This window comes from Streptomyces sp. NPDC085524, assembly GCF_044541755.1.
Taxonomy (GTDB): Bacteria; Actinomycetota; Actinomycetes; order Streptomycetales; family Streptomycetaceae; genus Streptomyces.
Window position 1 is genome coordinate 112564 of the sequence record NZ_JBITTH010000003.1, and the last position, 111917, is coordinate 224480.

The 111917-nt window shown below is 71.8% G+C and carries 103 protein-coding genes and 1 pseudogene (2 of these 104 only partly in view); 43 read left to right on the forward strand and 61 right to left on the reverse strand.

Going from position 1 to position 111917, the window contains the following annotated elements; translation table 11 throughout:
* The 3 genes in view from ACIGFK_RS05400 to ACIGFK_RS05410 are tightly spaced (at most 19 nt apart) and all read left to right on the forward strand, a layout consistent with a single transcriptional unit that may run on beyond the window.
* Positions 1-898, forward strand: the 3' portion of a protein-coding gene (locus ACIGFK_RS05400) for a magnesium and cobalt transport protein CorA (protein ID WP_376661585.1). It extends 218 nt beyond the left edge of the window; the window shows 898 of its 1116 coding nt (coding positions 219-1116); its start codon lies off the left edge, out of view; its stop codon occupies positions 896-898.
* Positions 899-911: 13 nt separating this feature from the next.
* Positions 912-1430 (forward strand): hypothetical protein, encoded by a 519-nt coding sequence (locus ACIGFK_RS05405; protein ID WP_386470149.1) that lies wholly within the window; start codon positions 912-914, stop codon positions 1428-1430.
* Positions 1431-1449: 19 nt separating this feature from the next.
* Positions 1450-1959 carry a hypothetical protein gene (locus ACIGFK_RS05410; protein ID WP_376661583.1) on the forward strand — a complete coding sequence of 170 codons (510 nt, stop codon included), beginning with the start codon at positions 1450-1452 and terminating at the stop codon, positions 1957-1959.
* Between the two features lie 502 nt (positions 1960-2461).
* Here ACIGFK_RS05410 and ACIGFK_RS05415 read toward each other — a convergent pair.
* Complete coding sequence (locus tag ACIGFK_RS05415) at positions 2462-3256, reverse strand: hypothetical protein (protein ID WP_376662292.1); 795 nt, start codon at positions 3254-3256, stop codon at positions 2462-2464.
* Positions 3257-3497: 241 nt separating this feature from the next.
* Here ACIGFK_RS05415 and ACIGFK_RS05420 point away from each other — a divergent pair, with 241 nt between their 5' ends.
* The 3 genes from ACIGFK_RS05420 (at position 3498) to ACIGFK_RS05430 (ending at position 6675) form a co-directional block, all read left to right on the forward strand.
* Positions 3498-4769 carry a magnesium transporter MgtE N-terminal domain-containing protein gene (locus tag ACIGFK_RS05420; protein ID WP_376662291.1) on the forward strand — a complete coding sequence of 424 codons (1272 nt, stop codon included), beginning with the start codon at positions 3498-3500 and terminating at the stop codon, positions 4767-4769.
* Between the two features lie 154 nt (positions 4770-4923).
* Positions 4924-5463, forward strand: coding sequence for a DUF1003 domain-containing protein (locus tag ACIGFK_RS05425; RefSeq protein ID WP_376662293.1), 540 nt, complete (start codon positions 4924-4926; stop codon positions 5461-5463).
* A gap of 42 nt (positions 5464-5505) precedes the next feature.
* Positions 5506-6675: an Mrp/NBP35 family ATP-binding protein gene (locus ACIGFK_RS05430; RefSeq protein WP_376662290.1), complete on the forward strand. Its 1170-nt coding sequence runs from the start codon at positions 5506-5508 to the stop codon at positions 6673-6675.
* A gap of 127 nt (positions 6676-6802) precedes the next feature.
* Here the strand turns inward: ACIGFK_RS05430 and ACIGFK_RS05435 are convergent, their stop codons facing one another.
* The 5 genes from ACIGFK_RS05435 to sigE form a co-directional block, all read right to left on the reverse strand.
* A complete protein-coding gene (locus ACIGFK_RS05435) occupies positions 6803-7558 on the reverse strand; it encodes a hypothetical protein (protein ID WP_386468860.1) in 756 nt (251 codons plus the stop codon).
* 113 nt (positions 7559-7671) lie between these two features.
* Positions 7672-8118 (reverse strand): sec-independent translocase, encoded by a 447-nt coding sequence (locus ACIGFK_RS05440; protein WP_386468862.1) that lies wholly within the window; start codon positions 8116-8118, stop codon positions 7672-7674.
* Between the two features lie 118 nt (positions 8119-8236).
* Positions 8237-9601 carry a S1C family serine protease gene (locus ACIGFK_RS05445; RefSeq protein ID WP_376659724.1) on the reverse strand — a complete coding sequence of 455 codons (1365 nt, stop codon included), beginning with the start codon at positions 9599-9601 and terminating at the stop codon, positions 8237-8239.
* A 54-nt stretch (positions 9602-9655) separates the two neighbouring features.
* Positions 9656-10342, reverse strand: a complete 687-nt coding sequence (locus tag ACIGFK_RS05450) for a zf-HC2 domain-containing protein (protein ID WP_376659725.1) — start codon at positions 10340-10342, stop codon at positions 9656-9658.
* The gene (sigE, locus tag ACIGFK_RS05455) at positions 10339-11115 is read right to left on the reverse strand and encodes an RNA polymerase sigma factor SigE (protein WP_376659726.1); all 777 of its coding nucleotides are present in this window, start codon (positions 11113-11115) and stop codon (positions 10339-10341) included. The genes ACIGFK_RS05450 and sigE overlap by 4 nt, the downstream gene beginning before the upstream one ends.
* 178 nt (positions 11116-11293) lie before the next feature.
* On the opposite strand from sigE, the gene ACIGFK_RS05460 reads away from it, so the two are divergent.
* Complete coding sequence (locus ACIGFK_RS05460; RefSeq protein ID WP_360867549.1) at positions 11294-11956, forward strand: class I SAM-dependent methyltransferase; 663 nt, start codon at positions 11294-11296, stop codon at positions 11954-11956.
* A 28-nt stretch (positions 11957-11984) separates the two neighbouring features.
* Here ACIGFK_RS05460 and ACIGFK_RS05465 read toward each other — a convergent pair whose 3' ends face one another.
* Positions 11985-12602 (reverse strand): hypothetical protein, encoded by a 618-nt coding sequence (locus ACIGFK_RS05465; protein ID WP_376659727.1) that lies wholly within the window; start codon positions 12600-12602, stop codon positions 11985-11987.
* Between the two features lie 107 nt (positions 12603-12709).
* Entirely contained in the window at positions 12710-12877 is a 168-nt protein-coding gene (locus tag ACIGFK_RS05470; protein WP_003966491.1) for a DUF3117 domain-containing protein, read from the reverse strand.
* A gap of 322 nt (positions 12878-13199) precedes the next feature.
* On the opposite strand from ACIGFK_RS05470, the gene ACIGFK_RS05475 reads away from it, so the two are divergent.
* Positions 13200-14003 (forward strand): enoyl-CoA hydratase/isomerase family protein, encoded by an 804-nt coding sequence (locus tag ACIGFK_RS05475; RefSeq protein WP_400050649.1) that lies wholly within the window; start codon positions 13200-13202, stop codon positions 14001-14003.
* 19 nt (positions 14004-14022) lie between these two features.
* On the opposite strand, the gene ACIGFK_RS05480 is transcribed toward ACIGFK_RS05475, so the two are convergent.
* Positions 14023-14598 (reverse strand): DNA-3-methyladenine glycosylase I, encoded by a 576-nt coding sequence (locus ACIGFK_RS05480; RefSeq protein WP_376659729.1) that lies wholly within the window; start codon positions 14596-14598, stop codon positions 14023-14025.
* Positions 14598-14948 (reverse strand): DivIVA domain-containing protein, encoded by a 351-nt coding sequence (locus ACIGFK_RS05485; RefSeq protein ID WP_376659730.1) that lies wholly within the window; start codon positions 14946-14948, stop codon positions 14598-14600. Before ACIGFK_RS05485 ends, ACIGFK_RS05480 begins: the two co-directional genes overlap by 1 nt.
* A gap of 76 nt (positions 14949-15024) precedes the next feature.
* Between ACIGFK_RS05485 and folP the strand changes: the two genes are divergently transcribed.
* Positions 15025-15885 (forward strand): dihydropteroate synthase, encoded by an 861-nt coding sequence (gene folP / locus ACIGFK_RS05490; RefSeq protein ID WP_376659731.1) that lies wholly within the window; start codon positions 15025-15027, stop codon positions 15883-15885.
* Between the two features lie 351 nt (positions 15886-16236).
* Here folP and ACIGFK_RS05495 read toward each other — a convergent pair whose 3' ends face one another.
* Both ACIGFK_RS05495 and dapE read right to left on the reverse strand, forming a co-directional pair.
* Positions 16237-16995, reverse strand: a complete 759-nt coding sequence (locus tag ACIGFK_RS05495) for a TIGR00730 family Rossman fold protein (protein ID WP_376659732.1) — start codon at positions 16993-16995, stop codon at positions 16237-16239.
* A gap of 64 nt (positions 16996-17059) precedes the next feature.
* Positions 17060-18139 carry a succinyl-diaminopimelate desuccinylase gene (dapE, locus tag ACIGFK_RS05500; protein WP_376659733.1) on the reverse strand — a complete coding sequence of 360 codons (1080 nt, stop codon included), beginning with the start codon at positions 18137-18139 and terminating at the stop codon, positions 17060-17062.
* A gap of 77 nt (positions 18140-18216) precedes the next feature.
* Here dapE and ACIGFK_RS05505 point away from each other — a divergent pair, with 77 nt between their 5' ends.
* Together ACIGFK_RS05505 and ACIGFK_RS05510 are read left to right on the forward strand one after the other, a co-directional pair.
* On the forward strand, positions 18217-19188 hold the full coding sequence (locus tag ACIGFK_RS05505) for a hypothetical protein (RefSeq protein ID WP_376659734.1): 972 nt from the start codon (positions 18217-18219) through the stop codon (positions 19186-19188).
* Positions 19189-19492: 304 nt separating this feature from the next.
* The gene (locus ACIGFK_RS05510) at positions 19493-19837 is read left to right on the forward strand and encodes an ATP-binding protein (protein ID WP_376659735.1); all 345 of its coding nucleotides are present in this window, start codon (positions 19493-19495) and stop codon (positions 19835-19837) included.
* Between the two features lie 90 nt (positions 19838-19927).
* Here ACIGFK_RS05510 and dapC read toward each other — a convergent pair whose 3' ends face one another.
* Positions 19928-21025, reverse strand: a complete 1098-nt coding sequence (dapC, locus tag ACIGFK_RS05515) for a succinyldiaminopimelate transaminase (protein WP_376659736.1) — start codon at positions 21023-21025, stop codon at positions 19928-19930.
* Between the two features lie 108 nt (positions 21026-21133).
* The gene (gene fdxA, locus ACIGFK_RS05520; RefSeq protein ID WP_030713714.1) at positions 21134-21463 is read right to left on the reverse strand and encodes a ferredoxin; all 330 of its coding nucleotides are present in this window, start codon (positions 21461-21463) and stop codon (positions 21134-21136) included.
* 117 nt (positions 21464-21580) lie between these two features.
* Here fdxA and ACIGFK_RS05525 point away from each other — a divergent pair, with 117 nt between their 5' ends.
* Together ACIGFK_RS05525 and ACIGFK_RS05530 are read left to right on the forward strand one after the other, a co-directional pair.
* Positions 21581-22570 carry a GNAT family N-acetyltransferase gene (locus ACIGFK_RS05525; RefSeq protein WP_400050654.1) on the forward strand — a complete coding sequence of 330 codons (990 nt, stop codon included), beginning with the start codon at positions 21581-21583 and terminating at the stop codon, positions 22568-22570.
* On the forward strand, positions 22567-23358 hold the full coding sequence (locus tag ACIGFK_RS05530; RefSeq protein WP_376659738.1) for a tetratricopeptide repeat protein: 792 nt from the start codon (positions 22567-22569) through the stop codon (positions 23356-23358). Before ACIGFK_RS05525 ends, ACIGFK_RS05530 begins: the two co-directional genes overlap by 4 nt.
* Positions 23359-23431: 73 nt before the next feature.
* Here ACIGFK_RS05530 and ACIGFK_RS05535 read toward each other — a convergent pair whose 3' ends face one another.
* The 21 genes from ACIGFK_RS05535 to ACIGFK_RS05635 form a co-directional block, all read right to left on the reverse strand.
* On the reverse strand, positions 23432-24049 hold the full coding sequence (locus ACIGFK_RS05535; RefSeq protein ID WP_376659739.1) for a DNA-binding response regulator: 618 nt from the start codon (positions 24047-24049) through the stop codon (positions 23432-23434).
* Positions 24046-25224 carry a sensor histidine kinase gene (locus tag ACIGFK_RS05540; protein ID WP_376659740.1) on the reverse strand — a complete coding sequence of 393 codons (1179 nt, stop codon included), beginning with the start codon at positions 25222-25224 and terminating at the stop codon, positions 24046-24048. Before ACIGFK_RS05540 ends, ACIGFK_RS05535 begins: the two co-directional genes overlap by 4 nt.
* A gap of 4 nt (positions 25225-25228) precedes the next feature.
* Positions 25229-25969: an ABC transporter permease gene (locus tag ACIGFK_RS05545; protein WP_376659741.1), complete on the reverse strand. Its 741-nt coding sequence runs from the start codon at positions 25967-25969 to the stop codon at positions 25229-25231.
* The gene (locus ACIGFK_RS05550; protein WP_376659742.1) at positions 25966-26904 is read right to left on the reverse strand and encodes an ABC transporter ATP-binding protein; all 939 of its coding nucleotides are present in this window, start codon (positions 26902-26904) and stop codon (positions 25966-25968) included. The genes ACIGFK_RS05545 and ACIGFK_RS05550 overlap by 4 nt, the downstream gene beginning before the upstream one ends.
* 143 nt (positions 26905-27047) lie before the next feature.
* Positions 27048-28961, reverse strand: a complete 1914-nt coding sequence (locus ACIGFK_RS05555) for a peptidoglycan binding domain-containing protein (protein WP_400050656.1) — start codon at positions 28959-28961, stop codon at positions 27048-27050.
* Positions 28962-29277: 316 nt separating this feature from the next.
* The gene (locus ACIGFK_RS05560) at positions 29278-29661 is read right to left on the reverse strand and encodes a DUF6113 family protein (protein ID WP_386468888.1); all 384 of its coding nucleotides are present in this window, start codon (positions 29659-29661) and stop codon (positions 29278-29280) included.
* Complete coding sequence (gene mshB, locus ACIGFK_RS05565; RefSeq protein WP_376659838.1) at positions 29658-30554, reverse strand: N-acetyl-1-D-myo-inositol-2-amino-2-deoxy-alpha-D-glucopyranoside deacetylase; 897 nt, start codon at positions 30552-30554, stop codon at positions 29658-29660. Before mshB ends, ACIGFK_RS05560 begins: the two co-directional genes overlap by 4 nt.
* 116 nt (positions 30555-30670) lie before the next feature.
* On the reverse strand, positions 30671-30865 hold the full coding sequence (locus tag ACIGFK_RS05570; protein WP_053677094.1) for a hypothetical protein: 195 nt from the start codon (positions 30863-30865) through the stop codon (positions 30671-30673).
* A 436-nt stretch (positions 30866-31301) separates the two neighbouring features.
* Positions 31302-32372, reverse strand: a complete 1071-nt coding sequence (locus ACIGFK_RS05575) for an ABC transporter ATP-binding protein (RefSeq protein WP_400050658.1) — start codon at positions 32370-32372, stop codon at positions 31302-31304.
* Positions 32365-33348: an ABC transporter ATP-binding protein gene (locus ACIGFK_RS05580; RefSeq protein WP_400050660.1), complete on the reverse strand. Its 984-nt coding sequence runs from the start codon at positions 33346-33348 to the stop codon at positions 32365-32367. Before ACIGFK_RS05580 ends, ACIGFK_RS05575 begins: the two co-directional genes overlap by 8 nt.
* A gap of 12 nt (positions 33349-33360) precedes the next feature.
* On the reverse strand, positions 33361-34287 hold the full coding sequence (locus tag ACIGFK_RS05585; protein ID WP_376659834.1) for an ABC transporter permease: 927 nt from the start codon (positions 34285-34287) through the stop codon (positions 33361-33363).
* Between the two features lie 85 nt (positions 34288-34372).
* Positions 34373-35296 carry an ABC transporter permease gene (locus ACIGFK_RS05590; RefSeq protein WP_376659833.1) on the reverse strand — a complete coding sequence of 308 codons (924 nt, stop codon included), beginning with the start codon at positions 35294-35296 and terminating at the stop codon, positions 34373-34375.
* Between the two features lie 29 nt (positions 35297-35325).
* Entirely contained in the window at positions 35326-36954 is a 1629-nt protein-coding gene (locus ACIGFK_RS05595; RefSeq protein ID WP_376659832.1) for an ABC transporter substrate-binding protein, read from the reverse strand.
* Between the two features lie 105 nt (positions 36955-37059).
* A complete protein-coding gene (locus ACIGFK_RS05600) occupies positions 37060-38013 on the reverse strand; it encodes a GNAT family N-acetyltransferase (protein WP_376659831.1) in 954 nt (317 codons plus the stop codon).
* Positions 38014-38178: 165 nt separating this feature from the next.
* A complete protein-coding gene (locus ACIGFK_RS05605; RefSeq protein ID WP_376659830.1) occupies positions 38179-39231 on the reverse strand; it encodes an ABC transporter ATP-binding protein in 1053 nt (350 codons plus the stop codon).
* Positions 39224-40279 (reverse strand): ABC transporter ATP-binding protein, encoded by a 1056-nt coding sequence (locus ACIGFK_RS05610; RefSeq protein WP_400050663.1) that lies wholly within the window; start codon positions 40277-40279, stop codon positions 39224-39226. Before ACIGFK_RS05610 ends, ACIGFK_RS05605 begins: the two co-directional genes overlap by 8 nt.
* Positions 40280-40292: 13 nt before the next feature.
* Entirely contained in the window at positions 40293-41255 is a 963-nt protein-coding gene (locus ACIGFK_RS05615) for an ABC transporter permease (RefSeq protein ID WP_376659828.1), read from the reverse strand.
* Entirely contained in the window at positions 41248-42192 is a 945-nt protein-coding gene (locus ACIGFK_RS05620) for an ABC transporter permease (RefSeq protein WP_376659827.1), read from the reverse strand. The genes ACIGFK_RS05615 and ACIGFK_RS05620 overlap by 8 nt, the downstream gene beginning before the upstream one ends.
* 94 nt (positions 42193-42286) lie before the next feature.
* The gene (locus ACIGFK_RS05625) at positions 42287-43909 is read right to left on the reverse strand and encodes an ABC transporter substrate-binding protein (protein WP_376659826.1); all 1623 of its coding nucleotides are present in this window, start codon (positions 43907-43909) and stop codon (positions 42287-42289) included.
* A gap of 458 nt (positions 43910-44367) precedes the next feature.
* On the reverse strand, positions 44368-46272 hold the full coding sequence (gene typA, locus ACIGFK_RS05630) for a translational GTPase TypA (RefSeq protein WP_376659825.1): 1905 nt from the start codon (positions 46270-46272) through the stop codon (positions 44368-44370).
* Positions 46273-46647: 375 nt separating this feature from the next.
* Positions 46648-49143, reverse strand: coding sequence for an ABC transporter family substrate-binding protein (locus ACIGFK_RS05635; protein ID WP_376659824.1), 2496 nt, complete (start codon positions 49141-49143; stop codon positions 46648-46650).
* A 355-nt stretch (positions 49144-49498) separates the two neighbouring features.
* On the opposite strand from ACIGFK_RS05635, the gene ACIGFK_RS05640 reads away from it, so the two are divergent.
* The 7 genes from ACIGFK_RS05640 (at position 49499) to ACIGFK_RS05670 (ending at position 59605) form a co-directional block, all read left to right on the forward strand.
* On the forward strand, positions 49499-49729 hold the full coding sequence (locus tag ACIGFK_RS05640; protein WP_400050666.1) for a hypothetical protein: 231 nt from the start codon (positions 49499-49501) through the stop codon (positions 49727-49729).
* 110 nt (positions 49730-49839) lie between these two features.
* Positions 49840-50664, forward strand: coding sequence for a hypothetical protein (locus ACIGFK_RS05645; RefSeq protein WP_400050668.1), 825 nt, complete (start codon positions 49840-49842; stop codon positions 50662-50664).
* A gap of 1 nt (position 50665) precedes the next feature.
* Positions 50666-52585 carry a fumarate reductase/succinate dehydrogenase flavoprotein subunit gene (locus ACIGFK_RS05650; RefSeq protein ID WP_400050670.1) on the forward strand — a complete coding sequence of 640 codons (1920 nt, stop codon included), beginning with the start codon at positions 50666-50668 and terminating at the stop codon, positions 52583-52585.
* On the forward strand, positions 52582-53361 hold the full coding sequence (locus tag ACIGFK_RS05655; RefSeq protein WP_386468913.1) for a succinate dehydrogenase/fumarate reductase iron-sulfur subunit: 780 nt from the start codon (positions 52582-52584) through the stop codon (positions 53359-53361). The genes ACIGFK_RS05650 and ACIGFK_RS05655 overlap by 4 nt, the downstream gene beginning before the upstream one ends.
* A gap of 63 nt (positions 53362-53424) precedes the next feature.
* Positions 53425-56580, forward strand: coding sequence for a protein kinase (locus tag ACIGFK_RS05660; protein WP_400050671.1), 3156 nt, complete (start codon positions 53425-53427; stop codon positions 56578-56580).
* An 82-nt stretch (positions 56581-56662) separates the two neighbouring features.
* A complete protein-coding gene (locus tag ACIGFK_RS05665; protein ID WP_400050673.1) occupies positions 56663-58795 on the forward strand; it encodes a TPM domain-containing protein in 2133 nt (710 codons plus the stop codon).
* A 90-nt stretch (positions 58796-58885) separates the two neighbouring features.
* Positions 58886-59605 carry a PspA/IM30 family protein gene (locus ACIGFK_RS05670; protein ID WP_376662015.1) on the forward strand — a complete coding sequence of 240 codons (720 nt, stop codon included), beginning with the start codon at positions 58886-58888 and terminating at the stop codon, positions 59603-59605.
* 156 nt (positions 59606-59761) lie between these two features.
* On the opposite strand, the gene ACIGFK_RS05675 is transcribed toward ACIGFK_RS05670, so the two are convergent.
* The 8 genes from ACIGFK_RS05675 to ACIGFK_RS05710 form a co-directional block, all read right to left on the reverse strand.
* Positions 59762-62344 (reverse strand): SpoIIE family protein phosphatase, encoded by a 2583-nt coding sequence (locus ACIGFK_RS05675; protein ID WP_400050675.1) that lies wholly within the window; start codon positions 62342-62344, stop codon positions 59762-59764.
* Positions 62345-62517: 173 nt separating this feature from the next.
* Positions 62518-62946 (reverse strand): ATP-binding protein, encoded by a 429-nt coding sequence (locus ACIGFK_RS05680; RefSeq protein WP_376659338.1) that lies wholly within the window; start codon positions 62944-62946, stop codon positions 62518-62520.
* 240 nt (positions 62947-63186) lie between these two features.
* Positions 63187-63591 carry a (deoxy)nucleoside triphosphate pyrophosphohydrolase gene (locus ACIGFK_RS05685; protein ID WP_376659336.1) on the reverse strand — a complete coding sequence of 135 codons (405 nt, stop codon included), beginning with the start codon at positions 63589-63591 and terminating at the stop codon, positions 63187-63189.
* A 42-nt stretch (positions 63592-63633) separates the two neighbouring features.
* Positions 63634-63819, reverse strand: a complete 186-nt coding sequence (locus ACIGFK_RS05690; protein ID WP_376659335.1) for an SPOR domain-containing protein — start codon at positions 63817-63819, stop codon at positions 63634-63636.
* Positions 63820-63979: 160 nt separating this feature from the next.
* Positions 63980-65677 carry a purine-cytosine permease family protein gene (locus ACIGFK_RS05695; protein WP_400050678.1) on the reverse strand — a complete coding sequence of 566 codons (1698 nt, stop codon included), beginning with the start codon at positions 65675-65677 and terminating at the stop codon, positions 63980-63982.
* Positions 65678-66008: 331 nt separating this feature from the next.
* Positions 66009-66761 (reverse strand): GntR family transcriptional regulator, encoded by a 753-nt coding sequence (locus tag ACIGFK_RS05700; protein WP_376659333.1) that lies wholly within the window; start codon positions 66759-66761, stop codon positions 66009-66011.
* Positions 66762-66965: 204 nt separating this feature from the next.
* Entirely contained in the window at positions 66966-68126 is a 1161-nt protein-coding gene (locus ACIGFK_RS05705; protein WP_400050679.1) for a septum formation family protein, read from the reverse strand.
* A gap of 119 nt (positions 68127-68245) precedes the next feature.
* Complete coding sequence (locus ACIGFK_RS05710; RefSeq protein ID WP_386468931.1) at positions 68246-69823, reverse strand: S8 family peptidase; 1578 nt, start codon at positions 69821-69823, stop codon at positions 68246-68248.
* A gap of 263 nt (positions 69824-70086) precedes the next feature.
* On the opposite strand from ACIGFK_RS05710, the gene ACIGFK_RS05715 reads away from it, so the two are divergent.
* From ACIGFK_RS05715 to ACIGFK_RS05725, 3 genes are all read left to right on the forward strand, one after another.
* Complete coding sequence (locus ACIGFK_RS05715; RefSeq protein ID WP_376659330.1) at positions 70087-71199, forward strand: pyridoxal-phosphate dependent enzyme; 1113 nt, start codon at positions 70087-70089, stop codon at positions 71197-71199.
* 265 nt (positions 71200-71464) lie between these two features.
* Positions 71465-72283: an isocitrate lyase/phosphoenolpyruvate mutase family protein gene (locus tag ACIGFK_RS05720; protein WP_400050681.1), complete on the forward strand. Its 819-nt coding sequence runs from the start codon at positions 71465-71467 to the stop codon at positions 72281-72283.
* A 29-nt stretch (positions 72284-72312) separates the two neighbouring features.
* Complete coding sequence (locus ACIGFK_RS05725) at positions 72313-73245, forward strand: EamA family transporter (protein ID WP_376659328.1); 933 nt, start codon at positions 72313-72315, stop codon at positions 73243-73245.
* 110 nt (positions 73246-73355) lie between these two features.
* Here ACIGFK_RS05725 and ACIGFK_RS05730 read toward each other — a convergent pair whose 3' ends face one another.
* The 4 genes from ACIGFK_RS05730 to ACIGFK_RS05745 all read right to left on the reverse strand — a co-directional run bounded on the left by ACIGFK_RS05730 (position 73356) and on the right by ACIGFK_RS05745 (position 77125).
* On the reverse strand, positions 73356-74147 hold the full coding sequence (locus ACIGFK_RS05730) for a trypsin-like serine peptidase (protein ID WP_376659327.1): 792 nt from the start codon (positions 74145-74147) through the stop codon (positions 73356-73358).
* Positions 74144-75235, reverse strand: coding sequence for an alpha/beta hydrolase (locus tag ACIGFK_RS05735; RefSeq protein ID WP_376659326.1), 1092 nt, complete (start codon positions 75233-75235; stop codon positions 74144-74146). The genes ACIGFK_RS05730 and ACIGFK_RS05735 overlap by 4 nt, the downstream gene beginning before the upstream one ends.
* Positions 75236-75412: 177 nt before the next feature.
* A complete protein-coding gene (locus tag ACIGFK_RS05740) occupies positions 75413-76549 on the reverse strand; it encodes an alpha/beta hydrolase (protein WP_400050683.1) in 1137 nt (378 codons plus the stop codon).
* 138 nt (positions 76550-76687) lie between these two features.
* Positions 76688-77125, reverse strand: a complete 438-nt coding sequence (locus ACIGFK_RS05745; protein ID WP_386468943.1) for a MarR family winged helix-turn-helix transcriptional regulator — start codon at positions 77123-77125, stop codon at positions 76688-76690.
* A gap of 87 nt (positions 77126-77212) precedes the next feature.
* Between ACIGFK_RS05745 and ACIGFK_RS05750 the strand changes: the two genes are divergently transcribed.
* Positions 77213-78193: an SMP-30/gluconolactonase/LRE family protein gene (locus ACIGFK_RS05750; protein ID WP_400050685.1), complete on the forward strand. Its 981-nt coding sequence runs from the start codon at positions 77213-77215 to the stop codon at positions 78191-78193.
* A 269-nt stretch (positions 78194-78462) separates the two neighbouring features.
* On the opposite strand, the gene ACIGFK_RS05755 is transcribed toward ACIGFK_RS05750, so the two are convergent.
* Positions 78463-80616: a DEAD/DEAH box helicase gene (locus tag ACIGFK_RS05755; RefSeq protein ID WP_400050836.1), complete on the reverse strand. Its 2154-nt coding sequence runs from the start codon at positions 80614-80616 to the stop codon at positions 78463-78465.
* Between the two features lie 69 nt (positions 80617-80685).
* On the opposite strand from ACIGFK_RS05755, the pseudogene ACIGFK_RS05760 reads away from it, so the two are divergent.
* The 4 genes and pseudogenes from ACIGFK_RS05760 to ACIGFK_RS05775 all read left to right on the forward strand — a co-directional run.
* A pseudogene (locus ACIGFK_RS05760) lies at positions 80686-80907 on the forward strand (Uma2 family endonuclease); the annotation flags it as partial.
* 156 nt (positions 80908-81063) lie between these two features.
* On the forward strand, positions 81064-81678 hold the full coding sequence (locus ACIGFK_RS05765) for an antibiotic biosynthesis monooxygenase (protein ID WP_376659322.1): 615 nt from the start codon (positions 81064-81066) through the stop codon (positions 81676-81678).
* Between the two features lie 286 nt (positions 81679-81964).
* Entirely contained in the window at positions 81965-82234 is a 270-nt protein-coding gene (locus ACIGFK_RS05770; protein ID WP_386468950.1) for a type II toxin-antitoxin system Phd/YefM family antitoxin, read from the forward strand.
* A complete protein-coding gene (locus ACIGFK_RS05775) occupies positions 82227-82490 on the forward strand; it encodes a type II toxin-antitoxin system RelE/ParE family toxin (protein ID WP_030207783.1) in 264 nt (87 codons plus the stop codon). Before ACIGFK_RS05770 ends, ACIGFK_RS05775 begins: the two co-directional genes overlap by 8 nt.
* A gap of 229 nt (positions 82491-82719) precedes the next feature.
* Here the strand turns inward: ACIGFK_RS05775 and ACIGFK_RS05780 are convergent, their stop codons facing one another.
* The 3 genes from ACIGFK_RS05780 to ychF all read right to left on the reverse strand — a co-directional run bounded on the left by ACIGFK_RS05780 (position 82720) and on the right by ychF (position 85741).
* Entirely contained in the window at positions 82720-83193 is a 474-nt protein-coding gene (locus ACIGFK_RS05780) for a hypothetical protein (protein WP_400050687.1), read from the reverse strand.
* A complete protein-coding gene (locus ACIGFK_RS05785; RefSeq protein WP_400050689.1) occupies positions 83190-83750 on the reverse strand; it encodes a restriction endonuclease fold toxin-2 domain-containing protein in 561 nt (186 codons plus the stop codon). The genes ACIGFK_RS05780 and ACIGFK_RS05785 overlap by 4 nt, the downstream gene beginning before the upstream one ends.
* A gap of 902 nt (positions 83751-84652) precedes the next feature.
* Positions 84653-85741: a redox-regulated ATPase YchF gene (ychF, locus tag ACIGFK_RS05790; protein ID WP_376659321.1), complete on the reverse strand. Its 1089-nt coding sequence runs from the start codon at positions 85739-85741 to the stop codon at positions 84653-84655.
* A 207-nt stretch (positions 85742-85948) separates the two neighbouring features.
* Here ychF and ACIGFK_RS05795 point away from each other — a divergent pair, with 207 nt between their 5' ends.
* Entirely contained in the window at positions 85949-86398 is a 450-nt protein-coding gene (locus tag ACIGFK_RS05795) for a DUF6542 domain-containing protein (protein ID WP_376659320.1), read from the forward strand.
* Here the strand turns inward: ACIGFK_RS05795 and ppgK are convergent.
* Entirely contained in the window at positions 86395-87153 is a 759-nt protein-coding gene (ppgK, locus tag ACIGFK_RS05800; protein WP_386468955.1) for a polyphosphate--glucose phosphotransferase, read from the reverse strand. The two genes, ACIGFK_RS05795 and ppgK, sit on opposite strands and share 4 nt — an antisense overlap.
* 21 nt (positions 87154-87174) lie before the next feature.
* Positions 87175-88179, reverse strand: a complete 1005-nt coding sequence (locus ACIGFK_RS05805) for a 4-hydroxy-3-methylbut-2-enyl diphosphate reductase (RefSeq protein WP_376662417.1) — start codon at positions 88177-88179, stop codon at positions 87175-87177.
* A 95-nt stretch (positions 88180-88274) separates the two neighbouring features.
* On the opposite strand from ACIGFK_RS05805, the gene ACIGFK_RS05810 reads away from it, so the two are divergent.
* The 4 genes from ACIGFK_RS05810 to ACIGFK_RS05825 all read left to right on the forward strand — a co-directional run bounded on the left by ACIGFK_RS05810 (position 88275) and on the right by ACIGFK_RS05825 (position 92673).
* The gene (locus tag ACIGFK_RS05810; protein WP_376662418.1) at positions 88275-89657 is read left to right on the forward strand and encodes an APC family permease; all 1383 of its coding nucleotides are present in this window, start codon (positions 88275-88277) and stop codon (positions 89655-89657) included.
* Between the two features lie 774 nt (positions 89658-90431).
* Complete coding sequence (gene xseA, locus ACIGFK_RS05815) at positions 90432-91649, forward strand: exodeoxyribonuclease VII large subunit (RefSeq protein WP_376662438.1); 1218 nt, start codon at positions 90432-90434, stop codon at positions 91647-91649.
* 72 nt (positions 91650-91721) lie between these two features.
* Complete coding sequence (locus ACIGFK_RS05820) at positions 91722-91952, forward strand: exodeoxyribonuclease VII small subunit (RefSeq protein WP_376662439.1); 231 nt, start codon at positions 91722-91724, stop codon at positions 91950-91952.
* Positions 91953-92082: 130 nt separating this feature from the next.
* Positions 92083-92673: a malonic semialdehyde reductase gene (locus tag ACIGFK_RS05825; protein ID WP_376662440.1), complete on the forward strand. Its 591-nt coding sequence runs from the start codon at positions 92083-92085 to the stop codon at positions 92671-92673.
* A gap of 138 nt (positions 92674-92811) precedes the next feature.
* Here the strand turns inward: ACIGFK_RS05825 and ACIGFK_RS05830 are convergent, their stop codons facing one another.
* Positions 92812-93330 (reverse strand): DUF4245 domain-containing protein, encoded by a 519-nt coding sequence (locus ACIGFK_RS05830; RefSeq protein WP_400050838.1) that lies wholly within the window; start codon positions 93328-93330, stop codon positions 92812-92814.
* A gap of 205 nt (positions 93331-93535) precedes the next feature.
* Here ACIGFK_RS05830 and glpX point away from each other — a divergent pair, with 205 nt between their 5' ends.
* On the forward strand, positions 93536-94567 hold the full coding sequence (gene glpX, locus ACIGFK_RS05835; protein WP_376662492.1) for a class II fructose-bisphosphatase: 1032 nt from the start codon (positions 93536-93538) through the stop codon (positions 94565-94567).
* 153 nt (positions 94568-94720) lie between these two features.
* Here the strand turns inward: glpX and ACIGFK_RS05840 are convergent, their stop codons facing one another.
* From ACIGFK_RS05840 to ACIGFK_RS05850, 3 genes are all read right to left on the reverse strand, one after another.
* The gene (locus ACIGFK_RS05840; RefSeq protein ID WP_376661221.1) at positions 94721-95122 is read right to left on the reverse strand and encodes a WhiB family transcriptional regulator; all 402 of its coding nucleotides are present in this window, start codon (positions 95120-95122) and stop codon (positions 94721-94723) included.
* 143 nt (positions 95123-95265) lie between these two features.
* Complete coding sequence (locus tag ACIGFK_RS05845) at positions 95266-95865, reverse strand: TIGR03086 family metal-binding protein (protein ID WP_376661222.1); 600 nt, start codon at positions 95863-95865, stop codon at positions 95266-95268.
* 66 nt (positions 95866-95931) lie between these two features.
* Positions 95932-96597 carry a DUF1707 domain-containing protein gene (locus ACIGFK_RS05850; RefSeq protein WP_376661223.1) on the reverse strand — a complete coding sequence of 222 codons (666 nt, stop codon included), beginning with the start codon at positions 96595-96597 and terminating at the stop codon, positions 95932-95934.
* A 170-nt stretch (positions 96598-96767) separates the two neighbouring features.
* On the opposite strand from ACIGFK_RS05850, the gene ACIGFK_RS05855 reads away from it, so the two are divergent.
* Entirely contained in the window at positions 96768-98432 is a 1665-nt protein-coding gene (locus ACIGFK_RS05855; RefSeq protein WP_376661224.1) for a fumarate hydratase, read from the forward strand.
* Positions 98433-98576: 144 nt separating this feature from the next.
* Positions 98577-99188, forward strand: a complete 612-nt coding sequence (locus ACIGFK_RS05860) for a hypothetical protein (RefSeq protein WP_376661225.1) — start codon at positions 98577-98579, stop codon at positions 99186-99188.
* Positions 99189-99284: 96 nt separating this feature from the next.
* Here the strand turns inward: ACIGFK_RS05860 and ACIGFK_RS05865 are convergent, their stop codons facing one another.
* Positions 99285-99683: a hypothetical protein gene (locus ACIGFK_RS05865; protein WP_400050695.1), complete on the reverse strand. Its 399-nt coding sequence runs from the start codon at positions 99681-99683 to the stop codon at positions 99285-99287.
* A 52-nt stretch (positions 99684-99735) separates the two neighbouring features.
* On the opposite strand from ACIGFK_RS05865, the gene ACIGFK_RS05870 reads away from it, so the two are divergent.
* Positions 99736-100506, forward strand: coding sequence for a glycerophosphodiester phosphodiesterase (locus tag ACIGFK_RS05870; RefSeq protein ID WP_400050697.1), 771 nt, complete (start codon positions 99736-99738; stop codon positions 100504-100506).
* Here ACIGFK_RS05870 and ACIGFK_RS05875 read toward each other — a convergent pair.
* Together ACIGFK_RS05875 and ACIGFK_RS05880 are read right to left on the reverse strand one after the other, a co-directional pair.
* Positions 100460-100939 carry a hypothetical protein gene (locus ACIGFK_RS05875; RefSeq protein WP_400050699.1) on the reverse strand — a complete coding sequence of 160 codons (480 nt, stop codon included), beginning with the start codon at positions 100937-100939 and terminating at the stop codon, positions 100460-100462. The genes ACIGFK_RS05870 and ACIGFK_RS05875 overlap by 47 nt on opposite strands.
* Before the next feature lie 115 nt (positions 100940-101054).
* Positions 101055-102593, reverse strand: coding sequence for a ricin-type beta-trefoil lectin domain protein (locus ACIGFK_RS05880; RefSeq protein WP_400050701.1), 1539 nt, complete (start codon positions 102591-102593; stop codon positions 101055-101057).
* 108 nt (positions 102594-102701) lie between these two features.
* Here ACIGFK_RS05880 and ACIGFK_RS05885 point away from each other — a divergent pair, with 108 nt between their 5' ends.
* The 3 genes from ACIGFK_RS05885 to ACIGFK_RS05895 all read left to right on the forward strand — a co-directional run bounded on the left by ACIGFK_RS05885 (position 102702) and on the right by ACIGFK_RS05895 (position 107431).
* The gene (locus ACIGFK_RS05885) at positions 102702-104108 is read left to right on the forward strand and encodes a class II fumarate hydratase (RefSeq protein WP_376661230.1); all 1407 of its coding nucleotides are present in this window, start codon (positions 102702-102704) and stop codon (positions 104106-104108) included.
* A gap of 122 nt (positions 104109-104230) precedes the next feature.
* The gene (locus ACIGFK_RS05890) at positions 104231-104929 is read left to right on the forward strand and encodes a DUF402 domain-containing protein (RefSeq protein WP_376661231.1); all 699 of its coding nucleotides are present in this window, start codon (positions 104231-104233) and stop codon (positions 104927-104929) included.
* 255 nt (positions 104930-105184) lie between these two features.
* On the forward strand, positions 105185-107431 hold the full coding sequence (locus ACIGFK_RS05895) for a SpoIIE family protein phosphatase (RefSeq protein ID WP_386469420.1): 2247 nt from the start codon (positions 105185-105187) through the stop codon (positions 107429-107431).
* 68 nt (positions 107432-107499) lie between these two features.
* Here the strand turns inward: ACIGFK_RS05895 and ACIGFK_RS05900 are convergent, their stop codons facing one another.
* A complete protein-coding gene (locus ACIGFK_RS05900; RefSeq protein ID WP_400050704.1) occupies positions 107500-109776 on the reverse strand; it encodes a transglycosylase domain-containing protein in 2277 nt (758 codons plus the stop codon).
* A gap of 233 nt (positions 109777-110009) precedes the next feature.
* Here ACIGFK_RS05900 and ACIGFK_RS05905 point away from each other — a divergent pair, with 233 nt between their 5' ends.
* The 3 genes from ACIGFK_RS05905 to ACIGFK_RS05915 form a co-directional block, all read left to right on the forward strand.
* Positions 110010-110930, forward strand: coding sequence for an SPFH domain-containing protein (locus tag ACIGFK_RS05905; protein ID WP_376661651.1), 921 nt, complete (start codon positions 110010-110012; stop codon positions 110928-110930).
* Positions 110927-111226 (forward strand): hypothetical protein, encoded by a 300-nt coding sequence (locus ACIGFK_RS05910; RefSeq protein ID WP_376661650.1) that lies wholly within the window; start codon positions 110927-110929, stop codon positions 111224-111226. The genes ACIGFK_RS05905 and ACIGFK_RS05910 overlap by 4 nt, the downstream gene beginning before the upstream one ends.
* Before the next feature lie 104 nt (positions 111227-111330).
* Positions 111331-111917, forward strand: partial view of a peptidylprolyl isomerase gene (locus ACIGFK_RS05915; RefSeq protein WP_376661649.1) — the 5' portion only. It continues 124 nt past the right edge of the window; only the first 587 of its 711 coding nucleotides appear in the window; it begins with the start codon at positions 111331-111333; the stop codon falls past the right edge of the window.

Below are 111917 nucleotides of genomic sequence, written 5' to 3' on the forward strand. Positions count from 1 at the left end.
CGGCCTGCACGAGCCGACCGAGGCGGAGTTCGCGGGGATCGCCGCCACCTTCGGGCTGCACCCCCTCGCCGTGGAGGACGCGGTGCACGCGCACCAGCGGCCGAAGCTGGAGCGGTACGACGACACCCTCTTCACCGTCTTCAAGACGATCCACTACGTGGAGCACGCCGAACTGACCGCCACCAGCGAGGTGGTGGAGACCGGCGAGGTGATGTGCTTCACCGGCCCCGACTTCGTCATCACCGTCCGGCACGGCGGCCAGGGCTCCCTGAAGGGACTGCGCCACCGCCTCCAGGACGAGCCGGACCTGCTCGCCAAGGGCCCCTCCTCGGTCCTGCACTCCATCGCGGACCACGTGGTCGACGGGTACATCGCGGTCGCGGCGGCCGTCCAGGACGACATCGACGAGGTGGAGAGCGCCGTCTTCGCGGCCCCCACCAAGGGCGCCACCCGCGGCGGCGACGCGGGCCGCATCTACCAGCTCAAGCGCGAGGTGCTGGAGTTCAAGCGGGCGGTGTCCCCCCTGCTGCGGCCGATGGAGCTGCTCAGCGAGCGCCCGATGCGGCTGGTCGACCCGGACATCCAGAAGTACTTCCGCGACGTCGCCGACCACCTCGCCCGCGTGCACGAGCAGGTCGTCGGCTTCGACGAACTGCTGAACTCGATCCTCCAGGCCAACCTCGCGCAGGCGACCGTCGCCCAGAACGAGGACATGCGCAAGATCACCTCGTGGGCGGCGATCATCGCCGTACCCACCATGATCTGCGGGGTCTACGGCATGAACTTCGACCACATGCCCGAACTCCACTGGAAGTACGGCTACCCGATGGTGATGGCCGCCATCGTCGCCAGCTGCTTCACCATCCACCGGGCCCTGCACCGCCACGGGTGGCTGTGAAATTCTGACGATCATGAAAAAGAACCAGTTGGGGCAACTCATCGGTGGCCTCTTCGGCCTGGCCTTCATCCAGGCCAACGCGGGGGCACTGCCACAAGCACTGTCCGCCCCCATCCGAGTGGCCGCCGTCGCCGCCTTCCTCGGCCTCTTCCTGTCGATACGCCGCAGCAGCACCGGGACCGCTCCGAGGGCGGGCTTCGGCCGCACCTACTGGTACGTGGTGGCCGCCGAGGTGATCGCCGCCCTCGGCGGGGCGGCGGTCATCACCAACGTGCTGGACACGCCGCGGGCGACGGTGGGCTGGATCGCCCTCGTCGTCGGCGTGCACTTCTTCGGACTGGCCGCCGTCTGGCGCATGCCGGCGCTCCGGGTGCTCGCCGCGGCCATGTCCGTCTGCGGAGCCGCCGGAATGGCCCTGGCGTTCGGGGGCGCCTCGGCCGCCACGGTGGCGGCGGTCGCCGGGGTCGCCCCGGGCGCGCTGCTGCTCGCGGCCGCGTGGCGGGGCGACTCCCGCCCGGCCGCGGCCGTGTGACCTCCCCTACTCTGTGCGCATGACTCTCAGCACGCTCGACCTGGCCCTCGTCGAGGAGGCCACCAAGAAGTCCGGCCTGATCTGGGTCCGCGGCGCCGGAGCGGACCGCGCCCTGTGGCACGCTTGGGTGGACGGCGCCGCGCACGTGCTGGGCGACGGACCCGGCGAGCAGCCGTTCCCCGCGCTGGCGGACGGTGCGACGGCCGAGGTGACGGTGCGGAGCAAGGACAAGGGCGGGCGGCTGGTCGCCTGGACCGCGACCGTGCGGGAACTGCCGCCCCGCGGCGAGGAATGGGCCGCGGCGGTCGCCGAGCTCAAGGGCAAGCGGCTGAACGCGCCCGACTCGGAGGAGATGACGGAGCGGTGGGCGCGGGAGTGCCGGCTGCTGCGGCTGGAGCCGCAGGCCGTCGGCGCGCTCCCGGCCGGTTCGCTGGCCGCGGCTCCGCTGGCCTCCCCGGCCATCACCCGCCGCCCGATCCCGGCCCACCTCCCGAAGCTCCTCCTGAAGCGCAAGAAGCCCCGCCCGTAGGCCCCGCCGGGGCCGGGTGTGCGGCCGGGAGCCCCCGCAGGGCGTCGAACGCAACCACCCTCCCTCCTCCGGCCCCTGGAAACGCTCGACGGCCGAGGAGGTGCCCCGCCGCGCGCCCGGCCCCGGCGGCCGGCTGCGTGCGGGCTGCTGCGCGGGGCCGTTCCCCCACCCCGCCCCTTCCCGAAACCGGGCTCTGCCCGGACCCGCGCCTCAAACGCCGGCGGGGCTGAAAGACCCGGGGCTCCGCCCCGGACCCCGGTCCTCAAACGCCGGACGGGCTGCATGGTGCGGCCGGGCTGGAAGGTGCGGGCGGGCCGGGACCGTCCGGCCTCGCCGGCGTTCGAGGCGCGGGCGCGGAGCGCCGTAGGGGTGACGGGCGGAGCACGGACAGGCCGACGGGTGCGCAGCGCCGGGGGGACGGGCCCCCGGAGGGCGGCGGGGCTGGGCAGCGGCCCCGAAGGTTCGGGCCCGCCGGACGGGGTCTGCCCGCCGCCCCGTGGGGTTACGGCTTCGTGGGGTTCGACCCCTGCCCCGACCCCTTCGACGGCGCCGGGGCGGTGCCGTCGTTGCCCTGGTCCTTCGTCGTCGGGAGCTGCGTACCGTAGTCCACCGTCTGGTCCTGCGCCGGCGGGTCGAGGGGGAACGGCTTGCCCCACTCCGCGAGTTCCACCCGCCCGGCGCCGCCCGCCCGCTCCAGCATCAGCGGGTACGGGGTGCCTTCCAGGGAGACCGACAGCTTGCCGCCCTTGCCCTCGGCCGCCGAGACCTGCACGGCCCGGGTGTGTCCGACCTTCGTGTAGGAGCCCTTGGCGAGCTTGCCCTCCAGGCCGAGCAGCCCGTCCAGCAGGACGTGCATGTCGGTGAAGCCGCGGAACTGCTTGTACGTGGGGTCGCTCTCCGGCACCTTCACGTACTTGTCGCCGAGCTTGCCCGCCGAGTCGGACTGCCCCCAGAACGCCGCGCTCGCCTTCAGGTACAGCTGCTCCCCCACCCGCAGCAGCTGGAAGGTGTCGTCCTTGGACTTCACCTCGCCGGAGCCGCCGTCCGACTTCAGCCGCATGTCGAGGGTGAAGGACTTGCCGCCGCTCACGAGCGTGCCGGACAGGTGCACGGAGTCGGCGGCCGTGGCGGCCGCCTTCGCCTTCTCCTCGATCTTGTCCGCGGACAGCTTGCCGACCCCGTTCGTCCCCTCGTCCGGGTCCGAGCCGCAGCCCGTGCCGGTGACGGCGAGTCCCGCGCACAGCGCACCGATGAACGCGGCCCGGCGCAGGCGCGCGGCAGGGAAGTAGGCGGTCACGGGCAGGTGCCTCTCGTCGTGCGGGCGGTGCTGGGGTACGGCTGCGAGCCGCAGGCAGCGTACCTGCCGCCGCTCCGCCCGCCGTGACCGCGCCCCGGCTACCCGCCCGGTACCCGCACGCCGCACCCGCAGCACACCCGCACCGCACCCACGCGGACCGCCCCACCAGGACGCTTGCACCGGGCACGGGCTAGCCTGAGGAGCGGCAGGACTGTTGAGGGACGCTCTAGGAGGCGCTCGGATGGCTGGTGGCGCCCCGCGGATCTTCGTCTCGCATCTGTCGGGTGTGCCCGTCTTCGACCCCAACGGCGACCAGGTCGGGCGGGTCCGCGACCTCGTGGCGATGCTGCGCGTCGGCGGACGGCCGCCGCGCCTGCTGGGCCTGGTGGTCGAGGTGGTCAGCCGGCGCCGGATCTTCCTGCCGATGACCCGGGTCACGGGCGTGGAGTCCGGTCAGGTGATCACGACCGGTGTCGTCAACATGCGCCGCTTCGAGCAGCGCCCCACCGAGCGGCTGATCCTCGGCGAGCTGCTGGACCGCCGGGTGACGCTGACCGCGACGGGCGAGGAGGTCACGGTCCTGGACGTGGCCATCCAGCAGCTGCCGGCCCGCAGGGACTGGGAGATCGACAAGATCTTCGTACGCAAGGGCAAGGGCGGCGCCCTGCGCCGGCGCGGCGAGACCCTGACGGTGGAGTGGTCCGCGGTGACGGGCTTCTCCCTGGAGGAGCACGGGCAGGGCGCCGAGAACCTGGTCGCGACGTTCGAGCAGATGCGCCCCGCCGACGTGGCGAACGTCCTGCACCACCTGACGCCGAAGCGCCGCGCCGAGGTGGCCAACGCCCTCGACGACGACCGGCTCGCGGACGTCATGGAGGAGCTCCCCGAGGACGAGCAGGTGGAGATCCTCGGCAAGCTGAAGGAGGAGCGCGCCGCCGACGTCCTGGAGGCGATGGACCCGGACGACGCGGCCGACCTGCTCTCCGAGCTGCCGGAGGACGACAAGGAGCGGCTGCTGACGCTGATGCAGCCGGACGACGCGGCCGACGTGCGGCGCCTGCTGTCGTACGAGGAGAACACCGCCGGCGGTCTGATGACCACGGAGCCGATCGTGCTGCGGCCGGACGCGACGGTCGCGGACGCGCTGGCCCGCGTACGGCAGTCGGACCTTTCTCCGGCGCTGGCGGCGCAGGTGTACGTGTGCCGGCCGCCGGACGAGACCCCGACGGGCAAGTACCTGGGCACGGTGCACTTCCAGCGGCTGCTGCGGGACCCTCCGTTCACGCTGGTCAGCTCGATCGTGGACACGGACCTGCCGCCGCTGCGTCCGGACGCCTCGCTGCCGGTGGTGACCAGCTACCTGGCCGCCTACAACATGGTGGCGGTGCCGGTGGTCGACGAGAGCGGTTCGCTGCTGGGCGCGGTGACGGTGGACGACGTACTGGACCACCTGCTGCCGGACGACTGGCGCGAGAAGGACTTCCACTCCGAGGAGGCCGTGGGTGGCCACTGAACGGGGGCGCTCCGAGAAGGAGCAGGCGCGCGAGCGACGCCGGGAGCAGATCCGCGAGCGGCGCGAGCGGGCGCGCGCGCAGGCGCGCGAGCTCGGGCTGAACGTGGAGTCGGGCGAACGGGCGGAACGTTCCGCCTTCGAGCGGGGCGAACGGGTGAAGGCGGCCTCGGCGACCGGTTCGAGCGCGCTCACCCGGTCGCGGGTCCGCCTCGACGTGCCGCGGCCCTCAAGGCGCCGGCTGCTGCCGGAGTACGACCCGGAGGCCTTCGGGCGGCTGTCGGAGCGGGTGGCGCGGTTCCTCGGCACGGGCCGGTTCATCGTCTGGATGACGGTCGTCATCATCTGCTGGGTGCTGTGGAACATCTTCGCGCCGGAGCACCTGCGGTTCGACAAGTACCCCTTCATCTTCCTGACGCTGATGCTGTCCCTCCAGGCCTCGTACGCGGCTCCGCTGATCCTGCTCGCGCAGAACCGGCAGGACGACCGGGACCGGGTCAACCTCGAGCAGGACCGCAAGCAGAACGAGCGCTCCATCGCCGACACCGAGTACCTGACCCGGGAGATCGCGGCCCTGCGGATGGGTCTGGGCGAGGTCGCGACGCGTGACTGGATCCGGTCCGAGTTCCAGGACCTGATCAAGGAGATGGACGAGCGGCGGCTATTCCCGCAGGAACGTGACGAAGGCGACCGCTGACGGGCTTTCCTGAGCCCTGCTACCGAGCCGTACCATCGGGGCATGGCTACCGACACAAGCTCCGCCGCCGACGCCGCCGTGCCCGAGCAGGACGCGATCCTGGACGCGCTGGCGACGGTGAACGACCCCGAGATCCACCGGCCGATCACCGAGCTCGGCATGGTCAAATCGGTGGAGATCGGCGACGGCGGCGCGGTCGCCGTCACCGTCTACCTGACCGTGTCGGGCTGTCCCATGCGCGAGACCATCACCCAGCTGGTCACCGAGGCCGTCGGGAAGGTCGCGGGCGTGACCTCCGTCGCGGTCACCCTCGACGTGATGAGCGACGAGCAGCGCAAGGAGCTGGCGGCCACGCTGCGCGGCGGCACCGCCGAGCGCGAGGTGCCCTTCGCCAAGCCGGGCTCGCTGACCCGTGTGTACGCGGTCGCGTCCGGCAAGGGCGGCGTCGGCAAGTCCTCGGTCACCGTCAACCTGGCCGCGGCGATGGCGGCGGACGGTCTGAAGGTCGGCGTGGTCGACGCCGACATCTACGGCCACAGCGTGCCGCGCATGCTCGGCGTGGACGGCAAGCCCACCCAGGTCGAGAACATGATCATGCCGCCGTCCGCGAACGGCGTGAAGGTCATCTCCATCGGCATGTTCACCCCGGGCAACGCCCCGGTGGTGTGGCGCGGTCCGATGCTGCACCGGGCGCTCCAGCAGTTCCTGGCGGACGTGTTCTGGGGAGACCTGGACGTGCTGCTGCTGGACCTCCCGCCGGGCACGGGCGACATCGCCATCTCGGTGGCCCAGCTGGTCCCGAACGCCGAGATCCTCGTGGTCACCACCCCGCAGCAGGCCGCGGCCGAGGTCGCGGAGCGGGCCGGCTCGATCGCCGTGCAGACCCACCAGAAGATCGTCGGCGTCGTCGAGAACATGTCGGGCCTGCCGTGCCCGCACTGCGACGAGATGGTCGACGTGTTCGGCTCGGGCGGCGGCCAGAAGGTGGCCGACGGCCTGACGAAGACGGTCGGCGCGACCGTCCCGGTGCTCGGCTCCATCCCGATCGACGTGCGCCTGCGCGAGGGCGGCGACGAGGGCAAGCCGGTCGTCCTGGCCGACCCGGACTCCCCGGCCGGCGCGGCCCTGCGCGCGATCGCCGGCAAACTGGGCGGCCGAGCCCGAGGCCTCTCGGGCATGTCCCTGGGCATCACCCCGAAGAACAAGTTCTGACGGCGGCTCGTGGGCAGTCGTTCCGCCTGGGGCGGAACGGGTGGGCACGAGCCGACCACCGGCCCGCACGGGCCGCGCAGCGCGAAAAGGGCACCGCCGGCCGGCGGTGCCCTTCGGCTTGCGCCCCCTACTCGTACGCGCCGAGGTCCGGGATCACCGAGAACCCGAGCCCGTACGCGCTCATCCCCCGCCCGTACGCCCCCAGATGGACACCGCCCCGCGTGGAGCCGGCCAGCACCCACCCGAACTCCGACTCACGGTAGTGAAACGGCGTCGGCTCCCCGTCGACCGGCAGCGACAGCGTCGACCAGTCCTCGCCGTCCAGATCGTCGGCGAGCTCCCAGGCGGCCTCCGTCTGCTGGTCGAGCCAGTCGTTGCGCAGGGAGTGGTCCATCTGGCCCGGCCAGCTGTACGCCAGCAGCCCGGAGCCGGCCAGCCAGGCCGCCGAGGAGACCGAGGTGGCCTCCAGGACGCCGGTGCCGTCTCCGCTGCGGCGCAGCGGGTTGCTCGCGACGGTGACGACCACCGCGAAGCGCTCCTTCTCGCCGGTGGCGATCTCGCCCCGTGCGGAGGGCTCGTCGCCGTGGCCGGTGGAGCCGTGCTCCACGGTGCCGTCGGCGCCGGTGCCGACCTGCATGAGCCAGCGGGGGCCGGTGAAGGCCCCGTCCAGCCCGTACCAGGGGAAGTCTGCCCTCAGGTAGCCCTCGGCGGTCCGGCGGGCCGCCGGGACGGGCGCGGCGGCCTCCTGCGGCTGCGGCGGCGCCTGCTGCGGCTGTTGCGGGGCGTTCTGCGGATCCTGTGCGGGTTCGGCGGCGGGGGCGGGCGCGGGCGCGGCGGCCTCGGGGGCTTGCGCACCTACCCGGCTACTGCTCGTCGTCTCCATGGGGCGGCCTCTCGTTCCGTGGGGTCCGGAACGGCCCGCCCCCCTCGGGCGTCCTACATCCGGACAGATGGAGGATAGCCATCGGACCCCGGATCGGCGGGCAGGCGCAGCCCCTACGTGGCGTCGGCGTCGAAGCGGGCGCGCTGGTCCGCGGCCGGGGCGGCGGGCTTCTTCAGCAGGTCGGGGCCGGTGCCGGCGGGCGTGGCGGAGGCGCCCGCGGGGGCGGCGGCCGCGTCGGCCTCCTTGCTGTTGACGGCGTCGGTGACGTCGTTCAGCTCCTTGCGGAGGTCGAAGCTGCTGCGGATCTCCTTGAGGTCCTCGTTCTCGGTCAGCTGCTTGCGGATGAAGGTCTTCGGGTTCAGGTCCTCGAACTCGAAGTCCTTGAACTCCGGTCCGAGTTCGGAGCGGATGTCCTGCTTGGCGCTGTCGGAGAACGAGCGGATCTTGCGGATGATCCCGGAGACGTCCTGGATGACCTTGGGCAGCTTGTCCGGACCGAAGACGAGGATCGCGAGCACCACGATCGTGACGAGTTCGAGTGCGCCTATGTCGTTGAACACCCTGCCGCTCCTCGGTTCTCTCTCACTGCGGGCCCGCACACACGGTACCCGCCCTTGTCCACACGCCCATACCTGCGTGACGGCCGGGCACCGGTTTCATCCGGCCGTCACGCGGCGCTCACGAGCCGTTCGCCGACCCCAGGACGACCTCCAGCGTCTGCTCCCGGCCCCCGCGCTGCACGGTCAGGGTCAGCTTGTCGCCCGGACGGTGGGACCTGATCTTGATGATCAGCTCGTCGCCGCCGCGGACGCGCTGCCCGTCGACCTTGGTGATCACGTCGCCGGCCTTGATCCCGGCGTGGGCGCCGGGCCCGCCGGAGACCACGGAGGGCTTGCCGTCCTCGGCCTTGTCCCCGACCCGGGCTCCGTCGCCCGTGTACTCCATGTCGAGGGTGACCCCGATCACGGGGTGCGTGGCGTGGCCGGTGCGGATGAGTTCCTCGGCGACGCGCTTGCCCTGGTTGATGGGGATGGCGAAGCCGAGGCCGATGGATCCGCCCTGCCGGACCCCTTCGTCGCCGTCGCGGCCGCCGTCGGCGCCCCGGATCGCGCTGTTGATGCCGACCACGTGGGCCTTGGCGTCGAGGAGGGGGCCGCCGGAGTTCCCCGGGTTGATGGGGGCGTCGGTCTGGAGGGCGTCGACGTAGCTGATGTCGCTGCCGTCGCCCTTGTCGCCGCCCGCGGTGACGGGCCGCCCGGTGGCGCTGATGATGCCGGCGGTGACGGTGTTGGACAGGTCGAAGGGGGCACCGATGGCCACCACCGGGTCGCCGACCTTCACGTTCTCGGAGTTGCCGAGGCTCAGCGGCTGGAGCCCGCGCACCCCGGTGACCTTGACCACGGCCAGGTCGTATCCGGAGTCACGGCCGACCAGCTCGGCGGTGACGCTCTCGCCGGTGCTGAAGGTGACCGCTATCTCCTTGGCGTCGGCGACGACGTGGTTGTTGGTCAGGATGTGGCCCTGCTGGTCGAGGACGAAGCCGGTTCCCGTACCGCCGCCCTTCGCGCTCCGCACGTGCAGGGTCACCACTCCGGGCAGTGCGGTGGCCGCGATCCCGGCCACGCTGTCGGGTGCTCGGCCCTTGTCCGCGACCGCCGCCTGGGGCAGCTCCAGGCGGGTGCTGCTCTGCCGCTCGGCGAGGACGCCGAGGTAGCCGCCGATGCCGCCCGCGAGGAGGGCGGTGGCCACGCTGAGGGCGGCGACCTGCCAGAGCCCGAAACCGCGCCGCTCCCGGCCCCGGTCCACCACCTGGAGGGGCGCCTGGAGGGGCTGGGCGCCCCACGGGTCGTACCGGACCGGGCGGGCGGGGTCCGGCTCCCGGCCGGCCTCCGCCGCCCCGGCCCCGCACTCGGGGCCGTCGGGCCGGGCGTCGGACCCGCCCTCCGGCCTGGGGGCCGGGACCGAGTCGTGGCGGCCTTCGGCCGTGCCCTCGGGCCGGCTCCACCACGACGGAGCCGGTTCGGTCTGCTGCCTGTCGGCCATGGGCGCTCCCCGCGTACCTATGCGCATGTGCCGCAGATTCAACCAGGTCCCGGGTCAGCGCAGCAGGGAGACCGGACGCGGGGTGGCCGGCGGGCTGGGGTGCAGCGGCGGCAGCGGGGTCGCGAGGGTCGACAGGAGGGTCGGCCCGATGGGCGGCTGCGGCACCCGGTCGCGGACCGCGGCGTCGGCGACGGGGACCACGGGACCGGGCCGGGAGGCGGGGGCGGGCTGTTCCCCCCGTACGTTCGGCTCGGCGGTCTCCATCGGCAGCGTCCCGCCCAGGGCGAGCGCGGCCAGCGACACCGCTCCCGCCGCGACGTAGGCGAACCGGCGGCGCGGGCGGGCGACTTCGTGGATGCGGAAGCCCTGCGGCTGCGACGGCATGCCCGGCTGCGCCAGGGCGTACGGGAACGAGCCGAAGGGATCGGCCGGCTGATCACCCGGCGCTCCCGCCGAACCCGGCCCACCGGTCGGCCCCATGGGGCCCGGCGGGCCGTCGGGACCGCCGCCGGGCAGCCCCTGCAACCGCGCCAGCAGCCCCGCGGACAGCGGTGGCGGCGCACTCTCCACGAACATGCTCTTGAGCCGGCGCTGTGCGTCGGCCTCGGCCTTGCACCTGGGGCACGTGGCCAGATGGGCCAGCACGCGCTCGCGGGCGTCGTGCTTCAGCTCCCCGTCCACCAGGGCGGCGAGCCTGTCGCCCAGGTGGTGTTCGGCGGGGGACGGACCGACTCCGCTCACTCGGCTCCTCCCTCTCCCCCGGCACCCGGCGCACCCACCGCCGCCCCCGCCAGCGCGCGCTGCTGCGCGCGGGCCTCGGGAGACCGGTGCTTGAGCGCCTTGCGCAGGTGTGAACGGCCGCGGTGGATACGGCTGCGGACGGTGCCGAGCTTCACGCCGAGGGTCGCGGCGATCTCCTCGTACGACAGGCCCTCGATGTCGCACAGCACCACGGCCGCGCGGAACTCGGGCGCGAGGGTGTCCAGCGCCTGCTGGACGTCCGCGTCGAAGTGGGTGTCGTGCAGCACCTGCTGCGGGGAGGGCTCACGGCTCGGCAGCCGCTCGGCGGCGTCGTCGCCGAGCGCGTCGAAGCGGATCCGCTGCTTGCGGCGGACCATGTCCAGGAACAGGTTCGTGGTGATGCGGTGCAGCCAGCCCTCGAAGGTGCCCGGCGTGTACGTGGACAGCGAGCGGAAGACGCGGACGAAGACCTCCTGGGTCAGGTCCTCGGCGTCGTGCTGGTTGCCCGTCAGACGGTAGGCAAGGCGGTAGACCCGCGCGCTGTGCGTGCTGACGATCTCCTCCCATGAGGGAGGGGTCCACGCCTGCGAGCCCGCATCGGCGGCGAAGGTCGCGGTGGTTGCGGTGGCGGTGTGGAAGCTGTCAGCAATGTTGGTCACGGATTTCGGCTCACCGGCCGACCAGAAGAGGCGTCTGAACAAGCCCCCACGATCCACAGGCGCAGCCGCACCTCCCCTGTCGGCTCTGGTGGTGTCCAGCGGAGTCCCTACCATAGCCACCCCCTCTGTCAGCTCCGGATAAGCCTTTTTGCAGTATCTTTACGCGGGTCTTAGGTCACAGAGGTGCTCCGGCCGTCGATCTGCCCGGCCCCGTCCCTTCTGATCCCGTCTCCACCCTTCACAACGCCCGGTCCCATCTGCGGGTTCCCGACGTCAGCGGATACAGTCACCGTTGCGCCAACTATGGGGACAGGAGAGGGTCATTACCGGCAACCGGCAGACGAGCTGGGCTTTCGCCGACGCGTTTGTCGCCGAGGACGACGCTCTGCGGTGGGCCCGCGACCGGTCCAGGGAAGCGGGCCTGCGCTCCGTCTCCCCCGGCACCGGGGCCGCGCTGCGCCTGCTGGCCGCCACCGCGGATGCCAAGGCGGTCGCCGAGATCGGCACCGGCACCGGCGTCTCCGGCATCCACCTCCTCCACGGCATGCGCCCCGACGGGGTGCTGACCACGGTGGATCCGGAACCGGACCGGCAGGCCTTCGCCCGCCAGGCCTTCCGCGCCGCCGGCTTCGCGGGCAACCGCGCCCGCTTCATCCCGGGCCGCGCCCTCGACGTCCTGCCCCGCCTCGCGGACGGCGGCTACGACCTCGTCTTCTGCGACGGGGACCCGACCGAGTCCCTCGACTACCTCGCTGAATCGTTGCGCCTGCTGCGCCCCGGCGGACTGGTCTGCTTCGAGGGGGTCTTCTCCGACGGCCGTACGGTCGACTCCGCGGCCCAGCCGGTGGAGGTGCTCCGGGTCCGCGAGCTGCTGCGCAGCGTCCGGGAGAGCCCGGCGCTGGAGTCCGCGCTGCTCCCGGTGGGCGACGGGCTGCTGTGCGCCGTACGCCGCTGAACCCGTAGGCCCGCGGGCCCGCAGGCCGTCAGCGCAGCAGCGCGAAGGTGAGGGCCGCCGTGCCGCCCAGCGCCGAGCCGGCGACGAGCTGGGCCGGCGTGTGCGCCTTCAGCACCAGCCGCGACCAGCCGACGGCGGCGGCGAGCAGCGCCGCCGGGAGCACCGGCGCCCCGAAGACCAGCAGCAGGATCATCACCGTGCCGCCGGCCACCGACATGTGGATGGATATCTGCCAGCCGATCGTCACCAGCAGGGACGAGACCAGGCCGACGAGCATCGCGACGACGAGCGCGAAGACGTCCGCCGGGGCGCCGAGCACGTGCAGCAGGGTGATCCCGGCGACGACGGAGACCAGGCTCAGCGCCATCGGGACCGTCCGCTGGCGCCGCACCCGTATGTGCTGGTCGGTCAGGGCCCCGCGCTTCACCCCGAGCACGACGATCCCGATCGGGACCACCCCGCAGAACAGGGCGCCGAGCAGCCCCCAGCCGAGGCCGGACCAGGACCCGGTGCTGAACCAGCCGATCAGCAGGAGCAGGGCCACGACGAGGTTCCCCGGCGCCAGCACGTCGGTGAGGATCCGGGCCGCCTTCTGGCGGGGGGTGCAGTCCGCGAAGGCGGGCGGCGCCGGCGGGGAGAACGTCACGTCACATCTCCGACGATCAAGGTCACGGTCCTGGACACAACGCTGCCCCGACCGCTCAAGGCGATCGGGGCAGCGCAGAGAATGCAGATGGAAGTGCAGTCAGCGGGTTAGCCGACGACCTTCTTCAGGGCGTCACCCAGGGCGTCCGCCTCGTCGGGGGTCAGCTCGACGACAAGCCGACCGCCGCCCTCGAGCGGTACGCGCATGACGATGCCCCGCCCCTCCTTGGTGACCTCGAGCGGGCCGTCGCCCGTCCGCGGCTTCATGGCCGCCATGCTCGTTCCCCTTCCTGAAACCAGCTCATCGTCAGCCGACGGCCCCATTCAGGCGCCTGGAACCCGGCATCGAACACATTGCTTCCCGGCCATTATCCCGCATGTCAGGACCCGATGACCAACCTCAACGGTGAACGCTTCGGCAACGCGCTCGACCAAAACCACTCATTTCGGGGACCCGCCTGCGATACTTCGCCCTCGCGCGGTCCGCTTTCTTTGACGCACATCACATGTGCGCGCGCCGTCCGGTCCGCCATGCTGACCCTTGCACCGGCCGGTACCGGCCGGTAGTCAAGCCCGCGACGAAGGGGGACCCCCTGCCATGGCCGACAGCGTGCTCTACGAAGTGACCGACGGACTCGCCACCATCACGATCAACCGTCCGGACGCGATGAACGCGATGAACACCGAGGCCAAGGTCGCGCTGCGCGACGCGGTCCGGGCGGCGGCGGCCGACACCGCGGTGCGGGCCGTACTGCTCACCGCGGCCGGCGACCGGGCCTTCTGCGTGGGTCAGGACCTCAAGGAGCACATCGGGAACCTCGCCTCGGACCGCGAGACCGGGACCTCGCTGACCATGAACACGGTCGCGGAGCACTACAACCCGATCGTCCGTGCCCTGACGGAGATGCCCAAGCCCGTGGTGGCCGGGGTGAACGGCGTCGCGGCCGGTGCGGGCTTCGGCTTCGCGCTGGCGGCGGACTTCCGCGTCGTCGCCGACACGGCGTCCTTCAACACCTCGTTCGCCGGGGTCGCGCTGACCGCCGACTCCGGGGTCTCCTGGACCCTCCCCCGCCTGATCGGCGCCTCCCGCGCCTCGGACCTGCTGCTCTTCCCGCGCTCGGTCAAGGCCCAGGAGGCGTTCGACCTCGGCATCGCCAACCGCCTGGTGCCCGTGGAGTCCCTGCGCGCCGAGGCCGAGGCCGTGGCCCGCGCCCTGGCCTCCGGCCCGACCGTCGCCTACGCCGCCGTGAAGGAGTCCCTGGCCTACGGGGCCTCGCACTCCCTCGCGGAGGCGCTGGAGCACGAGGACGTCCTGCAGACCCGCGCGGGCGCCTCCGAGGACCACGCCATCGCCGTGCAGGCCTTCCTCGCGAAGCAGCCGCCGCAGTACCTGGGCCGCTGAGGTCCCCCTCCCGCGGAGCTCAGGCTTCGCGGGAGGCGCAGTCGGCCAGGTGGTCGTTGACCAGCCCGCAGGCCTGCATCAGGGCGTAGGCCGTCGTCGGCCCGACGAAGCGGATCCCGGCCTTCTTCAGCGCCTTGGCCAACGCGGTGGACTCGGGGGTGACCGCCGGGACGTCGGCGATGCTGCGGGGGGCCGGGCCGGGCTTCTCGGGGGCGTGGGACCAGATCAGCTCGTCCAGCTCGCCCGGCTCCCACCCGGCGAGCACCTTCGCGTTGGCCAGCGTCGCCTCGATCTTGGCCCGGTTGCGGATGATCCCCTCGTCGGCCAGCAGCCGCTCCGCGTCCGCCGGCCCGAACTCGGCGACCGCCGCGATCTCGAAGGAGGCGAAGGCCTTCCGGAAGCCCTCCCGCCGCCGGAGGATCGTGATCCACGACAGCCCCGACTGGAAGGCCTCCAGGCACAGCCGCTCGTACAGCGCGTCGTCGCCGTGGACCGGGCGGCCCCACTCGGTGTCGTGATAGGCGACGTAGTCCTCCGTGGACAGGGCCCAGGGGCAGCGAAGCGCCCCGTCCGGGCCCGCGATCGCGACGCCCATCACTCGCCGTGCTTCGTCAGGTCGACCTGCCCGGCCGGCACCGCGTCCTGCGGTTCGGCCGCGGCCTGCGCCGTCAGCTGGGCGATCCGCGCGTCGCGCTCCGCCAGCTCCGCCGCCAGCCGGTCCAGTACGTCGTCCACCTCGGCCATCCGGTACCCGCGCGGCGCGACGGGCAGCCGCAGCGCGTCGATGTCCGCCCGCACGACGGGCCGGGTCTCCGGCAGCGCGTCGGCCACCCGGTCCGGTTCCGCTTCCGGCAGGACGGCCTCCGAGCCCCCGCCGATCACCGCCAGGGTGACCGCTGCCACGACCACGACCAGCGCGATCATCAAGAAGAAGAACACGATCACTCCCCACGAGAGACTCCGACCACCAGGTTAAGGTCGCAGATGAGGCGGGGGGGCCGCCGAAGGAGGAAAGAGCAGGATGCTGCGACTGGGCAGGCGCGAGTTCGACACCCACGAGCCGGTGATCATGGCCATCGTGAACCGCACCCCGGACTCCTTCTACGACCAGGGCGCGACGTTCCGCGACGAACCGGCGCTGGACCGGGTCGAGCAGGCGGTCGCCGAGGGCGCAGCGATCATCGACATCGGCGGGGTCAAGGCGGGCCCGGGCGAGCACGTCGACGCGGCCGAGGAGGCCCGCCGCACCGTCGGCTTCGTCGCCGAGGTGCGCCGCCGCCACCCTGACGTGGTGATCAGCGTGGACACCTGGCGGCACGAGGTCGGCGAGGCGGTCTGCGAGGCCGGGGCGGACCTCCTGAACGACGCGTGGGGCGGGGTGGACCCCAAGCTGGCGGAGGTCGCGGCGCGTTACGGCGCCGGGCTGGTCTGCACCCACGCGGGCGGGGTGGAACCGCGGACCCGGCCGCACCGGACCGAGTACGCGGACGTCATGGCCGACATCCTGGAGGTCACGGTCGGCCTCGCCGAACGGGCCGTCGCGCTGGGCGTCCGCCGGGACGGGATCATGATCGACCCCGGCCACGACTTCGGGAAGAACACCCGCCACTCGCTGGAGGCCACGCGCCGGCTGGGCGAGATGGCGGCGACGGGGTGGCCGGTGCTGGTCTCCCTGTCCAACAAGGACTTCGTCGGCGAGACCCTGGACCGGCCGGTCAAGGAACGCCTGCTGGGCACCCTGGCCACGACGGCCGTCTCGGCGTGGCTCGGTGCGCAGGTGTACCGGGTGCACGAGGTCGCCGAGACCCGGCAGGTCCTCGACATGGTCGCGTCGATCCAGGGGCACCGCCCCCCGGCGGTGGCCCGCCGCGGCCTGGCCTGACCCCTCCACCGCGCCGCCGGGGCCGGCGCCGCCCCCGCCGGTCTCGCACGCCCATCGGGGGCCTGCAGCCCGTGCTGACCCCGCCGGGGTCGGGTGTGCGGCGGCGTGCCCCCGCAGGGCGTCGAACGCAACCACCCCGTACTCGGCCGGCCCCGTGGAAACGTTCGACGGCCGAGGAGGTGCCCCGCCGCGTGCCCCGCCCCGGCGGCCCGTCGCGTGCGGGCCGCCGGGGTTCCGCTGCGCGGAGCCGCTCCCCGCCCCGCCCTTCCACCGTTCCCCGGGGCTCCGCCCCGGACCCCCGGTCCTCAAACGCCGGACGGGCTGGATGGGGCGGCCGGGAGTCCGGTGGGGCTACTTGCCCACTTCCTTCGTCACCAGTGCGATCGCCTCGTCCACGTCGTCCGTGACGTGGAAGAGGTACAGGTCCTTCTCCGAGGCCTTGCCCTGGGCGATCACCGTGTTCCGCAGCCAGTCGACCAGACCGCTCCAGTACTCCGACCCGAACAGCACGATCGGGAAGCGGGTGATCTTCTGCGTCTGGACCAGGGTCAGCGCCTCGAACAGCTCGTCCAGCGTGCCGAGGCCGCCCGGCAGGACGACGAAGCCCTGGCTGTACTTCACGAACATCGTCTTGCGGACGAAGAAGTACCGGAAGTTCAGCCCCAGGTCGACGTGCTGGTTCAGACCCTGCTCGAAGGGCAGCTCGATGCCGAGGCCGACCGAGATGCCGCCCGCCTCGCGGGCGCCCTTGTTGGCCGCCTCCATCGCTCCCGGCCCGCCGCCGGTGATCACCGCGAAGCCGGCGTCGACCAGCGCGCTGCCGATCCGGACGCCCGCCTCGTACTCGGCCGTGCCCGCGGCGGTGCGGGCCGACCCGAACACGCTGATCGCGGGCGGCAGCTCGGCGAGCGTGCCGAAGCCCTCGATGAACTCCGACTGGATGCGCAGGACCCGCCAGGGATCGGTGTGCACCCACTCGGAGGGCCCGGCGGAGTCCAGCAGCCGCTGGTCCGTCGTGCTGCCCGCCTGCACCTGGCTCCGCCTCCTCAGCACCGGCCCGAGCTGCTGCTCCTCGGGCCGACGACGGGCGGAACTCTCGGGGTTGCCCATGATGTGCTCCCTCCTGCTGATCGTTGGATCAGGGTAGGCGCACGAAGGTGACGGGAAGCGGAATTCAGTCGGTCAGCCAGGCGCGGAGTCGTTCCTCGCAGTGCAGGATCGCCTTCGTCTCCACCCGCTCGTCGACCTTGTGGGCCAGCAGGGCGTCGCCCGGGCCGTAGTTGACGGCCGGAACGCCGAGCGCGCTGAAGCGGGAGACGTCGGTCCACCCGAACTTCGGCATGGCATGGCCCCCGACGGCTTCCATGAAAGCCGCGGCGGCCGGGTGGGAGAGGCCCGGGAGGGCGCCCGGGGACGAGTCGTCGATCACGAACTCGGCAATGTCGCAGTCCGCGAAGACCTCCCGGACGTGGGCGACGGCGTCGGCCTCGCTGCGGTCCGGGGCGTAGCGGAAGTTGACGGTGACCGTGCACGCGTCGGGGATGACGTTGTTGGCGACGCCGCCCTCGATCCGGACGGCGCTCAGGCCCTCGTGGTACTCGAGGCCGTCGATGACCGGCTTGCGGGGCTCGTACGCCGCCAGCCGGGCCAGGATCGGGCCGGCGGCGTGGATGGCGTTGGAGCCCATCCAGCTGCGGGCGGAGTGGGCGCGCTCGCCGGTCGTGCGGAGCAGCACGCGCAGGGTGCCCTGGCAGCCGCCCTCGACCTCGGCGTTGGAGGGCTCGAGGAGCACCGCGAAGTCGCCGGTCAGCCAGTCGGGGTGGGCTTCGGCGACCTTGCCGAGACCGTTGAGGTCGGCGGCGACCTCTTCCTGGTCGTAGAAGACGAAGGTGAGGTCGCGGTTCGGCTCGGGCACCGTGGCCGCGATGCGCAGCTGCACGGCGACGCCGGACTTCATGTCGGTGGTGCCGCAGCCCCACAGGACGTCGTTCTCGTCGAGTCGGGACGGGACGTTGTCGGCGATCGGCACGGTGTCGAGGTGGCCGGCGAGTACGACGCGCTCGGCGCGGCCGAGGTTCGTGCGGGCCACGACGTTGTTTCCGAAACGGTCCACGGTGAGGTGCGGCAGTGCGCGCAGCGCGTGTTCCACGAGGTCGGCGAGCACCTTCTCGTCGCCGCTCACGGAAGGAATGTCGACGAGCCGGGCGGTCAGCTCGGCGGCGTCCAGGGTGAGGTCCAGCTCGGATTCGGACATGCCTCTGACCCTAACCCCCCGGAGTGTGGCGAACCTTCCACGTCCGCCCGGTGGACGCGTCACGTGGCTCAAGTACGGTGGGCCGCGTGTCCCAGAGCGATCACTCCCGCCCCCGTCGCCGCCGCAGGCTGCTCCGGGCTGCCGCCGGCCTGCTCGTCCTGCTCGCGGTCATCGGCTACTTCGCCGTCCAGCAGGACTCCACGGGTGGCCTGGGTGCGCCGCACTGCGTCGTCCGGGCGGCGGACGGAGGGGAGGACGGGTCGTACTCGATGACTCCCGAGCAGGCGGGGAACGCGGCGACGATCGCCGTGGTGGGCACGGGCAAGCCGATGCCGGAGCGGGCGGTGACGATAGCGGTGGCCACCGCGATGCAGGAGTCGGCGCTGCGCAACCTCGACCACGGCGACCGGGACTCGCTGGGCCTGTTCCAGCAGCGGCCCTCGCAGGGCTGGGGCACGCCCGCGCAGATCCAGGACCCCGTGTACTCGGCCGGAATCTTCTACGACCGGCTCAAGGAGGTCAGGGGGTGGGCCCGGCTGCCCCTGACGGAGGCGGCGCAGCAGGTCCAGCTCAGCGGTTTCCCGCAGGCGTACGCGAAGCACGAGCCGGACGCGACGCTGCTCGCGGCGACGTTCACGGGCAGTGCGCCGGGGACGCTGACGTGCACCGGCCCCGTCCCGCGGCCCGGTTCGGGCGATCCGGAGAAGGTGAAGGCGGAGCTGACCCGGGTGTTCGGGCCCAAGGCAGCGCCGAAGCTCGGGCCGCCGGCGTCCTCGCTGGGCCGTTCGGGCCCGGCGGACCGGGCGGAGGTCGCCGTGCCGGTGACGGACAAGAAGGGGACGGTCGACCGGCAGCGCGGCTGGGAACTCGCGCACTGGGCGGTGGCGAACGCGGCGAAGCTGAACATCACGCGGGTCGGGTACGACGGCAAGGCGTGGATCGCGGGCGAGAACAAGGGCCGCTGGATCGACAAGGTGCCGGGCAAGGCGGGCTCCGGGGACCCGCAGAGCGCGGGGCCGGACGACGTCCGGATCTTCACCGCCCGCTGAACCGGCGGGCCGCCGGGCCGGTCCTCCGCGGCCCGGCCCCGCGCAGCGGCCGCCCGCCCGCAGGCGGCGGTTCGGATCCGGTCCGGTCAGGCGTGCGGTGGGTCACCCGCGCGGGGGTGAGGCGGTGGGCGGGCCGAGGGGGCCCGCTCGGGGAAGAATCCCTGGTCGGCGCGCATTCAATGGGCTTTTCCCGGAAGCCGATTAAACGATGCGTTACCGATCCTTTACCCGGCGGCTCCGCAACTCACCGCCCCCCACGAGCGGTTGTACACGGCGTACTCAGCCGCTACCGCTTAGGAGCATCATGTCCCTCCCCCTGACCCGTCGGATCGCCCGTGCCGCGCTGCTCGTCGCAGCCGGGGCAGCGCCCGTGGTCGGTGCGGCCGGCGCGGCCAGTGCCGCCGGCCTGGAGCCCGTGCAGCAGCTGGGCGCCCTGACCGCCCCGGACGCCGACGCCGCCTCGTCGGCCGCGGAGACCGCCTCCGCCGCCACGAGCACCGCGACCAAGGCCGTCCCGGCCGCGGACGTGGCCGGCCAGGCGGGCGGTCTGCTCGGCGGGCTGCCCGTCCCGGCCGCGCAGGAGCTGCCGCTGGGCTCGCTGCCGGGCGGCCTGCCCGGTGGTCTGCCCGGTGGTCTGCCGCTCGGCTGATCTCCGTACGACCGCAGGAGCGCCGAAGGGGCCGGGAGCACGAACTCCCGGCCCCTTCGGGCGTGTGCAGGGGCCGACGGCCCCCGGGGCTCAGCCCGCGAGGCGCTTGACCGCCGCCTCCACCCGCTCGTCGGTGGCGGTGAACGCGACGCGCACGAAGCGGGCGCCGGCCTCGCCGTAGAAGTCGCCCGGCGCGACCAGGATGCCGAGCCCCGCGAGGTGGGCGACCGTGTCCCAGCACGGCTCGTCCCGGGTCACCCACAGGTACAGGCTGGCCTCGCTGTGCTCGACCCGGAAGCCGTGGGCCTCCAGCGCCGCGCGCAGCGCCGCGCGGCGGGCGGCGTAGCGGACCCGCTGCTCCTCCACGTGCGCGTCGTCTCCGAGCGCGGCCACCGTGGCGGCCTGTACGGGGGCGGGGGTCATCATGCCGCCGTGCTTGCGGATCTCCAGCAGTTCGCCGAGGACCGCCGCGTCACCGGCGATGAAGGCCGCGCGGTAGCCGGCCAGGTTGGAGCGCTTGGAGAGGGAGTGGACGGAGACGATGCCCTCGTACGAGCCGCCGCAGACCTCGTCGTCGAGGACGGAGACGGGCTCGGCCTCCCAGCCCAGCTCCAGGTAGCACTCGTCGCTGAAGAGCAGGATGCCGTGCTCGCGCGCCCAGGCCACGATCCGGATGAGCTCCTCCTTGGAGAGGACCTTCCCGGTGGGGTTGGACGGGGAGTTGAGCCACAGGAGCTTCACGCCGGCCGGGTCGAGCTCGGTCGGGTCGTCGTAGACCACGGCCTCGGCGCCGCAGAGCCGCGCGCCGACCTCGTACGTGGGGTAGGCGAGCCGCGGGTAGGCCACCTTGTCGCCCGCGCCGAGGCCCAGCTGGGTCGGCAGCCAGGCCACGAGCTCCTTGGAGCCGACGACGGGCAGGACGTTGCGGTGCCCGGCGGCGCTCGCGCCGAGTCGGTCGCGCACCCAGCCCGTGATCGCGTCGCGCAGGGCGGGCGTGCCCCACACCGTCGGGTACCCCGGGGAGTCGGCGGCGCCGGCCAGGGCGCGCTGGATCAGCTCCGGGACCGGGTCCACGGGGGTGCCGACCGACAGGTCGACGATGCCGTCCGCGTGGGCCGCAGCCGTGGCCTTATAGGGCTCCAGCTTGTCCCACGGGAAGGCGGGAAGACGGTCGGATACTGCGGCCACGGTGGTCTCTGCTCTCTCTCGGTACTGGCTGGTAGCGGATCGGAAAACGCCTCGGTCCCGTGCGGCCGGCAGGCCGTACGGGACCGAGGGGCGCTTCTGACTGGAAGGTCAGTGCTCGCCGTTGATGCCGGCGGGCAGCGCAGCGATGAAGGGGTGATCGCGCTCGATCAGGCCCAGCTTGGAAGCGCCACCGGGCGAACCGAGCTCGTCGAAGAACTCGACGTTCGCCTTGTAGTAGTCCTTCCACTCCTCCGGGGTGTCGTCCTCGTAGAAGATGGCCTCGACCGGGCAGACCGGCTCACACGCACCACAGTCGACGCACTCGTCCGGGTGGATGTACAAGGACCGCTGGCCCTCGTAGATGCAGTCGACGGGGCACTCTTCGATGCATGCCTTGTCCTTGACGTCGACACAAGGCTCCGCGATGACGTAGGTCACGCTCTCGTTCCTCCTCGGTAGGGCTGTCCATATCGCGCGGGAGCGCGGCGTCGTCGATGCCCACACCTAGTATCTCCGTTCCCGGGCACGATCCGAACAGGAGGGGCGGACAGAGCTGTGGAATTCACTGCGGGCGGACTGCTGGAGGTCCGCATCACCCCGGCTGACGTGGGTAAACGAGTCTCCGTACGACGGGCGGAAGGCGAGCTGGGCGGATCACCCCAGTTCACGGACACGGTCGGAGTTCTCACATCCTGGGACCGGGGTGTGCTGCTGATCACACGAAAGAACGGCGAATCCGTCCGCATCGCGGAATCCGCGCTGGTCGCGGGCAAGGTCGTGCCCCCGGCGCCGGCCCGCAGGCGGGGTCCGGCGGCCTCCTTCGAGGAGCTGTCGCGGGTCGCGGCGCGGTCCTGGCAGCCGCTGGAGAGCGAGCCGCTCGGCGAGTGGACGCTGCGGGCGGCGGCCGGATTCACCCGGCGGGCCAACTCCGTGCTGCCGCTCGGCGACCCGGGCATACCGCTGGACGATGCACTCGCCCGGGTGACCTCCTGGTACGCGGAACGTGACCTTCCCGCCTATGTGCAGGCCGCGACGGGCGCCGCCGGGACGCAGGAGCTGCTGTGTGCGGAGCTGGAGCGCCGGGGCTGGGTGTCCGAGGTGTCGGCGGAGGTGCGGATCGGGGCGCTGGCGCCGGTGGCCGACGTCGAGGCGCCGGAAGCCGGGTCCGTACGTCTGACCCGTGTCCCGGACGCGGAGTGGCTCGGGCGCTACGGGAAGGTCTCCGACCCGGACGTGGCGCGCCGGATGCTGGTGGAGGGGCCGTCGGTGTGGTTCGCGGCGCTGCCCGGGGGCCGGGCGATCGGCCGGCTGGTGGTCGACGGACGCTGGGCCGGCTTCGCGGCGGTGACGGTCGATCCTGAGCACCGCCGGGAGGGCCTGGCGACGGCCGTGATGGCCGCGCTGGCCCGGCGGGCTCTGGAGGAGGGCGCGTCGGCGGCGTGGCTCCAGGTCGAGACGGACAACGCGGGGGCGCGGGCGCTGTACGACGGCCTCGGCTTCACGACGCACCACACGTACCACCACTACCGGGCGGCGGCGTCGTGACCTCGCAGTGGCGTGAGCGGTTCGCGGAGGAGGCCCGGGCGGAGCGGCCGGACCTGGCGGTGCTGTGCCTGCTGCTGGCGGCTGAGGCCGACCCGGACCTCGACGAACGCGTCATGGACTGGGCGCAGATCGAGCTGGACCGGCTGGCCGGGATGCTGCCGTTCGGGCTGCGGGGCGCGCGGGAGTGGGCCTCGGCGGTCACGGAACTGCTGGGCGGGCGGCTCGGGTTCCACGGCACCCCGGCGGACTACGACCGGCTGTCGTCCTCGCTGCTGCACGAGGTGCTGCGGCGCCGGCGGGGCCTGCCGATCCTGCTGTCCGTCGTCTGGCTGGAGGTCGCCCGGCGTGCGGGGGCGCCGGTGTACGGGCTGGGCCTGCCGGGGCACTTCGTGGTGGGCTTCGGGGACCCGGAGGAGGGCGTGGTCGTCGACCCGTTCGCGGGCGGCGCCTCGCTGGGCGCGGGCCCGGCGGAGCTGGCGTCCGGGCCGCGGACACCCGCGCGGACGCTGGACATCGTGCTGCGGATCCTGAACAACATCCGTGCGTGGGCGTCGGCCCGCCCGGAGCACTCGGGGGTCGCGCTGTGGGCGCTGGAGCTGTCGCTGCTGCTGCCGTCGCATCCGGCGTCGCTGCGGTACGACCGGGCGCGGCTGCTGGTGGAACGCGGTTCCTTCCGGGAGGGGGCGGCGGAGCTGGAGGCGTACGCGGAGGTGGTGTCCGTGATCGACGCCGATGCCGCCGCCAGGATCCGGTCCGAGGCCGCTGCTGCGCGGGCCCTGCTGAACTGACCCGGCCCGCCCGCCGGGGCGGGCCGCTACGGGGCCGCTGCGCGGAGCGGCCCCGCGCAGCGGTGGGAGGGCGCTACAGCCAGCCCTTTTCGCGGGCCACGCGCACGGCCTCCGCTCGGTTGCGGGCCGCGAGTTTCTGGATGGCCGTCGAGAGGTAGTTGCGGACCGTGCCCTGCGAGAGGTGCAGCCGCACGGCGAGCTCCGCGTTGGTCGCTCCGGACTCCGCCGCCCGCAGGACCTCCCGTTCCCGCTCCGTGAGCGGGTTCGCCCCCTCCGCGAGGGCCGCCGCCGCCAGGGTGGGGTCGATGACCCGCTCCCCTTCGAGGACCTTCCGCACGGCCGCCGCCAGCTGCGCGGCGGGGGCGTCCTTGACGAGGAACGCGGAGGCGCCCGCCTCCATCGCCCCGCGCAGGTATCCGGGGCGGCCGAAGGTGGTGAGGATGACGATCCGTATGTCCGGGAGGGCCGAGCGCAGGGCCGCGGCCGCCTCGATGCCCGTCATGCCCGGCATCTCGATGTCCAGCAGCGCGACGTTCACGTCGTGCGCGCGGGCCGCCTCCACCACCTCGTCGCCGCGGGCGACCTGCGCCAGTACCTCGATGTCCGGCTCCAGGCCGAGCAGCGCGGCGAGGGCCTCGCGGACCATCGACTGGTCCTCCGCCAGCAGGATGCGGATGGGGCGTGGGCTCATGACCGCGATCCTAGGGGGACCCGGGCCACGAGCCGGAAGCCGGACTTCCCGGCCGGCCCGGCCGACAGCGTGCCGCCGACCGCCTCCAGGCGTTCCGTCAGGCCGGTGAGGCCGTTGCCGGGGGTGGCCTGGCCGCCCGCGCCGTCGTCCCGGACCGTCAGCTCCACGACCGGCCCCTCCAGCGTCTGCGGCGTCTCCAGGCCGACCGCGCACCGCTTCGCGCCGCTGTGCCGGACCACGTTCGTGACCGCTTCGCGCAGCGCCCAGGCGAGGGCGGACTCCTGTTCCTCGGTCAGTTCCCCGGGCAGGCCGGAGCCCTCCCCGGTCGGGAGCTTCGCGACGACGCCGGCCGCGGCCAGTGCGGTCCGGGCTCCCGCGAGTTCGCCGGGCAGGGTGGGCCGCCGGTAGCCGCTCACGGCTTCGCGTACGTCGACCAGCGCCTGCCGGCTGACCCGCTCGATGTCCGCCACCTGCTGGGCCGCCGCGTCGGGCCGGTCCGGCAGCATCCGCCCGGCCAGCTCGCTCTTCAGCGTGATCAGGGACAGCGAGTGGCCCAGCAGGTCGTGCAGGTCGCGCGCCATCCGCAGGCGTTCCTCGTTGGCGGCGAGCTGCGCCACCGTGGCCCGCGCCTCGCGCAGTTCCATGGTGGTGCGGATCATCGCGCGGATGCCGACCATCGCGAAGCCGCCCATCAGCGCCGGGATCAGCAGGCCCGCGAGGTAGGCGTCACCGCCGGGTACCGCGTAGGCGGTGGCGGTCAGCAGCGCGGTCGCGGCGGGGACCGTCCAGCGGGAGACCTCGGCGGGCAGGGCGGCGCCGGAGGAGATGGACACGTAGACGAAGAGGACGAGCCATTCGCGGCCCAGCGTCAGCGACAGGACCGTGGCCTGTGCGGCGAGCACGGCCAGCGAGACCAGCACCCGCGGCACGGCCATCTGCCGGACGGTGCGGAAGACCAGCACCAGGTACCAGGCCACGAAGGCGGTGAGGCCCAGCGCTCCGAGGATCCGGGGCCCGGCGGAGTGCCCGCCGCGGATCAGGTCGGTGACGGGCGCGCTCAGGTAGAACAGCCAGATGCCGATCCACAGGGCCTTCACCAGCTGCTGGCGGAGGGTCAGCGGCTTTATTCCGATCCCGGTCCCCGGGACCGCTTCGGCTTCCGTCGTCAGCGCCACGGGTTCACGCCTTCAGTGAGTCCTTGCGGTACAGCCAGGCGGCCGCACCGGTGAACAGTACGAAGTACACCGCGAGGATCGCCACGTCCTTCGCGTGGGGTGCTCCGCCGAGTTCGATGGCCTGGCCGAGGCCCGCGTAGGCGTGGGTGGGGAGCCATTCGCAGATGTTCCGGAGCCACTGCGGGAAGTTCGCGGTGGGCATCCACAGGCCGCCGAGGATGGAGAGGCCGAAGTAGACCAGCATCGTGATGGGGCGGACGCTGTCCCCGCTGGCCAGGTAGCCGAGGGCGACGCCGAGCGCCGCGAAGACCAGGCTGCCGGCCCAGATGGAGCCGGTGAGGGCGAGCCACTGCCAGGCGTCGAACCGTACGTCCTTCACGGACGCGGCCACCGCGAAGACGACCAGGATGGCCGGGAGGGAGAGCACGCCGGCGCCGGCGGTCTTGGCGAGGACGTAGCCGCGGCCGGGGAGGGCGGTGAGCCGCAGCTGGCGGACCCAGCCCTTCTCGCGTTCCTTGGCGATGCGTTCGCTGTTGCCCATCAGGACGGCGGTCAGGGCGCCGAAGGAGGCCATGGCGACCATGTAGAAGGCGGGCATGGTCAGTTCGGTGCCCATGACCTTGGTGGTGCCGTCGAGGGTGCCGCCGAGCATCAGGAAGAGGGCGGCCGGGTAGAGGACCGTGAAGAAGAGGTACTTCTTGTTGCGCAGGGCGCGGACGATCTCGAGCTTGATGAGGGCGTTCACTTCGTGGCCTCCTCGGCCTCGGTGAGGGCGATGAAGGCCTGTTCCAGGCCGAGGCCGGCGACCTCCAGATTGCGGGGGTAGAGCCCCAGCCCGTACAGGGCGTGGACGGTCGCGTCGGCGTCGCGGGACTGGATCCGCACGGTGTCGCCGCGCTGCTCGAAGGACGTCACGAAGGGCAGCTCGCGCAGCCGGGCGCTGTCCGCCGGTTCCGTCAGGTCGAAGGTGATCTTCCGGGCTCCGGCCTTCGCCTTGATCTCGGCGGCGGTGCCGTCGGCGAGCACCCGGCCCTTGGCGAGGACGATGACGCGGTCGGCGATCGCGTCGGCCTCCTCCAGGTAGTGCGTGGCGAAGAGGACGGTGCGGCCCTGGTCGGCCTGTTCCCGCATGGTGGCCCAGAAGGACTGGCGGGAGGTGACGTCCATGCCGGTGGTCGGCTCGTCGAGCACGATGAGGTCGCTGTCGCCGACCGTGGCGAGCGCGAAGCGCACCCGCTGCTCCTGGCCGCCGGAGAGCTTGTCGACCTTGCGGTCGGCGATCTTGTCGATGCCGGCCCGCGAGAGGACCTGGTCGACGGGGTGCGGCCGGGGGTGCAGGGCGCAGCCGAGCGCCACGATCTCCCGTACGGTCACCTCCTCCATCAGGCCGCCGCTCTGGAGCATCGCGCCGACCCGGCCGGCGGCCACGGCTTCGCGCGGGGTGGTGCCGAAGAGCCGGACGGAGCCGGAGTCGGCCGGGCGCAGGCCGAGGAGGAGGTCGAGGGTGGTGGACTTGCCGGCGCCGTTGGGGCCGAGGAGTGCGACGGTCTCGCCCGGGTGGAGCGCGAGGGAGAGGCCGTCGACCGCCCGGACCGTGCCGTAGCTCTTGGTCACGTTCTCGAAGCTCACCACGGTGTCGGTGGCGGGCTGCGCGGTGCGTGTCGCGGTCGTGGTCGTCATGTGTCGAGCTTCGCCGGTGGGGGGTGCCGCGCGGCAGTGTCGCCCGTCGTGAGGGCCGCATGACGGATGTCATGCCGTGGACATGACGGGGCCCCCGCCCGGGGTTCGGGCGGGGGCACGGTCGTGAGCGGTACGCCTGCGGCCTAGCTCGGGTTGGTGTCGACGACCACGGTGCGCTCGGCCGTGGTCTTGCCGCGCAGGGCCTTGGTGAGGGCGCCGGCCACGTCCTGCGGGGTGACCGGGGTCTTCTCGCCGGTGCCCCGGGTGATCAGGACCCCGTCCCAGGTGTTCCCGTACGTGGCCTTGAGCGCGTCGAGGTCGTACTTCTCGACGAGGTGGCCGTCCACGGGCTGCATGCTGAGGATCTTGGGCAGGGACTTGGCGCCGAAGGCGATGGGCTTGTTGCCGATCTTGACGATGGCGTTTGCGGACATCGCGGGCTCGGCGAACTCCTTCATCGCCCGGTCGATCTCGGCCTGGTCGATGGTCGGCGCCTTGGTGGTGACGGGCAGTTCGGGCGCGGCCGACTTGCCGGTCTCGACCATGTCGCGGAAGGCCTTGGAGACGATGGGGACGGAGGCGTCGACGTCGAGGGTGCTGCCGGGCTGGCCGGGGACGGCGACGGCCTTGCCGGTGTCGAACTTGATGGTCGCCTCGGAAGCGGTGCCGGAGGTCCCGGCGAGCTCCTGGAGGGCCACCCGCAGCTTCTCCTCGTCGACCGGCATCACCGGGTCGGCGACGCGCTCGTTGCCGAGGAGCGAGCCGATGACGGTGACGGGGTTGTAGTCGCTGCCGGCCGCGTTGCGGACGGTGGTCTGGGCGTCGAGGCCCAGACCGGCCTTGTCGGGCTTCAGCTCGGCCTGCTTGCCGCCGACGCTGACCTGGAGCGGGGCGGCGGCGCGGGTGCCGAAGGCGGTCTGGAGCTTGGTCACGGCCTCGTCGCGGCTGCCGCTGATGTCGACGCCGAGGACGGTGGTGCCCTTGGGGACGTCGGAGTGGTTCAGGAGCAGGCCCGCGCCGTAGGCCACGCCGAACAGGACGATGACCGCGCCGCCGATCAGGACCACCTTGGAGCGGCCCTTCTTCTTGGCGGGGGCGGGCTTCGCCTGCGCGGGCGCGGGGCGGCGGGCGGCCGGGGCGGCGGCCAGTCCGGGGGTGGGGACGAGGGACGGGGTGTCCAGGCCGGGGCCGGGCCAGCGGGGCGCATCGGGGCCGCCGGGGCCGCCTGCGGGGCTGCTGCCCAGGCCGGGGCCCGCGGTGGGGCCGGCCGGAGCGTCGCCCGGGCCGCCGCGGAACCACTCGAGGGACGGGTCGGAGCCGTCGCCGGGGACGCCGGGGACGGGGGCGCCGGGGACGGGGGCGCCGGGGACGGGGGCGCCGGGGACGGGGCCCTCGGGCATCATCCCGCCGGGCATCGGGCCGGAGTCCGGGCCGAAGCCGTGTCCCGGGTCGGGCATCGGTGCGCCGGGCGCGGGCGGCGGCGTGGCGAAGCCGGCGCCGGGCACGGCCGGCGCCGGCGGCATCGGCGCCCTGGCGGGTCCGGGTGCGGGCGCGGGTGCGGGCGCGGCCATGGCGCCGGGGAGCGAGGCGCCGGTGGACCGGGTCGGCAGCGGCGGGGTGGGCGCGGGGGCGCCGCCGGACCGGGTCGGCAGCGGCGCGGGACCCGGGCCGGGCGCGGGGGCCGGTGCCGGGGCGGGCGCCGGCTGCGGGGCGGGCGCCTTGCGGGGGGCGAACCAGTTGCTGGACGGCGCCTCGGCTTCGGCGGCCGGCTCCGGCTCGGCCTGGATCCGGGTCGGCAGGGGCTTCGGCCGCTGCTCGAGGCGCGGCTCGCCCGCCGCCGCGGAAGGCGCGGCGGGCAGGGCCGCCCGCGGTCCCGGCTCGGGGCTCTGCGGCGCCTCGTGGCCGGCGTCCGCGGATCCGGAGTTGGTGCCCATCGGCGTGCGTACGACCACGGGCGGGATCGGCCGCGAACCCGGGATGTTGATCCGGATCCGGGTCGTCAGCGTCGTCTCGGTCTTGGGCCCGTCCGGATCGGGCGTTGACGGGTTCGAGGTCACAGGGTTCTCCTCCGGGGACTGGCCGGTTCCATACGGCGGCGTACCCGAGGGGTAGGCGGCTCCACCGGGCCCACTGGACCCGGAAGACGAACTGGCGGTTTCACGACTCAAGGCAGGTTCTCCCGGTTGGCTCCGCCGCCCGTCATACCGTGCGCGGGCAGCTCGGCGGCCCGTCCACCATACTGGCCGCCGCCCGGACGCAACTGACCCCGGGGATTCAGGGGTTCTCCGGAGCCCTCACCGAACCCCCGTGCGGGGGCCCGCCGACCCCTCGCGCACACCCTCCGCGGATCCCTCTATGGAGTCCGACACCACGTCACTTGGCGGGCCGTCCGGCCGAAACCGGCCGCTCCAGCGGGCCGCGCAGGGTGGCGCACATCACAGCGAGCACCGTACCGCCCAAAAGGTAGGCGTACATGCCGATTCCGGACGAACTCAACAGGAAGTCGCCCTCGGGGCGCGGGACACCGAGCATCACGTACGCGAGGAACCAGCCGAGCACGGGTCCGCCCACCCCGAGTCCGGTTCCGAGGGCGATCCGGCCGCCGAGGAAGAGGCCGAAGAGGGCCAGCAGCCCGAGCAGCAGCCCGGCGGGGAACCACAGGTCCACCACCAGCCAGCCGGCCAGGCCCGTCAGCGCGCCGAGGACCAGCAGGCCCAGGGCGCCGGCGATCCGGCCCGGGGTCAGCGCCGCGGTCATGCCCCGACCCCCGCGAACAGGTCGTGCTCGCGCTCGCCCGCGGGGGCGCCCGGCTCGCCCTCGACGAGTTCGTAGTACTCGCGGGTGAGCAGCGGCTGGCCGAGGTCGTTGGAGAGCGCGAAGAAGGGCCCGTCCACGGCGATCTGGGTGGCGTGGGCGCGCATCGCGGCGGCCTTCGCCCGTGCGAGCTCCTCCGGTGCCCCGATCTCGGCGGTGATCCGCTCGTCGGCGACGACCCCGGGCACGTCCTCCGGGGAGGCGATCCCCGGGAAGGGCGACTCGGCTCCGGCCGCGCGCAGTTCGGCGAAGCCCTCCTCCACCACCGAGAGCGGGACGCGGTTCCAGTAGACCTTCGCGATCCGGTGCGGCTCGCCGAGGTCGCGCCGGTAGGCGCGCTCCGCGGCCAGTTCGGCCGCGCGCGTGGCGACGCGGTGGGCCTGGATGTGGTCGGGGTGCCCGTAACCGCCGTCCGGGTCGTAGGTGACGAGCACCTGCGGGCGCACCTCGCGGATCACCTCGACGAGGTAGGCGGCGGCCTCGTCCACGTCGGCGGACCAGAAGGCCCCGGGGCGGTCGTTCTGCGGGGCGCCCATCATCCCGGAGTCCCGGAAGCGACCGGGGCCGCCGAGGAACCGGTGGTCGGTGACGCCGAGTTCGGCCATGGCGTCGGCGAGCTCGCCGACGCGGTGGGCGCCGAGGGTGTCGTCGCGGTCGGCCGTGAGGTGCGCGAGGGCGGGCGGAATGACCTCGCCCTCCTCGCCGAGGGTGCAGGTGACCAGCGTGACGTGGGCACCCTCGGCCGCGTACTTGGCCATGGTGACGCCGTTGTTGATCGACTCGTCGTCCGGGTGCGCGTGCACGAGGAGCAGCCGACGGGCGGGGAGACCGTTCATGGCCCCAGACTAGGTCCTGTCGTCGAAGTTCCGTCGTCGCCCGCGGGGCAGACGGGAGTTTGACGACAAGACCTGGGTGGGGTGCCCTGCCGGTCGGCCCGGATCAGGCGGGGCCCTCAGAACTTGAGGCCGCTGATCATGCTCGCCACATTGGACGTGAGCTGGCTGAGGGTCGGAGCGATCGTGGAGCTCGCCAGATAGAAGCCGAGCAGTACGCAGACCACCGCGTGTCCCGCCTTCAGGCCCGACCTGCGGACCAGCAGGAAGACGACGATCGCCAGCAGCACCACGGCCGAGATCGAGAGTGCCACGGCGGTTCACCTCCACGTCGAGCGGACATCGGTACACGCATCAGTGCTCGGTAGGACTCATACCCACCGTGCGCTACGGATCATAACTATCCGTACCAGCGCATCGATCGAATTCCGGCAGCACGAGGGGCGCACGCCGCGCATGGGCTGGGTCACACACAAGGCCGGCCGGAGGGATTCTGGCCCCCTCCGGCCGGCTGTCGGCACCCGCACGGCCGCACGTCACACAGGCTGCATGCCCCGGATCTCGGGGCAGAAACGGTCAAGTTGCCTCCATGTTAACCGAGTTGTCGGAGCGGGCCAGCATCCCCACCGGTCGGCCGGGAGCCGCCCGGGGTGGCCGGAAATGATCGCCCCGGGGGCATGTCCAGCGCGGAGGGGCGCATTCGGCGGGATCCGCCCGGCCGTGCGCCCCGAACGGGCGCCCTGCGCCGGGTCATACGCCCCCGGGGTCCGGGTCTTTCCCGACCGCACCGCCCTCCGGGGGCGACGGCGGCACCACCTGCTTCTCCGCCGCGAAGTGGCAGGCCGAGGGGTGGGCCGCCGGGCCCGTGGGGAAGGACGCGGGGACCGCGAGCAGCGGGACCTCCGCCGCGCACCGGGGCTGCGCCTTCCAGCAGCGGGTGCGGAAGCGGCAGCCGGACGGCGGGTTGGCCGGGGAGGGCACGTCGCCGCTGAGGATGATCCGCTCGCGCCGGGCGCGGGCCTCCGGGTCGGGGACGGGCACCGCCGAGAGCAGGGCCTGCGTGTAGGGGTGGGTGGGGTGGTCGTAGATCTGGGCGTCGGAGCCGATCTCCACGATCCGGCCCAGGTACATCACGCCGACCCGGTCCGAGATGTGCCGCACGATCGACAGGTCGTGCGCGATGAACACGTAACTCAGGTCGAAGTCGTTCTGGAGCCGCTCCAGCAGGTTGATCACCTGGGCCTGGACGGAGACGTCGAGCGCGGAAACGGGCTCGTCGGCGACGATGATCTCGGGCTGCAGGGCGAGGCCGCGGGCGATGCCGATGCGCTGGCGCTGGCCGCCGGAGAACTGGTGCGGGTAGCGGTTGATGTATTCGGGGTTGAGGCCGACGACGTCGAGCAGCTCCTGGACCTTGCGGCGCCGGTCGCCCTTCGGGGCCACCTCGGGGTGGATCTCGTACGGCTCGCCGATGATGTCGCCGACCGTCATGCGCGGGTTGAGCGAGGTGTACGGGTCCTGGAACACCATCTGGATGTTGCGGCGGACGGCCTTGAGGGCCTTGCCCGACAGCTTGGTGAGGTCCTCGCCCTTGTACGAGATCGCGCCCGCCGTCGGGCGCTCCAGGTTCACCAGCATCTTGGCGACGGTGGACTTGCCGCAGCCGGACTCCCCGACGATGCCGAGGGTTTCGCCGGCCCGCAGCGCGAAGGAGACCCCGTCCACGGCCTTGACGGCGCCGATCTGTTTGCGGAAGACGATGCCCTGGGTCAGCGGGTAGTGCTTGACGAGGTCCTTCACTTCCAGGAGGGGCTCAGCCATGGAGGCACTCCTTCCAGAAGTGGCAGGCGCTGGTCCGCGCCCCGGGCGCGCCGGTCACCGCGTACAGCGGCGGGACGTCGTTGCGGCACACGGCCTGCGCCATCGGGCAGCGCGGGTTGAAGGCGCAGCCGGAGGGGATGGCCAGGAGGTTGGGCGGCAGGCCCTTGATGGCGTAGAGCTCCTGGCCCTTCTGGTCCAGGCGCGGGATGGAGTCCAGCAGGCCGCGGGTGTACGGGTGGGCCGGGGCCTTGTAGATGGCGTGGACGGGGGCCGCCTCGACGATCCGGCCCGCGTACATGACGGCGATCTTGTCGGCCACGTCGGCGACCACGCCCAGGTCGTGGGTGATCAGGATGAGACCCATCTGCAGCTCGCGCTGGAGCTCGGCCAGCAGGTCCATCACCTGGGCCTGGACGGTGACGTCCAGGGCGGTGGTCGGCTCGTCCGCGATGATCAGGGAGGGCTCCAGGGCCAGCGCCATGGCGATCATGATGCGCTGGCGCATACCGCCCGAGAACTGGTGCGGGTAGTCCCCCACGCGCGCCCTGGCCGCGGGGATCTTCACCCGGTCCATGAGCTCGACGGCCTTGGCCTTGGCGTCCTTGCGGGACATCCCGCGGTGCACCTCGTACATCTCGCCGAGCTGTGCGCCCACGCTCAGCACGGGGTTCAGGGAGGACAGCGCGTCCTGGAAGATCATGGCCATCCCTGCGCCGCGGATCCTGCGCCGTTCGTCCTCCTTCATCTTCAGGAGGTCCTTGCCCTTGAAGATGATCTCGCCGCTCGTGATGCGGCCGGGCGGCATGTCGAGGATGCCCATCACGGCCTGGGCGGTCACCGATTTGCCGGATCCGGACTCGCCGAGCACGGCGAGGGTCTCGCCCGCGTCCACGGAGTAGGCGACGCCGTTGACCGCCTTCGCGACTCCGTCGCGCGTCTTGAATTCCACGTGCAGGTCGCGGACTTCGAGCAGCATGTGCGGGGCTCCTCAGCGCAGCTTGGGGTCGAGGGCGTCGCGCACCGCGTCGCCGAGCATGATGAAGGCGAGCACCGTGATGCTCAGGGCGCACGCCGGCCAGAACAGCATGTGCGGGGCGTTGCGGATCTGCGTGGCCGCGTTGGAGATGTCGATGCCCCAGGAGACCGTGGGCGGCCGCAGGCCCACGCCGAGGAAGGACAGGGTCGCCTCCAGGGAGATGTACGTGCCCAGCGCGATCGTGGCGACGACGATGACGGGGGCGACGGCGTTGGGCCCGACGTGCCGCAGCAGCAGCCGGCCGTTGCCCGCGCCGAGGGCGCGGGCGGCCTGGACGTAGTCGTTCTGCTTGGCGGTGATCACGGAGCCGCGGGCGATGCGGGCGATCTGCGGCCAGCCGAGGAGCACGATGAAGCCGACGACCGGCCACACGGTGGTGCTGGTGACGACCGACAGGAAGACCAGGCCGCCGAGGACGACCGGGATGCCGAAGAAGATGTCGGCGACCCGGGAGAGCAGGGAGTCCCCCCAGCCGCCGAAGAAGCCGGCGAGGCCGCCGAGGGCGGAGCCGAGCAGGGCGGCGCCGAGGGTGGCGCAGACGCCGACGGTGATGGAGGCGCGGGCGCCGTAGACGGTGCGGGTGTAGACGTCGCAGCCCTGGGTGTCGTAGCCGAAGGGGTGGCCGGGTTCGGAGCCCTGCTGGGACTTGGAGAGGTCGCACTGGAGGGGGTCGCCGCTCGCGATGAGCTGCGGCCAGATCGAGATGACGACGAGGAAGAGGATCAGAGCTGCGGAGACGATGAAGACGGGGTTGCGGCTCAGCTGGTGCCAGGCGTCGGACCACAGGGAGCGGGCCCGCTCCCGGGGGCCCGGGGCGCCCGGTCCGGCGGTCTTCTCGATGCCTTCCACGCTTTCGGCCTCGTCCAGCGCGAGATCCATGGGTCCCCCCTGGCCCGTGGGGGAGACCGCCTCCTTCGGACGGGGGCCCACGGGGTCGAAGCCGGCGGGTTCGGGGCGCTCGGGATCAGGCATAACGGATCCTCGGGTCCAGGACCGCGTAGAGCAGGTCGACGAGCAGGTTCGCCAGCAGGAAGACGATGACGAGGATGGTCACGAAGCCGACCACCGTGGGCGAGTTGTTGCGCAGGATGCCCTGGTAGAGCTGGAAGCCGACGCCGTGGATGTTGAAGATCCGCTCGGTGATGATGGCTCCGCCCATCAGGGCGCCGATGTCGGTGCCGATGAAGGTGACCACCGGGATCAGGGAGTTGCGCAGCAGGTGGCGGGTGACGACCCGGCGGCGCGGCAGGCCCTTGGCAACCGCGGTGCGGACGTAGTCGGCCTTGACGTTCTCGGCGATGGAGGTGCGCGTGAGGCGCGTGACGTACGCCAGGGAGACCAGCGCGAGCACGAGGCCGGGCAGGATCAGCTCGTTGAGGGGGGCGCCCGGGGAGACGGTGGACCGCACCCAGTGCAGCTGGGCGCCGAACACGAACTGGAGGAGGTAGCCCGTCACGAACGTGGGCACGGAGATGACCACGAGGGTCAGCACCAGCACGGAGGTGTCGGTGGCCTTGCCGCGGCGCAGTCCGCTGATCACGCCGAGGGTGATGCCGATGACGATCTCGAAGAAGATCGCGACCAGGGTCAGGCGCAGGGTGACGGGGAAGGCCGAGGCCATCAGCTCGGTGACGGACTGGCCGTTGAAGGCCGTGCCGAAGTCGCCCTGGAAGATCTGGCCCATGTAGTGCAGGTACTGCCTCCACAGGGGCTGGTCGAGGTAGAGGTCCTTGCGGATGCGCGCGGCGGTCGCCGGGTCGGGGGCCTTGTCGCCGAACAGGGCCGCGACCGGGTCGCCGAGCGTGTACACCATGAAGAAGATCAGGAACGTGCTGCCGATGAACACGGGGATCATCTGGAGCAGCCGCCGGATCACATAACGTCCCATGGACTGCTCCAGGTTCGATCCGGGGGTGGTCAGCTGACCTTGATCTGGTCGTACACCGGGACGCTGAACTGGTTGAGCGTCACGTCCGAGAGCCGCTCCGAGTAGCCCGCGCTGCCGTTCTGGTACCAGAGCGGGATGGACGGCATCTGCTGGGCGAGGATCTTCTCGGCGTCCTGGAACTTGGCGATCGCCGCGGCGGAGTCGCTCTCCCGGTTGGCCTCGTCGACGAGCTTGTCGAAGTCCGCGTTGCTGAACTTCCCGTAGTTGGACGAGGCGCCCGTGTAGTACAGCGGCTGCAGGAAGTTCTGGATCAGCGGGTAGTCGGCCTGCCAGCCGGAGCGGAACGGGCCGGTCAGCTTGTAACTGCTCTGCTGGTTGCGGAAGTCGGCGAAGGTGCCGACCGGGTTGACCGTGCAGACGGGGCCCTCGCCCAGCGCGTTGTTGATGCTGTTGCAGACGGCGTCCATCCAGTCGCGGTGCGAGCCGGTGTCCACGTTGGAGGTCAGTGTGACCTTGCCGCCGGGCAGGCCGCCGCCCTCCTGGATGAGCTTCTTGGCCTCGGCCGGGTCGAAGACGCAGGCGTCGCCGCAGATCGTCGCCGAGAAGCCGCCCTTCTCGCCGAGGGCCGGGGAGGTCCAGTCCTTGGCGGGGGTGCGGGTCTCCCGGAAGATCTGCTTGGTGATCTCGTCGCGGTTGATCGCCCGCGAGATGCCCAGGCGGACCTTCTCCGAGCCCTCCTTGTTCCACTGGGGGTCGTACAGCGGGAAGGTGAGGGTCTGGATGATGAGGGCGGGCTGGTTGATGTAGCGGTCGCCGAGGTCGTTCTTGACGTTCTTCAGCTGCTGCGCCGGCACGTCGTCGACGAGGTCGAGGTTGCCGGAGATCAGGTCGGTGTAGGCGGTGTTGTTGTCGGTGTAGACCTTGAGGTCGACCCCGTTGTTCTGCGCCTTGTCCGGGCCGGGGTACGCGTCCCACTTGCGCAGCTGCATCCCGGTGCCCTTGGTGTACGAGTCCACCGTGTACGGGCCGTTGCCCACGGGCTTGTTCAGCCAGCCGGTGTGGTCGGTGAAGAAGGACGTGGGCAGCGGGGAGAAGGCCTGGTAGCCGAGGGTCTCGGGCCAGGTGGAGAACTTGTCCTTCAGGGCGACCGTGAAGACGGTGGGGCTCTTGACGACCAGCCCGGACATCGTCTTGGCCTTGGGCTCCCCGGTCGCCGGGTGCACGTCCGCGTAGCCGACGATGTCGGAGAAGAAGGGCGAGTTGTTCTGCTTGTTGCGCACGTCCGCGCCGTAGTTCCAGGCGTCCACGAACGACTGGGCGGTGACGGCCTCGCCGTTGCTGAACTTCCAGCCGTCCTTCAGCGTGATCGTGAAGTTCTGGCTGTCCGTCGTCTCGATCTTCTCGGCCACCATGTTGTTCGCCTGGCCGGTCTTCGGGTCGTACCGCTTGAGGCCCCGGAAGAGCATGTCGAGGACCTTGCCGCCCTGCACCTCGTTGGTGTTGGCCGGCTCCAGCGGGTTCTGCGGGTCGCCCCAGGAGGAGCTGACGATTCCGGAGCCACCGCCTCCACCGCTGTCACTGCCCCCGCCGCAGGCCGTCGCCGTGAGGGCGACGGCCACCGCACATGCGGCCCACTTGGCGTGGGTGGCTCCGCGCATGAAGTGCCTCCTGTGATCCCAAGACTCGATTGGGGTCAATGTCGCCCCATATGGGGCCCCGTGCACTTCAGGTTGGACCGATTGCACCCTCACGTCCGATGCCTGTCACCCGTGCGGGTGCAAGGTCAGCTCCCAGGTCTCGACCGCGTAGTGCAGGGCCATGCCGTGCGCCTCGTACAGCGCGAGCGCGCCGGTCTCGTTGCGGGTGTCGACGCCGAGGCCCACGGTGCGCCGGCCGCGGGCCGCGTGAAGGGCGAAGCCGTGGCGCAGCAGGAAGCCTCCGATGCCCCGGCCCCGGACGGGCTCGCGGACGCCGAGGTGGCTGAGCCAGGCCATGCTGGTGCGGTCGTCGCGGGTGAGGAGGACGCCGACGTCACCGTGGCCGGGCAGGCTCGCGATCCACACCAGGGACCAGTCGAGGTGCCGGGCGTCGAGGTGGTCCAGCCAGGGCCCGTAGGCGCGTTCCACGTGGCCGTGGTGGCCGGCGAAGGTCTCCTCGACGAGGGCGTGGGCCCGGCGGCGGTCGGCTTCGTCCGCCGCGCAGTGGCGCAGGGCGAGCCCGTGCGGCGGGGCCGGGGGGAGGTCCGCGGCGGGGTCGAGGGCGCGGGTCATCACGTGGTGGCGGCGGACGCCCCGGTAGCCGCGGCCGGTCAGCAGGGAGAGGTCGAGGGTGGGCCGCACGTTGAGCTGGATCCGCAGCCGGGCCGGCTCGGCCCCGGCGGCCAGCTCGCGGGCGCGGGCCTCCATGAGTTCCAGCAGCCGCAGGGCGGCCCCGGAGTGTTCGGGCCCGGGCAGTACGCAGTGGTCGCCGTCGACGCGGCCGGGGCCGGAGTCGGCCCAGACCAGGGCGTAGGCCACGAGCCGGCCGCCGCGGAAGGCGAGCCAGGAGTCCGTGGCCAGGTCGATCGCGGGGTGGTTCAGATCGGCCTCGACGGTGCCGAGGTCGGTCTCCGGTCTGCCGATCTCGACGGCGTCGACGGCGTTGAGCAGGGCGCAGATGTCGGGCGCGTCCCCGGGCCCGGCGGGCCGGACGCACAGCGGACGGTGCGGTTCTCGCATCCGCCCACTGTCCCACCCCGGGGACGGTTCAAGCCCCGCCGGCGATTGAGGCGCGGGGGTCCGGGGGCAGCGCCCCCGGCAACGGCGCCGCAGAAAAAGGCCAGGGCGCCCTGTACCGGAGGTCTCCGGTACAGGGCGCCCTGGATGCCGTACGGCTACGCGGGATCAGACGGCCAGAACGGCCTTCTCCTCCGCGAAGTGGCACGCCGACTCGTGCGCGGCCGGGCTGTCCACGCCGACGAAGCGCGTCGGGATCGCCAGCAGCGGCTCCTCCGTGGCGCACCGGTCCTCGGCCTTCCAGCAGCGGGTGCGGAAGCGGCAGCCCGACGGCGGGTTGGCCGGGGACGGGACGTCACCGGTGAGGATGATGCGCTCGCGGCCCTCACGGGCGTCCGGGTCCGGCACCGGCACCGCGGAGAGCAGCGCCTGGGTGTACGGGTGCGTGGGGTGCTCGTAGATCTCGGCGTCGGAGCCGATCTCGGCCATCTTGCCGAGGTACATGACGCCCACGCGGTCCGAGATGTGCCGGACGATCGACAGGTCGTGCGCGATGAAGACGTACGACAGGTCGAACTCGTCCTGCAGCTTCTCCATCAGGTTGATGACCTGCGCCTGCACCGACACGTCGAGCGCGGAGACCGGCTCGTCGCAGATGATGATCTCCGGGTTGAGCGCGAGGCCGCGGGCGATGCCGATGCGCTGGCGCTGGCCGCCGGAGAACTGGTGCGGGTAGCGGTTGATGTACTCCGGGTTCAGACCCACGACGTCCAGGAGCTCCTGGACCTTGCGGCGCCGGTCGCCCTTGGGAGCCACCTCGGGGTGGATCTCGAAGGGCTCGCCGATGATGTCGCCGACCGTCATGCGCGGGTTGAGCGAGGTGTACGGGTCCTGGAACACCATCTGGATGTTGCGGCGGACGGCCTTGAGGGCCTTGCCCGACAGCTTGGTGATGTCCTGGCCCTTGTAGAAGACCTCGCCGGCGGTGGCCTTCTCGAGGCTCATCAGGAGCTTGGCGACGGTGGACTTGCCACAGCCGGACTCGCCGACGATGCCGAGGGTCTCACCGCGGTAGAGGTCGAAGGAGACCCCGTCCACGGCCTTGACCGCGCCGACCTGCTTCTTGAACAGGATGCCCTGGGTCAGCGGGAAGTGCTTGACCAGGTTGCGCACCTGGAGGATCGGCTCGCGCTCGGGGGCGTTCTTGGTGAGCTCAGCCATGGAGCTGCTCCTTCCAGAAGTGGCACGCGCTGCCGCGGCCGGGCAGCTCCGTGCCGTCCTGCTCGGTCACCTGGTGCAGGACGGGAACGTCGGTGCGGCAGATGTCCTGGGCCTTGGGGCAGCGCGGGTTGAAGGCGCAGCCCGTGGGGATGTTGAGCAGGTTGGGCGGCAGGCCCTTGATCGCGTAGAGCTCCTGGCCCTTCTGGTCCAGGCGCGGGATCGAGTCCAGCAGGCCGCGGGTGTACGGGTGCGCGGGGCGCTTGTAGATCTCGTGGACCGGGGCGTTCTCGACGATCCGGCCGCCGTACATGACGGCGATCTTGTCCGCGACGTCGGCGACGACGCCGAGGTCGTGGGTGATCAGGATCAGACCCATGTTCATCTCGCGCTGGAGTTCCGCGAGCAGGTCCATGACCTGGGCCTGGACCGTCACGTCGAGAGCCGTGGTGGGCTCGTCGGCGATGATCAGCTCGGGCTCCAGGGCCATCGCCATGGCGATCATGATGCGCTGGCGCATACCGCCGGAGAACTGGTGCGGGTAGTCACCCACGCGCGCCTTGGCGGCGGGGATCTTCACGCGGTCCATGAGCTCGACGGCCTTGCCCGTGGCGTCCTTCTTCGACATGCCGCGGTGGACGCGGAACATCTCGCCGAGCTGGGCGCCGACGGTGTGCACCGGGTTCAGCGAGGACAGGGCGTCCTGGAAGATCATGGCGATCTTCGAACCGCGGATCTTGCGGTACTCCTCGGCCGGGAGCTTGAGCAGGTCCGTGCCCTGGAACAGGATCTCGCCGGAGGGGATCTTGCCGGGGGGCATGTCCAGGATGCCCATGATGGCCTGCGCCGTCACGGACTTGCCGGAGCCGGACTCGCCGAGGACGGCGAGGGTCTCGCCGGCGTTCACCGAGTACGAGACGCCGTTGACGGCCTTGGCGACACCGTCGCGGGTGTGGAACTCGACGTGCAGGTCGCGCACTTCGAGCAGGGGGGTTCCGTCCGGCGCCTTGCGCGGGGCAGGAACGTTCGAGGTCTTGTCGATGATGGTCAACGTACGCCCTTCCTCAGCGCAGCTTCGGGTCGAGGGCGTCGCGCACCGCGTCGCCGACCATGATGAACGCGAGCACGGTGATGCTCAGCGCGGCGGCCGGGAAGAGGAGCACGTGCGGTGCCTGCAGCCAGCGGACGGAGGCGTCGCTGACCATCAGGCCCCAGGAGATGCCGGGCGGCTGGACACCGATGCCGAGGTACGACAGCGCCGCTTCGGCGGAGATGTACACACCGAGGCTGATCGCACCGACCACGATGACGGGCGCGATGGCGTTCGGCAGGATGTGGCGCATGGTGATGCGCATCGTGCCGGCACCGAGGGCGCGGGCCGCGACCACGTAGTCGTTGTTCTTGTTCTGCAGCACCGAGGACCGCATGATGCGGAAGATCTGCGGCCAGCCGAGGGTGGCGAGCACGACGGACACGGTCCAGGCGTTGCCCTTGCCGAGGCCCGACATGATCAGCATGCCGCCGAGGAGCAGCGGGATGGCGAAGAAGATCTCGGTGAAGCGGGACAGCATGCTGTCGACGAACCCGCCGACCCAGCCGGCCAGGAGACCCAGCAGACCACCGACGATGATCACCAGGCTGGTGGTGACGATACCGACGATGATCGAGTTGCGCGCCGCCCAGATGGTGCGGGTGTAGACGTCGCAGCCCTGGATGTCGAAGCCGAACCAGTGGTCGGCGCTCGGCTTCTTGAGCGAGTCCGAGAGCTGGCAGACGCCCGCGTCGAAGGGGCTGCCGGACGTGAACCACTGGGGCACGGCGGACAGCACGATCAGGAAGACGACGAGCGCCGCACCGATCAGGAAGATGGGGTTGCGCCGGAGGTCGGAGATGGCGTCGGACCAGAGGCTGGCCTCGCGCTCCTTCTTCGGCTTCTTGCGGGAGGTGCTGCTGACCGTGCTCGCGGAGGGCGCTCCAGCGGTCTGGGTGTCGGTCAACTCATCCCCCACCGTAGTTGTGTCACGCATAGCGGATCCTCGGGTCGAGCACGGCGTAGAGCATGTCCACGATCAGGTTGGCGACGAGATACACGATGATCAGGAGCGAGACGACGCCCACGATCACGGTGCCTTCCTTGCGGTAGACCGACTCGGCCAGCAGGCCGCCGATCCCGTGGATGTTGAAGATCTTCTCCGTGATGACCGCGCCGCCCATGAGGCCGCCGAGGTCGGCGCCGAGGAAGGTGACGATCGGGATGAGCGCGTTGCGCAGCGCGTGGCTGCCGACGACACGGCGACGGGGCAGGCCCTTCGCAGTGGCGGTGCGCACGTAGTCGGCGCGCATGGTCTCCATCAGGCTGGTACGGGTCAGTCGTGCCACGTAAGCCAGCGAGGTCGAGGCGAGCACCAGTGCCGGGAGCATGTAGGCGCGCAGGCCGTCGTTCTCGTTGAAGGAGACCGGGAAGAAGTCGATGCCGTAGCTGTTCTTGAGCTGGACGCCCAGCGTCAGCTGCAGGATGAAGCCGGTCACGAAGACCGGGATCGAGATGACCATCAGCGTGGAGAGGAGCACCAGCTGGTCGAGGAACTTGCCGCGGCGCAGGGCGGCCATGATGCCGGCCAGCACGCCGACGGCGGCCTCGATCAGGAAGGCCACGATCGCCAGGTTGAAGGTGTACGGGAAGGCTTCGGTGATCTTGTCCCAGACGGAACGACCGGTCAGGGTCTCACCGAAGTTCCCCTGGAACAGGTTGGTGATGTAGTTCCAGTACTGCGCCAGGAACGAGTCATCGAGGTGGTACTTCTTGCGAAGCATGTCCGCGATGATCGGGTCTGCCTTCCTGTCCCCCGCCAGTGCCTGGATCGGGTCGCCGGGGAGTTGGAACGACAGGTAATAAATGAGGAACGTGGCGCCGATCAGAACAGGGATCGCCTGTATGAGTCGGCGGATGAGGTAGCGGCCCATCAGACCTCCAGCAGAAGAACAGGGGGAAAGGGCAGGCAAGCGGAAACCTGATTCCGCTTGCCCGCCCCCGGGATCCCCTTAGTGAAGAGGGGTGTTAGTTGAGCTCGACGTTCGCCAGGTCCATGCGGCCCTGAGCATCGACCTCGACGTTCTTCACGGTCTTGGAGTAGGCCGAAGAAGACATGTACGTGAAGACCGGGATGTACGGCAGGTCCTTGACGAGGATGTCGTCGGCCTGCTGGTACAGCTTCAGACCCTCAGCCGGGTCGGCAGCCTGGTCGGCCTTGTTGAGGACGGTCTCGAACTCCTCGTTCACGTAGTGCCCGTAGTTGGAGCCCTGGTCGATGGCGACCTTCGAGAAGATCGGACGCAGGTAGTTCTCCATGGCCGGGTAGTCCATGACCCAGCCCATACGGAAGGCACCCTTGTACTTCGAGGCACCGAGGTCGTCGAGCATCTCACCGAACTTGGTGAACGGCTTGGCGGTGACCTCGATGCCGAGGTTGTTCTTCAGCTGGTTCGCGACGGCCTCGATCCACTCCTTGTGGCCACCGTCGGCGTTGTAGCCGAGCTCGATCTTGTTGCCGGGGATACCGCCGGCCTGGGCGAGGAGTTCCTTCGCCTTGGTCGGGTTGTAGGTACCGGCCTCGCCGAGCGCACCCTTGCGGTAGCCCGGGATGATCGGGCTGACGAAGTCGTCGGCCGGCTTGCGGGAGCCGTTGAAGATGGTCTTCGTGATGGCGTCCCGGTCGATGGCCATCGAGATGGCCTTGCGGACCTCGACCTTGCCGAAGACCTCGGGGTTCTGCGCGAGCGGCAGACCGATGTAGCCGACGCCGGACTCGGGCTTGTAGATGTAGCGGTCGCCGAACTCCTGGGAGACGGTGGCCAGCGCCGAGATCGGGAGCTTGTCGACGATCTGGAGGGTGTCGGCGCGCAGGTCGTTGTACGCCGTGTCCAGGTTGTCGTAGATCTTGAAGGTGACGCCCTCGAGCTTGGCGCGACCCTCGGCCGGGTACTTGTCGTACCGCTTGATCTTGATCTGCTTGTTGTGCTCCCAGGCGCCGTCCATCTGGAACGGGCCGTTGCCGATGGGCTGCTCGCCGAACTTCTTCGGGTCCGCCTCGAACGCCGCCGGCAGCGGGTAGAAGGCGTTGTAGCCGAGCATCGACTTGAACTGCGAGAACGGGTCCTTCAGCGTGACGGTGAAGGTCATCTCGTCGACGATCTTCAGGCCCTTGAGCTCGGTGGCGGTGGGCTTCTTGTCCTTGCCCGGAGCCAGCTCCTCGGAGCCCTCGATCTTCGAGAAGAACGGCATGCCCTCGGCGGCGTTGTCCTGGTTGGCACCCCAGTTCCACGCGCGGACGAAGGACTTGGCGTCGACCTTCTCGCCGTTGTGGAAGGTGTAGCCGTCCTTGACCTTGATCGTCCAGGTCTTGGAGTCGGTGGTCTCGATCGACTTGGCGACCGCGAGCTTCGGCTCGTTGGTCTTCATGTCGTAGTCCACCAGAGCGGTGAAGACCGAGTTCAGAACCTCGGCGCCCTCGGACTCCGCGGTGTTCTGACCGATCAGGCCGTGCTGCGGCTCGCCGAGAACGACGGTGATGTTGCCGCCCTTCTTGCTGCCGGCCTCGTCCTTGCTGGTGCTGCAGGCCGTGGCGGCCATCGCCACGATGACGGCACCCGCGACCCACTTGGCGCTCGTTGCTCCGCGCATGGGTAATTGCCTCCTCAGGAGTCACTGTCGATACGTGAAGGTCCCGGCCCGCTGACACCCCTGACAGCGAAATCCGGTCCCATCGTGTGTGCTCGTGAGTCGGCGCTCCCCACAGCGCGTGACCCATTGACCCGAGCTCAATGGAGCCATCCTCAGGGACGCCCAACCGGTAAACCACACTTAAGTGGTCTCGTTTTCACAACATCACCTCATGTCGAAAACCCGAAATCCGGACAAACGGATAGGAGACAGACACGTGCGAAACGGACGGTTAGTTCATCTTCCGGAGTGTCACGGCCGGTATCCGGACATCAGAACGCAACAATCCGCTTGACAAAAGCGAACAGCCCCTCCCGTCACGGGCTACGTGACAGGAGGGGCTGCTGGGTTCTGCGGTGTTTCGGCCATTCACCCGCCGGCCCGTCGCCGCCCAAGCGGCGACCGGGTTGGCGAGGGTACTACTTGGCGGACTTGGCGCGCGAGGCGGTGCGCGAGCGCTCCTTCTGGTCCAGGACGACCTTGCGGATGCGGACGGCCTCGGGGGTCACCTCGACGCACTCGTCGTCGCGGCAGAACTCCAGGGACTGCTCCAGGGAGAGCTTGCGCGGCGGGACGATCGCCTCGAAGGTGTCCGCGGAGGAGGAGCGCATGTTGGTGAGCTTCTTCTCCTTCGTGATGTTCACGTCCATGTCGTCGGCGCGGGAGTTCTCGCCGACGATCATGCCCTCGTACACCTCGGTGCCGGGGTCGGTGAACAGGACGCCGCGCTCCTGGAGGTTGGTCATCGCGAACGCGGTGACCGCACCGGCGCGGTCGGCGACCAGGGAGCCGTTGTTACGGGTGACCAGCTGGCCGAACCACGGCTCGTGGCCCTCGTGGATCGAGTGGCCGATGCCGGTGCCGCGGGTCTGGGTCAGGAACTCCGTACGGAAGCCGATGAGGCCACGGGACGGAACGACGAACTCCATGCGGACCCAGCCGGAGCCGTGGTTCGACATGTTGTCCATGCGGCCCTTGCGGACACCCATGAGCTGCGTGACGGCGCCCATGTGCTCCTCGGGCACGTCGATCGTCATGCGCTCGACCGGCTCGTGCACCTTGCCGTCGATCTCGCGGGTGACGACCTGCGGCTTGCCGATGGTCAGCTCGAAGCCCTCGCGGCGCATCTGCTCGACCAGGATGGCGAGCGCGAGCTCACCACGGCCCTGGACCTCCCAGGCGTCCGGACGCTCGGTGTCCAGGACGCGCAGCGAGACGTTACCGATCAGCTCGCGGTCGAGGCGGTCCTTGACCTGGCGCGCGGTGACCTTGCGGTCCTTGACCGCAGCCTTCGCGTCCGCGCCCTTGCCGGAGCCGCCGCGGCCGACCATCGGGGAGGTGTTGGTGCCGATGACCATGGAGATGGCCGGCTCGTCCACCGTGATGAGCGGCAGGGCGATCGGGTTCTCCGGGTCGGCCAGGGTCTCACCGATCATGATCTCGGGGATACCGGCGACCGCGCAGATGTCACCGGGGCCGGCGACCTCGGCGGGCTTGCGGGTGAGCGCCTCGGTCATCATCAGCTCGGTGATGCGGACGTTCGAGATCGAGCCGTCACGCTTGATCCACGCGACCGTCTGGCCCTTGCGCAGCTCGCCCTGCTCGACGCGGAGCAGCGCGATGCGGCCGAGGAAGTTGTCGGCGTCCAGGTTGGTGACGTGGGCCTGGAGGGGGGCCTCCTCGTCGTACACCGGGGCCGGGACGTGCTCCAGGATGGTGGAGAAGAACGGCTCCAGGTTCTCGCTGTCGGCGGGGACGGTGCCGTCCTCCGGCTTGGTCAGCGAGGCGATGCCGTCACGGCCGCAGGCGTAGACGATCGGGAACTCGATCTGGTCCTCGTCGGCGTCCAGGTCCAGGAACAGGTCGTAGGTCTCGTTGACGACCTCGTCGATCCGGGAGTCCGGGCGGTCCGTCTTGTTGATGCAGAGGATGACCGGCTTGCGCTGCTGGAGGGCCTTGCGGAGCACGAAGCGGGTCTGGGGCAGCGGACCCTCGGAGGCGTCCACCAGCAGGACGACGGCGTCCACCATCGACAGACCGCGCTCGACCTCACCACCGAAGTCGGCGTGGCCGGGGGTGTCGATGATGTTGATCGTGATGGGCGCCCCGCCGTCCTTGGGGTGGTACTTCACCGCCGTGTTCTTGGCGAGGATCGTGATGCCCTTCTCACGCTCCAGGTCGTTCGAGTCCATCATGCGGTCGTCGAGCTGCTGGTGGGCGGCGAAGGCACCGGCCTGCTTGAGCATGGCATCGACGATGGTCGTCTTGCCATGGTCGACGTGGGCGACGATGGCGACGTTACGGATGTCGTGGCGCGTGGGCACTTCGGCGCTTCTCCCGGGATAGTGGATGGCGTCGCGTACGGTCCGGCACGCTCGCCTCGGCCGGGCGAAAACCTGCCACGGCCTTACCCCATGGTACGTCGCGCAGCGGGAACCGCCTGCCGGGGGGTCTGTCAAGAGGCCGGACGTATGAGCGTGGCCGAATGCGGGGTGGGGTGCGTCGGCTGCCGGTCCTGCCGGGAATCATGCGGGTCAATGGGCAGATCAGTGGGTGTGGCCAAGACCTTGCCCGCCGGTGATCCGGCGGGCAAGGGACTTGAGTCACATCTGAGGTTGCGACCCGCCGGTCAACCGGACAGGCACCTGTTTGTCACCACTTCTTACGCCGCCCTCCTTCTTGCGGCGCGCCCGCCCCGCCTACTTCTTCTTGTCCTTGGCGGTCGGCGGCTTCTTCCAGCCGATGTCCTGGAAGCGGGGGGCGCCGAGGCCGAAGGCGCCCGCGTTGACCAGGCCCGGCTTGACCGCGACCAGCTCGGGGCGCTGGTAGAGCGGGATGGAGCCGGCGGCGGCCCAGATCCGGGCGTCCGCCTTGCGCATCAGGTCGCGGGACTCGTCCTCGTCCAGGGAGCCGAGCGCCTGGTCGAAGAGCTGGTCGATCTGGTCGGTGCCGACCCGGGTGTAGTTCTGTTCGACGAGCAGCGAGCCGTCCGCGGCCGGCTCCGGCTTGGCGAAGATGGGCCGGGCGTCGGTGGCGGGGTACGCGGTCGCCGGCCACGAGTAGAGGGCCAGGTCGTACTGGCCGGCCGCGATGTGGTCCTTGAAGAAGCTCTCGTCGGCGACCTTGGTCATCTCGGTGTTCACGCCGAGCGGGCGGAGCATCCGGGAGATCCGCTCGCCGACCGTGCGCAGGGCCTCCGAGCCCGGGCCCGCCGGGACCACGAAGCGCAGGGTCAGCGGCTTGCCGTCCTTGGCCAGTACGGAGCCGGAGGTGCGGGTGGCCTGCTTGGCCGGGGCCGGGGAGCCCTGGGCGGGGGGCTCGGCGGCTTCCGCGTCGCGGGCCGGGCTGCGCTTGCCGTCCTCGACCGCGGCCATCCCCGCGGCCTGGGCGAGGAGGGAGTGCTCCTGCTGCGCCGTGAAGGGGGCGGGCGCCAGCACCGGGGAGGGCCGGGCTCCGGCCGCGCCGCGGGCGAAGACGTCGGCGTCGACGATCTCCCCGTCGGGTCCGTAGGCGGCCTCGCCCTCGGCCAGGGCTCCGTCGCCGCTGTGGCCCTCGGGGCCCTCGGGGCGGCTGCCGAGCGTGCCCTGGTGCTCCCGGCGGGCCGCGGAGGTCGTCACCGCCCGCAGGTCGGAGGCGGCCGTGCGGAGCTCGCCGTTGCGCTGGTCGTCCTGGCCCACGATGTAGAGGCCGTCGTTGCCGGTGCCCGGGCCCGAGGGCGTCGACGGGGTCTTCGAGTCGTCCTGCTTCTCGCTCTCGGGGCCGGCCTTGGCGCCGGCGGGCTCGGTGATCTTCCCGCCGAGGCGCCAGCCGGCGTCCGCGAGCAGGGCCTGGGCCGCCTTGGTGTCGAGGCCGCCGAGGGAGTCGCTGTTGTCCTCGTACGCCCGCTGCCCGGCCAGGGCCAGGTGGCTGCCCACCGGCTTCGCGGGCAGGCCGAGCGGCTTCAGCACGAGTTCGGCGAGCTGCTTGCGGTCCAGGGCCCGGGCCACCGCCCGGCGCACGCGCTCGTCGGCGAGCGGTCCGGAGGCCCCGTTCATGGCGAGCTGGGTGTAGGCGGGCTCGAGGGACTTGCGGACGGTGAAGGTCCGCAGGGCCGTCTGCTCGTCGGCGTACCGCTTGACCGCGTCGGCGTGCTTCTGGCGGTTCTCCTTCTCGGCCGCGGCCTTGGCCTCGTCCGCGCCGAAGGCGTTCGCCCACGACAGGGTGGCCTGCGCCGGGGTCAGCGCCGCGGCCGGGCCGTGCGCCGGGACACCGCCCGCGCCCGCGGCGCCGTCGTCGGCCGGGGCGCCGTTGCCCTGGGCGCCCTTGCCCGCGGCCTCCTTGGCGGCGGCCTCCTTCTGGGCCAGGGCGATCCGGTCGGCGCCAGCGCGGTCGATCTCGGCCAGGTCGAGCTTGCCCGCGGCCAGCGCCGCCGGCCGGTCCGCCCGGGGCACGGCCGTCAGGACGACGGAGTCCAGCTTGGCCGGGGATCCCCACCAGCGCGGGTTGCGGGTCAGGGCCACGGTGCCTGTCTTCTTGTCGACCGCGCCGAGCGCGAAGGGCCCGGCGGTCGCCTTGAGCGTGTTCCGGGCGCTCTCGTTGAAGGCGTCCGGGGTACCGGTGACCTGCTTGGGGTAGAGCGGGGTGAACAGGGAGCGCCAGTCCGCGTACGGCTTGACGAAGGTGACCTTGACCTCCAGGTCGGTCTTGCCCCGTTCGATCTTCTCGATCCGCTCGTAGCCGGCGTTGCGGGCGGTCCAGTACGCCGAGTCCTTGCCGTTCAGGGCCCGCCACTGGGCCACGAAGTCCGCCGCGCCGATCTCGCGGCCGTCGCTCCACACGGCCTGCTGGTTCAGCTTGTACAGGACGACCTGCTTGGGCTCCCGCTCGACGACCTCGGCCTTCTCCAGGTAGTCGGGATTGGCCACCGGACGTCCCCGGGCGTCCAGGACGAACAGCTGCGGCAGCACCGCCCCGGTGATCCGGCCGGTGGTGGCGTCGGCATCGGCCTGGAAGGTGTTCAGCGTGTCCGGGATGCGGTCCACCGCCCAGCGCAGCGTGCCGCCGTCGGCGACCTGGTCGCGCTTGGTCGCGGCGATGTCCTGTCCGGCGGCGGCCGGGCCGCCCTCGTCGTCACCCGCACCGCAGCCCGCGAGCAGCGGCAGCGCGAGGACTCCCGAGGTCAGCAGCGCCAAGGACCTGCGCCTTCTCTGGGACATGGGTGGTACCTCCGGGGGCGGGACGTGGGGGGACGCATGATCACGTTCGGCGGTATATGGAGCTGATCACACCGGTTGCCGAAAACCACTGAAATCGACATCCCGCCGCACCCCTCGCACCGGCCCCTCGCCACGCCGCGAACCCCACCCGTGCGGACCAATGCCGTTTGCGCGCCGAAGGGGCGTTCCCCCGGGAGAGGGACGAGAATGGGGTGCAGGGAGGGGCGCACAGTTCACGCCTGCGCGCCCGCAATCGCTGCACGTCCCTTCACAACCGGGGACGGGAAGCGCGACACTCGCAGGCGCACATGAGCGTTGCCATTGCCACCGCACCCTGCGGAAGTGAGGTCACATCATGTCCCTGCAAGACGATCTGACCGCCGTACGACGCAACCTGGACGAGCTGACGCGCAAGGTCGAGCAGCTGGAACGGCAGGCCAGGCGCCAGAAGCCCGGGAGCTCGACGCCGGCGGCCGCTCCGGACCCGTCCCGCATGGTGACGGTCCCGGACACACCGTACGACGCCACGCTGTGGCAGGACGTGGACGACGAGGGCCTCGGCGCCCGCGACCGCCGCGCTCCCTGACCGGCCCGGCTCCCCCGCACACCCCGTCCGGTCCGCACACCCCATCTGGCCCGGCCGCCCCGCGGCCGGGCCTCCTGGGCCACCCCTCATCACTCCACCCGGAGTCCCCCTTGGCCACAGGCACGGAACCACTCCAGCAGCGGCCCGCCGGCGTCCACGACGCCTCGCGGGCCGCGATCTCTGCCCGGCACCTGCGTACCGACCGGTGGTGGCTGGCCCCCGCCGGCACCGCGGCCGGGCTGCTCGCCTTCATCGTCTACTCGACCTGGCGGGCCTTCTCGAACGCCGACTACTACGCGGCCCCGTACGTCTCCCCCTTCTACTCCCCGTGTCTCGCGGAGAACTGCCAGGAGATGCGCGGCGGCCCGAACTGGGACCTCTTCGGCAGCTGGTGGGTCCTCTCCCCCGCCCTGCTGATCCTGATCTTCCCGCTCGGCTTCCGGCTGACCTGCTACTACTACCGCAAGGCCTACTACCGGGGCTTCTGGGCCTCGCCGCCGGCCTGCGCCGTCGCCGAACCGCACGCGAAGTACACGGGCGAGACCCGCTTCCCGCTGATCTTCCAGAACGTGCACCGCTACTTCTTCTACGCGGCGGTCCCGGTCGCGGGCATCCTCACCTACGACACGGCGCTGACCTTCCGCGACGAGAACTACGAGTGGGGCCACATGGGCCTCGGGACCCTGCTGTTCCTGGTCAACATCACGCTGATCTGGGCCTACACGCTGTCCTGCCACTCCTGCCGGCACATCATGGGCGGCCGGCTCAAGCACTTCTCCAAACACCCGGTGCGCTACCGGCTGTGGGGCTGGGTCAGCCGGCTCAACACCCGCCACATGCAGCTCGCATGGGCCTCCCTGATCAGCGTGGCCCTGTGCGACTTCTACGTGTACCTGCTCGCCACCGGCGCCTTCACAGACCCGAGGTTGTTCTGACATGGCTCAAGTCGACCGGCAACAGTGGGACGTGGTCGTGGTCGGCGCGGGCGGCGCCGGGCTGCGGGCCGCGATCGAGGCCCGCGAGCGGGGCGCCCGTACGGCCGTGATCTGCAAGTCCCTCTTCGGCAAGGCCCACACGGTGATGGCCGAGGGCGGGATCGCCGCCTCCATGGGCAACGTCAACGAGGGCGACAACTGGCAGGTGCACTTCCGCGACACCATGCGCGGGGGCAAGTTCCTCAACCAGTGGCGGATGGCGGAGCTGCACGCGAAGGAGGCGCCCGACCGGGTCTGGGAACTGGAGACCTGGGGTGCCCTCTTCGACCGCACGCCCGACGGGAAGATCTCCCAGCGCAACTTCGGCGGGCACGAGTACCCGCGCCTCGCGCACGTGGGCGACCGCACGGGCCTGGAGCTGATCCGCACCCTCCAGCAGAAGATCGTCCAGCTCCAGCAGGAGGACTTCAAGGAGTACGGGGACTACGAGGCCCGGCTCAAGGTCTTCCAGGAGTGCACGGTCACGCGGGTTTTGAAGGATCGCAGCCTGAAGGACGGGCAGAGGGTCTCGGGGACCTTCTGCTACGAGCGCGAGTCCGGCCGCTTCTTCGTGCTGGAGGCCCCGGCGGTGGTCCTGGCCACGGGCGGGATCGGCAAGTCCTTCAAGACCACCTCGAACTCCTGGGAGTACACCGGCGACGGCCACGCGCTGGCCCTCCTCGCGGGCGCGCCCCTCCTCAACATGGAGTTCGTGCAGTTCCACCCCACGGGCATGGTCTGGCCGCCCTCCGTGAAGGGCATCCTCGTCACCGAATCGGTGCGCGGTGACGGCGGGGTGCTGCGCAACTCCGATGGCAAGCGGTTCATGTTCGACTACGTCCCCGACGTGTTCAAGGAGAAGTACGCCGAGTCGGAGGAGGAGGGCGACCGCTGGTACGAGGACCCGGACCACAACCGGCGTCCGCCCGAGCTGCTGCCGCGCGACGAGGTGGCGCGGGCCATCAACTCGGAGGTGAAGGCGGGCCGCGGCTCCCCGCACGGCGGTGTCTTCCTCGACGTGTCGACGCGGATGCCCGCCGAGAAGATCAAGCGGCGGCTTCCCTCCATGTACCACCAGTTCAAGGAGCTGGCGGACGTGGACATCACGGCGGAGCCGATGGAGGTCGGCCCGACCTGCCACTACGTGATGGGCGGGATCGCGGTCGACTCCGAGACCGCCGCCACCGTCGGCGTGCCGGGGCTGTTCGCGGCGGGCGAGGTCGCGGGCGGGATGCACGGCTCGAACCGGCTGGGCGGCAACTCCCTGTCCGACCTGCTGGTCTTCGGCCGCCGGGCGGGGCTGCACGCGGCGGAGCACGCAGCGGCCACCGGTGACGCCCGCCCCGCCGTCTCCCAGGCGGAGATCGACGCGGCGGCCGCGGAGGCGCTGGCCCCGTTCCACGCCGCGGACGGCGCGGAGAACCCGTACACGCTCCACCAGGAACTCCAGACGACCATGAACGACCTGGTCGGCATCATCCGGCGGGCGGGCGAGATGTCCGAGGCCCTGGAGAAGCTGGCGGGCCTGCGCGAGCGGGCCTCCCGGGCCGGGGTGGAGGGCCACCGGCAGTTCAACCCGGGCTGGCACCTCGCCCTGGACCTGCGCAACATGCTGCTGGTCAGCGAGTGCGTGGCCCGCGCCGCACTGGAACGCACCGAGAGCCGGGGCGGGCACACCCGCGAGGACTGCCCGGCGATGGAGCGGAGCTGGCGCCCGGTGAACCTGCTGTGCCGCCCGGTCGACCCGGTGCCGCAGGATCCGGCAGCCGACCGGATCGAGCTCACCCGGGTGCGCACCGACCCCATCCGTCCCGACCTGCTCGCGCTCTTCGAGAAGGAAGAGCTGGTCAAGTACCTCGCCGAAGAGGAGCTGTACGAATGAGTACGTACGACGCGAGCTTCCGTGTCTGGCGGGGCGACGCGGAGGGCGGGGAACTGCGGGACTTCACCGTCGAGGTGCACGACGGGGAGGTGGTCCTGGACATCGTCCACCGGCTCCAGGCCACCCAGGCCTCGGACCTCGCCGTGCGCTGGAACTGCAAGGCCGGCAAGTGCGGCTCGTGCAGCGCGGAGATCAACGGCCGGCCGCGGCTGATGTGCATGACGCGCATGTCGACCTTCGAGCGGTCCGAGACGATCACGGTCACCCCGCTGCGCGCCTTCCCTGTCGTCCGGGACCTGGTCACGGACGTGTCCTTCAACTACCAGAAGGCGCGGGAGGTGCCGGCCTTCGTACCGCCGGAGGGGGTGGCCCCGGGCGCGTACCGGATGCAGCAGATGGACGTGGAGCGCTCGCAGGAGTTCCGCAAGTGCATCGAGTGCTTCCTGTGCCAGGACACCTGCCACGTGGTGCGTGACCACGAGGAGAACAAGCCGGTCTTCGCGGGCCCGCGCTTCCTGATGCGGGTGGCGGAGCTCGACATGCACCCGCTGGACGCCGCGGCGGAGGCGGGCCTGGACCGCAAGCGCACCGCACAGGACGAACACGGGCTCGGCTACTGCAACATCACCAAGTGCTGCACGGAGGTCTGCCCCGAGGGCATCAAGATCACCGACAATGCGCTGATCCCGCTGAAGGAGCGGGCGGTGGACCGCAAGTACGACCCGCTGGTGTGGCTCGGGAGCAGGATCCGGCGGCGTTCCGACACCCCGCAGTAGGTACGCGGTACACAATGCCCCCTGGGAGAACGTCATTTGACGTAATGTCAGGGGGTCTTCGCGGTGCGGGTGGGAGATGTGCTGGCGGGCCGGTACCGGCTCGACCGGCGGCTCGGGCAAGGCGGCATGGGCGAGGTCTGGCGCGCGCACGACGACGCGCTGGACCGGCCCGTGGCGGTCAAGGTTCTGCTGGAGGCGGTGACGGGCGACGAGGTCGCCGCCCGTTTCCGGCGCGAGGCCACGATCGGGGCGCGGCTCCAGCACCCGGGGATCACGGTCGTGCACGACGTGGGACAGGAGGACGGGCGGCTCTTCATCGTGATGGAGCTGCTGGCGGGCGAGGACCTGGCGTCGGTGCTGGCAAGGGCTCGGAGCGGACTGGCCGTCGACATCGCGCTCGGGCTGGCCGCCCAGACGGCGGAGGCGCTGGCCGCCGCCCACGAGCAGGGCGTGGTGCACCGGGACCTGAAGCCGAGCAACCTCTTCCTGCTGCCCGGAGGGCGGGTGAAGATCTGCGACTTCGGAATCGCCCACTCTTCGGACGCCACGGTGGGCTGGACCGTCACGGGCCGTGCGATCGGCACGCCCGCCTACATGGCGCCCGAGCAGTGCCTGGGCGGGCACGTGGACGCGCGGTCCGATCTGTATGCGCTGGGGTGCGTGCTGTACGCCCTGCTGACCGGTCAGCCGCCGTTCGGGCTGGCCGAAAACGCGTACGTCCTGATGCACCGGCAGGTGGAGGAGGCGCCACGCCCGCCGGGCCTGGCCCCCGCACTGAACCGGCTGGTGCTGTCCCTGCTGGCGAAGGCTCCCACGGACCGTCCGGAGTCGGCGGAGAGCACCGGCAGGACCCTGCGGGGGCTGATCGGGGCGGGCGGTGCTCCCGCGTACGTCCCGACGGCAGTCGATGCCGGCACCTCGCGGGACCCCGGCCCCGCGGTCGGCGCGTACGGGCCTCCGCCCGTCTTGGGCACGCCGGACTCCCCCGAGCTCGTACGGGAGTTCGTTCGTGGGCTGCTGGCAGAGGCGGAGGCTTCGCTGCGTGCCGCGCCCGGCTCGGGGGACCTGCGGGTGAAGTCCCTGGCCGTCGCCGCGGACGCCGCGGCGCGCTTCGACGCCGCACTCGCCGGCCGGCTGCTCGCCGAGGCCGAGCGCTGCGCCTGGACCGACGGCGGGAGCGACGGAGCGCGGGTCGCCACTCTGCTGACGGTACTGGCCCGGCAGACCTCCTGGTACGCCCCCGCCCGCACGGCACGGGTGCTCGACGATGCCCAGCAGGCGCTGTTCACGGTGTTCGGCTCGAACCGCGAGGGGCCACTGCGCAAGGTGGCCGAGGAGCTCGCCGCAGTGGCCCCCGAGCGCGGCATGCACCTGGCCCTGCACCAGATCGGGGGCCAGGCGGCAATGGACCGCGTCCTGGCCCGGGCGGCCGTATCCGCCGCCCGTACCGGCACCGGACCCGTCCGCACCGAGGAATACCTGTCCCGTATACACGACGCCGGGGTGCGGACGGCCGCCGAGTCGGACGCGGCCGGGGCGGTGGCCGCCCGGGACCTGCCCGCCGCGCTGCGGCTCGCGGAGGGAATCGGACACCCGGGGGCGCGGGCTCTGGCCCAGGCCCGGGCGGCCCGCGCCCGGGCCGCCGCCGGGGACCCGGAGGGCGCCGCCACGGCCCTGGAACGCGCCGGGCAGACCTTCTCCCTGGCCGCCCGGGAACGGGCCGCCGAGCTGCGGGAGACGGCGGCCGGGCTGGCCGAGCGGGGGCAGCTCGTGCAGGCCGAGCGGCTGCGCGGCCAGGCGGAGAACATGCTGCGGGCGGACCTCGACGCCGGCACCCGCGACCCGGAGATCGAGGGGGTCGCGGCGGCCCTTGCCGAGGCCCGCCGACGGCTCGCGGAAGGCCCCCGCGCCGCCTTGGACCCGGCGACGGCCCGGGAGCGGGCCGCCACGGCACGGGCCGCCCACCCCGAAGGCCCCCATCGGGCGCACACCCTGGCCCGGATCGCCCGGCAGTGCGTGGCCGGGGAGTCGGCGCCCTGGCTCGCGGAGGTGGCCGCGGACCCCGGGACCGCGCCGGAGCACGCCCCCGTGGCCGCTTCCGGGGCCGATGCCCCGCCTCGCCCGGTCTCCGCGCGGCTCCAGGGGCTGTCCGGCGTGCGCCGGTGGCACACCTCGGCGGCCCCTGGGTCCGTGAGCCGGGCCGGGGAGGGCGTGGCCTGGCTGGCCGGGGGTGTGGTGGGCTCCGTACGGATCGCCAACGGGGCGACGCTCTGGATGGCGGCCGCCGACGCCGGGGTTCCGGCACAGCCGCTGTCCGGGCCGACGTCGGTGGCGCTGGCCACGGATCCCGGGCGGAGCACCGTGTGCGTCGCCGTGGAGCGGCGCGACGGGCCGGGGGTGCGGCTGCTGGCCCGGGAGCCGTCGAACGGCCGGGTGCGCTGGTGGCGGGAGCTGCCCGGGGAGACCGTCGCGGACCCGTCGGACCCCGCGCGGCTCACGACGGCCGGGAACCTGGTGCTCTACGCGGGCCGGGAGGCGGTGACGGCCCTCGGCGCGGCCACCGGGGAGGAGGCGTGGCGGTATCAGGGGCCGTTCGACGGCACGCCGGGCATGACCCCCGGCCCGGACTGTCTCGTCCTGGCGGAGCGGGCGGGCCTGACGGGCCTGCACCTGCGGAACGGCGCCCTCCTGTGGCCGCGGGGCGGCCCGGACCACGCCGTGGCGCACCCTGCGAGCGTGCCGGTAGGCCCCGTCCACGTGCTGGCCGGAAGTACGCTGCACGCGTTGCACCAGCGCACGGGCCTGCCGCTGTGGAGCATCGAGCTGGGTGTCCCCGCCCCGGGCCTCCTGGCCGAGGGCGGGGCCGTCTACGCGGCATGGGCGGACCCGCAGACGCGGGCGAACTCGGTGGTCGCCGTCGACGCGGAGTCGGGCCGGGAGCTGTGGCGCCGACGGCTCGCGGGACCGGGCGGCTCCCGGAGCTGTGTGCTCGAACTGCTCGGTACCCGCGCGGGCCTGCTGTACGTGAAGTCCGCGGTGGGCAACTCCGGTCTGTTCCGTCGTCAGCCCGGGACCGGGTTCCTGACCGGCCTGGACCTCGCCACCGGCAAACCGCGCTGGCACTGGGAACATCCCGGCATCAGCCACCGTGGCGCGGTGCTGCACGGAGACGTCGTCGTACTGCCGTTGCCCGAGCTCACCTCGATCGCCTTGCCTTGAGACCGGGTGTCGGCGCCGCCGGGCCGCTCGCCGGGGGTGGCTCCGGGTGCGGGGTCGAGAAACCGCCCATACGCTCCCAAATGTGATACCGCCGAAGAGCAAGCCGACAAGGAAGCCGACCAGCGAGATACCCGTACGGGCCCTGCTCGCCCTGGCCGCCGCGCTGCTGGCCCTCGGCGGCTGGGGCGTGGCGCTGGCCCCGCCCGCGCGGGCGGAGGATCCCGTCACCCTGTCGCAGCAAGGGCAGATCACCGACCGCGTCGGGGCGCTGGGCGACCGGAAGGCGGAGGTCGCGGCGGCGCTGGACAAGCTCTACGCGGACCGCAGCATCCAGCTCTTCGTCACCTACGTGCACGACTTCTCCGGGCGCTCCGCCCAGGGCTGGGCCGACGCCACCGCCGAGAAGAACGGGCTCGGCCAGGACGACGTCCTGCTGGCCGTGGCCACCGGGGCCCGCCAGTACGCCTACTCGGCCGCCGTCGACTCCGGTTTCACCGAGCAGCAGCTCGCGGAGGTGGCCCGGACGGCCATCGAGCCGCCGCTGAGGCAGAACGACTGGGCGGGCGCGGCGATCGGCGCGGCGAACGGCTACGACGCGGTGCTCGGCGGGCAGCCCGTACCGGTGCCGACCATCACCCCCGGCCCCGCCGATCCCGGGGGCGGGGCGAGCGGCGAGAGCGGCGCCGGGGACTTCGTGCTCCCGGTGGTCGTGGTCGGCGCGGCCGGCGCGCTGGGGGTGTACGCGTACACCCGCCGCAAGCGCGGCGCCTCGGGCCGGGCGGGCCGGGGGACGACGACCGGGCCGGGCTGGCCCGAGGGGGCGCCGGACCGGCTTCCGCTGCCGGAACTGGATGCGCAGGCCAAGGCGCTGCTGGTGCAGACCGACGACGCGGTCCGTACGAGCACCGAGGAACTCGGCTTCGCCTCCGCCGAGTTCGGCGACGAGGCGGTCGGCCCCTTCACGCAGGCCCTGGAGTACGCGAAGGGCGAGCTGACGAGCGCGTTCCGGCTGCGCCAGCAGCTCGACGACGCCTACCCGGAGGACGACGCGACCCGGCGCCGGATGCTCGACGAGATCGTGGCCCGCTGCACCGAGGCGAACCGGCGGCTGGACGCCGAGTCGGCGGACTTCGACCGGCTGCGGGACCTGGAGAAGAACGCCCCGACGGCCCTGGCGACGGTGGAGGCGCGCTACCTGGAGCTCACCGGCCGCACCGTCACCGCGGAGGCGACGCTGACCGCGCTGACGCGGCGGTACGCGGACTCCGCGGCCGCGCCCGTCGCCTCCAACCCCGCACAGGCCAATGACCGGCAGGTGTTCACGGCGACCAGCCTGGGCCTGGCCCACGCGGCCCTCGACGCGGGCGACAACGGCAAGGCGGCCGTGCACATCCGGGCCGCGGAGGGCGCGGTCGACCAGGCGGCGACCCTGGTCGACGCGGTCGAGCGGCGGGCGCAGGAGCTGGCGGAGGCGGCCGGCAAGCTGCCGGGCGCGCTGAGCGAGACGGAGACCGACCTGGCGGATGCGCGCGGTCTGCTGACCGGCACTGCGGAGGGCACGTCCACGGCGGACCTGCGCGGCCGGATCGGCCGGGCCGAGGCGGTGCTGGCCGACGTCCACAAGGAACAGGAGGCCGGCCGGTACGACCCGATCGACGCCCTGCGCCGGATCGAGGAGGCCGACGCGGCCCTCGACGCGGCCCTGGCCGGGGCGCGGGAGCAGGAGTCGGGCCGGCAGCGGGCGGCGGCCCTGCTCGACCAGGCGATGCTCTCGGCCCGCAGTGCGATCGGCGCGGCGACGGACTACGTCACCACCACCCGGGGCGCGGTCGGCAGCCGGGCCCGCACCCGGCTGGCGGAGGCGGGGCGGCACCTGGAGCGGGCCGCGGCCCTGTCCTCGTCGGACCCGGCGGGGGCGCTGGCGGAGGCGCAGCAGGCGGATGCGATGGCCCGGCAGGCGCAGGAGCTCGCGGAGGCGGACGTACGGGCGTACCAGGACCGGTACGCGGGCGGGCGCGGCGGGAGCGGCGGCCGGGGCGGCGCGGTGCTCGGCGGGATCATCCTCGGCGAGATCCTGCGCGGCGGCGGGGCCGGCGGGGGCTTCGGCGGCGGGGGCGGGGGCGGCTTCGGGGGGTTCGGCGGCGGGGGCAGCGGCCCGGGCTCCTTCGGCGGCGGCGGAACCCGCGGCCGCATGGGCGGCGGGGGCCGCTTCTGAACTGCGTTCGGCAATCGGCCGATCGGCAATCGGCATTCGGTACTCGGCACTCGGCACTCGGACCGTCAGGACCCCACAGGAGAGGCCCACATGAGCAAGCAGACCATCCTCGGCCGCGTCACCCAGCTAGCCAAGGCCAACATCAACGCCCTGCTGGACCAGGCCGAGGACCCGCAGAAGATGCTGGACCAGCTGATCCGCGACTACACGAACAACATCTCGGAGGCGGAGCAGGCCGTCGCGACGACCATCGGCAACCTCCGGATGCTGGAGGCGGACCACAAGGAGGACGTCCAGGCAGCCGCCGAGTGGGGCACCAAGGCCCTCGCGGCGAGCAAGAAGGGCGACGAGCTGCGGGCCGGGGGGTCGGCGGCGGACGCCGACAAGTTCGACAACCTCGCGAAGGTGGCGCTGGGCCGCCAGATGCAGTCGGAGAAGGAGGCGAAGACGGCGGAGCCGGTGATCGCCGCCCAGACGGAGGTCGTGGACAAGCTCAAGGCGGGCCTGGACTCGATGAAGAACAAGCTGACGGAGCTCCAGGCGAAGCGGGACGAGCTGGTGGCGCGGGCCAGGACCGCGCAGGCGCAGAACACCATGATGGACGCGGTGAAGAACATCGACGTCATGGACCCGACGAGCGAGCTGTCGCGCTTCGAGGAGAAGGTACGGCGGGAGGAGGCCATGGCGATGGGCAAGCAGGAGCTGGCGGCCTCCTCCCTGGACGCGCAGTTCGAGTCCCTGGAGGACCTGGGCAAGACCTCGGAGATCGAGGCCAGGCTCGCTGCGCTCAAGCAGGGGCGGGCCGCCTGACCCTCCCGGGGGGCGGGGGTATCCGCTGCGCGGAGCGGTCCCCTACCCTCCCTTCCTCCCCCAGCTACTGCTGGGAGGTGCCCCCGGTTCCCCGGGGCTCCGCCCCGGACCCCGGTCCTCAAACGCCGGACGGGCTGAAAGTGCCCGCAGCGGTGCTCAGCCGTACATGTTCAGGAGCTGCTCCGCGGAGAGTTCCGCCACCGCCTCAGCCGTCGCCCCCGGCAGGGGGAGTTCGAACCAGACCGTCTTCCCCCGGTGGGTCCGCCGCGTGCCCCAGCCCGCCGACAGCAGGCCGACCAGCTGGAGGCCCCGGCCGCCCTCGTCGGTGTCGCGGGCCCGGCGCCGCCTCGGCTGGACCAGGTTCGCGTCCCAGACCTCGCAGACGAGGGTCCGGTCGAGGAGCAGGCGGAGTCTGATCTCTCCCTCCCCGTACCGCAGGGCGTTGGTGACGAGCTCGCTGACCAGGAGTTCGGTGGTGTCCAGCAGGCCCTCCAGGCCCCACGCCGGGAGTTTCGCGCGGGCCAGTTCCCGGGCGCGGCCCACCGAGCGGGCCTCCCTCGGCAGCTGCCAGTCGCCGACGGCGTCCACCGGCAGGCCCTGCACCCGGGCCATGAGGAGGGCGATGTCGTCCTCGCCGTGCCGGGTGTCGAGGGTGTTCAGGACGTGGTCGCAGACGTCCTCCAGCGGGCGGACCGGGTCGGCGAGGGCCTCGCGCAGGCCCCGCAGACCCTCCTCCAGCGGGTGGTCGCGGGATTCGACCAGCCCGTCGGTGTAGAGGGCGAGGAGGGCGCCCTCGGGGAGTTCGACCTCGACTTCCTCGAAGGGCTCGCCGCCCACCCCCAGCGGCATGCCCGGCGGCACCTCCAGCAGCAGCGCCGGCCTCGGTTTGCCGGCCTCGTCCGGGGGCTCCACCAGCACCGGGGGCATGTGGCCCGCGTTGGCGATGGTGCAGCGCCGGGTCACCGGGTCGTAGACGGCGTACACGCAGGTGGCGAGGTACACCTCCGAGCGGTCGGCGTCCCGCGAGTGCAGGGCCGCCCGGGAGGCCTGCTGGGAACCGCCGGGGGCGCCGAGGCCGCGTGCGATCTCGTCGAGCGCGGCCAGTACCTCCGCCGGTTCGAGGTCGAGCAGGGCGAGGGTCCGTACGGCCGTCCGCAGTTCGCCCATCGCGACGGCGGCCCGCAGGCCCCGGCCCATGACGTCGCCGACGACGAGCGCGGTGCGGTGCCCGGGCAGCTCGATGACGTCGAACCAGTCCCCTCCGACCTCGGTGGCTGCGTTGCCCGGCAGGTAGCGGCAGGCGATGTCCAGGCCGGCCGCCTCCGGGTCGCCGGGGGGCAGCAGGCTGCGCTGGAGTATCAGCGCCCGCTCGTGCTCGCGCCGGTAGAGCCGGGCGTTGTCTATGCACACGGCGGCCCGTGCGGCGAGTTCCACCGCGACCGCCCGGTCCCGTTCGCCGAAGGGTTCGCTGCCCTTCGTACGGGAGAACTGCGCGAGCCCGACCACCGTGTCGTGCGCGACCAGCGGCACGACCAGCGTGGACTGCACGAGGTCGTCCGCCCCTCCGCCCTCGATCAGCCGGGGCCGCGCGGTGCGCAGGGCGAGCGCGCCCGGCGAGGCGGCCGGGTAGCGGTGGATCTCGCCCACGGAGACCAGCGCGCCCGGTCCGGACAGCGGCGCGTCCGAGACCGCCGAGGCGAAGGCGACCCGCCGCAGCGCCGCGGACGGGGCGCGGCCCGGCCCCTGGCCGGGCAGGCTGGGCACGCCCGGGCCCTGCGGCCGGGCGGGGCGGTCGTCGTCGCCGAGCAGGAGCGCCTGGTAGAGGTCGACGGCGGCCAGGTCGCAGAAGCCGGGCACGGTGACGTCGAGGAGCTCGCGGGCGGTGGTCTCCAGGTCGAGGGAGTTCCCGATGCGGTGCCCGGCCTCGTTGAGCAGGGCGAGGTTGCGCCGCACTCCGGCGGCTTCGCGGGCCGCGAGGTGGCGGCGGGTGACGTCGGTGCCGATGCCGGCGACCCCGATGGGCCGGCCGCTGCCGCCGTGCACGCGGTAGAGGTTGATGGACCAGTGCCGGTTCTCCCGGCTGCCGGGGGCCGCACCGGTGATCCTCAGGTCGGTGACGGAGTCCCCGGTCTCCAGGACGCGGCGCAGGGCCTCGGCCATCCGGTCGGCCTCGTCCCGCGGCAGGTAGTCGTGGACGGTCCGGCCCCGGTGCTCCTCGGCCGCGCCCCCGAAGACGGTGGCGAAGCGGCGGTTGGCGCGCTGCACGGTGAGGTCCGTGCCGAAGAGGAGGAAGCCGAAGGGAGATTGGCCGAAAATTGCTTGTGAAGCTGCAAGATCGGATTCAATGCGCCGCAGGGCGCGTACGTCGACGACGACGCACAGCGCGGCCCGCTCGTCGCTTTCGGTCTGGGTCGGCATCACATAGATCTCGGCGACTCCGTGCGCGCCGCCCCCGCCCGGGATCCGGAAGGGGATCAGGCCGGTCCACTCTTTGCCGTCGAGGATTTCGGACACCCGGCGGTGGGCGTCGGCCCGGAGCTCGGGCGGCATGAAGGCGTCGACGGGGTCCCGGCCCACGGCCTGGGAGGCGGGCAGCCCGAAGAGTTCCTCGGCGCGCAGGCTCCACTGTTCGATGAGCCCGTCCGGCCCGATCGAGAACGATGCGACCTTTATGTAGTCATATATCGAGCCAGGTGGACTGCTGTGCCACAGGGCGTCGTGCCATGTCTCGCGAGGCACACTGGTCTGATGTGCCTGCGCAGGTATCTCGCTCACGCGACCGTCCCCTCCAGCTCACCGCAACCGGACCGGCCATGACCGCAGTATTCAGCACCACGGCCCTGCTCGGCACGGCGTTCACGATCACAAAAAGGTCCCGTTAGTTTCGAGCCACGTCAGGTGATCTCACCTTGTTACTCACCAGGAAGAGCCAACTCGAACCACACGGTCTTGCCCGATTTCCCGTGACGGGTCCCCCAGCGCTGTGAGGAGGCGGCGACGAGGTGCAGGCCGCGGCCCCCTTCGTCGTCGGGTTGCGCGACCCGTTCGCGGGGCGGATCCGGAAGCGGATCGGAAACCTCCACGAGCAGTGCGGGCCCGCCCGCCGGGCCGGCGGCGGCTTGATCCTGCCGTACCAGCCGGACGCCGATGGGGCCGGAGGCGTACCGCAGGGAGTTGGTGACGAGCTCGCTGACCAGCAGGACGGTCACGTCGCCGACGGATTCCAGGCCCCAGTCCCTGAGGGTGCCGCGCACGGCGTGACGGGCGGTGCGGACGGCACCTGGCTCGGCGGGGAAGGCCCATTCGGCACGCTCACCGTCTGTGTCGATCACGCCGATCACTTCCCGGGCCATCAGCGACCCCAGTCCGGTTCGTCTGTGACGAAAGAGGGACGAGATAGGGACTAATAGCGACATACCCGATATTCGAGGCGTCGTACCACCCGACCCCCGCCCACCGGCGCACTGTGGCGCAGACGGCCCAGTGCGCGAGCGTCACGCGCCCCCCGTCGGGCCCGTCGGCGGTCGCGCCGCCGGTCACGCCCGGGTCGCGCCCCCCCTCACGCCCCGGTCATGCCCCGGTCACGCCCCGCTGGCGCCCCGCAGCCGGCGGCCGGCCTCGGCGACCGCGGGCCGGTCCTGGTCGAGCCAGTCGACCGAGTCCAGTTCCTCCGGCCCGAGCCAGCGCAGTTCGTCGTGGTCCTCCAGCGGCGCCGGCACCCCGGACAGCAACCGCGCGGTCCACACGTGCAGTACGAGGCCGGGCTTCAGCGGCCACTCCCCCGGGATCCGCTCCAGCGGCTCGGTCTCCACACCGAGCTCCTCGCGCAGTTCGCGCACCAGCGCCTCGGGGACGGACTCGCCCGGCTCGGCCTTGCCGCCCGGCAGCTCCCAGCGTCCGGCGAGCTCCGGCGGCGCACTTCGGCGGGCGGCCAGCAGGCGCCCCTCATGACAAAGGGCTCCGCCCACGACCACTCGTACAGTCATGGGCGGAGCCTATGCCGACACCGGAGGTTCCGGTGCTCGTGCTCAGTTCGTCGTGGCGGTCTGGCCGACCCGCTCGACCCAGTAGAGCTGCTTGTGTCCTCGGTCGTCGAGACTGTCGGCGACCTTCTGGGCCTCGGCCCGGGTGGGATACCGGCCCACCCGGTAGCGGTTGCCGTTGTCGTCCTGACGTATGACCAGCCACGGGAGCAGGGCACCGCTGTCGTTCATCGCGTTTCACCCTCCGCCGACGTATCTGCCCGGGAAACCGCATTGCGCATATGCCCGAGCTTACGCCCGACCTTTACTGAGCGGATACGGTTTTTCACGAAGAGGTACCTCGCGGGCGTACTCATCCGGCCATGTGTACGAGAGGGCCGTGCGCGCCGGTTCAGACGGGGCGTGCGGAGCGCACGGAGGGCATCGGCAGCACCACGGCGCCGCCCCCCGCCCCCGCCTTGCGGCAGACGTCCCCGCAGGTCGCGTCGAGGGAGCAGCAGAGGGAGCAGATCGGGCCCGACTGGACGGGGCAGTCCGCGATGTCGGGGAGTTCGTACGCCGTCTCGCAGACGGCGCACTCGTGGGTGGCGGTGACGTCGCCGGCCTCGGCGTCCGGCCCGTTCACGGTGTTCGGCCGGGCCAGGTAGTACTTCCCCCTGGTCAGCCAGGCGATCAACGGGCACAGCAGCAGGGCCAGGCCGGCCGCGATGAAGGTGGAGAAGGCCTCGGCGTAGGTGCCGAACAGTCCGAAGAACGCGAGGATCGAGACGGTGGAGGCGATCACCATCGCGCCGAAACCCGCCGGGTTGACGGCGTACAGGTACGCACGCTTGAACTCGATGTACGGCGGGCTGAGTCCGAGCCTCTTGTTGATGACGAGGTCGGCGGCCACCGCGGCGATCCAGGCGATGCCCACGTTGGAGTAGAAGCCCAGGAGCTTGCCGAGCATCGCGAACATGTTCAGCTCCATCAGCGTCAGCGCGATGCCGAGGTTGAGGAAGATGTACCAGACCCGCCCCGGGTGGCGGTGGGTGACGCGGGAGAAGAAGTTCGACCAGGACAGCGAGCCGCTGTAGGCGTTCGTGACGTTGATCTTGATCTGCGAGACGATCACGAAGAGCGCGGCGGCGGGCAGCGCGAGGCCGCCGAGCCAGGGGCGCAGGGCCTCGATCTGCGGGGCGATCGGCTCCAGGGCGTGCGCCCGGCCCACCGCTTCGAGGGCCACGAAGGCGAGGAACGCGCCGCCGAGCTGCTTGGCCGCACCGATGATCACCCATCCGGGGCCGGCGGCGAGCACGGCGAGGTTCCACCGGCGGCTGTTGGCGGGGGTCTTGGCGGGCATGAACCGCAGGTAGTCGGCCTGCTCCCCGATCTGCGCGATGAGGGAGAGCGCGATGCCGGTCCCGAAACCGAAGCCGATCCAGGAGAACCCGGACCCGGCGCCCTCCGTCCCTCCGAAGTCGGCGAAGGCGCCCCATGCTTCCGGCGCGTGGAAGGCGAGCACCACGAAGGGCAGCACGAGGCCGATCAGCCAGACCGGCTGGGTCCAGGCCTGCACCTTGGCGAGCGCGCCCATGCCCCGGAACACGATGGGGATCACCACGAGGGTGGTGAGGAGGTAGCCGGCCTCCAGCGGCAGGCCGACCGCCTGGTGCATGGCCTGGGCCATGATCGAGCCTTCGAGGGCGAAGAAGATGAAGGTGAACGAGGCGTAGATGAGCGAGGTCAGGGTGGACCCGAAGTACCCGAATCCGGCGCCGCGGGTGACGAGGTCCATGTCCAGGCCGTACGTGGCGCACGCGCGGGCGATCGGGATGCCGGTCAGGAAGATGACCAGGGCGGCGGCCAGGATCGCGGCGGCGCCGCTGGTGAACCCGTAGGCGAAGACGATGGACGCGCCGATGGCGAAGTCGGCGAGGTAGGCGATCCCGCCGAGGGCCGTGCCGGCGACGGTGCCGGGGCCCCAGCGGCGGAAGGAGTGGGGCGCGTATCTGAGGGAGTAGTCCTCACGGCTCTCGTCGGCGGCGAGCTTCGCGTAGCTGCGGGTCGCTTTCGCGGGGGCGGGGGTGCTGGTGGCGGTGTCCGTCATACCGCCGGAAGGTAGGCCGCGCATGTGACGGCCCGTCACCCTTGGCCGTTACCTGCGGGTTACACCCACCGGACCCCCTGTCCGCTGTCCGGTGCGGCGCCATTGTCGGGGGCCGGCCCCCGAACCCCCGCTCCTCACACGCCGGAGGGGCTGGATCGTGGCCGGCGTAAGCCTGCACGTGCGAGCCGCCCGCAGGGGCGAGGCCCCGGCAGCGGCGCCGCACCTACGGGAAGACGGGGGCACATCCAGCCCCTCCGGCGTGTGAGGAGCGGGGTCCGGGGCGGAGCCCCGGCGGCGCCGCGTCCTCAAGCGCACCCGCGCACCGCAGCGGTCAGCGGACCGGCAGGTGGTACGACAGGCGGTACCGGTCCGCCGGGACGACCACGTCCGCCGTCTCCACCGCGCGCCCCGACGCGTAGTACGTGCGGCTGATCACCAGCACCACGTGCCCCGGGACTCCCCCCAGCAGCTGGATCTCCTCGGCCAGGCCCGGCCGCGCGCCGACCTCCTCGACCACGTTGTCCACGACGACGTCGATCGCGGCCATCCGGTCCACCACCCCCGAGCCGCCCAGCGGGCCCTCCTCGGGCAGCATCACCGGGGTCCGGCCGGTCACGGCGAGCGGCTCCCAGGAGGTGGACAGCATCATCGCCTCCCCCGCGTCGCGGAAGACGTACCGCGTCCGCATGACCCGCTCGCCCGGCTCGATGCCCAGGCGCTTCGCGATCTCCGTCGGCGCGCCCGTCTGCTCGCTGTTCGACTCCCACGTGCCCCGCGCGCCCGCGTCCGCCTGCTCCTGGCGGAACGGTGTCGACGCGCCGCCCGTGCGGTAGCCGGAGCGGGCGACCCGCCGCGGGACCGGCTGTTCCCGTACGTACGTACCGGACCCGGACCGGCCCTCGACCAGGCCCTCCGCCATGAGGACCTTGCGCGCCTCCAGCGCCACGGTGTCGGAGACCCCGTACTCCTCGCGGATGCGGGCCTGCGAGGGGAGCCGGGCGTGCGGGGGCAGGGAACCGTCGACGATCTTCTGTCGCAGATCCCCGGCCACGCGCAGATAGGCCGGCTGCTCACCGAAAGTCACTGGCCACTCCCATCAGGTTGACAGACAGCCACACCCTGGCAACCGACGGTTGAAAACCGCAAGCAAGGGCCAGAGTTTCACTCGAAGTGATGAAGCCTGGTCACCCAAACCCGTTACCGCGCGTTACCGGAGAAGGCCTCGCGCGGCTCGACCGGCCCCCCGCCCAGCCCCGACCAGCGCCGGCCCGCACCCGGCCCGCACCGCTCATGCCGACTCGCGCGACGGCCCCCGGCCCGAGTCCGGCTCCGAGTCGTCCGGGTGCTCCTCCAGCCACGGCGGGATCCGCGTGGACAGCCCGTACGCCCCGCGCAGCGCCTGCTCCGTCTCGGGCAGCATCGCCCCCATCGCCCGGTCCCACTGCTTGCCGAAGTCCGAAGCCGTCTTCGCCTGCGCGGCGCGCTGCCACAGGGCGCGGGCCGCCTCGATCTCGCCGAGCTGCGCCCGGGCGGCCTTCTCCATCCCCGGCAGGGCCGTGTGGCCGTTCACCACCCTGGCCTCCTCGCCCAGCGCCGCGGACACATCCCGCGCCCACGCCTGGTGCTCGGCAAGGGCCTCGTCGGGCTCCTTCGCCGGGGGCCGGCTCATGACGAACTCGGCGGTGTTCGCCGCCCGCAGGAAGGCCGCCTGTTCGGGCTTCAGCGATCCGGCGTCCTGGCGCAGGCTGCCTCGCTGGTCCTCGTCCGTCGTCCCGATCACGCACAGCAGGCGCCGGTCCCCCTGGCTCCAGGACTCGCGCGAGGGCGCGAAGTAGAACATCTCCGCGAAGGGGGGCAGGGCCCAGGTGTCCATCGCGTACGCGTCCTGCGCCTTCCAGCACTCGTCCTCGAAGACCCGCTCCGCCTCGGCCGACTCGACGGGCGCCTTCGGGTCCGTCAGCTTCGCCGCCGTCACCTCGCCGTCGTGCACCTGCTCGCAGTCGATCTTGTACATCAGGGGTTGCTCGTCCATCAGGTCACCGCGCGGGACGTTGAAGCAGTCCCCCGCCACCAGGCGGTCGATGTCGGCGAGGTCGCCCTCCACGTCGGTGAGCTCGTTCACCGACTCCAGCCGGTGGCGGACCGCCGTCGCGACCCGGTCCGCGGAGAGGGCCACGACACCCGTCATGAGCACCGACACCACCAGGCCGACGATCGCCAGGGCCTTGCCCGTCCCGCCCTTCTTCGCGATCTGCACGAGGGCCACGACGCCGAAGACGATGCCGAGCGGCGGCAGGCACAGCAGGCCGACGAGGAGTGAGGCCAGCGCGAATCCGTTGAGCCCCGGCGGCTGCTGCCCGTACCCGGGCGGCGGGCCCCACCCGGGCTGCGGGGAGGGCGGGGCCCAGGGGTGGCCCGGTCCGGGGGGCGGTATCGGCGGGGTGCTCACAGGGGCGGACTCCATCACGGGGCGCGAACGGACGCGCGAATAGTACGCAGCGGGGGCGACCGCCTCTCCGGTCGCCCCCGCCCTGCTCACCGCTCACGCACCTGCGGTGCCCCGGTTCCTCAGAACTGGAGCGCCCAGGAGTCGATCTTCCCGGTGTCGATGTTCGCGTTGTCGTTCACGCGGAGCTTCCAGACACCGTTGGCGACCTCCGCCGAGGCGTTCACGGTGAAGGTCTTGATGATGTTGTCCGCGCTGCCGCCGGCCCGGTTGTGCAGGGTGTAGACGGTGCCGTCGGGGGCGACCAGGTCGACCTTCAGGTCGCCGATGTAGGTGTGCTTGATGTCCACCGGAACGCTCAGCGTCGCCGGGGCGTTGCCGGAGACCCCGCTGACGGTGATCGGCGATTCGACGGTGGCGTTGTCGTTGATCGCGTAGTCGGCGGTGTTCTCGAACTTCGGGCCGGGCGGGACGGTGCCGCCGGCGCCGACGTAGAGCAGCCGGTTCGGGGAGCCCGTTCCGGGGCCGGTCACCACGTTCGGGGTGGCCGCGTTCACCAGGCCGTCGCGGACCTGGGCCGGGGTGCTCGCCGGGTTCTGCGAGAGGTAGAGCGCGGCCGCGCCCACGACGTGCGGCGTGGCCATCGAGGTGCCGGAGATGGTGTTGGTGGCGGTGTCCCCGGTGCCCCACGAGGAGGTGATGGAGGAGCCCGGCGCGAAGATGTCCAGGATGCTGCCGTAGTTGGAGTAGCTGGCCTTCGCGTCGGTGCTGGTGGTCGCGCCGACCGTGATGGCCTCGGCGACGCGCGCCGGGGACTTGGTGGAGGCGTCCGTGGACTCGTTGCCCGCCGCGACGCCGTAGGTGATGCCGGAGGCGATGGAGTTGCGCACGGCGGTGTCGAGCGCGGAGTCGGCGCCGCCGCCGAGCGACATGTTCGCCACGGCCGGCTTGACGGCGTTGCGCGTCACCCAGTCGATGCCGGCGACGACCTGGGCGGTGGTGCCGGAGCCGTTGTTGTCGAGGACGCGGACGCCGACGATCTTGGCCTTCTTCGCCACGCCGTACGAGTTGCCCGCGACGGTGCCGGCGACGTGCGTGCCGTGGCCGTGGCCGTCCTGCGCGGTGTTGTCGTTGTCGATGGCGTCGTAGCCGTAGGAGGCGCGGCCGCCGAGGTCCTGGTGGGTGATGCGGACGCCGGTGTCGATGATGTACGCGGTGACGCCCTCGCCGGCCTTGTCCGGGTAGGTGTAGCTCTGGTTCAGCGGGAGCGCGCGCTGGTCGATGCGGTCCAGGCCCCAGGACGGCGGGCTGGGCTGCGTGCCCTCGGCGCCGTCGATGGTGAAGACCCGGTTCTGCACGACCGACTTGACCGCCGGGTCCGCGGCGAGCTTCCTGGCCTGGGTCTCGGAGACCTCGACGGAGTAGCCGTTGAGGGCGGCGCTGTAGGTCCGGTCGATCCTCGCCCCGTACCGCTTGGCGACGGCCTTGCCGCTGTCGGCGGTCGAGCGGGCGGCGGAGTCCTTCAGGGTCACGATGTAGCTGCCGGAGACGGATCCGGGGGCGCCCGCGTTCTCGATGGCGCCGAGCGCGCCGCCGTCTGCGGCCGAGGCGGGTAACGCGGCGGCGGCGCCGAGCGCGAGGGCCGCGACGGCGGTCACGCTGAGGCCGGCGAGCTTCCGGCGGGTGTGACGCACGGACATTGAGGGTCCTCCTCGTCGGTGGTGCGTTGCGGGGGGTGGGCGCACAGCCGTCGGAGCACGCGAGGCGCCGCGCGGAACCCGTGCGGAGCGGACGCGAGCGCAGCGCAAGAACACCTGTTTAGCCATGCTCATGACAAAGCATTCGGCCCAACGGGCTGTTGCCACCGAAAGGTTGACCCACGTCCGCAGCACCCACAAGAGGACTGCGGAGACGTAACATCCGTGCCATACGACTGCCATGAACGAGCAAAGGCGCTCCGCACATGACGCACGCACTGCCCGGTTATGTCTGCCCCGAGGACGGCACGCGCGCCGATGCCCGGACGGCGCCCTGGTGCTGTCCGGCCTGCGACGGCCCGTGGGACCTCGACTTCGCACCGGATCCGGCCAGCCCGCTGGAGCCGGCCGCCGGACCGAACTCGCTGTGGCGGTACGGGCCCGTACTGCCGCTGCCGGGAGCGTTCTCCGTCTCGCTGGCGGAGGGACACACTCCACTGGTCCCGCTGGCGGAACGGGTTCACGCCAAACTCGACTTCCTGATGCCGACCCTGTCCTTCAAGGACCGGGGTGCGGTGATGCTCGCGGAACTGGCCAGGCGGCTGTCCCCGGACCGGGTCGTGGCGGACAGCAGCGGCAACGCGGGGACGTCGGTGGCGGCGTACTGCGCGCGGGCCGGACTGGATTGTGAAGTTTTCGTGCCCGAGGGCACCTCGGAGAAGAAGACCGAGCAGATGCGGGCGCACGGGGCCGCCGTACGGGTGGTCCCGGGCGGCCGGGAGGCCGCGGCGGTGGCGGCGCGGTCCGCCGCGGACGAGGCGGGCGTGTTCTACGCGAGCCACGTCTTCAACCCGTACTTCCTGCACGGCACGAAGACGTACGTGTACGAGATCTGGGAGGAGCTCGGCGGCCGCCTCCCGGACGCGCTGGTCGTCCCCGTCGGCAACGGCACCCTCCTGCTGGGGGCCGCGCTGGCGGTGGAGGAGCTGGCGGAACGCGGGGTGCGGCCGCCGGCGCTGATCGCGGTCCAGTCGGCGGCGGTGGCCCCGCTGGCGGCCGCCTTCGCGGCGGGCACGGAGGACGCGGCGCCGGTGCCGCAGCTCCCGACCCTGGCGGAGGGGATCGCGATCCCCGCCCCGCCGCGGGCCCGGCAGATCCTGGCGGCGGTCCGCAAGTCCGGGGGCACCTTCCTGACGGTCCCGGACGACAGGCTCCGCGAGGCCCAGCGGGACCTGGCGCGGCGCGGGCTGTTCGTGGAACCGACGGCCGCGGCGTGCTGGGCGGCCGTGGGGCCGGGCGCCCCGGGCGACCCCCTCGCCGGCCGCACGGCGATCGTCCCCCTGTGCGGCGCGGGCACCAAAACGGGCCTCGCCGGGTAGCCCCCGGCCGCCGCTCTTCCCCGTACCGGGCCGCGCACCCCCACCCGGGCCCGGGCCGCCGCCCCTCCCGGCGCCGGGCCGCGCACCCCGCCGGGGCAATTCCAGCCCCTCCGGCGATTGAGGAGCGGGGTCCGGGGCAGAGCCCCGGCAGCGGCGCCGCACACGGCACCCGGAACAACCCCGCCGGGGCAAAGGGCATGGGGCCGGGGACGTACGTGTCGGAAATCCGCGAGCCTCCCGCCGCCCCGCGTGATGAGGTGGCGGCATGACCACCAACCCCGAACTCACCGCCAAGGCAACCGCGTTCGCGGCAATGCACACCCCCGCCTCCCCCCTCGCCCTCGCCAACGCCTGGGACGTCGCCTCCGCCCGCGTCGTCGAGGCCGCCGGCGCGCCCGCCGTCGCCACCACCAGCGCCGGCGTCGCCTGGTCCCTCGGTTCCCCCGACGGTGACGCCCTGGCCCGCGACCGGGCCCTCGACCTCGTCGCCCGCGTGGCGGCCGCCGTCTCCGTGCCCGTCACCGCCGACGTCGAGGGCGGCTTCGGCGCCGACCCCGACGGCGTCGCCGAGACCGTCGCCGGGGTCCTGGCCTCCGGGGCGGTGGGCATCAACATCGAGGACGGCCACCGCGCCCCCGCCGAGCACGCGGAGCGCCTGGCCGCGGCCCGCGCCGCCGCCGAGGCCGCCGGGGTCCCGCTCTACGTCAACGCCCGCATCGACACGTACCTCTTCGGCCTCGGCGACCCGGCGACCCGTCTCGACGAGACCCTGGCCCGCGCCGCCGCCTACCTCCGCGCGGGAGCCACCGGCATCTTCGTGCCCGGCGTCACCGACCCGGCCACCGTCGCCGAGCTCGCCAAGGGCATCGACGCCCCGCTGAACGTGCTCGCCGGCCCCGGCGCCCCGGGCGTCGCCGAGTTCGGCGCCCTCGGCGTCTCCCGGGTGAGCCTCGGTTCCTGGGTCGCGGAAGCCGCGTACGCCGTGGTCCGGCGGACCACCGAGGAGCTGCTCTCCGGCGGCACCTACGAGGCCCTCGCGCAGGCACTGCCGTACGGCGAGCTGAACGCCCTCCTCAAGGGCTGAGCACGGTCCGACGACCATAGGATCCGGTCATGCGCACATCAGCTCCGGTGAAGGAGAGCCGGCCGGCCAGGACCACGGCTCCGGCCGCGGCCGTCTGGACCGCCCTCGTCCTCGTCTACGTGGTGTGGGGTTCGACCTACCTCGGCATCCGGATCGTCGTCGAGACCATGCCGCCCTTCCTCTCGGCCGGAGCCCGCTTCATCACCGCGGGCCTGCTCCTGGCCGCGGGCGTGGCCTGGCGGTACGGCCCCGCCGCCCTGAAGGCCACCCGGGCCCAGGTCGGCTCGGCGGTCCTGGTGGGCCTGCTGCTGATCCTCGGCGGGAACGGCCTGGTCGTGCTCGCCGAGACCTCCGTGCCCTCCGGGCTGGCCGCCCTGCTGGTCGCGGCGGTGCCGATGTGGGTGGTGCTGCTGCGGGCGGGCACCGGAGACCGCCCGCCGCTGCGCACCCTGGGCGGCGTCCTGGTGGGGCTGGCCGGGCTCGCGGTGCTGACCAGCCCGGGGCTCAGCGGGGCCGTGCGGCTGTCCGGGGTGCTGATGGTGGTGGCGGGTTCGGTGCTGTGGTCGCTGGGCTCGTTCTCGGCGTCGAAGCTGCCCCTGCCGGGCAATCCCTTCACGGGCAGCGCGTACCAGATGCTCGCGGGCGGGACGGCGGGCGTGGTCGTCGGCCTGCTGCGCGGCGAGCACCACGGTCTGGATCCGGCGTCGTACTCCACCGCGTCCTGGCTGGCCCTCGGCTACCTGGTCGTCTTCGGCTCGCTCGTCGGCTTCACGGCGTACGTGTGGCTGCTGCAGGCCGCGCCGCTGTCGCTCGTGTCCACGTACGCGTACGTCAATCCGGTGGTCGCCGTCCTGCTCGGCCGGCTGATCCTCGACGAGGCCCTGACCTGGCCGATCGTGCTGGGCGGCGCGGTCGTCGTGGCGGCGGTGGGCGTGATCGTCGGTACGGAGCGCAGGAAGTAGCCCACGGGGCGGACCCGGCTCGGCCCGCGCCCGGTCCAGCCCCGCGCCCGGTCCGGCCCCTCGTCGGCCCGGCCCCTGGTCGGCCCGCCCCGGCCCGGACCCGCCCCGGCTCAGCCCCGCGCGGCCCGCTCGTACAGGGCCTTGGCGCGCTCGTCGAAGAGTGCGGCCGTGGAGTCCACGTCCGTGTCCCCGCCGCTGAGCACTCCGATCAGCCGGCCGGGGCGGCCCGGACCGCCGCGGTCGGCGATCCAGGGGCTGCCGCTGGTGCCCGTCCAGAAGCCCGCGCAGCTCATGTACAGCATGTCGGGGTCGTTGTCGTCGTGCCGGGTCTGCGTCGTGCAGGAGACGGGCTTGTTCTTCGGGTTGTGCTCGGACTCCGGGTAGCCGACGACGGTCACCTCGCGGTCGTACCCGGAGGTCCATTCGGGTTTCGGAGCCTCCGCCGCCCCGCCGACGGCCTGCTGCACGCTGCGCCCGTCCTCGTCCGGCGCGAGGGTGAGGAAGGCGAAGTCGGCGGTCTCCTCGCCCCACTTCGTCCAGCGGTCGTCGACGTGGATCGAGCGGACCTTCCACACCCCCAGGGGATGGGTGCCGGCGCCCTCGCCGGAGAAGGCGGGGGCGAAGGCGAGCTCGCCGATGGCCAGGCCGTCGTGGGCGACCTCGCCCGGATGCCCGGCCTCGCCCGCCGGGGCCACGCAGTGCGCGGCGGTCGCGACGACGTTGCCCTTCGGGCTGTCGACGACGCTCGCCGTGCACCAGTGCTCGCCGCCCGCCATGAGCACGCCGACGGTGGGGAAGGGGAGCACCGGATGCTCTCCGGGCGACTTCAGGAAGGCGACGGCGCACAACGCCGCGATGCCCGCCACGGCAGCCGCCGAGGCCCCCCTCACCACGCTGTTCATCGCACGGCGGGGTCGGGGGTCGGCGCCGACATCACCTTGCTGATCCACTGCAGCGCGCCCTCCCTCATGCCGCGTACGTACGACTTCCCGTTGTGCTCACCATCCTGGATCACCTGCAGCTTGGTGTGCACGGGACCCTTGCCGTAGTCCTGCATGAACTTCTCGGCCTTTTCGCGGCCGGTCTCCGCGGTGCCGATCTGGAAGTTGATGTAGACGTCCGGGCCGCCCGCGTTGATCAGCTTCTCGGCGAGCTTCTCCGGGTTGTCCTGGTCCATGGCCTGCGTGTTCCCGTTCCACAGCGGGGAGTCGGGGACGATGTCGACCCCGCTCGCGATGGCCGCCTTGAAGCGGTCGGGGTACTTCAGGAGGTGCTTGAACGCGCCGAACCCGCCGGCCGAGGAGCCCATGAAGGCCCAGCCGTCGCGGGAGGTGAAGGTCCGGAAATTGGCCTTCGTGAAATCCGGGACGTCTTCGACCATCCAGGTGCCCATCTTGGGCTGGCCGGGGATGTCGGAGGCGTCGAAGTGGTGCTTGGTGTCGGCGTTGTGCACCGGCATGATCAGGATGAAGGGCAGGCTGGTGCCGGCCTTCGCCCCGTCGCTGACGGCCTTCTGCAGGCCGAGGCCGGGGCCGGTGCCCCAGTAGTTCGTGGGGTAGCCGCGGCCCCCGGGCAGGGAGATCAGCACCGGGAAGGCGCTCTTGGCGTACCTCGGCTCGTCGTACTCCTTCGGCACCCACACCCACACGTCCCCCGTGAATCCGGACTTCGCCCCGGTGAGGGTGGTCTTCGCGATCTGGGTGCCGTCCGGCAGCCTGCTGGTGCGGGTGAACTGGGCCTTCGGCCCGGTCGGCATGCGCACCCCCGGCGGCGCCTCGGACACCGCGGCGGCGGTGGAGGTCTTCTGCACCTTCCCGAAGGACACCGGTTCCCCTATGTCCGAGAAGAGGCCGTACTTGTACGCCGCCGCTCCGCCGCCGGCGGCCAGGACGAATGCGAGCCCGCCTCCGATCAGAAGCAGGCGCAGGCGCTTGGGGCGACGGCCGCCCTTGGTCGTGGGGCTGCCGTCGCCTTGCTGGTCATACTGCACGGAATTTGTCCCGTTCCCTCTCCGGCGCTCACCTCGGAGCGCGGGTCGGACCGTTCGGTCCCCCTTACACCCCTGTCAGAGGTATGAACGACGGGACGGGTTGCCTGGGACGGGCGTGAGGTGTCGAGCACCACCCGGTGGAGGGCGGGTGTTCGACCGGGCCGGCCGGCGGGCCGGTCAGCCCGCCTCGGGCTTGGGGCCCTTCAGCACCTTGCTGACCCACTCCAGGGAGCCTTCCTTCATGCCCCGGACGTAGTGCCAGCCGTTGTGCTCGCCGTTCTGGATGTCGCGGATGGTCGTCTTGACCGGGCCCTTGCCGTAGGTCTGCACGAACTTCGTCATCCGCTCCTTCCCGCTCTCCTTCGTGCCGATCTGGAAGTTGATGTAGACCTCGGGCCCGTTGGTGTCGATCAGCTTCTTGGCGAGGGTCTCGGGGTTGTTCGCGTCCATCTCCGCCTGGTGGCCCTTCCACAGCGGGGAGTCCGGGACGATCTCGCCGCCGCTGGCGATCACGGCCTTGAACTTGTCCGGGTGCTGGAGGAGCGTCTTCATGCCCACGAAGGCGCCGGAGGAGGAGCCCATGAAGGCCCAGCCGTCGCGGGACTTGTACGTACGGAAGTTGGCGCGGGTGAAGTCCGGGACGTCCTCGGCGATCCAGGTGCCCATCTTGGGCTGGCCGGGGATGTCGGCGCCGTCGTAGTAGTACTTGTTGTCCGGGTTGAGCACCGGCATGATCACGATGAAGGGCAGGCTGGTGCCCGCCTGGACGCCCTCGGTGATGGCCTTCTGGAGGCCGAGGCTGCGGTCGGCCCAGTAGTTGTTGGGGAAGCCGTTGCCGCCGGGGAGCGCGATGAGCACCGGGAAGGCACTCTTGGCGTACTTCGGGTCGTCGTACTCCTTGGGCGCCCAGACCCACACGTCGCCCTCGAAGCCGGACTTCGCGCCCGCGAGGCGGGCCTTGGCGATGATCGTGCCGTCGTCGAGCTTGGCGGTCTGCTTGAAGTCGGACTTCGGGCCGCTCGGCATCTGCACGTCGGGGTCGCCGGTGGGCGTGGGCGAGGCCGACGGTGCGCCCGGGGTCTCCTTCTCCGGCCCGGCCGGGGGCGGGGTCGGCTTGCCGAAGGTCACCGCTTCGCCGTTGCCGGAGAACCAGTCGAGCTTCCAGGCCGCGAAGCCACCGCCGCCGAGGAGGAGGGCGACGGCGACGACCGCGGCGATCCATATTCGGCGCCGGGAGCGCCGGGGCTGCGGCGGGTACTGCTGCTCGGGCTCGTAGGGCCGGGGCGGGGCCGGGGGCTGCGGGTGCTGGTGCACGTACTTCGCTCCGAACGGTTGTGGCTGCCCCCACGGGCAGAAGGACTGGCTTCTTTTCCTGATGCGCGAATGCCCCGTGCAGTTCCAAATCCCGGCAAAAACATGGCGGGAATCTTGAGTGAACGTCAGGGTCGGCCGTCAGCGCTGCTCGTCGAGGACCTCGGCGCACCGGCCCAGCAGCGCGATGAGCTGCTCCCTCTCCTCCGCACTGAAGGCCGCGGCGAGCGCCCGCTCCACGCGCACCGCGCCGGAGTCCGCCTGCTCCATGACGGCGCGGCCCTCCTGGGTGAGCCGGGTCTCCAGGACGTTCCGGTGGAGCTCGTGCGGGGTCCGCTCGATGAGCCCGCGCTCCTGGAGGTTCTTCAGGACGGTGTTCATGGTCGGCGGCGTCACCCCGCACAGCCGGGCGAGCGCGGCGGCGGAGACACCGGGCTTCTCGGCCAGCCAGAGCAGCGCGGCGTACTGCGGAACCGTTACTGCGGCCGGCTTGACCGCGACGTTCTTCGCCGCGAGGAGCGCCTGCTCGGCGCGCTTGATGTGCGCGCCGATGCGCTCGTCGGGGGCCATGGAGGTCATTCCCGCATCCTACGGCCCTTGCATGCATTAGAGCTCTAACATAGATTCGCCTGCACCTGCCAAGTAGAGGACACCTGGGGATACGTGATGAAACTCCTGCCCGTCGCCACGCTGACCACCGCCCTGGCCCTGGCCTGCCTGGGAGCGGCCCCGGCATCGGCGGCGTCGGCCGCGGCCGACGCCCGGATATCCACCGCCTTCTCCATACCCGGCGCGAAGGTCTACCCCGAGGGCATCGCCACCGACGCCCGTACGCACACCGTCTACGTGGGCTCGTACGCGGACGGCACGGTCTACCGGGCCCGGCCCGGCCGCACCCAGGCGGAGGTGTTCCTGCCCTCCGGGACCGACGGGCGCCGCACGGCGAACGGCCTGCGGGTCGATGCCCGGGGCCGGCTCTGGGTCACCGACTCCACCGTCGGCGTCTCGGTCTACGACACCGCGACCGGCTCCCGGCTGGCCCACTTCGAGGTGCAGGGCAGCGGCCCGCGCTTCGTCAACGACCTGACGATCGCCCCGGACGGCACCGCGTACCTCACCGACAGCGTCCGCGGGGTGATCTACCGCGTGACCCCGCAGCAGCTGGCCGACGGCAGCGGCCCCCTCACCGAGGCGTACGACCTCTCCCCGGCCCTGCGCCCCCGCCCTGCGGGCGGCTTCAGCCTCAACGGCATCGTCTCGGACCGCGCCGGGCGCTACCTCCTGGCCGTGGACATGCCGGAGGGTGACCTGTACCGCGTCGACCTCGCCACCGGGGCCGTGCGCCGCGTCGACCTGGGCGGCCGGGACATGAAGGCCGCCGACGGCCTCGACCTGTCCCCCGGCGGCACCCTGCGGGTGGCGCACAACACCACCAACACCCTGACCCGCTGGCAGCTCACCGCGGACGGCACCAGGGCGCGCCTGACCCGCACGGTCACGGACCCGTCCCTGCAGATCCCGACGACGCTGTCCCACACCCCGGGCCGCACGCTGGTGGTCCGCTCCCAGTTCGACAAGGGCGGCCCGATGACCCCGAGCACCGGCACCCCGACCACCTTCACGGTGGCCTCGGTGCGCGGGCTCTGACGGGGCTGCGCAGCACCCTCCGCTTGATGTCGGCGGGTCCGGGCTTCTGGTTCTGCTCGCCGAAGGGGCGCATCCGCCGTTCGTACGCGGACAGTCCGGCGGCGTGGTCTCCGGCGGCCGCCGCCGGCTCCCCCGGCCAGGGCGTACGCACCGACCAGGGCGAGGCTGGTGCCCTGCCCGGAGGCGGGCGAGGCGCAGTAGGCGGCGTCGCCGAGGAACGCCACAGCAGACACATGGTCACATCATGTCCGCTGACGGGCAGTCGAGGGTCAGCGGCTGCCGCGGAGCGCGCCCAGCCGGGCCTGCTCGTCCTCGACGATCCGCCGGGCCAGGGCGGTGTCCGAGACGTCGACGGCGTCCGGTGCGGCCTCGGCGACCGCGCTGCGCCGGGCGTACGCGTCGAAGAGGCGGGACTTGTTCGCCAGTAGCCGCACCATCCGCTCGTCCACCCCGCCCGCGGCGAGCAGACGGTGCACCTGGACGGGGCGGACCTGCCCCATGCGGTGGGCCCGCGCCACGGCCTGGTGCTCGACGGTGGGCTTGACCTGCGGCTCGCAGAGGATCACGACGGAGGCGGCCTGCATGTTGAGGCCCACGCCGCCCGCCTCGATCTGCGCCAGCATCACCGCGTGCCCGGACACGGCCGCGAACTCGTCGACGAGCTGCTGCCGGCGTGCGGGCGGCACGCTCCCCGAGAGCGGCCCGAAGACCACGGTGTGCGCGAGCGCGTCCCGTACCACTGCCAGGACGTCCCGGAAGGCGGAGAAGACGATGACCTTCAGCCCGCCCTCGGCGGCCTCCGCGACGATCTGCCGCAGCCGGTTCAGCTTCGCCGACTCCTGCGGGTGCGCGTACGCCGCCCTGCGCATCGCCATGAAGTTGCCGGCCAGCACGGCGCTGCGGTAGGCGTCCTCGTCCCGCGCGCTCGGCTCCTCCCACTCGTCCGTGTGCTGGAGCGCGGGCAGTTCGGTGAGGACGTCCAGCTGGTTGCGGCGCAGGTAGACCGGTGCGACCGCCTTCCGGAAGGCCTTGGAGCCGGCCACTCCGGCACGGTCGCCGACGGCGTCCGCGAGCCCGGGTTGCAGGATCTCCACCAGGCTGCGGAACTCCGCGACCCGGTTCTCCATGGGCGTGCCGGTCAGGAAGGCGACCCGTTCGCACCGCTCGGCCCACTCCCGCACGGCCAGGGAACGGCGGGCCTTCGGGTTCTTCACGTAGTGGGCCTCGTCGACGACGAGCATCCCCGGCTCGCCGGCTCCGGGCAGCGGGAAGCCCTGCAGGGCGTCGAAGGTGGTGACGCCGACTCCGCCGCGCTCCTTCCAGTCGGCGAACGCCTCCTGCCGGTCGGGCCCGTGCAGGGCCGTCACCCGGAGCCTGCTGCGGCTCTCGACCTCCCTCATCCAGTTGATCAGCACGCCGGCCGGGCACACCACCATGAAGTGGCTCTGCCCCTCGGCCGCGAGGTGCGCGAGCGCCGCGATCGCCTGGATGGTCTTGCCGAGCCCCATCTCGTCCCCGACGATCACCCGGCGCTGGGCCAGCATGAAGCGGGCGCCGAAGGCCTGGTAGCCGCGGAGCGAGACCCTGCGGTGCGCGTCGTCGAGCCCCTGCCCCCTGACCCGCTCGGCCACCTCGTCGGGCAGGAAGCCCTCGGCCGCGGCGGGATCCGGCCGCCGGTCCGAGATCTCCGCGATCAGGCTGTAGTACTCGGCCGAGCGGAGCTCGAAGTCGACCAGGACCGCGACCTCGGAGGCGGGGCCGCGCAGCAGGTCCACCGAGGCCTGGGCGAGCAGCTCCGGCACGCCCTCCCGCTCGGCCTGCGCGGTCACGGTGCGGAGCTCCGCGGCGGCCCCCAGCGCGCGTTCCCGTCCGGGCCTGCCCGCGACGAGCAGGCGCAGCCGGGAGGAGGCCGGCCCGGCCGCGTCGAGCAGCGGCCCCAGACGGCCCGACAGGGCCCGGGCCGCGTCGACCGCACGGCGCGCTTCGGGCCCCGCCTCCACCAGCACGTGCAGGGCGACCACCAGCGCGGTGGTCCGGGGATCGGGCCGGTCGACGTCGATGTGCACGGCGATGGTCTCCCGTACGGCATCGGCGATCTGCCGGGCGGCCGCGAAGGCCTGGGCGGCGGTCTGCTGCCCGACCCCGGGGATCTGCCGCAGCCGGTAGGGCCCGGCAGCGAGGACCTGCCCGACGGTCCGGAACCCGCCCCTCTCGACCTCCCCGAGCCGCAGCCTCCCCTCGGTGACCTCCTTCAGGCGGGCCACCGGGATGGCGTCCAGTTCGCGCGCCGCGAGGCCGTCACAGATCGGCCTCAGGACCGCGCGGACCTCCTCGACGGCACGCGCGTGGTCCCCGGCCACGGCCTGCGCCGCCTCGTACAGCCGGCTCCCCCGGGCCACCGCCTCCCGGTCCCTCCGCCCCATCGCGCCCCGGCCCCTCTCGTCGGATCCCCGCATCCTCCCACCTGCGCGGGGACCGCACTGCCCGACTGGATGCGCCCGCCGCGCGCGGAAGGCTGGTTCGCGGAGGACCTCGACCACCTCCCGGAGGCGCCGCGCCATACCGAACTGATCGACGGAGCCCTCGTCTTCACGATGCCTCCCCGGCGGTCCTGGCACGGCCGCCTCGTCACCGCCCTGACCACCACGCTCATGGCGCAGGCGCCCGCCGGCTTCGAGGTCGAGCGGGAGATGACGATCCGCCTCGACGCCCGCACCACCGGCTGAGAGCCGGAACGGGAATGCGGAAGGGGCCGGCGGCTCACCTCTTCACCTGAATGCCCCTGCCGCGTTGCCCTCATCGGCTCCGGCCATCGCGTGAAGTGGGAACACGAGCCCGCGCGGGGCCACCGGAAGGCAGGAAAGGGCGCTATGTACGTTCGCAGCATCTATGCAACGGGTGATCCGGCCGAGCTCGACGGGGTCGCCGAGGCGCTCCGGACCGACGGGCACGCGCTGCTGTCGGCGCAACCGGGCTTTCGCGGGATGGGGCTGTTCGCCGACCGTGAGCTCGGCAAGCTCCTGGTGGGATCGTGGTGGGAGGACGAGGCCTCCCGGCAGGCCAGCTACGTGAACCTGAGCAAGCGGCGGGCCGAGATGATGGCACCCTTCGCGCAGACCCTGACGATCGACAACTGGGAAGCGGCGGTCACCCGGCGCGCAGAGGAACTCGGGCCAGGCGCGGGGTTCCGGCTGGTGCACTTGGACGTCGAGCCGGCCGACATCGACCTGCTGGTGGACACGTTCCGCGACACCTCACTGCCCAAGGTCCAGAAGGTCCCCGGACTGGCCGGCATCTCCCTGCTCATCGATCGCGACCGGGGCAGAGCCGCTGTCGGCTCGCTCTACGCCGACCGCGACGCACTCGTGGCGTCCCGAGGCGCCGTCGCGGCGGTCCGCGGAGAGGCCACGGCGAAGGCTCGCGCAACCACCCGCAGCATCGAGGAATTCGAGGTGGTCCTCGCCACGGCGGTACCCCACGCCTGACCCTGCCTCCGGTTCCGCGATCGCTAGTCAGCACCAAGTCGGCATGAACATGCAGAAGGGGTCGAACTCGACGAGTCCGACCCCTTCTGACCTGCATGCTTGCGAAATTAGCCCATCGGCCGGGGGCGTGGCGACGTACGCGGGCCCCTGCGGGGGCCGCAGGGCCGCAGGGCCGCAGGGCCGCAGGATCTCTGTCCCCGGAATTAGCCACCCAATCGGCGGCTCATCCCAACGAGTGCATGCAACCCACATTGTGTACACATGGCACACTCGGTACCCTTGAGGCATGACTCAGCCGCTGCCCATAGAGTCCATCCGCGACGTACGCGCCCACTTGGCCGAAGTCGTCGAACGGGCCGAGCGCGACGACATGCCCACTGTCATCACCCGTCGCGGCAAGCAGGTCGCCGCCGTGGTCTCGATAGAGGTGCTGCGCAAGTATCAGGAGTGGGAAGAGCGCGAGATCAACCGCATCATCGACGAGCGCATGGCGAGCCCGGCCGCCGGCGTCCCGATCGAGGACGTGATGAGGGAGACGCTGGCACGCAGTGAGTGACTACCGCACGGTGTTCCGGCCCGAGGCCCAGGCCGAGCTTCGCAAGATCCCGCGCGACATGGCCCTTCGCATCTTGGCCAAACTGACAGAGCTGGAGAGCGACCCTTTCGGCTTCAACACCACCGCACTCGTATCCCAGCCTGAGCGCCGCCGCCTACGGGTCGGCGACTATCGCGTCGTCTACACCATCGACAACGGGGAACTAGTGGTGTGGGTCGTACACGTCGGACACCGTTCCACGGTCTACGACACGTAGCCGCTCCAGGTTCTGCGGACCGTTGCGGACAGCACAACGGCCTGACCCGCGTTCTCACAGGTCAGGCCGCCTATGGGTGTGCGATCAGACGTTGAAGCGGAATGTCTGGCACCCGATCCTGACCTGCGGCGGAGCCCCGTAAAGCGCCCTGACCAGGCGTTTCTCCGTTGGCGAGCGTTGGGTCCCGACGGTCACTTACGGGTGTCCTGCAGACTGTCTGCGGACTGACCTACGGGGCCTCGACGGAGTCGAGGTGCCTGCGCAGCTCCGCGGCGATGTCTTCGTCGCCACCCTCGGCCGGCAGCGGCCACGGGTCCTGCTCGCCATTCGCCACAGCGAGACTGCTCGCGAACCAGACGAGGTGCGATGCGGGCACAAAGGAGTCCCGAAGCCACCGCGCGAAGACAGCGGCTTCGCCTGCGGTCACGTCGGTCAGAGTGATGTAGGCATAGTCGGGCTTGGGCATCGACGCCGTCCCGTCGATCCATACGCCAGGCGCCAGCCCGATCTCGAAATCGAGGACGGGGACACTGTGGATCCCCGAGATCCGATACTCCACGGTCGGCTCGGGGAACGCCTCCCTCAGAGCCCTCTCCAGAGACTCGGCAGTGGCGCGCCAAGCTCCGCCGTCTCCCTGGGGCGGGTAGAAAGCGAAATTGGTGCGGATATTCCGTTCAGTGGGCACGGTCTTCCTCTGTCTCACGGCACGTATCGCGTCGAGCCCGGCGTCCCCGACATCGCCATCATGGACTGCCAGTAGGCAGCGTTGTCCTTGCCGTTCGTGACGATCTCCAGCCCCCGTATCTCGCTGTTGGCGGGGTTCTCCATGGCCTGCTTGTACCGGACGAGCTCCTTGTCACTCGGGCCTCCGCCGCCGGCGAAGCCACCAGGCGTGAGCGAGTTCATCCACATACGGAATTGCTGCTGCTCTGGGGCCGTGAGCAGCTTGGTAGTGCCGGGAACCGGGGCAATGGGATCGGCGAACGGGATGCCGGGGTCGACAGAGTTGACCATCGGCAGGAGGGCAGGGGCCCCCGCGTACGAGGCGAGCCTGATCGGCAAGGGAACGGGCACGCGGATGAGCGGGGGCAGGAACGGCACCCCGGGAAGCCCGGGGGCCGCAGGGCCTCCTGCATCGGGGAGCCTGACTCGGGCTGCAGAAGAGTCGAGCGCGTTGGCGACGTCTCCCAGGTCGTGTATCCAGGAGTCGGCGAGAACGGCATCGTGCAGCCCGCCGTCGTAGCCGTTGCCTCCGAACATGGGCGTGTCCCAAGGCCACCAGGTTCGTCACCAACGGCTCGTCCTGCTGCGCCTTTGCTGGAGGGCAGGTAAGACCCACACAGTGCTTGAAGTACGACTGGAAGGCATCCGCTGCCTCCCCCGAGTGCGCTTTGCTTGCGGTCGAGGCGTAGGTCTGGGCGTCCTCCAGAAACCGCTGCAAGAGGGAGCCGGCGTGTTGCCAGGACCGGCCAACGTCGCGGATCTTCTCGGGTGAACCACGGAACCGGTCGCTACGTCCTGCTGGCGCGTACTGGTCGTACCAAGCGGTTTCGCCCACCACTCCGGGGAGCTCCTGCCCGAGGCCGAGGTAGCTCTCCGTGCAGTCAGCGCCCGGGTCACCCATGCCCACAGTCAGGTCGACCTGTTTTCCCAGGAATGCCGACGCCGTGCGGCTCTCCTGAGCCATGAATTCACGGGCATTGCGCATCAGACCACGGCTCGTGGCCCCGAGGATGTAGGAGCTGAATCCCATCTTGTCCAGAGTCGTGGACGCCGCCGGCCCGTAGACCTTGGCAAACGAGCGTCCCGCGTCGTCGTCACCGGCCATCCCCTGCTGCCGTGCCAGCTCGTGCCCCAGCGCGATGGCGGTGTCCCGAGCCCCACGCATCGTCTCGATCAATCCCATGGAACCGCGGATCATGCCCTCCGCGATGAACTCCAAGTCAGGCGCAAGCCCACTCACGACGCCCCTCCCCACTGCAGACGTGAACGATCAAGCTAACGCACGAATACAGCGACGTCTGCGCGACATTGCGCCTACAGTTCGAAGGACCCAGCGGCGGGCTGCTTCCCTACCCGGTCGACCCGTTCTGCGGACTGTTGCGGACAGCACAACGCCCTGACCCGCGTTCTAGCAGGTCAGGGCGCCTCCAGGGATGCGATCAGACGTTGAAGCGGAACTCCACCACGTCGCCGTCCTGCATGACGTAGTCCTTGCCCTCCATGCGGGCCTTGCCCTTCGAGCGGGCCTCGGCCACCGAGCCGCATTCGACCAGGTCGGCGAAGGAGATGACCTCCGCCTTGATGAAGCCGCGCTGGAAGTCGGTGTGGATGACACCGGCCGCCTCGGGGGCGGTGGCGCCCTGCTTGATGGTCCAGGCGCGGGTTTCCTTCGGGCCTGCCGTCAGGTAGGTCTGGAGGCCCAGGGTGGCGAAGCCGACGCGGCCGAGGGTGGCCATGCCCGGCTCGTCCTGGCCGACCGACTGGAGGAGTTCGAGGGCCTCGTCGTCCTCCAGCTCGATGAGCTCCTGCTCCAGCTTCGCGTTCAGGAAGATGGCCTCGGCCGGGGCGACCAGGGCGCGCTGCTCGTCCTTGAAGGCCTCGTCCGTCAGCTCGTCCTCGTCCACGTTGAAGACGTAGAGGAAGGGCTTGGTGGTGAGGAGGTGGAGCTCGTGGAGCAGGTCGCCCTGCTCCGTGCCCTTGGTGATGCCCTTCGAGAAGAGCGTGTCACCCGCTTCGAGGATCTTCTTGGCCTCGACGACGGCCGCGAGGACCGCGACCTTCTCCTTCTGGAGGCGGGACTCCTTCGTCAGGCGCGGCTCTGCCTTCTCGATGGACTGGAGGTCGGCGAGGATCAGCTCGGTGTTGATCGTCTCGATGTCGTCCTTGGGCGAGACCTTGCCGTCGACGTGGACGACGTTCTCGTCCTTGAAGGCGCGGATGACCTGGCAGATCGCGTCCGACTCGCGGATGTTCGCGAGGAACTTGTTGCCGAGGCCCTCGCCCTCCGAGGCGCCGCGCACGATGCCGGCGATGTCGACGAAGTCGACCGTGGCCGGGAGGATGCGCTGGGAGCCGAAGATGCCGGCCAGGGTGGCCAGACGGGAGTCGGGGACGCCGACGACGCCGACGTTCGGCTCGATGGTGGCGAACGGGTAGTTGGCCGCCAGCACGTCGTTCTTGGTCAGGGCGTTGAACAGGGTCGACTTGCCGACATTCGGCAGGCCGACGATTCCGATCGTGAGCGACACGTTGGCGACTTCCCGTAGCTGGAGGGGGCGGCGGCCCGGGTGCGGGCCATCGGACAGTTTACTTTCCGATGAGCGGCCGTGGATGTACGCGTGTCCGGGACCGGATCCGGCGGCTTCCCCGCCTAGCTTGGGGGGGTGGAGCAATACAGGACGCGACCGGTCCCTCACCCCCAGCGAGTACCGAGGCCGCCGAGGCCCCAGCGGCCCGTGCGGCCCCCGGCGCAGCGCACGCGCCCGACGGCCTCCGCCGCGAGCGTCGCGCGGCGGCTGCCGCGGCCGCGGCTGACGGGGCTCGGCGGCGGGTTGTTCGCGTGCGCCGCCATGGTGCTGGTGGCCGGGATCGCCTGGCTGCTCTTCGACTCGTCGCTGTTCGTGTACGGGCTGCTGTTCCCGCCCGTCGCAGCGGCCACCGCCCTGTGGGTGCGGCCCGCCGACCTGATCACCGCGCCGATCGCCGCGCCCATCGCGTTCGCCGCCGGAGTCTGGCCCGTCTCCGGCGGCTCCGGCGGCTTCGGCGGGCAGCTGATGGGGCTGGTGTCCGCGCTGTCGCTGCACGCCGGGTGGCTGTACGCGGGGACGCTGGTCGCCGCCCTGATCGCCGTCGTGCGCAAGGCCGTGCTGATCGGGCGGCGGAGGGTTCCCCGCCGCGTCGCCTAGCCGGCCGGAGAGCCGTTGGCCGCCTTCGCGGCCATCGCCGCGCCGACGATGCCCGCGTTGTTCTGGAGCTTCGCGGGGACGATCTCGGCGCGGATGCCCTCGATCAGCGGCAGGAACTTCTCCGGCTTGCGGCTGACCCCGCCGCCGATGATGAAGAGGTCCGGGGAGAACAGCATCTCCACGTGGGCCAGGTACTTCTGGAGGCGGTGCGCCCAGCGTTCCCAGGTCAGGTCGCCGTCCTCCTTGGCCTTGACCGACGCGCGGGTCTCCGCGTCGTGGCCCTTGAGCTCCAGGTGGCCGAGCTCCGAGTTCGGGACCAGGCGCCCGTCCGTGAACAGGGCGCTGCCGATGCCCGTTCCCAGGGTGAGCAGGATGACCGTGCCCGAGCGGCCCGCGCCCGCCCCGTACGTCATCTCCGCGACGCCCGCCGCGTCCGCGTCGTTGAGGACCGTCACCGGCAGGCCGCCCAGCTCGCGCGAGAGGAGGGCCGCGGCGTCGGCGCCGACCCACCCCTTGTCGACGTTGGCCGCCGAACGGGTGACGCCGTTCGTGACCACGCCCGGGAAGGTGACCCCGACCGGCCCCGACCAGGAGAACGCGCCGACCACCTCTGCGACGCAGCCGGCCACCCCCTCGGGGGTGGCCGGCTGCGGTGTCAGTACCTTGTGGCGCTCCTGTGCCAGGTCGCCCTTCGCCAGGTCCACGGGAGCGCCCTTGATCCCGGATCCGCCGATGTCCACACCCATGATCTGCATGGACATACCGTACGAAACGAGTTACTTGTCGGCGACCAGTTCGGCCGCTTCGGCACGCAGGTCGCGGCGCAGTTCCTTCGGGAGGGAGAAGACGATCGACTCTTCGGCCGTCTTGACGATCTCCACGTCGGCGTAGCCGCGCGCGGCCAGCCACTCCAGGACCTCCTCGACCAGCACCTCCGGCACCGAGGCGCCCGAGGTCAGGCCGACCGTGGTGACGCCCTCCAGCCAGGCCTCGTCGATCTCGCTCGCGAAGTCGACCAGGTACGCGGCCTTGGCGCCCGCGTCCTTGGCCACCTCGACCAGCCGGATGGAGTTCGAGGAGTTCTTCGAGCCGACGACGATGACCAGGTCGGAGTCGGCGCCCATCACCTTGACGGCGGCCTGCCGGTTCGAGGTGGCGTAGCAGATGTCGTCGCTGGGCGGGGAGACGAGCAGCGGGAACTTCGTCTTCAGCGCGTCGACCGTCTCCATCGTCTCGTCGACGGAGAGGGTGGTCTGGGAGAGCCAGACGACCTTGGACTCGTCACGGACCTCGACCTTGGCCACGTCCTCCGGGCCGTCGACGATGGTGATGTGGTCCGGGGCCTCGCCGGAGGTGCCGATGACCTCCTCGTGGCCCTCGTGGCCGATGAGGAGGATGTCGAAGTCCTCGTTCGCGTACCGGATGGCTTCCTTGTGCACCTTGGTGACCAGCGGGCAGGTGGCGTCGATCGTCGCGAGCCTGCCGCGGGCCGCCTCCTCGTGCACCACCGGCGCCACGCCGTGCGCGGAGAACATCACGATGTTGCCCTCGGGCACCTCTTCGGTCCGCTCGACGAAGATGGCGCCCTTCTTCTCCAGGGTCTGCACGACGTACTTGTTGTGCACGATCTCGTGCCGGACGTACACCGGCGCCCCGTACTGCTCGAGGGCTTTCTCGACGGCGATCACGGCTCGGTCCACGCCCGCGCAGTAGCCGCGGGGCGCGGCGAGCAGGACACGGCGGGAAGCGGGAGCAGGGGCTGGAGCAGTCATGTGCTCCATCGTACGGGGGTCCCCAGGAGGCCGGACGTCCCCCGTACGGCACACACTTGCCGGGAAGATCGGAAAAAACGTCCCGACAGTCACCCGGAGGACTGATGGCTTCCGCTACGGATTCCGGCAACGCCGCGCCCGGGGGCGCGGACGGCGGTGTGCACACCGCCCTGCGCCGGAGTCTCGGCTTCCGGGACCTGGTCGTGTACGGGCTGCTCTTCATCGCCCCGATGGCCCCGGTCGGGGTCTTCGGCACCCTCGACGCGAAGTCGCACGGCGCCGTCGCCCTCGTCTACCTCGCCGCGACCGTCGCGATGGCCTTCACGGCCTTCTCGTACGCGCAGATGGTGCGGGTGGCCCCGCAGGCCGGCTCGGTCTTCACCTACGCCCGCAAGGGCCTGGGCGAGGGGGCCGGGCTGATCGCCGGGTGGATGGCGATGCTCGACTACCTGCTGATCCCCGCGGTCGCCTACCTGTTCTCGGGGATCGCCATGAACGCGCTGGTCCCGGAGGTCTCCCGGTGGGTGTGGACGGCGCTGGCGGTGGTCGTGACCACCGGCCTCAACCTGTGGGGCGTACGGACGGCCGCGCGGGTCGGTTTCGCCGTGCTGGCCATGGAGGTCCTGGTCCTGCTGGTCTTCGTGGTCGCGGCGGTGACGGTGCTGGCCCGGGACGGGGCGCGGCGCGGCCTGCTCTCCCCGCTGACCGGCGACGGCTCGCTCGGCTTCAGCACGGGCGCGGTGCTGACGGCGGTGTCGGTCGCGGTGCTGTCGTACCTGGGCTTCGACGCGATCGTCTCCTTCGCGGAGGAAGTGACGGGGGGCTCGCGGCGCGTGGCCCGGGCGGTGCTGTTCTGCCTGGGGATGGCGGGCGTCCTGTTCGTCGCGCAGACCTATCTGGTGGCGCTGCTCAACCCGGTCCCCTCGGCGGAGCTGGCGGCCGATCCGGGTCTGCAGGGCCCGGCCTTCTACAACGCGGTGGAGGCGTCGGTCGGCTCCTGGCTGCACGACCTGGTGGCGGTCAGCAAGGCCGTCGGGGCGGCGTTCGCGGCGCTGGCCGGGCAGGCGGCGGCGGGCCGGCTGGTGTTCGCGATGGCCCGCGAGGGGCGGCTGCCGCGGGTGCTGGCGCGGACCTCGGACGGCACGCCGCGGACGGCGCTGCTGGTGGCGGCGGCGGTGACGCTGGTCGCGGCGCTGTGGGCGGCGGGGCGCGACGACGGGCTCGACCACCTGGTCTCGGTGGTGGACGTGGGGGCGCTGGTGGCGTTCACGCTGCTGCACGCGTCGGTGGTGGGGTGGTTCGTGGTGAAGCGGCGCGAGGGGCCGCCGAACTGGTGGAAGCACCTGGTCATGCCGGTGCTCGGCGCGGTGGTGACGGTGGCGGTGATCGTCGAGGCGTCCTGGGCTGCGCGGGTGGTGGGGGCGGTGTGGCTGGGGGTGGGCCTGTGCGTGCTGGTCGCGCAGCGGGCCCGCCGTCGAGTCCCGTAGGTTCGCCGGGTGCGGCGCCCCCGCGCGCCCGGCGGGTTTCCCTCGGGCGGGTCCCGCCGTTGCGCCTGGGGTACCGCCGTTGCGCGGCCGGCTCCGCTGCCGGCGCTCCGCCCGGACCCCGCGCCGCAGTCGCCGGCGGGGCTGGGTTTGCCCGGGTTCCGCCGTTGCGCGGCGGCTGCGCTGCCGGGGCTCCGCCCCGGACCCCGCTCCTCAATCGCCGGAGGGGCTGGTTTTGCCTCGGCGGGACCGGCCGGTTGGGGCGGGGCCCCTCCGGAGTGTCTCCTCGTCCTCGCGCCTGCGGGCAGTGCTGCGTCCCGTGAAGGGTGGTTGCGCGCTCGTCCTGCGGGGACCCTCCTGCACGGCCCCACCCCAAGAGCACCATCCCGGCCAGGGAGGGGGAGTGGCCCGCTGCCCCGGGGGGAGCGCGGGTTTCGCCGGGCGGGTCGGAGCGGGGGCACGGTGGGGCGTCCCCGCAGGACGAGCGCGCAACCACCCTCACGGCCGCGAGGTGCCCGCAGGCGCGAGGACGAGGAGACGCCCCACCGGGACACCGCGCAGAACCCGCACAGCCAGGACCCCGCCCGGGCAAAACCCGGACCCGCGCAGGACCCGAAGGGTCAGAACCCCGCCCGGGCAAAACCCAGCCCCGCCGGCGATTGAGGCGCGGGGTCCGGGGCGGAGCCCCGGCAGCGCAGCCGCCCCGCGCAAGGGCGCGCCACGGCGGTACCGGCGTGCGGCTGAGACGGTGTCAGCGGTGGCGGATAGCCTGCGTACATGGGTCTGAATACGTCGGCCGAGGCGCCGCTGCCGGTGGGTCAGGTGTCCCGGCTCATCGGGGGCTGGATCGAGCGGCTCGGGCAGGTGTGGGTGGAGGGGCAGATCACCCAGCTCTCGCGGCGGCCGGGGGCGGGGGTGGTGTTCCTGACGCTGCGCGACCCCTCGCACGACATCTCGGTCAGCGTGACCTGCTTCCGCCAGGTCTTCGACGAGGTCGCGGACGTGGTCTCGGAGGGTGCCCGGGTCGTCCTGCTGGCCAAGCCGGAGTGGTACGCACCGCGCGGGCAGCTGTCCCTGCGGGCCACGGAGATACGGCCGGTCGGCATCGGCGAGCTGCTGGTCCGGCTGGAGCGGCTGAAGCGGTCCCTGGCCGGCGAGGGGCTGTTCGCCCTGGAGCGGAAGAAGCCGCTGCCGTTCCTTCCGCAGCTGATCGGGCTGGTGGTGGGGCGGGCGTCGGCGGCCGAGCGCGACGTGCTGGAGAACGCCCGGCGCCGCTGGCCCGCGGTCCGGTTCGAGGTGCGGAACGTGGCCGTCCAGGGCGTGCACGCCGTGCCCCAGGTGGTCCAGGCCGTGAAGGAGCTCGACGCGCTCGACGAGGTCGACGTGATCATCGTGGCCCGCGGCGGCGGCAGCGTGGAGGACCTGCTGCCGTTCTCCGACGAGGAGGTCGTGCGCGCGGTCGCGGCGGCCCGCACCCCGGTGGTCTCCGCGATCGGGCACGAGCCGGACTCCCCGCTGCTGGACCTCGTCGCGGACCTGCGGGCCTCGACGCCCACGGACGCGGCGAAGAAGGTCGTCCCGGACGTCGGCGAGGAGCTGGAGCGCGTACGGCAGCTGCAGGGCCGGGGACTGCGCGCGCTGCGCGGGCTGCTCGACCGGGAGGAGCGGGGCCTGGCGCACGCGCTCGGCCGGCCGGTCTTCGTACATCCCCAGCGGATGGTGGAGGTCCGGGAGGACGAGCTGGACGCGCTGCTGGCGCGCAGCCGGCGCACGCTGGGGCATCTGCTGGACCGGGCGGATTCCGAGCTCGCGCACACCCTGGCCCGGGTGGTGGCGCTGTCGCCCGCGGCGACGCTGGAGCGGGGGTACGCGGTGCTCCAGCGGGCCGACGGGCACGTGGTGCGGTCTCCGCAGGAGGTGACGGCGGACGAGGTGCTGCGGGCCCGGGTGGCGGAGGGCGGGTTCGCGGTGCGGGTCGTGCCGGAATCCGGCTGACCGCATGTGATCAACCAATTCACACACTGAAGCAACGGTTCCGTTGCATCGCACACATAGGGTGGAAAAGGAATGTCAGAGGCAGAAACCGCGCTGGGCTACGAGCAGGCGCGCGACGAGCTCGTCGAGGTCGTCCGCAAGCTGGAGGCGGGCGGGACCTCCCTCGAGGACTCCCTCGCCCTCTGGGAGCGCGGCGAGGAGCTGGCGGCGGTCTGCCGGCACTGGCTGGAGGGGGCCAGGGCCCGGCTGGACTCGGCGCTCGCGGCGCGCGAGCGGGCGGAGCCGGGCGGGGCGGGCGAGTAGGGCGGGCGGAAAGGGTCCCGTGCGGCAAGTGACGCCGATCACCATCGGGCCGATTTAGTTGAAATTTCATCTATCTGGGTCGTAGTGTCGGGGACATCGCTTCACCTCCGTATGGAAGAAGGCTTTCCGCATGTCTCTCGTTCTTGACTCCGCCGCCCAGGACCTCCTGTTCCGCGAGGCCCGCACCGCCAACACGTTCTCGGACGAGCCGGTGACCGAGGAGCAGGTTCAGGCGATCTACGACCTGGTGAAGTACGGCCCCACCGCCTTCAACCAGACCCCGCTGCGCATCACCCTGGTCCGCTCCCCCGAGGCCCGCGAGCGCCTCGTGAAGCACATGGCCGAGGGCAACCAGGCCAAGACCGCCGCCGCCCCGCTGGTCGCGATCCTCTCCGCGGACAACGAGTTCCACGAGGAGCTCCCGCAGCTGCTGCCGCACTTCCCGCAGGCCAAGGACGCCTTCTTCTCCGAGCGCCCGGTCCGCGAGCAGTCCGCGCTGGTGAACGCCGCCCTGCAGGCCGCGTACTTCATCCTCGGCATCCGCGCCGCCGGCCTGGCCGCGGGCCCGATGACCGGCCTGGACTTCCAGGGCCTCCAGAAGGAGTTCCTGGACGCCGACCACACCCCGCTGATGGTGATCAACATCGGCAAGCCGGGCGAGGACGCCTGGTTCCCGCGCTCCCCGCGCCTGGAGTTCGACCAGGTCGTCACCACGGTCTGAGTCCGGATCCACGTACGCGAAAGGCGGCCCGCCCCGGGACATCCGGGGCGGGCCGCCTTTCCGCATGCGCGGTGCACGGCGCCGGCTCACGACGCGCGGCGCACGGCTCACGACGCGCGGCGCACGCGCTCGACGCGCCTACTTGCCCTGCTTGAACTCCAGCGCCGCCGCCATCGCGCCCAGCTGCTCGAACGAGGCCGTCCCGGTGACCACCGTGACGTGGCCCTGCTCCTGGCGCACGAGGGCGTCGTACTTCTCGCCGTCCCAGCGCTCCCAGGCCGTGTCGCCGACCTGCTGCGTCTGCCCGCTGGCCTTCGCCTGCTGGGTGATCCGGCCCAGGTTCTTGGCAGAGGTGTCCGTGGACTGCTCCACCGCCACGTACTGCTGCTCCGGATCGAGGAAGCCCAGGTGCCAGGCGTTGGCGTTCTTGCGCTCGTACGAGACCGACGTCGCCCGCCACTGCTCCGGGAGCCCCACGGGGGCGGCCACCGGGTAGGGGGCCGCACGCCGGGCCGTGATCGTCTCCACCCGGTAGTCGACCGTGCGCGTCGGGTCGGCCTTGTCGTCATGGGGGACGAAGATGTAGATCCCCGCCACGACGACGCCGATCACCGCCAGCGACCGGACCATGTCCCAGACCGTCTGCTTGCCTTTCATACCTGCCACGGCACCATCGTCCCGCATCGCCGCCGGCGATCACCGGCGGGGGCCGCCCCGGAGCGCCGCGAGTGTCCGCTCAGGCCAATCGGCTGACCGATATACCGCTCATACGTGACCCGGTCTGCTCAATTTGTCGACCTGACGATAGAGTTCCAGCACCCTCACTTCACCGGCCGTCGCCGACCCAGAAAGGTGCCCTCGGATGACCGAGCACAACCTGCCGCCTCAGCTCGTAGTTTCTCCGGAGGCCCCCGACCGCAACCTCGCCCTGGAACTCGTCCGGGTGACCGAGGCCGCAGCCCTGGCCGCGGGCCGCTGGGTCGGCCGCGGCGACAAGCTCGGCGCGGACGGCGCGGCCGTCAACGCCATGCGCACCCTGATCTCCACCGTCTCGATGAACGGCGTCGTCGTCATCGGCGAGGGCGAGAAGGACGAAGCCCCGATGCTCTTCAACGGCGAGGCGGTCGGTGACGGCACCGGCGCCGAGGTCGACATCGCCGTGGACCCGATCGACGGCACCACCCTGAACGCCAAGGGCATGCCGAACGCCATCGCCGTCCTGGCCGCCGCCGACCGCGGCACCATGTTCGACCCGTCCGCGGTCTTCTACATGGAGAAGCTGGTCACCGGCCCCGAGGCCGCCGACTTCGTCGACATCAACGCCCCCGTCTCGGTGAACATCCGCCGCGTCGCCAAGGCGAAGGGCATGGCCGTCGAGGACGTCACGGTCGTCATCCTGGACCGCCCGCGCCACGAGGGCATCGTCAAGGAGATCCGCGAGACGGGCGCCCGGATCAAGTTCATCTCCGACGGCGACGTCGCGGGCTCGGTCATGGCCGTCCGCGAGGGCACCGGCGTGGACCTGCTCCTCGGCATCGGCGGCACCCCCGAGGGCATCATCTCGGCCTGCGCCATAAAGTGCCTCGGCGGCACGATCCAGGGCAAGCTGTGGCCCAAGGACGAAGCCGAGCGCCAGCGCGCCCTGGACGCCGGCCACGACCTGGACCGCGTCCTGACCACGAACGACCTGGTGTCCGGCGAGAACGTCTTCTTCGTCGCCACCGGCATCACCGACGGCGAGCTGCTGCGCGGCGTGCACTACCGCTCCGAGACGGCGACGACGTCCTCGCTGGTCATGCGCTCGAAGTCGGGCACGATCCGGCAGATCGACTCGACGCACCGCCTGTCGAAGCTGCGCGCGTACAGCGCGATCGACTTCGACCGCGCGAAGTAGCCTGCGGCCCGCACGGCGCGACGAGAGGGGCGGCCACCGCGTACTGCGGTGGCCGCCCCTCCTCCGTGTCCGCTGTGCGGCCCCCGCGGGCCCGTGCCCGGGGGCGCCACCGGCGGGGCCGTCGGCGGCCCGCGCCCGCTCCGGGCGGGCGCCTCAGCCCGCGGCGGCGATCGGGCCGGCGCCCGGGGTCTGGCGGAGTTCGGCGGCCCGGCGGCGCATCCGGGCCAGGATCACGCGGCGCTCGGCGGCGGTGAGGCCGCCCCAGACGCCGTACGGCTCGGGCTGGAGCAGCGCGTGCTCCCGGCAGGAGACCATCACCGGGCAGCGCGCGCAGACGCGCTTGGCGGCCTCCTCGCGGGAGAGCCGGGCCGCGGTCGGCTCCTTCGACGGCGCGAAGAAGAGCCCCGCCTCGTCCCGGCGGCACACCGCCTCCGCATGCCAGGGACCGTCCTCTTCCCGCGACGGAGTCCGCGGCTTCGGCACGGCCGGCGCCGCACGCCCCTGAAGAGTCTGGACGGCGGCTGCCTGCAGGGACTGATGCGGCGGATGCGGCACGGTCTACTCCTGACGACGTATACGCGAGCGAGACGCGAGCGAGAGACGATGCACCTGTCCCTACCCGCTGTACGCGCCCCTATGCACCGTGCACCACCGGCCGCACGGCCTTCGTCCGAAACGTGCCCCTGCCGCCGGGGCCCTCACGCCCCCTCCGGCGCCCAGCCCGGATCGCGCCCCAGGTAGGCCAGCAGCGACCCGGCCGGGTCGTCGCCGGGCGCGGGGGCGCCGGGCAGCGCCGGGCCGTAGGCGAAGCCCCGCAGGGGCTCCGCGAGGGCCTCAGCGGCGGGCCGAAGGGCGCGCGCCAGGTCCGCGGGGAGCGGCGACGGCTGGCCGGTGGCCACGGCGATGTCCCAGGCGTGCACCGCGGCGTCGAGGGCGGCCGCACCGACGGCCGTCTCGGCGGACACCGAGAACGGGGGCAGCGGCACCGCGACCTCGGCGGTGCCGGGCGCGACCCCGGCGAAGGCCTCGGCGGCCGCCGCGAGGGCGGGCTCCAGCAGCTGCGCCGGGGCCGCGGTCAGGACACCGGATGGCGCGAACGGGTCCTCGGCCGGGCCGGGTCCCCCGGTGAGGCGGGAGGCGTAGGCGAGCTGGTCTCCGGCGGCGTGCTGGAGGACCTGGCCGGCGGTCCACTGCTCGCAGGGCGTCGGCCGGTCCCATCCGTCGGCGGGCACCCCGGCGACGGTGGCGCGGAGTGCTTCGTGTGCCTGGTCGAGCAGATCCCACTTGGATACGGTCATGCGCCGGATCCTACGATTGCGCGTGCGGCCGAATCCCTTTGTTTCAGGGCGTGTTGAGGATCCGGCTCAGCCGTCGAGGCGTTTGCGCAGCTTGTGGGCCAGGTCGACCAGGCGGGCGCCGCGCTTGGGCCGGGCCTCGATGTTGCCGAGCAGGGCGAAGCCGCGGACGATCACCACCGGGGCCTGCGGGTCGGTCTCCCCGCGGCTCTCGCCGCGCACCTCGAAGTTGCCGAGGATCCCGCTGCCGTAGCCGCGCAGGGTGACGTTCTCCGGAACCCGGACTTCCACGTTGCCGAGCACGCAGGTCACGTTGATCTCGGTGACCTGCTGCTCGAAGACGGCCTCGGTGAGGTCGATCTCGATGTCGCCCATGACCGAGACCGCACGGGTGTGCGCGCCCGGCCGCCAGCGGCCCTTGCGGGCGGCGCTGCTGCACACGGCGACGACGTTCTCCATGTAGGCGGCGGGAACGGCCGCACCGGCTCCCGCCGCGTACGCGGGCAGGCCGTTGCCGGTGCCGGGCGCGGGCAGGTCCCGTACGAGGACCTCCAGCTCGCCGACCGTCTTGAGCTCGTACAGCGAGTCCAGGCGCTCCGAGTGCTCCTCGGAGTTCAGCCGGCCCTCGGCGAGGGCGTCGGCGAGCCTCTGCGCGATCCGGTCCCGGTCGGCGTCGGAGGCGCGCAGCTCGGAGGCGGCGGAGGCAGGGGCGGCGGGGTGCTTTTCCAGGTCCACGCCGGCCAGCATAGCGAGACACGATAGATCGCGATACTCCTGAGTGGCGCAGAGCGCGCCCCGAGTGAGCCTTACCTCACAACCACGGGCGCGTCGAGAGGTCCTACGCTGGATGACCGCGCTGCCAATTGGTCGCCAGTGCTGTCTGCCGAGTGAGGAATGGCCACACAATGCCGGAGTTCGCGTACACCGACCTGCTGCCCCTGGGCGAGGACACCACCCCCTACCGGCTGGTGACCGCCGAGGGCGTGTCCACCTTCGAGGCGGACGGCCGTACGTTCCTCAAGGTCGAGCCCGAGGCGCTGCGCAAGCTCGCCGAAGAGGCGATCCACGACATCCAGCACTTCCTGCGCCCCGCGCACCTCGCGCAGCTGCGCCGCATCATCGACGACCCCGAGGCCTCCTCGAACGACAAGTTCGTCGCGCTGGACCTCCTCAAGAACGCGAACATCGCGGCGGCCGGCGTCCTGCCGATGTGCCAGGACACGGGCACGGCGATCGTCATGGGCAAGCGCGGCCAGAACGTCCTCACCGAGGGCGGTGACGAGGCGGCCCTCTCCCGCGGCATCTACGACGCGTACACCCGCCTGAACCTGCGCTACTCGCAGATGGCCCCCCTCACCATGTGGGAGGAGAAGAACACCGGCTCGAACCTGCCCGCGCAGATCGAGCTGTACGCGACCGACGGCGGCGCGTACAAGTTCCTCTTCATGGCCAAGGGCGGCGGCTCGGCCAACAAGTCCTTCCTCTACCAGGAGACGAAGGCGGTCCTCAACGAGGCCTCCATGATGAAGTTCCTGGAGGAGAAGATCCGTTCGCTCGGCACGGCGGCCTGCCCGCCGTACCACCTGGCGATCGTGGTCGGCGGCACCTCGGCCGAGCACGCGCTGAAGACCGCGAAGTACGCCTCCGCGCACTACCTGGACGAGCTGCCCCGCGAGGGCTCCGCGCTCGGCCACGGCTTCCGCGACGAGGCCCTGGAGCAGCAGGTCTTCGAGCTCACCCAGAAGATCGGCATCGGCGCGCAGTTCGGCGGCAAGTACTTCTGCCACGACGTCCGCGTCGTCCGCCTCCCCCGCCACGGCGCCTCCCTCCCGGTCGCCATCGCGGTCTCCTGCTCCGCGGACCGCCAGGCGGTCGCGAAGATCACCGCCGAGGGCGTCTTCCTGGAGCAGCTGGAGACGGACCCGGCGCGCTTCCTCCCGGACACCACGGACTCCCACCTGGACGAGTCCGCCGACGTGGTCTCCATCGACCTGAACCAGCCGATGGACGAGATCCTCGCGACCCTGACCAAGCACCCGGTCAAGACCCGCCTGTCCCTGACCGGCCCGCTGGTCGTGGCGCGCGACATCGCGCACGCCAAGATCAAGGAGCGGCTGGACGCGGGCGAGGGCATGCCGCAGTACCTGAAGGACCACCCGGTCTACTACGCGGGCCCCGCGAAGACCCCCGAGGGCTACGCCTCCGGCTCCTTCGGCCCGACCACGGCCGGCCGCATGGACTCCTACGTCGAGCAGTTCCAGGCGGCGGGCGGCTCCAAGGTCATGCTGGCCAAGGGCAACCGCTCGCAGCAGGTGACGGACGCGTGCGGCTCGCACGGCGGCTTCTACCTCGGCTCGATCGGCGGCCCCGCGGCGCGCCTGGCGCAGGACTGCATCAAGAAGGTCGAGGTCCTGGAGTACGAGGAGCTCGGCATGGAGGCGGTCTGGAAGATCGAGGTCGAGGACTTCCCGGCCTTCATCGTCGTGGACGACAAGGGCAACGACTTCTTCCAGAACCCGGCCCCGGAGCCGACGTTCACGCACATCCCCGTGCGCGGTCCGGGCCTGTAACGGCGCATCGCGGTACCGAGGGCCCCTCCCCCGTTCGGGGGAGGGGCCCTCGCGCATGTCCGCCCATCGGCAGATGGCAGGCGGGCGGGCTCCCGACGAGGCTGTTCCCGTACCCAAACAGCCGACGCGCAACGGGAGTTCACGATGAAGAACCGCACCCGCACCCTCGTCCTCGCAGGGACCGCCGCCGCCCTCGTGGCCAGTCTGGTCGCGGCGGCCCCCGCCCCGGCCGCGCCAGCCGCGGACCGGGCGAAGGCGGCCTCCGTCCACGGGGGCGGCACGATCTTCTTCCCCTACTCCCCCGAGGACGACATCCGCTTCACGGTCGAGGCCGAGTCGGTCCCGTGGAGCAGGCCGTATCCGGCGCCGGGCCTGGACAAGGGCCTGCCGACGGATGCCCGGGGCCGGGTGACGATCTCCCACCACTTCAAGGCGAACGGGTTCACCGGCACAGCCGAGGCGGAGGTGGACTGCCTGGTCACGGGCGGCAGGACCGCCACCCTGACCGCCGTGGTCAAGAGCTCGAACGTCGGCTGGGAGGGCAAGCGGATCGGCATCAGCGTCCAGGACGGTCAGCGCGGCGAGCCCGACCGCCTCGGCTTCTCCTGGGCCGTCGCCAACGTCGACGTGAAGCCGGACGGCACGGTGGCGGAGGGGGCGGTGGGCACGTGCATGGCCCCGGCGCCGTTCACGGAGGTCACCAAGGGCAGCTTCAAGGTCACCCCGGCCCCGCTGTCCCCGATCCCGGCCCCGTAGCGGCTTCCCCCGCCGGGCCGTCGCCGCTGCGCGGGGCTCTTCCCCCCACCCCGCCCCTTCCCGAAACCGGGGGCTCCGCCCCCGGCCCCCCGCTCCTCAACCGCCGGAGGGGCTGGAGTACGCCTGGCCGGGGTCCGCGGCTCCGGCCGACTCCGCCAGGAAACGGGCTTCGACCGGGGTGGCCTCCCACCCCGTGGCCCGGGCGGCGGCGACCTCGGCGATGGTCAGCCCGTAGACCCGGCGCAGCAGCGCGATCGGAACCCCGTCGGGCCCGCCCACCGGCAGGCGTACCGTGCCCTCAAGGGCCACGATCCGCTCCCTGATCCAGGGCGGCGGCACGCCCCGGCCGCGGTCGCAGGCCAGGGAGCCGTCGCTCGGACAGAAGTCGTACGCCTCCCAGCGCAGCACTCCGCCGTCGATGACTTGCCACGCCTCCTGGACGCATTCCTCACAGGGTTCGCAGTGCGCGTACCCGTCCATCCACTGTTCAGCCATCCGGGCATCATGCGGTGCCGGGGTGTCCACCGCATCCGGATACCGTCGGGGCATGACACGACTGTCCCTCCCCACCTCCGGCGGCGCCATCCGCGTGGTCGCCCACCGCGGGGCCTCCCACGAGCACCCCGAGCACACCATGGCCGCCTACCGGCAGGCCATCGCCGACGGGGCCGACTCGCTCGAGTGCGACGTACGGCTCACCGCCGACCGGAAGCTGGTGTGCGTGCACGACCGGCGGGTGGAGCGGACCTCCGACGGGCGGGGCGTGGTGTCGGAGATGACGTACGCGGAGCTCGCCGCGCTCGACTTCGGCCGGTGGAAGGGCGAGGAGCACGCCGGGGCGCGGGTGCTGCTCTTCGAGGACCTGCTGCGGGAGGCACTGGCGGCGGACCGGCCCGTGGGGCTCGCCGTGGAGACCAAGCACCCGAGCCGGGCCGGGGGCCGGCTGGAGGTGGAGCTGGCGCGGATGCTCAAGGAGTACGGGCTCGCGGACGGGGCCTCGGGCCGCGTCGAGGTGATGAGCTTCTCCCGGAACGCCCTGACGCGGATGCACCGGCTCGTGCCGGGGCTGCCGGCCGTCTACCTGATCGAGCGGGCGGTGCGGCCCGTACGGCCTGCGTTCGCGACCCACGCGGGACCCGGCATCGACCTCGTACGGCGGGATCCGGGGCTGGTGGGGCGGCTGAGGGCCAAGGGGCTGCGGGTGCGCGTGTGGACCGTGGACGAGCCCGAGGACGTGGAGCTGTGCGTGCGGCTCGGGGTCGACACGATCATCACCAACCGGCCGCGGGAGGTCCGAAAGCTCCTGGAGTCGCGCTGACCTGCCGGCGGGACCGTACGGCCCTCACCGTGCAGTACGCAATGCCCGCCAGCGACGCCATGAGCAGGGGGTTGACCCAGATCGGGACGACCTCCACGCGGACGCCGCCGGGGAAGGTGCACTCCGTGGACACCGGGAAGTACGACTGGTCGATCTTGATGTCGGCGTCCGGGGTGCGGTGGCTCTGCGGGCCGTGCTGCGCGGTGAGCGCGTCGAGGCAGGGGCGGGTGGGGCGAGAGGAGAAGCCTCTCAGGTTGCCCCAGGCGAAGGCGATGACCGCGAGGCTCAGGCACACCATGGCGGCTTCGCTCCACTGGCCGGCGGCCGTTCGGCTCATGCCCGGTCGGCGGGTCACCGCCAGGTGGACGGCTTTGACGAGGGCGAATGCCACAGCGGGCAGGGCCAGCAGCACGGATATCGCGGTGATGATCACCGGGCAAGCGTGCCACAGGAGTTGGAACCACCCGGCCGGGGTGCGCCGGCCGGGTGTGGGGGTGCTTGCGGGGATCCGGCGGGGGTCGTTCGGGGTCGTTCGGGGGGTGCCGGGGTTAAGCGAAGCGCTGGTTGGCCGAGCCGTTGCACGGCTGCAGGCGCAGCGGGTCGTGGGCGGCGGCGACCGTCAGGCACATGCCCTGGGCGGCCGCGGGGCGGAGGGTGGCGCCGTCGCGGACGAACTGCTGGTTCGCTCCGCCGTGGCAGTTCCAGATGATCAGGCCGGTTCCGGCCCCGTAGTTGGCGCCGGGGGCGTCGAGGCAGCGGTCGTGGCTGAGCTCGATGTGGACGGACTTGCGTGCCGTGTCGTACCACCAGCCCTGGTTGCGCCCGCCGTGGCAGTCCCATCCGAGGACGGCCGTCTCATTGGCGCTGGAGCCGCCCTTGGCGTCGACGCAGTTGCCGGTCGCCTCGTTCTTCAGGGGTGCGTAGAGGGAGTCCCACGCGCCGGCCTGGAGGACGGGGGTACCGGTGCTCGCGGGGTCGGCGCAGGAGGCCTCGCGCAGGCCGGAGTTGTAGAGCTGGGTCAGGCAGGACGCGAACGCGCCGTGGCCCCGGTAGTTGGGGTGGAAGGACTGGCGGGCGGTGTTCTCGTCCCACGGGAAGTGGTCGCCGAGGTCCAGATAGAGGCCACGGGCCCAGGTGTCCTCCATGCAGACCTCGTGGCCGTGGAAGAGCCGGGAGTTGTCGAGGAAGAGGGCGCCGGAGTTGCGGGCGGCTTCGCGCATGCCCTTCTCGAAGGTGGGCACCGCGTAGTTGCGGCCCCAGGCGGCGTCGGAGTCGTAGCCCGCGCAGCCTCCGGGGAGCTTGCCGGGGAAGTTCGGGTTGTCGTAGAAGTCGGGGCCGATGGGGCTGGGGTAGCCCATGACGACGAGCTTGTAGTCGGAGTCGGCGTATCCGGCGTCGCGCATGACCGTCTTGAGGTCCGCGACCGTGGCCTCGACCTTCGGCTTCAGGCCGTCGACGCGCGCCTGCCAGCCGGGGCCGTACTTGGGCTCGCAGGTGCCCTGGCTGAGCACCCAGCGGGTGACGCAGTCGGTCATGACGGGGCCGAACTGGAGGTCGTCGTTGGCTCCGGCGACCAGCAGCACCATCTTGATCTTCGTGTTGCGCGCCTTGATGGCGAGGTTGTCGCTCTGGACCAGCTCGTCGGCGTACTGCTTGCTGCCGCCGATGCGGATGTTGCCGGTGTACCCGCCGGAGCAGGCGACGTTGAAGGTCAGGTCGGCGGGGATGCCGGTGCGGTGGATCGCCGAGTCGGGCGAGCGGTGGCACTGGTTGGACGAGGTGTTGGTCGCGGGGTCGTAGTTGCCGACGCCCTCGCCCGAAATCTCGCTGTCGCCGAGCGAGATCAGGCCGGTTTTGCGCTCGGCGAGCGGGCGGACGGCCGGGTCGCCGTAGATCTTGGTGGCCTCCGCCGCGCGGATGGCCTCCAGCTCGGGCGAGAGCGGGGTGACGACCCCCGCCGTGGTGCCCGCCGTGGTCGCGGCCTGGGCCATCGGGGTGATGGCGGTGACGCCCCCGAGGGCGGCCGCGATCGCCGCGACCGCGGCGAAGGTAGATCTGAGCATGGGTTTCGTACCTGTACGTGGCATGGACGCCTCCCCGGCTGTCAGTGTTACCCCCGGTATTTACTGGCCGGTAGGGGAGTTGGGAACACTTCGAACAAGACAATTGCTCAAGTTTTTGAGGAGGCTGCAAAGATGACCGACGATCAGCAGGCCGAAGCGTTCCGTATCGAGCACGACTCCATGGGTGACGTACGGGTCCCCGCGCACGCCAAATGGCGTGCGCAGACCCAGCGCGCGGTGGAGAACTTCCCCGTCTCGGGGCAGCGGCTGGAGAGCGCCCACATCGAGGCGCTCGCCCGCATCAAGGCCGCGGCCGCGGTGGTGAACGCGCGGCTCGGCGTCGTGGACGAGGACATCGCCGCGGCGATCCGGTCGGCCGCCGCGGAGGTCGCGGACGGCCGCTGGGACGACCAGTTCCCCGTGGACGTCTTCCAGACCGGCTCCGGGACCTCGTCCAACATGAACGCCAACGAGGTGATCGCGACCCTGGCCACCGAGCGCATGGACGGCGTTCAGGTCCACCCCAACGACCACGTCAACGCCTCGCAGAGCTCCAACGACGTCTTCCCGTCCTCCATCCACATCGCCGCCACCGCCGCCGTCACGCACGAGCTGGTCCCGGCCCTGCGGCACCTGGAGATCGTGCTGGAGCGCAAGGCCGCCGAGTTCGAGCACGTGGTCAAGGCCGGCCGGACGCACCTGATGGACGCCACCCCGGTCACCCTGGGCCAGGAGTTCGGCGGGTACGCGGCCCAGGTCCGCTACGGCATCGAGCGGCTGCACGCGGCCCTGCCGCGGCTCGCGGAGCTGCCGCTGGGCGGCACGGCGGTGGGCACCGGGATCAACACCCCGCCCGGGTTCTCCGCGGCGGTGATCGCCGAGGTGGCCGCCGCGACCGGGCTGCCGCTGACCGAGGCCCGCGACCACTTCGAGGCCCAGGGTGCGCGGGACGCGCTGGTGGAGACCTCGGGCATGCTCCGTACGATCGCCGTCTCGCTCACCAAGATCTGCAACGACCTGCGCTGGATGGCCTCCGGGCCGCGCACCGGATTGGCCGAAATCAATCTCCCGGATCTCCAGCCCGGCTCCTCCATCATGCCCGGCAAGGTCAATCCGGTGGTTCCGGAGGCCGTGCTGATGGTCGCCGCTCAGGTGATGGGCAACGACGCGACCGTCGCCGTGGCGGGCGCCGCCGGCAACTTCGAGCTCAACGTGATGCTGCCGGTGATGGCGAAGAACCTGCTCGAATCGATTCGGCTGCTCTCGTCCGCGAGCCGCCTGCTCGCGGACCGCACGGTCGACGGGATCACCGCCAACACCGCCCGGGCCAGGGAGTACGCGGAGTCCTCGCCCTCCGTCGTGACGCCGCTGAACCGCTACATCGGCTACGAGGAGGCCGCCAAGGTCGCCAAGAAATCCCTCGCGGAACGCAAGACGATCAGGGAGGTCGTCCTGGAGTCCGGCTTCGTGGACCGCGGCGACCTCACCCTGGAGCAGCTGGACGAGGCCCTGGACGTCCTGCGGATGACGCATCCCTGAGGCGGCCGCGGGCCGGGGCGCAGGGCTTCGGAGGGGGGCCGGATTCGGTCGTTTACCGTCCTTGACCCCCTCCGTGACCTGCAACGCAGCGGGCGCAGGGGCCCCCGCCCTAAGATCTGCGCATGACAGGTACCTTCCGTCCCACGAGCCGTGACGCGGCGCACGGCATGCGCTGGGCGCCCGGGGAGCAGATCCTCTGGCGCTACCGCGACCACGCGCCGGGGCCGACGGGCCGGGTGCACATCTGCCGCCCCGTGACCGTGGTGCGGGACACCGAGGACCTCCTCGCGGTCTGGATGGCCCCGGGCACGGAGTGCGTCAAGCCGGTCCTGGCCGACGGCACGCCCGTGCACCAGGAGCCCCTCGCCACCCGCTACACCGCGCCGCGGACCACCGTGCGGTCGCGCTGGTTCGGGGCGGGCGTGCTGAAGCTGGCCCGGCCCGGGGAGCCGTGGTCGGTGTGGCTGTTCTGGGAGCACGGCTGGCGGTTCAAGAACTGGTACGTGAACCTGGAGTCGCCGCGGACCAGGTGGTCCGGCGGGGTGGACTCCGAGGACCACTTCCTCGACATCTCCGTCTACCCGGACCGCACGTGGAAGTGGCGGGACGAGGACGAGTTCGCGCAGGCGCAGCACTCGGGTCTCATGGACCCGGAGCAGGCGGAGCAGGTGCTGGCTGCGGGGCGCGACGCGGTCGACGTGATCAAGGCGTGGGGGTCGCCGTTCTGCGACGGCTGGGAGGACTGGCGGCCGGATCCGGTATGGACGGTTCCGCTCCTGCCCGAGGACTGGGACCGCACTCCGGCGCATATGACCTCATGAGACCCTTGATGCGCCCCGGGGGTTCAATCGTAGGATCGTTCTTCGCGAGGTCGCAGCGCCGGCGGTGCGGGCGGCCCGTGGTTCCGTAAGTGTCGTGTTACGCGCGGTACTTGACCGGAGGTCGAGGCAGGGCGAGAAGTAACGAGGGGGACCCGGAAGCGCGGGGCGATGGTGCCGCGGCCGCTGAGCGGGTATACCGCGACTGACCGAGTTGAGTGCAGCGCACATCGAGCGCAAACGGACGGAATTCCACGCGTGACGGAGTACCCCACCTCCCAGGAGGGCCCGCAGCCCGTCGCCTCCGGCGGAGGTACGGACGAGCCCGGCCACGGCAAGGCGCCCATCGCCGCCGAGGCCGTACGCACGCATGCCGTGGTCGCCGGCGCCGGCCCGGCGGGGGAGGCGGCTCCGGCCGCGGCGGGTGGCGGCGCTGCCGCCGCACTCCCCCACCCCCGGGGCGATGCGACCGCCTCCGGCGGCGAGGTCCCGGGCAACGCCCGCCCCCGGACCGCCGCTGCCGACGGCGGCGGCTCCCCGGAGGCCGAGCCCCACCGGGGCGCGGCCCGGTCCCGGGACGGCGCGGCCGCGCGCAACGCGGCAGGCGGCACCGCAGCGGCCGAGCAGCCCCGCCCGCGCGGCGAGGAGACCGGGCACGGCGGACCCGTGACGGCACCCCGCCCCCGCGGGGAGGGCGGCGGCCCGGCCGGGGACGGCAAGGGCGGGACGACCGGAGGGGAGGTCCCGGCCGCGCGCCGCGAGGGGGACCGGCTGCGGTTCGTCGGGGCCGCCACGCGGCGGATCGCCCGCGGCATCGACCTGGACGAGATCGTGCTCGGACTGTGCCGGGCCACCGTCCCGACCTTCTCCGACGCGATCCTGGTCTACCTGCGCGACCCGCTGCCCGTCGGCGACGAGCGCCCCCTCGGCACGGTCGTTTTAAGGCTGCGCCGCACCGACCGGCTCCGGCCGATCGACGATCTGACCACGGTCGAGGGCGCCGGGGCCGCGGGGGCCGCCGGCGAACTCGACTTCAGTCAGCTGCCGCTGCTCGGCCCGCAGGGTGACCTGCCCGCGGCCGAGCTGTGCGAGATCCGCTCCGGCGGCCCGCTCGCCGAGGTACTGCGCGGTGTACGGCCCGTCTTCGGGTCCGCCTCCGGCGCCAAGGAGGCCCTTGCGGAGCTGCTCGGCTCGGAGCACCCGGTGCCGCGCGGCAACCGGGCCGTCCTCGCGCCCCTGCGCGGCCGGCGCCGGGTGATCGGCGCGGCCGTGTTCCTGCGCAGCCCGGAGCGGCCCGCGTTCGAGCAGAACGACCTGCTGGTCGCCGCTCAGCTGGCCACGCACACCGCGCTCGGCATCGACAAGGCGGTGCTGTACGGCCGCGAGGCGTACATCGCGGACGAGCTCCAGCGCACGATGCTGCCCGACAGCCTGCCCCAGCCCACCGGGGTGCGGCTCGCCTCGCGCTACCTGCCGGCCGCCGAGACGGCGCGGGTCGGCGGGGACTGGTACGACGCCATACCGCTGCCCGGCAGCCGGGTCGCGCTGGTCGTCGGCGACGTCATGGGCCACTCCATGACCTCCGCCGCGATCATGGGCCAGCTCCGTACGACGGCACAGACCCTGGCGCAGCTGGACCTGCCGCCGGCCGAGGTGCTGCACCATCTCGACGAGCAGGCGCAGCGGCTCGGCTCGGACCGCATGGCCACCTGCCTGTACGCGGTCTACGACCCGGTCTCGCACCGGATCACCATCGCCAACGCCGGCCATCCTCCGCCGGTGCTCCTGCACCTGGGCGGCCGCGCCGAGGTGCTCCGCGTGCCGCCGGGCGCGCCGATCGGTGTCGGCGGCGTGGACTTCGAGGCCGTGGAGCTGGACGCCCCGGCGGGGGCCACCCTGCTGCTGTACACCGACGGCCTGGTGGAGTCGCGGCTGCGGGACGTGTGGACGGGCATCGAGCTGCTCCGCGAGCGGCTGGCCGCCACCGCCCAGCTGACCGGCCTGGACCACCCGCCGCCGCTGGAGGCCCTGTGCGACGACGTGCTGGACATGCTCGGCCCGGGCGACCGGGACGACGACATCGCGCTGCTCGCGGCCCGGTTCGACGGGATCGCGCCCAGTGACGTCGCGTACTGGTTCCTGGACCCGGAGGAGACGGCACCGGGCCGGGCCCGCCGGTTCGCCCGCCGTGCGCTGACCCGCTGGGGCCTGGAGGAGCTGAGCGACTCCCTGGAGCTGCTGGTCAGCGAGGTCGTCACCAATGCCGTCCGGTACGCGGAACGGCCCGTGACGCTGCGGCTGCTGCGGACGGACGTGCTGCGCTGCGAGGTCGGCGACGACTCCCCGCAGCTGCCCCGCCAGCGGCGGGCGCGGGACACCGACGAGGGCGGCCGCGGCCTGTTCCTGGTCAACCGGATGGCCCGGCGCTGGGGTGCGACCCGGCTGAGCAGCGGCAAGGTCGTCTGGTTCGAGCTGCCGCTGCCGGGGGCGCACGAGCGCCGCTGAGCAGGCCCCGAGAACGACGAGAACCGCCGCCCGCTTCGTGCGGGCGGCGGTTCTCGTCGTTACGGGTCCTACTCCGCCTGCTGCGGCGGGAAGAGCGGCGGGTCCGGCGGCTTGGGGCCGTTCGACTTGGTCGGGCTCGGACTCGTGCTCGGCGACTGGCTCGGGGTCGGCGACTTCGAGCCGCTCTTGCTCGGCGTCGGCGACGGCGACTGGTTCCCCGGCGGGGTGCTGCTGGCCGACGGGGAGGACGAGGCGCTCGTCGACGCCGACGGGGAGGCGCTGCGGGTCGGGGCCTGCGGGGCGCCCATCTCCGCCTCCTTCAGGTCGAACTCGGCCGTGTCCTGGCCCTTGAGCGCGGCCAGGGTGTACGCCTTCCAGATCGCCGCGGGGAACGTGGAGCCACCCGCGCGACCGCCGCCGGCGGTACCGGTCAGCGTGACCTGCGTGTGCGTCGTGGGGTCTTCACCGAACATGGCGACGACGGTGACCAGTTCGGGGGTGAACCCGGTGAACCAGCCGGCCACGTTCTTCTCGGTGGTACCGGTCTTGCCGGCGGCCTCGTAGGAGCTGCTGCGGACCTTGTTGCCGGAGCCGCCCTCGTCGTTGACGACGCCGGTGAGCACCTTGGTGACCGTGTCCGCGGTCTGGCGGCTGATGACCTGGGCGCCGATGGCCTGACGGGGGGTGTACTCGCCGTCTCTGTGCTCGGCCTTCTTGACGATGGTCGGCGTGACCTTCTTGCCGTGGTTGTCGAAGGTGGCGTAGACGCCCGCCATCTCCACGGTGTTGGCGCTCATGGTGCCGAGCGACATGGCGGGCTGGTCCGCCGGCCAGCCGGGACGGTCCTTCAGGCCGAGCGACAGGGCCGTCTTCTTCACGTCCTCCGGGCCCACGTCCACGATCATCTGGGCGTACACGGAGTTCACGGAGAAGTCGGTGGCGCCCTGGACGGTGATCATCGGATCGCCGAAGTTGCGGTCGTCCTGGTTCTGCGGGGCGAAGGGGACCTTGCTGCCCTTGACCGGACGCTTGCTGGTGCCGTCGTAGAGGGTGTTCGGGGTGATCGGCTTGCCGTCCTGCGTGGTGGCGTTGTTCTGCAGGGCGGAGGCGAGCACGACCGGCTTGAAGGTCGAGCCGGGCTGGTAGTCGGTGCGCAGGGCGTTGCTCGCGGACTTCTCCGTCAGGCCCTGGCCGCCGTACATCGCGACGATGGCGCCGGTCTTCGGGTCCACCGAGGTCGCGCCCGCCTGGACGTTCTGGTCCACGGGGCGGTTCTGGGTGTCCTTGCGGTCGAGCTTGGACTCCAGCTCCTCGTTGACGGCCTCTTCCAGCGCCTTCTGCTTCTTCGGGTCGATGTTGAGCACGATGTTCCAGCCACCGGCCGCGATCTGCGCGTCGGTGATCTTCTGCTCGTTCATCTCGTCGTTGGCCGCCTGGATCAGGTAGCCCTTCTGGCCGTCCATGCCCGGGCGGGGCTTGGGCTTGATGGGCGGCGGGAGGGTCATGGTCTTGCGCTTGGCCGGGTCGAGCTTGCCCATCTCGACCATGTTGTCGAGGACGGCGTTGAAGCGGATGTTGACGAGCCTCGTGCCGTTCGGGCCTGCGGTCGCCAGGTCGTACTGGCTGGGCGCCTGGATGACGGCGGCGAGGTACGCGCCCTGCTCCAGCGTGAGCTTGTCGGAGTCGACGCCGTAGAAGGCCTGGGCCGCGGCCTGGATCCCGTAGGCGTTGCGGCCGTAGAAGTTGGTGTTCAGGTAGCCGACGAGGATGTCGTCCTTCTCCATGCGCTGGTCGACCTTGAGGGAGATCACCAGCTCCCGGAGCTTTCGGGTCGGCGACTGGTCCTGCGTCAGGTAGTAGTTCTTGACGTACTGCTGGGTGATCGTCGAACCGCCGGCCGTGCCCTTGCCGCGCACCGTGTTGAACAGGCCCCGGGCCACGCCCATCACGTCGATGCCGCGGTCCTTGTAGAAGGACTTGTTCTCGATCGCGATGAAGGCGGTGCGGACGTCCTCGGGGATCTTGTCGATCGTCACGTTCTCGCGGTTCATCTGGCCGGTGCGGGCCATGATCGAGCCGTCGGCGTACCGGTAGGTGTTGCTCTGGAGCGTGGCGCTCTTGTTCGGGTCGGTGGGTTCGTTCACCGAGAAGTAGAGGATGATCGCCGCGGCCATGAGGAGCAGGATCAGACCGAAGAAGGTCCCGAGGATCTTCTTCCAGGTGAAGAGGCGGCGTATGCCGGTCTTTTTGCCGCCGCTCCCGCCACCCGTGGCGGGCTTCCCGCGTCCGCTCGGCGCACGCCGCGCACTGCGCTGCTGCGCCCTACGCGTTTCTGCTCGGCTCATCGCTCCCGCTCCGCTCGATTTCCCCCGACACGTCAGCTCAGAAAGCTAACACCGCAGGCTGTGACAAAGGTTGGCCAACCATCATCAATACCGGTCATTTCGGACGTGAGAATCAGCACCCACGCCACAGGAACCGACGCACGTGAGGCCCGAAGGGTTGCCGTAACACCAAAAAGTGATATCACTTTGCTAAGCGGCTCGACCGGCCGCGACCAAGAGAAACGGGGCAGACCATGACGAACGCAGCGACCGCACCTGCCGGGGCGGCGGACGGCATACGGGAATTCAGCGCGCGCAGCGTGGGCGGCGGCCTGGCGCTGCTGCTCGGACTGGCGGGCATCGCGGCCGGGGGCGGCCTGATCGCGGCCGGCGCCGTCATGACGGCCGCCGCGGCCAAGGCCCTGCTGATCGCGGGCGGCATCCTGGTGTCGCTCGCCTCCGTCATCGCGATGAGCGGTCTCAACACCGTCGCGCCGGGTGAGGCCCGGGTGGTCCAGCTGTTCGGCCGCTACCGCGGGACGATCCGCACGGACGGACTGCGCTGGGTCAACCCGCTGACCTCCCGGGAGAAGATCTCCACCCGCGTGCGCAACCACGAGACGGCCGTCCTGAAGGTCAACGACGCCTACGGCAACCCGATCGAGCTGGCGGCGGTCGTGGTGTGGCGGGTCGAGGACACGGCGCGGGCCGTCTTCGAGGTCGAGGACTTCACGGAGTTCGTCGAGACGCAGACCGAGGCGGCGGTGCGGCACATCGCGATCGAGTACCCGTACGACGCCCACGACGAGAGCGGGCTGTCCCTCCGGGAGAACGCCGAGGAGATCACCGAGAAGCTCGCGGCCGAGCTGCACGCCCGCGTGGAGGCGGCCGGCGTGAGCATCATCGAGTCCCGCTTCACGCATCTCGCGTACGCTCCGGAGATCGCCTCCGCGATGCTCCAGCGCCAGCAGGCGGGCGCGGTCGTGGCGGCCCGCAAGCAGATCGTGGAAGGCGCGGTGGGCATGGTCGAACTGGCCCTCACCCGCCTGGCGGAGGAGGACATCGTGGACCTGGACCCGGAGCGGAAGGCCGCCATGGTCTCGAACCTGATGGTGGTCCTGTGCGGGGACCGCGCCGCGCAGCCGGTCGTCAACACGGGCACCCTCTACCAGTGACCCGGCCCGAGCCCTCCCGCCGGGACGGCGGTCCGGACCGGCCGGAGGCCCCGGCCGGGGAGCCCGCCGCCGGTGCCGCCGGGGCAGGGGGACGGGCGGCGCGCAAGCAGGTGCTGCTGCGGCTGGACCCGCAGGTGTACGACGCGCTGGCGCGGTGGGCGGGCGAGGAACTGCGCAGCGCGAACGCGCAGATCGAGTTCCTGCTGCGCCGCGCGCTGTCCGAGGCCGGGCGGCTGCCCTCCTCCCCGGGGCCGATCCCCCGCCGCGGCCGGCCCCGCAACGCACCGGATTCCTGAGGTATTTCCGCCGGAATTGCACGGCGTGTGCCACCGGCCCGCCTCCGTGCGACTGGATACTCTCGCCGCGTCATATACGGCCGCTCACCGAATTCGAGGCGCGCATGAATCCGACCAGTGAGAAGAACCACGGCGCACTGCGGGCGGGCCGCAAGGCGGGCATCGCGATCGCGGTGGTGGCCGCGTGCGCCGGGCTCGCCTGGACCGCGGTCTCCCTCACCGGCGCCTCCACGGATTCCAAGCCGGCCGCGGCCGCCTGCTCCTACACGCCCAGCGGATCCGCCGGCGCCGCCGCGGTCCCGCCCTTCAACGCCGAGGACGCGGCCCGGCCGTACCGGGCGAAGATCGTCACCGACGAGGGCACCGTGACCATCGAGGCGCTGACCAAGGACGCGCCGTGCGCCACCAACTCGTTCGCGTTCCTGGCCGGAAAGAAGTACTTCGACGGCAGCAAATGCCATCGCCTCACCGTTCGAGGTATTTACGTATTGGAATGCGGCGATCCCGCGGGGGAAGGAAAGGCCGACCCCGGGTACTGGTTCAAGGACGAAAATCTGGCCGGCGCCTCCTATCCGGCGGGAACCGTCGCCATGTCCAAGGCCAAGCCCGGAAGGAACGGCAGTCAGTTCTTCATCAGTTACGCCGATCCCCGCGACCGCATGTCGCCCCACTGGACCCCGTTCGCGAAGGT

Excerpts from the sequence above, each read along its gene's own strand:
- ACIGFK_RS05405 (WP_386470149.1), top strand. The coding sequence starts at position 912 with ATGAAAAAGAACCAGTTGGGGCAACTCATCGGTGGCCTCTTCGGCCTG.
- ACIGFK_RS05410 (WP_376661583.1), top strand. The coding sequence starts at position 1,450 with ATGACTCTCAGCACGCTCGACCTGGCCCTCGTCGAGGAGGCCACCAAG.
- ACIGFK_RS05420 (WP_376662291.1), top strand. The coding sequence starts at position 3,498 with ATGGCTGGTGGCGCCCCGCGGATCTTCGTCTCGCATCTGTCGGGTGTG.
- ACIGFK_RS05430 (WP_376662290.1), top strand. The coding sequence starts at position 5,506 with ATGGCTACCGACACAAGCTCCGCCGCCGACGCCGCCGTGCCCGAGCAG.
- ACIGFK_RS05435 (WP_386468860.1), bottom strand. The coding sequence starts at position 7,558 with ATGGAGACGACGAGCAGTAGCCGGGTAGGTGCGCAAGCCCCCGAGGCC.
- ACIGFK_RS05445 (WP_376659724.1), bottom strand. The coding sequence starts at position 9,601 with ATGGCCGACAGGCAGCAGACCGAACCGGCTCCGTCGTGGTGGAGCCGG.
- sigE (WP_376659726.1), bottom strand. The coding sequence starts at position 11,115 with ATGGTAGGGACTCCGCTGGACACCACCAGAGCCGACAGGGGAGGTGCG.
- ACIGFK_RS05470 (WP_003966491.1), bottom strand. The coding sequence starts at position 12,877 with ATGGCGGCCATGAAGCCGCGGACGGGCGACGGCCCGCTCGAGGTCACC.
- ACIGFK_RS05475 (WP_400050649.1), top strand. The coding sequence starts at position 13,200 with ATGGCCGACAGCGTGCTCTACGAAGTGACCGACGGACTCGCCACCATC.
- ACIGFK_RS05480 (WP_376659729.1), bottom strand. The coding sequence starts at position 14,598 with ATGGGCGTCGCGATCGCGGGCCCGGACGGGGCGCTTCGCTGCCCCTGG.
- folP (WP_376659731.1), top strand. The coding sequence starts at position 15,025 with ATGCTGCGACTGGGCAGGCGCGAGTTCGACACCCACGAGCCGGTGATC.
- ACIGFK_RS05495 (WP_376659732.1), bottom strand. The coding sequence starts at position 16,995 with ATGGGCAACCCCGAGAGTTCCGCCCGTCGTCGGCCCGAGGAGCAGCAG.
- dapE (WP_376659733.1), bottom strand. The coding sequence starts at position 18,139 with ATGTCCGAATCCGAGCTGGACCTCACCCTGGACGCCGCCGAGCTGACC.
- ACIGFK_RS05510 (WP_376659735.1), top strand. The coding sequence starts at position 19,493 with ATGTCCCTCCCCCTGACCCGTCGGATCGCCCGTGCCGCGCTGCTCGTC.
- ACIGFK_RS05535 (WP_376659739.1), bottom strand. The coding sequence starts at position 24,049 with ATGAGCCCACGCCCCATCCGCATCCTGCTGGCGGAGGACCAGTCGATG.
- ACIGFK_RS05550 (WP_376659742.1), bottom strand. The coding sequence starts at position 26,904 with ATGACGACCACGACCGCGACACGCACCGCGCAGCCCGCCACCGACACC.
- ACIGFK_RS05560 (WP_386468888.1), bottom strand. The coding sequence starts at position 29,661 with ATGACCGCGGCGCTGACCCCGGGCCGGATCGCCGGCGCCCTGGGCCTG.
- mshB (WP_376659838.1), bottom strand. The coding sequence starts at position 30,554 with ATGAACGGTCTCCCCGCCCGTCGGCTGCTCCTCGTGCACGCGCACCCG.
- ACIGFK_RS05575 (WP_400050658.1), bottom strand. The coding sequence starts at position 32,372 with ATGGCTGAGCCCCTCCTGGAAGTGAAGGACCTCGTCAAGCACTACCCG.
- ACIGFK_RS05580 (WP_400050660.1), bottom strand. The coding sequence starts at position 33,348 with ATGCTGCTCGAAGTCCGCGACCTGCACGTGGAATTCAAGACGCGCGAC.
- ACIGFK_RS05585 (WP_376659834.1), bottom strand. The coding sequence starts at position 34,287 with ATGGATCTCGCGCTGGACGAGGCCGAAAGCGTGGAAGGCATCGAGAAG.
- ACIGFK_RS05590 (WP_376659833.1), bottom strand. The coding sequence starts at position 35,296 with ATGGGACGTTATGTGATCCGGCGGCTGCTCCAGATGATCCCCGTGTTC.
- ACIGFK_RS05595 (WP_376659832.1), bottom strand. The coding sequence starts at position 36,954 with ATGCGCGGAGCCACCCACGCCAAGTGGGCCGCATGTGCGGTGGCCGTC.
- ACIGFK_RS05600 (WP_376659831.1), bottom strand. The coding sequence starts at position 38,013 with ATGCGAGAACCGCACCGTCCGCTGTGCGTCCGGCCCGCCGGGCCCGGG.
- ACIGFK_RS05605 (WP_376659830.1), bottom strand. The coding sequence starts at position 39,231 with ATGGCTGAGCTCACCAAGAACGCCCCCGAGCGCGAGCCGATCCTCCAG.
- ACIGFK_RS05615 (WP_376659828.1), bottom strand. The coding sequence starts at position 41,255 with ATGCGTGACACAACTACGGTGGGGGATGAGTTGACCGACACCCAGACC.
- ACIGFK_RS05620 (WP_376659827.1), bottom strand. The coding sequence starts at position 42,192 with ATGGGCCGCTACCTCATCCGCCGACTCATACAGGCGATCCCTGTTCTG.
- ACIGFK_RS05625 (WP_376659826.1), bottom strand. The coding sequence starts at position 43,909 with ATGCGCGGAGCAACGAGCGCCAAGTGGGTCGCGGGTGCCGTCATCGTG.
- ACIGFK_RS05635 (WP_376659824.1), bottom strand. The coding sequence starts at position 49,143 with ATGTCCCAGAGAAGGCGCAGGTCCTTGGCGCTGCTGACCTCGGGAGTC.
- ACIGFK_RS05640 (WP_400050666.1), top strand. The coding sequence starts at position 49,499 with ATGTCCCTGCAAGACGATCTGACCGCCGTACGACGCAACCTGGACGAG.
- ACIGFK_RS05650 (WP_400050670.1), top strand. The coding sequence starts at position 50,666 with ATGGCTCAAGTCGACCGGCAACAGTGGGACGTGGTCGTGGTCGGCGCG.
- ACIGFK_RS05655 (WP_386468913.1), top strand. The coding sequence starts at position 52,582 with ATGAGTACGTACGACGCGAGCTTCCGTGTCTGGCGGGGCGACGCGGAG.
- ACIGFK_RS05670 (WP_376662015.1), top strand. The coding sequence starts at position 58,886 with ATGAGCAAGCAGACCATCCTCGGCCGCGTCACCCAGCTAGCCAAGGCC.
- ACIGFK_RS05685 (WP_376659336.1), bottom strand. The coding sequence starts at position 63,591 with ATGACTGTACGAGTGGTCGTGGGCGGAGCCCTTTGTCATGAGGGGCGC.
- ACIGFK_RS05690 (WP_376659335.1), bottom strand. The coding sequence starts at position 63,819 with ATGAACGACAGCGGTGCCCTGCTCCCGTGGCTGGTCATACGTCAGGAC.
- ACIGFK_RS05695 (WP_400050678.1), bottom strand. The coding sequence starts at position 65,677 with ATGACGGACACCGCCACCAGCACCCCCGCCCCCGCGAAAGCGACCCGC.
- ACIGFK_RS05710 (WP_386468931.1), bottom strand. The coding sequence starts at position 69,823 with ATGTCCGTGCGTCACACCCGCCGGAAGCTCGCCGGCCTCAGCGTGACC.
- ACIGFK_RS05715 (WP_376659330.1), top strand. The coding sequence starts at position 70,087 with ATGACGCACGCACTGCCCGGTTATGTCTGCCCCGAGGACGGCACGCGC.
- ACIGFK_RS05720 (WP_400050681.1), top strand. The coding sequence starts at position 71,465 with ATGACCACCAACCCCGAACTCACCGCCAAGGCAACCGCGTTCGCGGCA.
- ACIGFK_RS05725 (WP_376659328.1), top strand. The coding sequence starts at position 72,313 with ATGCGCACATCAGCTCCGGTGAAGGAGAGCCGGCCGGCCAGGACCACG.
- ACIGFK_RS05730 (WP_376659327.1), bottom strand. The coding sequence starts at position 74,147 with ATGAACAGCGTGGTGAGGGGGGCCTCGGCGGCTGCCGTGGCGGGCATC.
- ACIGFK_RS05745 (WP_386468943.1), bottom strand. The coding sequence starts at position 77,125 with ATGACCTCCATGGCCCCCGACGAGCGCATCGGCGCGCACATCAAGCGC.
- ACIGFK_RS05750 (WP_400050685.1), top strand. The coding sequence starts at position 77,213 with ATGAAACTCCTGCCCGTCGCCACGCTGACCACCGCCCTGGCCCTGGCC.
- ACIGFK_RS05755 (WP_400050836.1), bottom strand. The coding sequence starts at position 80,616 with ATGGGGCGGAGGGACCGGGAGGCGGTGGCCCGGGGGAGCCGGCTGTAC.
- ACIGFK_RS05765 (WP_376659322.1), top strand. The coding sequence starts at position 81,064 with ATGTACGTTCGCAGCATCTATGCAACGGGTGATCCGGCCGAGCTCGAC.
- ACIGFK_RS05770 (WP_386468950.1), top strand. The coding sequence starts at position 81,965 with ATGACTCAGCCGCTGCCCATAGAGTCCATCCGCGACGTACGCGCCCAC.
- ACIGFK_RS05785 (WP_400050689.1), bottom strand. The coding sequence starts at position 83,750 with ATGTTCGGAGGCAACGGCTACGACGGCGGGCTGCACGATGCCGTTCTC.
- ppgK (WP_386468955.1), bottom strand. The coding sequence starts at position 87,153 with ATGCAGATCATGGGTGTGGACATCGGCGGATCCGGGATCAAGGGCGCT.
- ACIGFK_RS05805 (WP_376662417.1), bottom strand. The coding sequence starts at position 88,179 with ATGGAGCACATGACTGCTCCAGCCCCTGCTCCCGCTTCCCGCCGTGTC.
- ACIGFK_RS05810 (WP_376662418.1), top strand. The coding sequence starts at position 88,275 with ATGGCTTCCGCTACGGATTCCGGCAACGCCGCGCCCGGGGGCGCGGAC.
- xseA (WP_376662438.1), top strand. The coding sequence starts at position 90,432 with ATGGGTCTGAATACGTCGGCCGAGGCGCCGCTGCCGGTGGGTCAGGTG.
- ACIGFK_RS05820 (WP_376662439.1), top strand. The coding sequence starts at position 91,722 with ATGTCAGAGGCAGAAACCGCGCTGGGCTACGAGCAGGCGCGCGACGAG.
- ACIGFK_RS05825 (WP_376662440.1), top strand. The coding sequence starts at position 92,083 with ATGTCTCTCGTTCTTGACTCCGCCGCCCAGGACCTCCTGTTCCGCGAG.
- ACIGFK_RS05830 (WP_400050838.1), bottom strand. The coding sequence starts at position 93,330 with ATGAAAGGCAAGCAGACGGTCTGGGACATGGTCCGGTCGCTGGCGGTG.
- glpX (WP_376662492.1), top strand. The coding sequence starts at position 93,536 with ATGACCGAGCACAACCTGCCGCCTCAGCTCGTAGTTTCTCCGGAGGCC.
- ACIGFK_RS05845 (WP_376661222.1), bottom strand. The coding sequence starts at position 95,865 with ATGACCGTATCCAAGTGGGATCTGCTCGACCAGGCACACGAAGCACTC.
- ACIGFK_RS05855 (WP_376661224.1), top strand. The coding sequence starts at position 96,768 with ATGCCGGAGTTCGCGTACACCGACCTGCTGCCCCTGGGCGAGGACACC.
- ACIGFK_RS05860 (WP_376661225.1), top strand. The coding sequence starts at position 98,577 with ATGAAGAACCGCACCCGCACCCTCGTCCTCGCAGGGACCGCCGCCGCC.
- ACIGFK_RS05865 (WP_400050695.1), bottom strand. The coding sequence starts at position 99,683 with ATGGCTGAACAGTGGATGGACGGGTACGCGCACTGCGAACCCTGTGAG.
- ACIGFK_RS05870 (WP_400050697.1), top strand. The coding sequence starts at position 99,736 with ATGACACGACTGTCCCTCCCCACCTCCGGCGGCGCCATCCGCGTGGTC.
- ACIGFK_RS05880 (WP_400050701.1), bottom strand. The coding sequence starts at position 102,593 with ATGCCACGTACAGGTACGAAACCCATGCTCAGATCTACCTTCGCCGCG.
- ACIGFK_RS05885 (WP_376661230.1), top strand. The coding sequence starts at position 102,702 with ATGACCGACGATCAGCAGGCCGAAGCGTTCCGTATCGAGCACGACTCC.
- ACIGFK_RS05890 (WP_376661231.1), top strand. The coding sequence starts at position 104,231 with ATGACAGGTACCTTCCGTCCCACGAGCCGTGACGCGGCGCACGGCATG.
- ACIGFK_RS05900 (WP_400050704.1), bottom strand. The coding sequence starts at position 109,776 with ATGAGCCGAGCAGAAACGCGTAGGGCGCAGCAGCGCAGTGCGCGGCGT.
- ACIGFK_RS05905 (WP_376661651.1), top strand. The coding sequence starts at position 110,010 with ATGACGAACGCAGCGACCGCACCTGCCGGGGCGGCGGACGGCATACGG.